This is a genomic window from Aliiroseovarius halocynthiae, assembly GCF_007004645.1.
Classification (GTDB): Bacteria; Pseudomonadota; Alphaproteobacteria; order Rhodobacterales; family Rhodobacteraceae; genus Aliiroseovarius; species Aliiroseovarius halocynthiae.
Window position 1 is genome coordinate 1 of record NZ_ML660020.1, and the last position, 111,823, is coordinate 111,823.

116 protein-coding genes, 6 tRNA genes and 1 pseudogene (1 of these 123 cut by a window edge) are annotated in these 111,823 nt (G+C 57.4%); 70 read left to right on the forward strand and 53 right to left on the reverse strand.

Annotation, left to right across the window (positions count from 1 at the left end; genetic code table 11):
- Positions 1–216, reverse strand: a pseudogene (locus FIL88_RS16835) (tyrosine-type recombinase/integrase); the annotation flags it as partial.
- Between the two features lie 626 nt (positions 217–842).
- Here FIL88_RS16835 and FIL88_RS08945 point away from each other — a divergent pair.
- Together FIL88_RS08945 and FIL88_RS17120 are read left to right on the forward strand one after the other, a co-directional pair.
- Entirely contained in the window at positions 843–1,166 is a 324-nt protein-coding gene (locus tag FIL88_RS08945) for a hypothetical protein (protein ID WP_142853515.1), read from the forward strand.
- A 61-nt stretch (positions 1,167–1,227) separates the two neighbouring features.
- Positions 1,228–1,437, forward strand: coding sequence for a DUF1330 domain-containing protein (locus FIL88_RS17120; RefSeq protein WP_142853810.1), 210 nt, complete (start codon positions 1,228–1,230; stop codon positions 1,435–1,437).
- A gap of 146 nt (positions 1,438–1,583) precedes the next feature.
- On the opposite strand, the gene FIL88_RS08955 is transcribed toward FIL88_RS17120, so the two are convergent.
- Complete coding sequence (locus tag FIL88_RS08955; protein WP_185960894.1) at positions 1,584–1,877, reverse strand: winged helix-turn-helix transcriptional regulator; 294 nt, start codon at positions 1,875–1,877, stop codon at positions 1,584–1,586.
- A gap of 185 nt (positions 1,878–2,062) precedes the next feature.
- Here FIL88_RS08955 and FIL88_RS08960 point away from each other — a divergent pair, with 185 nt between their 5' ends.
- From FIL88_RS08960 to FIL88_RS09015, 12 genes are all read left to right on the forward strand, one after another.
- Positions 2,063–2,761 (forward strand): glutathione S-transferase family protein, encoded by a 699-nt coding sequence (locus FIL88_RS08960; protein WP_142853517.1) that lies wholly within the window; start codon positions 2,063–2,065, stop codon positions 2,759–2,761.
- Between the two features lie 24 nt (positions 2,762–2,785).
- Positions 2,786–3,490 carry a DUF899 domain-containing protein gene (locus FIL88_RS08965; protein WP_142853518.1) on the forward strand — a complete coding sequence of 235 codons (705 nt, stop codon included), beginning with the start codon at positions 2,786–2,788 and terminating at the stop codon, positions 3,488–3,490.
- Positions 3,480–4,211 carry a copper chaperone gene (locus FIL88_RS08970; protein ID WP_142853519.1) on the forward strand — a complete coding sequence of 244 codons (732 nt, stop codon included), beginning with the start codon at positions 3,480–3,482 and terminating at the stop codon, positions 4,209–4,211. The genes FIL88_RS08965 and FIL88_RS08970 overlap by 11 nt, the downstream gene beginning before the upstream one ends.
- 13 nt (positions 4,212–4,224) lie before the next feature.
- Positions 4,225–4,791, forward strand: a complete 567-nt coding sequence (locus FIL88_RS08975; RefSeq protein WP_142853520.1) for a nuclear transport factor 2 family protein — start codon at positions 4,225–4,227, stop codon at positions 4,789–4,791.
- A 666-nt stretch (positions 4,792–5,457) separates the two neighbouring features.
- Complete coding sequence (locus tag FIL88_RS08980) at positions 5,458–6,990, forward strand: hypothetical protein (RefSeq protein ID WP_142853521.1); 1,533 nt, start codon at positions 5,458–5,460, stop codon at positions 6,988–6,990.
- Between the two features lie 387 nt (positions 6,991–7,377).
- The gene (locus FIL88_RS08985) at positions 7,378–8,247 is read left to right on the forward strand and encodes a phosphate/phosphite/phosphonate ABC transporter substrate-binding protein (protein ID WP_142853522.1); all 870 of its coding nucleotides are present in this window, start codon (positions 7,378–7,380) and stop codon (positions 8,245–8,247) included.
- The gene (locus FIL88_RS08990) at positions 8,240–9,070 is read left to right on the forward strand and encodes a phosphonate ABC transporter ATP-binding protein (protein WP_246066672.1); all 831 of its coding nucleotides are present in this window, start codon (positions 8,240–8,242) and stop codon (positions 9,068–9,070) included. Before FIL88_RS08985 ends, FIL88_RS08990 begins: the two co-directional genes overlap by 8 nt.
- Positions 9,063–9,869: a phosphonate ABC transporter, permease protein PhnE gene (phnE, locus tag FIL88_RS08995; RefSeq protein WP_142853524.1), complete on the forward strand. Its 807-nt coding sequence runs from the start codon at positions 9,063–9,065 to the stop codon at positions 9,867–9,869. Before FIL88_RS08990 ends, phnE (FIL88_RS08995) begins: the two co-directional genes overlap by 8 nt.
- Positions 9,866–10,513 carry a class I SAM-dependent methyltransferase gene (locus FIL88_RS09000; RefSeq protein ID WP_142853525.1) on the forward strand — a complete coding sequence of 216 codons (648 nt, stop codon included), beginning with the start codon at positions 9,866–9,868 and terminating at the stop codon, positions 10,511–10,513. Before phnE (FIL88_RS08995) ends, FIL88_RS09000 begins: the two co-directional genes overlap by 4 nt.
- A gap of 4 nt (positions 10,514–10,517) precedes the next feature.
- Positions 10,518–11,729 (forward strand): alpha-D-ribose 1-methylphosphonate 5-triphosphate diphosphatase, encoded by a 1,212-nt coding sequence (locus tag FIL88_RS09005; RefSeq protein ID WP_142853526.1) that lies wholly within the window; start codon positions 10,518–10,520, stop codon positions 11,727–11,729.
- Positions 11,684–12,943, forward strand: a complete 1,260-nt coding sequence (locus tag FIL88_RS09010; protein WP_142853527.1) for an MFS transporter — start codon at positions 11,684–11,686, stop codon at positions 12,941–12,943. Before FIL88_RS09005 ends, FIL88_RS09010 begins: the two co-directional genes overlap by 46 nt.
- Positions 12,930–13,745: a sugar phosphate isomerase/epimerase family protein gene (locus FIL88_RS09015; protein ID WP_142853528.1), complete on the forward strand. Its 816-nt coding sequence runs from the start codon at positions 12,930–12,932 to the stop codon at positions 13,743–13,745. The genes FIL88_RS09010 and FIL88_RS09015 overlap by 14 nt, the downstream gene beginning before the upstream one ends.
- Before the next feature lie 3 nt (positions 13,746–13,748).
- Here the strand turns inward: FIL88_RS09015 and FIL88_RS09020 are convergent, their stop codons facing one another.
- The 15 genes from FIL88_RS09020 to FIL88_RS09090 form a co-directional block, all read right to left on the reverse strand.
- Positions 13,749–14,831 (reverse strand): AbrB family transcriptional regulator, encoded by a 1,083-nt coding sequence (locus tag FIL88_RS09020; RefSeq protein ID WP_142853529.1) that lies wholly within the window; start codon positions 14,829–14,831, stop codon positions 13,749–13,751.
- A 26-nt stretch (positions 14,832–14,857) separates the two neighbouring features.
- Positions 14,858–15,484: a DapH/DapD/GlmU-related protein gene (locus FIL88_RS09025; protein WP_142853530.1), complete on the reverse strand. Its 627-nt coding sequence runs from the start codon at positions 15,482–15,484 to the stop codon at positions 14,858–14,860.
- Positions 15,481–16,338: a phosphonate ABC transporter, permease protein PhnE gene (gene phnE / locus FIL88_RS09030; protein WP_142853531.1), complete on the reverse strand. Its 858-nt coding sequence runs from the start codon at positions 16,336–16,338 to the stop codon at positions 15,481–15,483. The genes FIL88_RS09025 and phnE (FIL88_RS09030) overlap by 4 nt, the downstream gene beginning before the upstream one ends.
- A complete protein-coding gene (phnE, locus tag FIL88_RS09035; RefSeq protein WP_142853532.1) occupies positions 16,335–17,276 on the reverse strand; it encodes a phosphonate ABC transporter, permease protein PhnE in 942 nt (313 codons plus the stop codon). Before phnE (FIL88_RS09035) ends, phnE (FIL88_RS09030) begins: the two co-directional genes overlap by 4 nt.
- Before the next feature lie 59 nt (positions 17,277–17,335).
- Entirely contained in the window at positions 17,336–18,259 is a 924-nt protein-coding gene (gene phnD / locus FIL88_RS09040) for a phosphonate ABC transporter substrate-binding protein (RefSeq protein ID WP_142853533.1), read from the reverse strand.
- A 30-nt stretch (positions 18,260–18,289) separates the two neighbouring features.
- Positions 18,290–19,093, reverse strand: coding sequence for a phosphonate ABC transporter ATP-binding protein (gene phnC / locus FIL88_RS09045; RefSeq protein WP_142853534.1), 804 nt, complete (start codon positions 19,091–19,093; stop codon positions 18,290–18,292).
- 124 nt (positions 19,094–19,217) lie between these two features.
- Positions 19,218–20,402 (reverse strand): alpha-D-ribose 1-methylphosphonate 5-triphosphate diphosphatase, encoded by a 1,185-nt coding sequence (locus FIL88_RS09050; protein ID WP_142853535.1) that lies wholly within the window; start codon positions 20,400–20,402, stop codon positions 19,218–19,220.
- On the reverse strand, positions 20,389–21,105 hold the full coding sequence (locus tag FIL88_RS09055) for a phosphonate C-P lyase system protein PhnL (protein ID WP_142853536.1): 717 nt from the start codon (positions 21,103–21,105) through the stop codon (positions 20,389–20,391). Before FIL88_RS09055 ends, FIL88_RS09050 begins: the two co-directional genes overlap by 14 nt.
- Entirely contained in the window at positions 21,102–21,899 is a 798-nt protein-coding gene (locus tag FIL88_RS09060) for an ATP-binding cassette domain-containing protein (RefSeq protein ID WP_142853537.1), read from the reverse strand. Before FIL88_RS09060 ends, FIL88_RS09055 begins: the two co-directional genes overlap by 4 nt.
- Positions 21,899–22,810 carry an alpha-D-ribose 1-methylphosphonate 5-phosphate C-P-lyase PhnJ gene (locus FIL88_RS09065; RefSeq protein WP_142853538.1) on the reverse strand — a complete coding sequence of 304 codons (912 nt, stop codon included), beginning with the start codon at positions 22,808–22,810 and terminating at the stop codon, positions 21,899–21,901. The genes FIL88_RS09060 and FIL88_RS09065 overlap by 1 nt, the downstream gene beginning before the upstream one ends.
- On the reverse strand, positions 22,807–23,862 hold the full coding sequence (locus FIL88_RS09070) for a carbon-phosphorus lyase complex subunit PhnI (RefSeq protein ID WP_142853539.1): 1,056 nt from the start codon (positions 23,860–23,862) through the stop codon (positions 22,807–22,809). The genes FIL88_RS09065 and FIL88_RS09070 overlap by 4 nt, the downstream gene beginning before the upstream one ends.
- Positions 23,862–24,398, reverse strand: coding sequence for a phosphonate C-P lyase system protein PhnH (gene phnH / locus FIL88_RS09075; RefSeq protein ID WP_142853540.1), 537 nt, complete (start codon positions 24,396–24,398; stop codon positions 23,862–23,864). The genes FIL88_RS09070 and phnH overlap by 1 nt, the downstream gene beginning before the upstream one ends.
- Positions 24,398–24,817, reverse strand: coding sequence for a phosphonate C-P lyase system protein PhnG (locus FIL88_RS09080; protein ID WP_142853541.1), 420 nt, complete (start codon positions 24,815–24,817; stop codon positions 24,398–24,400). Before FIL88_RS09080 ends, phnH begins: the two co-directional genes overlap by 1 nt.
- 4 nt (positions 24,818–24,821) lie before the next feature.
- Positions 24,822–25,538: a phosphonate metabolism transcriptional regulator PhnF gene (gene phnF / locus FIL88_RS09085; protein WP_142853542.1), complete on the reverse strand. Its 717-nt coding sequence runs from the start codon at positions 25,536–25,538 to the stop codon at positions 24,822–24,824.
- A 328-nt stretch (positions 25,539–25,866) separates the two neighbouring features.
- Entirely contained in the window at positions 25,867–26,520 is a 654-nt protein-coding gene (locus FIL88_RS09090) for a TetR/AcrR family transcriptional regulator (protein WP_142853543.1), read from the reverse strand.
- Between the two features lie 95 nt (positions 26,521–26,615).
- Between FIL88_RS09090 and FIL88_RS09095 the strand changes: the two genes are divergently transcribed.
- Entirely contained in the window at positions 26,616–27,311 is a 696-nt protein-coding gene (locus tag FIL88_RS09095) for an NAD(P)H-binding protein (RefSeq protein WP_142853544.1), read from the forward strand.
- Positions 27,312–27,430: 119 nt separating this feature from the next.
- On the opposite strand, the gene FIL88_RS09100 is transcribed toward FIL88_RS09095, so the two are convergent.
- Complete coding sequence (locus FIL88_RS09100; protein WP_142853545.1) at positions 27,431–28,099, reverse strand: helix-turn-helix transcriptional regulator; 669 nt, start codon at positions 28,097–28,099, stop codon at positions 27,431–27,433.
- Positions 28,100–28,248: 149 nt separating this feature from the next.
- Here FIL88_RS09100 and FIL88_RS09105 point away from each other — a divergent pair, with 149 nt between their 5' ends.
- Positions 28,249–28,932 (forward strand): acyl-homoserine-lactone synthase, encoded by a 684-nt coding sequence (locus tag FIL88_RS09105; RefSeq protein WP_142853546.1) that lies wholly within the window; start codon positions 28,249–28,251, stop codon positions 28,930–28,932.
- Positions 28,933–29,035: 103 nt separating this feature from the next.
- Here FIL88_RS09105 and FIL88_RS09110 read toward each other — a convergent pair whose 3' ends face one another.
- On the reverse strand, positions 29,036–29,944 hold the full coding sequence (locus tag FIL88_RS09110) for a DMT family transporter (protein WP_142853547.1): 909 nt from the start codon (positions 29,942–29,944) through the stop codon (positions 29,036–29,038).
- A 204-nt stretch (positions 29,945–30,148) separates the two neighbouring features.
- On the opposite strand from FIL88_RS09110, the gene FIL88_RS09115 reads away from it, so the two are divergent.
- Positions 30,149–30,703, forward strand: a complete 555-nt coding sequence (locus FIL88_RS09115) for a hypothetical protein (protein ID WP_142853548.1) — start codon at positions 30,149–30,151, stop codon at positions 30,701–30,703.
- 92 nt (positions 30,704–30,795) lie between these two features.
- Here FIL88_RS09115 and cysK read toward each other — a convergent pair whose 3' ends face one another.
- Complete coding sequence (gene cysK / locus FIL88_RS09120; RefSeq protein WP_142853549.1) at positions 30,796–31,863, reverse strand: cysteine synthase A; 1,068 nt, start codon at positions 31,861–31,863, stop codon at positions 30,796–30,798.
- A 361-nt stretch (positions 31,864–32,224) separates the two neighbouring features.
- Here cysK and ptsP point away from each other — a divergent pair, with 361 nt between their 5' ends.
- Both ptsP and FIL88_RS09130 read left to right on the forward strand, forming a co-directional pair.
- Positions 32,225–34,471, forward strand: a complete 2,247-nt coding sequence (ptsP, locus tag FIL88_RS09125) for a phosphoenolpyruvate--protein phosphotransferase (RefSeq protein WP_142853550.1) — start codon at positions 32,225–32,227, stop codon at positions 34,469–34,471.
- Between the two features lie 192 nt (positions 34,472–34,663).
- Entirely contained in the window at positions 34,664–35,032 is a 369-nt protein-coding gene (locus FIL88_RS09130) for a hypothetical protein (protein WP_142853551.1), read from the forward strand.
- Positions 35,033–35,053: 21 nt separating this feature from the next.
- Here the strand turns inward: FIL88_RS09130 and FIL88_RS09135 are convergent, their stop codons facing one another.
- Complete coding sequence (locus tag FIL88_RS09135; protein ID WP_142853552.1) at positions 35,054–35,554, reverse strand: GNAT family N-acetyltransferase; 501 nt, start codon at positions 35,552–35,554, stop codon at positions 35,054–35,056.
- A gap of 170 nt (positions 35,555–35,724) precedes the next feature.
- Between FIL88_RS09135 and FIL88_RS09140 the strand changes: the two genes are divergently transcribed.
- Positions 35,725–36,330: a flavin reductase family protein gene (locus FIL88_RS09140; RefSeq protein WP_142853553.1), complete on the forward strand. Its 606-nt coding sequence runs from the start codon at positions 35,725–35,727 to the stop codon at positions 36,328–36,330.
- Positions 36,331–36,641: 311 nt separating this feature from the next.
- On the opposite strand, the gene FIL88_RS09145 is transcribed toward FIL88_RS09140, so the two are convergent.
- Positions 36,642–38,300, reverse strand: coding sequence for a SulP family inorganic anion transporter (locus FIL88_RS09145; RefSeq protein ID WP_142853554.1), 1,659 nt, complete (start codon positions 38,298–38,300; stop codon positions 36,642–36,644).
- Positions 38,301–38,457: 157 nt separating this feature from the next.
- On the opposite strand from FIL88_RS09145, the gene FIL88_RS09150 reads away from it, so the two are divergent.
- Genes FIL88_RS09150 through FIL88_RS09160 form a run of 3 tightly spaced genes read left to right on the forward strand, consistent with a single transcriptional unit; the run spans position 38,458 to position 40,879 of the window.
- Complete coding sequence (locus FIL88_RS09150) at positions 38,458–39,327, forward strand: S-methyl-5'-thioadenosine phosphorylase (RefSeq protein WP_142853555.1); 870 nt, start codon at positions 38,458–38,460, stop codon at positions 39,325–39,327.
- A complete protein-coding gene (locus FIL88_RS09155) occupies positions 39,324–40,352 on the forward strand; it encodes a DUF418 domain-containing protein (RefSeq protein ID WP_246066673.1) in 1,029 nt (342 codons plus the stop codon). Before FIL88_RS09150 ends, FIL88_RS09155 begins: the two co-directional genes overlap by 4 nt.
- The gene (locus FIL88_RS09160) at positions 40,349–40,879 is read left to right on the forward strand and encodes an adenine phosphoribosyltransferase (protein ID WP_142853557.1); all 531 of its coding nucleotides are present in this window, start codon (positions 40,349–40,351) and stop codon (positions 40,877–40,879) included. Before FIL88_RS09155 ends, FIL88_RS09160 begins: the two co-directional genes overlap by 4 nt.
- A 217-nt stretch (positions 40,880–41,096) precedes the next feature.
- Here the strand turns inward: FIL88_RS09160 and FIL88_RS09165 are convergent, their stop codons facing one another.
- The 10 genes from FIL88_RS09165 to coxB form a co-directional block, all read right to left on the reverse strand.
- The gene (locus FIL88_RS09165; RefSeq protein WP_407642363.1) at positions 41,097–42,515 is read right to left on the reverse strand and encodes an FAD-binding oxidoreductase; all 1,419 of its coding nucleotides are present in this window, start codon (positions 42,513–42,515) and stop codon (positions 41,097–41,099) included.
- Between the two features lie 41 nt (positions 42,516–42,556).
- Positions 42,557–43,141 carry a GNAT family N-acetyltransferase gene (locus FIL88_RS09170; protein ID WP_142853559.1) on the reverse strand — a complete coding sequence of 195 codons (585 nt, stop codon included), beginning with the start codon at positions 43,139–43,141 and terminating at the stop codon, positions 42,557–42,559.
- A complete protein-coding gene (locus tag FIL88_RS09175; protein WP_142853560.1) occupies positions 43,141–44,403 on the reverse strand; it encodes a M16 family metallopeptidase in 1,263 nt (420 codons plus the stop codon). The genes FIL88_RS09170 and FIL88_RS09175 overlap by 1 nt, the downstream gene beginning before the upstream one ends.
- The gene (gene thrC, locus FIL88_RS09180; RefSeq protein WP_142853561.1) at positions 44,400–45,797 is read right to left on the reverse strand and encodes a threonine synthase; all 1,398 of its coding nucleotides are present in this window, start codon (positions 45,795–45,797) and stop codon (positions 44,400–44,402) included. Before thrC ends, FIL88_RS09175 begins: the two co-directional genes overlap by 4 nt.
- Before the next feature lie 14 nt (positions 45,798–45,811).
- On the reverse strand, positions 45,812–46,480 hold the full coding sequence (locus tag FIL88_RS09185; protein ID WP_142853562.1) for an SURF1 family protein: 669 nt from the start codon (positions 46,478–46,480) through the stop codon (positions 45,812–45,814).
- 75 nt (positions 46,481–46,555) lie between these two features.
- Positions 46,556–47,356, reverse strand: coding sequence for a cytochrome c oxidase subunit 3 (locus tag FIL88_RS09190; protein ID WP_142853563.1), 801 nt, complete (start codon positions 47,354–47,356; stop codon positions 46,556–46,558).
- 27 nt (positions 47,357–47,383) lie between these two features.
- Entirely contained in the window at positions 47,384–47,959 is a 576-nt protein-coding gene (locus tag FIL88_RS09195; protein ID WP_142853564.1) for a cytochrome c oxidase assembly protein, read from the reverse strand.
- Positions 47,956–48,117, reverse strand: a complete 162-nt coding sequence (locus FIL88_RS16675) for a hypothetical protein (RefSeq protein WP_185960895.1) — start codon at positions 48,115–48,117, stop codon at positions 47,956–47,958. Before FIL88_RS16675 ends, FIL88_RS09195 begins: the two co-directional genes overlap by 4 nt.
- Complete coding sequence (gene cyoE, locus FIL88_RS09200; RefSeq protein ID WP_142853565.1) at positions 48,117–49,061, reverse strand: heme o synthase; 945 nt, start codon at positions 49,059–49,061, stop codon at positions 48,117–48,119. Before cyoE ends, FIL88_RS16675 begins: the two co-directional genes overlap by 1 nt.
- Positions 49,062–49,149: 88 nt before the next feature.
- Positions 49,150–50,010, reverse strand: coding sequence for a cytochrome c oxidase subunit II (gene coxB, locus FIL88_RS09205; protein ID WP_142853566.1), 861 nt, complete (start codon positions 50,008–50,010; stop codon positions 49,150–49,152).
- A gap of 206 nt (positions 50,011–50,216) precedes the next feature.
- On the opposite strand from coxB, the gene tldD reads away from it, so the two are divergent.
- From tldD to FIL88_RS09255, 10 genes are all read left to right on the forward strand, one after another.
- Positions 50,217–51,641 carry a metalloprotease TldD gene (gene tldD, locus FIL88_RS09210; protein WP_142853567.1) on the forward strand — a complete coding sequence of 475 codons (1,425 nt, stop codon included), beginning with the start codon at positions 50,217–50,219 and terminating at the stop codon, positions 51,639–51,641.
- Positions 51,638–52,075: a hypothetical protein gene (locus FIL88_RS09215; RefSeq protein ID WP_142853568.1), complete on the forward strand. Its 438-nt coding sequence runs from the start codon at positions 51,638–51,640 to the stop codon at positions 52,073–52,075. The genes tldD and FIL88_RS09215 overlap by 4 nt, the downstream gene beginning before the upstream one ends.
- Positions 52,076–52,165: 90 nt before the next feature.
- On the forward strand, positions 52,166–53,347 hold the full coding sequence (dprA, locus tag FIL88_RS09220; protein ID WP_142853569.1) for a DNA-processing protein DprA: 1,182 nt from the start codon (positions 52,166–52,168) through the stop codon (positions 53,345–53,347).
- Between the two features lie 133 nt (positions 53,348–53,480).
- Entirely contained in the window at positions 53,481–56,921 is a 3,441-nt protein-coding gene (locus FIL88_RS09225) for a pyruvate carboxylase (RefSeq protein WP_142853570.1), read from the forward strand.
- Positions 56,922–56,975: 54 nt separating this feature from the next.
- A complete protein-coding gene (locus FIL88_RS09230; protein ID WP_142853571.1) occupies positions 56,976–57,365 on the forward strand; it encodes an MAPEG family protein in 390 nt (129 codons plus the stop codon).
- 96 nt (positions 57,366–57,461) lie between these two features.
- Positions 57,462–57,536 (forward strand) — tRNA-Gly (locus tag FIL88_RS09235).
- Between the two features lie 43 nt (positions 57,537–57,579).
- Positions 57,580–57,654, forward strand: a tRNA-Gly gene (locus tag FIL88_RS09240).
- Positions 57,655–57,697: 43 nt separating this feature from the next.
- Positions 57,698–57,772, forward strand: a tRNA-Gly gene (locus FIL88_RS09245).
- Between the two features lie 43 nt (positions 57,773–57,815).
- Positions 57,816–57,890: transfer RNA gene (locus tag FIL88_RS09250), tRNA-Gly, on the forward strand.
- A gap of 43 nt (positions 57,891–57,933) precedes the next feature.
- A tRNA-Gly gene (locus FIL88_RS09255) sits at positions 57,934–58,008 on the forward strand.
- 163 nt (positions 58,009–58,171) lie between these two features.
- Here the strand turns inward: FIL88_RS09255 and FIL88_RS09260 are convergent.
- Positions 58,172–58,534 (reverse strand): helix-turn-helix domain-containing protein, encoded by a 363-nt coding sequence (locus FIL88_RS09260; RefSeq protein WP_142853572.1) that lies wholly within the window; start codon positions 58,532–58,534, stop codon positions 58,172–58,174.
- 109 nt (positions 58,535–58,643) lie between these two features.
- Here FIL88_RS09260 and FIL88_RS09265 point away from each other — a divergent pair, with 109 nt between their 5' ends.
- The 4 genes from FIL88_RS09265 to hisH all read left to right on the forward strand — a co-directional run bounded on the left by FIL88_RS09265 (position 58,644) and on the right by hisH (position 61,882).
- On the forward strand, positions 58,644–59,645 hold the full coding sequence (locus FIL88_RS09265; RefSeq protein WP_142853573.1) for a helix-turn-helix domain-containing protein: 1,002 nt from the start codon (positions 58,644–58,646) through the stop codon (positions 59,643–59,645).
- Positions 59,646–59,771: 126 nt separating this feature from the next.
- Positions 59,772–60,488, forward strand: coding sequence for a hypothetical protein (locus FIL88_RS09270; RefSeq protein WP_142853574.1), 717 nt, complete (start codon positions 59,772–59,774; stop codon positions 60,486–60,488).
- A 143-nt stretch (positions 60,489–60,631) separates the two neighbouring features.
- Complete coding sequence (gene hisB / locus FIL88_RS09275; protein WP_142853575.1) at positions 60,632–61,219, forward strand: imidazoleglycerol-phosphate dehydratase HisB; 588 nt, start codon at positions 60,632–60,634, stop codon at positions 61,217–61,219.
- Between the two features lie 24 nt (positions 61,220–61,243).
- Positions 61,244–61,882: an imidazole glycerol phosphate synthase subunit HisH gene (gene hisH / locus FIL88_RS09280; RefSeq protein ID WP_142853576.1), complete on the forward strand. Its 639-nt coding sequence runs from the start codon at positions 61,244–61,246 to the stop codon at positions 61,880–61,882.
- Positions 61,883–61,954: 72 nt separating this feature from the next.
- Here the strand turns inward: hisH and FIL88_RS09285 are convergent, their stop codons facing one another.
- Positions 61,955–62,338, reverse strand: coding sequence for a DUF2147 domain-containing protein (locus FIL88_RS09285; RefSeq protein ID WP_142853577.1), 384 nt, complete (start codon positions 62,336–62,338; stop codon positions 61,955–61,957).
- A gap of 140 nt (positions 62,339–62,478) precedes the next feature.
- Here FIL88_RS09285 and hisA point away from each other — a divergent pair, with 140 nt between their 5' ends.
- The 3 genes from hisA to FIL88_RS09300 are packed head-to-tail and all read left to right on the forward strand — an operon-like array spanning position 62,479 to position 64,313.
- A complete protein-coding gene (gene hisA / locus FIL88_RS09290) occupies positions 62,479–63,201 on the forward strand; it encodes a 1-(5-phosphoribosyl)-5-[(5-phosphoribosylamino)methylideneamino]imidazole-4-carboxamide isomerase (RefSeq protein ID WP_142853578.1) in 723 nt (240 codons plus the stop codon).
- A gap of 3 nt (positions 63,202–63,204) precedes the next feature.
- Positions 63,205–64,002, forward strand: coding sequence for an imidazole glycerol phosphate synthase subunit HisF (hisF, locus tag FIL88_RS09295; protein ID WP_142853579.1), 798 nt, complete (start codon positions 63,205–63,207; stop codon positions 64,000–64,002).
- Positions 63,999–64,313 carry a phosphoribosyl-ATP diphosphatase gene (locus FIL88_RS09300; protein WP_142853580.1) on the forward strand — a complete coding sequence of 105 codons (315 nt, stop codon included), beginning with the start codon at positions 63,999–64,001 and terminating at the stop codon, positions 64,311–64,313. The genes hisF and FIL88_RS09300 overlap by 4 nt, the downstream gene beginning before the upstream one ends.
- A 93-nt stretch (positions 64,314–64,406) precedes the next feature.
- On the opposite strand, the gene FIL88_RS09305 is transcribed toward FIL88_RS09300, so the two are convergent.
- From FIL88_RS09305 to rlmB, 3 genes are all read right to left on the reverse strand, one after another.
- Entirely contained in the window at positions 64,407–64,850 is a 444-nt protein-coding gene (locus tag FIL88_RS09305; protein WP_142853581.1) for a CoA-binding protein, read from the reverse strand.
- Between the two features lie 205 nt (positions 64,851–65,055).
- Complete coding sequence (locus FIL88_RS09310) at positions 65,056–65,529, reverse strand: YHS domain-containing (seleno)protein (RefSeq protein ID WP_142853582.1); 474 nt, start codon at positions 65,527–65,529, stop codon at positions 65,056–65,058.
- 77 nt (positions 65,530–65,606) lie between these two features.
- Complete coding sequence (rlmB, locus tag FIL88_RS09315) at positions 65,607–66,389, reverse strand: 23S rRNA (guanosine(2251)-2'-O)-methyltransferase RlmB (RefSeq protein WP_142853583.1); 783 nt, start codon at positions 66,387–66,389, stop codon at positions 65,607–65,609.
- A 159-nt stretch (positions 66,390–66,548) separates the two neighbouring features.
- On the opposite strand from rlmB, the gene FIL88_RS16680 reads away from it, so the two are divergent.
- Positions 66,549–66,632: transfer RNA gene (locus FIL88_RS16680), tRNA-Tyr, on the forward strand.
- 413 nt (positions 66,633–67,045) lie between these two features.
- The gene (locus tag FIL88_RS16685; RefSeq protein WP_221931139.1) at positions 67,046–67,234 is read left to right on the forward strand and encodes a hypothetical protein; all 189 of its coding nucleotides are present in this window, start codon (positions 67,046–67,048) and stop codon (positions 67,232–67,234) included.
- A 72-nt stretch (positions 67,235–67,306) separates the two neighbouring features.
- On the opposite strand, the gene FIL88_RS09320 is transcribed toward FIL88_RS16685, so the two are convergent.
- Together FIL88_RS09320 and hpaR are read right to left on the reverse strand one after the other, a co-directional pair.
- A complete protein-coding gene (locus FIL88_RS09320; RefSeq protein ID WP_185960898.1) occupies positions 67,307–68,443 on the reverse strand; it encodes an aminodeoxychorismate synthase component I in 1,137 nt (378 codons plus the stop codon).
- A gap of 109 nt (positions 68,444–68,552) precedes the next feature.
- Positions 68,553–69,005: a homoprotocatechuate degradation operon regulator HpaR gene (gene hpaR / locus FIL88_RS09325; RefSeq protein WP_142853585.1), complete on the reverse strand. Its 453-nt coding sequence runs from the start codon at positions 69,003–69,005 to the stop codon at positions 68,553–68,555.
- 106 nt (positions 69,006–69,111) lie between these two features.
- Between hpaR and hpaE the strand changes: the two genes are divergently transcribed.
- The 7 genes from hpaE to modC all read left to right on the forward strand — a co-directional run bounded on the left by hpaE (position 69,112) and on the right by modC (position 75,810).
- The gene (hpaE, locus tag FIL88_RS09330; protein WP_142853586.1) at positions 69,112–70,620 is read left to right on the forward strand and encodes a 5-carboxymethyl-2-hydroxymuconate semialdehyde dehydrogenase; all 1,509 of its coding nucleotides are present in this window, start codon (positions 69,112–69,114) and stop codon (positions 70,618–70,620) included.
- A gap of 46 nt (positions 70,621–70,666) precedes the next feature.
- Positions 70,667–71,509, forward strand: coding sequence for a 3,4-dihydroxyphenylacetate 2,3-dioxygenase (hpaD, locus tag FIL88_RS09335; RefSeq protein ID WP_142853587.1), 843 nt, complete (start codon positions 70,667–70,669; stop codon positions 71,507–71,509).
- A 21-nt stretch (positions 71,510–71,530) separates the two neighbouring features.
- The gene (locus FIL88_RS09340) at positions 71,531–72,385 is read left to right on the forward strand and encodes a fumarylacetoacetate hydrolase family protein (protein ID WP_142853588.1); all 855 of its coding nucleotides are present in this window, start codon (positions 71,531–71,533) and stop codon (positions 72,383–72,385) included.
- Positions 72,382–73,182, forward strand: a complete 801-nt coding sequence (hpaH, locus tag FIL88_RS09345) for a 2-oxo-hept-4-ene-1,7-dioate hydratase (protein ID WP_142853589.1) — start codon at positions 72,382–72,384, stop codon at positions 73,180–73,182. The genes FIL88_RS09340 and hpaH overlap by 4 nt, the downstream gene beginning before the upstream one ends.
- Before the next feature lie 65 nt (positions 73,183–73,247).
- Complete coding sequence (gene modA, locus FIL88_RS09350; protein ID WP_322788895.1) at positions 73,248–74,024, forward strand: molybdate ABC transporter substrate-binding protein; 777 nt, start codon at positions 73,248–73,250, stop codon at positions 74,022–74,024.
- The gene (modB, locus tag FIL88_RS09355; RefSeq protein ID WP_142853591.1) at positions 74,021–74,713 is read left to right on the forward strand and encodes a molybdate ABC transporter permease subunit; all 693 of its coding nucleotides are present in this window, start codon (positions 74,021–74,023) and stop codon (positions 74,711–74,713) included. Before modA ends, modB begins: the two co-directional genes overlap by 4 nt.
- Positions 74,710–75,810 (forward strand): molybdenum ABC transporter ATP-binding protein, encoded by a 1,101-nt coding sequence (modC, locus tag FIL88_RS09360; protein WP_142853592.1) that lies wholly within the window; start codon positions 74,710–74,712, stop codon positions 75,808–75,810. Before modB ends, modC begins: the two co-directional genes overlap by 4 nt.
- Positions 75,811–75,815: 5 nt before the next feature.
- On the opposite strand, the gene FIL88_RS09365 is transcribed toward modC, so the two are convergent.
- The 3 genes from FIL88_RS09365 to FIL88_RS09375 form a co-directional block, all read right to left on the reverse strand.
- Positions 75,816–77,117 (reverse strand): NAD(P)/FAD-dependent oxidoreductase, encoded by a 1,302-nt coding sequence (locus tag FIL88_RS09365; RefSeq protein WP_142853593.1) that lies wholly within the window; start codon positions 77,115–77,117, stop codon positions 75,816–75,818.
- A 72-nt stretch (positions 77,118–77,189) separates the two neighbouring features.
- Positions 77,190–78,584: an aspartate aminotransferase family protein gene (locus FIL88_RS09370; protein ID WP_142853594.1), complete on the reverse strand. Its 1,395-nt coding sequence runs from the start codon at positions 78,582–78,584 to the stop codon at positions 77,190–77,192.
- Positions 78,585–78,722: 138 nt separating this feature from the next.
- A complete protein-coding gene (locus tag FIL88_RS09375; protein ID WP_322788896.1) occupies positions 78,723–79,439 on the reverse strand; it encodes a GntR family transcriptional regulator in 717 nt (238 codons plus the stop codon).
- Positions 79,440–79,536: 97 nt separating this feature from the next.
- On the opposite strand from FIL88_RS09375, the gene FIL88_RS09380 reads away from it, so the two are divergent.
- The 6 genes from FIL88_RS09380 (at position 79,537) to FIL88_RS09405 (ending at position 85,586) form a co-directional block, all read left to right on the forward strand.
- On the forward strand, positions 79,537–80,622 hold the full coding sequence (locus FIL88_RS09380) for a polyamine ABC transporter substrate-binding protein (protein WP_142853595.1): 1,086 nt from the start codon (positions 79,537–79,539) through the stop codon (positions 80,620–80,622).
- Between the two features lie 69 nt (positions 80,623–80,691).
- Positions 80,692–81,840: an ABC transporter ATP-binding protein gene (locus tag FIL88_RS09385; protein WP_142853596.1), complete on the forward strand. Its 1,149-nt coding sequence runs from the start codon at positions 80,692–80,694 to the stop codon at positions 81,838–81,840.
- Positions 81,837–82,727 carry an ABC transporter permease subunit gene (locus FIL88_RS09390; protein WP_142853812.1) on the forward strand — a complete coding sequence of 297 codons (891 nt, stop codon included), beginning with the start codon at positions 81,837–81,839 and terminating at the stop codon, positions 82,725–82,727. The genes FIL88_RS09385 and FIL88_RS09390 overlap by 4 nt, the downstream gene beginning before the upstream one ends.
- Positions 82,724–83,536, forward strand: coding sequence for an ABC transporter permease (locus FIL88_RS09395; protein WP_142853597.1), 813 nt, complete (start codon positions 82,724–82,726; stop codon positions 83,534–83,536). Before FIL88_RS09390 ends, FIL88_RS09395 begins: the two co-directional genes overlap by 4 nt.
- On the forward strand, positions 83,533–84,879 hold the full coding sequence (locus FIL88_RS09400; RefSeq protein ID WP_142853598.1) for a glutamine synthetase family protein: 1,347 nt from the start codon (positions 83,533–83,535) through the stop codon (positions 84,877–84,879). Before FIL88_RS09395 ends, FIL88_RS09400 begins: the two co-directional genes overlap by 4 nt.
- 152 nt (positions 84,880–85,031) lie before the next feature.
- The gene (locus FIL88_RS09405) at positions 85,032–85,586 is read left to right on the forward strand and encodes a flavodoxin family protein (RefSeq protein ID WP_142853599.1); all 555 of its coding nucleotides are present in this window, start codon (positions 85,032–85,034) and stop codon (positions 85,584–85,586) included.
- On the opposite strand, the gene FIL88_RS09410 is transcribed toward FIL88_RS09405, so the two are convergent.
- On the reverse strand, positions 85,580–85,885 hold the full coding sequence (locus tag FIL88_RS09410; protein ID WP_142853600.1) for a DnaJ family domain-containing protein: 306 nt from the start codon (positions 85,883–85,885) through the stop codon (positions 85,580–85,582). The two genes, FIL88_RS09405 and FIL88_RS09410, sit on opposite strands and share 7 nt — an antisense overlap.
- A gap of 82 nt (positions 85,886–85,967) precedes the next feature.
- Positions 85,968–87,530: a bifunctional metallophosphatase/5'-nucleotidase gene (locus FIL88_RS09415; RefSeq protein ID WP_142853601.1), complete on the reverse strand. Its 1,563-nt coding sequence runs from the start codon at positions 87,528–87,530 to the stop codon at positions 85,968–85,970.
- Positions 87,531–87,709: 179 nt separating this feature from the next.
- On the opposite strand from FIL88_RS09415, the gene FIL88_RS09420 reads away from it, so the two are divergent.
- The 3 genes from FIL88_RS09420 to arsC are packed head-to-tail and all read left to right on the forward strand — an operon-like array spanning position 87,710 to position 89,447.
- Positions 87,710–88,048: a DUF952 domain-containing protein gene (locus FIL88_RS09420; RefSeq protein ID WP_142853602.1), complete on the forward strand. Its 339-nt coding sequence runs from the start codon at positions 87,710–87,712 to the stop codon at positions 88,046–88,048.
- Positions 88,045–89,109: a quinone-dependent dihydroorotate dehydrogenase gene (locus FIL88_RS09425; RefSeq protein ID WP_142853603.1), complete on the forward strand. Its 1,065-nt coding sequence runs from the start codon at positions 88,045–88,047 to the stop codon at positions 89,107–89,109. Before FIL88_RS09420 ends, FIL88_RS09425 begins: the two co-directional genes overlap by 4 nt.
- Positions 89,106–89,447 (forward strand): arsenate reductase (glutaredoxin), encoded by a 342-nt coding sequence (gene arsC / locus FIL88_RS09430; RefSeq protein WP_142853814.1) that lies wholly within the window; start codon positions 89,106–89,108, stop codon positions 89,445–89,447. Before FIL88_RS09425 ends, arsC begins: the two co-directional genes overlap by 4 nt.
- Positions 89,448–89,451: 4 nt before the next feature.
- Here the strand turns inward: arsC and FIL88_RS09435 are convergent, their stop codons facing one another.
- The 3 genes from FIL88_RS09435 to FIL88_RS09445 are packed head-to-tail and all read right to left on the reverse strand — an operon-like array spanning position 89,452 to position 91,774.
- Entirely contained in the window at positions 89,452–90,762 is a 1,311-nt protein-coding gene (locus FIL88_RS09435; RefSeq protein ID WP_142853604.1) for an MATE family efflux transporter, read from the reverse strand.
- A complete protein-coding gene (locus tag FIL88_RS09440; protein ID WP_142853605.1) occupies positions 90,759–91,274 on the reverse strand; it encodes a PaaI family thioesterase in 516 nt (171 codons plus the stop codon). Before FIL88_RS09440 ends, FIL88_RS09435 begins: the two co-directional genes overlap by 4 nt.
- Positions 91,271–91,774 (reverse strand): PaaI family thioesterase, encoded by a 504-nt coding sequence (locus FIL88_RS09445; RefSeq protein ID WP_246066674.1) that lies wholly within the window; start codon positions 91,772–91,774, stop codon positions 91,271–91,273. The genes FIL88_RS09440 and FIL88_RS09445 overlap by 4 nt, the downstream gene beginning before the upstream one ends.
- Positions 91,775–91,877: 103 nt before the next feature.
- On the opposite strand from FIL88_RS09445, the gene FIL88_RS09450 reads away from it, so the two are divergent.
- The 8 genes from FIL88_RS09450 (at position 91,878) to FIL88_RS09485 (ending at position 100,624) form a co-directional block, all read left to right on the forward strand.
- Entirely contained in the window at positions 91,878–93,002 is a 1,125-nt protein-coding gene (locus FIL88_RS09450) for a putative manganese transporter (RefSeq protein ID WP_142853606.1), read from the forward strand.
- A gap of 136 nt (positions 93,003–93,138) precedes the next feature.
- Positions 93,139–93,507 (forward strand): MerR family transcriptional regulator, encoded by a 369-nt coding sequence (locus FIL88_RS09455; RefSeq protein WP_142853607.1) that lies wholly within the window; start codon positions 93,139–93,141, stop codon positions 93,505–93,507.
- Between the two features lie 270 nt (positions 93,508–93,777).
- A complete protein-coding gene (locus FIL88_RS09460) occupies positions 93,778–94,167 on the forward strand; it encodes a MerR family transcriptional regulator (protein ID WP_185960899.1) in 390 nt (129 codons plus the stop codon).
- Between the two features lie 21 nt (positions 94,168–94,188).
- Positions 94,189–95,961: an acyl-CoA dehydrogenase C-terminal domain-containing protein gene (locus tag FIL88_RS09465; protein WP_142853609.1), complete on the forward strand. Its 1,773-nt coding sequence runs from the start codon at positions 94,189–94,191 to the stop codon at positions 95,959–95,961.
- A 91-nt stretch (positions 95,962–96,052) separates the two neighbouring features.
- Positions 96,053–96,688: a glutathione S-transferase family protein gene (locus tag FIL88_RS09470; protein ID WP_142853610.1), complete on the forward strand. Its 636-nt coding sequence runs from the start codon at positions 96,053–96,055 to the stop codon at positions 96,686–96,688.
- Positions 96,689–96,740: 52 nt separating this feature from the next.
- Positions 96,741–97,202, forward strand: coding sequence for a hypothetical protein (locus FIL88_RS09475; protein WP_246066675.1), 462 nt, complete (start codon positions 96,741–96,743; stop codon positions 97,200–97,202).
- Entirely contained in the window at positions 97,202–98,407 is a 1,206-nt protein-coding gene (locus FIL88_RS09480; protein WP_142853612.1) for an acetyl-CoA C-acetyltransferase, read from the forward strand. The genes FIL88_RS09475 and FIL88_RS09480 overlap by 1 nt, the downstream gene beginning before the upstream one ends.
- A gap of 12 nt (positions 98,408–98,419) precedes the next feature.
- Positions 98,420–100,624 (forward strand): 3-hydroxyacyl-CoA dehydrogenase NAD-binding domain-containing protein, encoded by a 2,205-nt coding sequence (locus FIL88_RS09485; protein WP_142853613.1) that lies wholly within the window; start codon positions 98,420–98,422, stop codon positions 100,622–100,624.
- Between the two features lie 64 nt (positions 100,625–100,688).
- On the opposite strand, the gene FIL88_RS09490 is transcribed toward FIL88_RS09485, so the two are convergent.
- On the reverse strand, positions 100,689–101,594 hold the full coding sequence (locus FIL88_RS09490; RefSeq protein ID WP_185960900.1) for a DMT family transporter: 906 nt from the start codon (positions 101,592–101,594) through the stop codon (positions 100,689–100,691).
- Between the two features lie 114 nt (positions 101,595–101,708).
- Between FIL88_RS09490 and FIL88_RS09495 the strand changes: the two genes are divergently transcribed.
- The gene (locus FIL88_RS09495) at positions 101,709–103,352 is read left to right on the forward strand and encodes a long-chain-fatty-acid--CoA ligase (protein WP_142853615.1); all 1,644 of its coding nucleotides are present in this window, start codon (positions 101,709–101,711) and stop codon (positions 103,350–103,352) included.
- Positions 103,353–103,430: 78 nt separating this feature from the next.
- A complete protein-coding gene (locus FIL88_RS09500; RefSeq protein WP_142853616.1) occupies positions 103,431–104,447 on the forward strand; it encodes a hypothetical protein in 1,017 nt (338 codons plus the stop codon).
- Between the two features lie 11 nt (positions 104,448–104,458).
- Here FIL88_RS09500 and FIL88_RS09505 read toward each other — a convergent pair whose 3' ends face one another.
- From FIL88_RS09505 to FIL88_RS09525, 5 genes are all read right to left on the reverse strand, one after another.
- Positions 104,459–104,815 (reverse strand): hypothetical protein, encoded by a 357-nt coding sequence (locus FIL88_RS09505; RefSeq protein ID WP_142853617.1) that lies wholly within the window; start codon positions 104,813–104,815, stop codon positions 104,459–104,461.
- A 72-nt stretch (positions 104,816–104,887) separates the two neighbouring features.
- Positions 104,888–105,520: a uracil phosphoribosyltransferase gene (gene upp, locus FIL88_RS09510; protein WP_142853618.1), complete on the reverse strand. Its 633-nt coding sequence runs from the start codon at positions 105,518–105,520 to the stop codon at positions 104,888–104,890.
- The gene (locus FIL88_RS09515; RefSeq protein ID WP_142853619.1) at positions 105,513–106,505 is read right to left on the reverse strand and encodes an adenosine deaminase; all 993 of its coding nucleotides are present in this window, start codon (positions 106,503–106,505) and stop codon (positions 105,513–105,515) included. The genes upp and FIL88_RS09515 overlap by 8 nt, the downstream gene beginning before the upstream one ends.
- Entirely contained in the window at positions 106,502–107,716 is a 1,215-nt protein-coding gene (locus tag FIL88_RS09520; RefSeq protein ID WP_142853620.1) for a phosphopentomutase, read from the reverse strand. Before FIL88_RS09520 ends, FIL88_RS09515 begins: the two co-directional genes overlap by 4 nt.
- Complete coding sequence (locus FIL88_RS09525; RefSeq protein WP_142853621.1) at positions 107,713–108,105, reverse strand: cytidine deaminase; 393 nt, start codon at positions 108,103–108,105, stop codon at positions 107,713–107,715. Before FIL88_RS09525 ends, FIL88_RS09520 begins: the two co-directional genes overlap by 4 nt.
- A 213-nt stretch (positions 108,106–108,318) precedes the next feature.
- On the opposite strand from FIL88_RS09525, the gene FIL88_RS09530 reads away from it, so the two are divergent.
- The gene (locus FIL88_RS09530) at positions 108,319–110,592 is read left to right on the forward strand and encodes an NADP-dependent malic enzyme (RefSeq protein WP_142853622.1); all 2,274 of its coding nucleotides are present in this window, start codon (positions 108,319–108,321) and stop codon (positions 110,590–110,592) included.
- 226 nt (positions 110,593–110,818) lie between these two features.
- Positions 110,819–111,823, forward strand: the 5' portion of a protein-coding gene (locus FIL88_RS09535; RefSeq protein WP_142853623.1) for a propionyl-CoA synthetase. It continues 879 nt past the right edge of the window; only the first 1,005 of its 1,884 coding nucleotides appear in the window; the start codon lies at positions 110,819–110,821; its stop codon lies beyond the right edge, outside the window.

Genomic DNA, 111,823 nt, shown 5'->3' on the forward strand with positions numbered 1-111,823 from the left:
TGGACCAGTCAGATGAGGCTGCTCAGGCGAGTCTTTCCACTTTGCCCGCCACTCATTTAATTCACCCCTCGATTTAGGGTTCTCCCAAAGTTTCGCCGGATCGTCAGCAAACTCATGAGCAAAGCGCAATGCCCATAACCGATAATCAGCTTTGGTTCGCTCACCTGTCGGCATTGCAGTGCTGTCGAGAAAATCATCCACCATCTGAGGGGGCATGTACTGGCTTGAAAACCGTGTTCGTACAGCATCCGCAAACGCAATCAAAAACTCAGGGTCTCGTGGATCTCGAAAAGTAGAAGTCCAGAAATTCGGACCACCGCGCCAAGCATAGAAGTAGTAGAGTGGGCCATTCTTGGTTATCTTTTTGACCCTGTGAACACCTTTGGGGAGACTAGGTGGCGGCAATTCTCGCCCTCCGCACTTCGACCAAGTCACATTCATCATCTACACCGGCTATCGCCGCACTCAACCCTTGCACCAAATCAAGTTTCATTCGAACCAATTTGGGGTCGTACCATCCTCTTCTACCAGGCACCGACAGAATTCCCATGTTGCGGCAGAATTCATAGAACGCTGCATTCGGCTCGCAATACCCTAAAGACCTAGCCAGCTCACGCGAAGAAATCAGACGTATTTCACTTAACATCTTGGTCCCCCGCTGGAGGCCGCGTCGCGCTCTCAAACATCGCCGCTCGCAGGCAAGCTACTATTTGGGAGCCCTATGATCGGATGTTCCTCTTTGCCTCAACCTCCAGCCAAGCTTTTACATCAACGGGCAAATTTACCTTGAACTGAACCTGCAACACAATCATCTCCGGACAAAATTTGTCCATTGTGTGCTCATGAAAGACGCTGATTTGCTACAATTCAAACTTATGCTGCCCGCACCGTTGAAGGCTCGTGTGGAAGAACAGGCGGCGCTGAACCGCCGGAGTCTATCGCAAGAAATTGTAACAGCGCTTGAGGAGAGATATCCACTTCCAAAACCCGAGAAAGTTTCGGACCCGGCAGCAAAAATTCTGTACTGGCTCGCCGCAAGAATCCGCAGACGGCAGCCGAAACTAGGTTCCCTACGCGACAAACAAGCTGCCCTCTATGAAGGAATTGCCGCCGATTTGGAAACGCGCATGGAAACTATTGAGGGAACAACAAAAATTGAAAAATAGGGAATGCGAGTCATTGATAACAACGTGACTCAACGAGGCAAAAAATGACCAACGGGCAACAATCTATTCAAACCGACATTCAAGCAATTGTGTCCGTCGCCATGAGGTCGCAGATGTCCTGTCCGGATCCGATCTCCCGCAGTTCGTTTCGGTCATCGAATATCCGACGACCAACGCGATCAAGGCCGTATTTAACAGTCCAGAGTACCTTGCGCTTAAACCAGTTCGGGAACAGGCCTTCAGTCGATACGAGGTTTGCGTGACTGCATAGGTCAGGACACCCAATACCGAAGTTACTTAACACATCGTACGAGTCCGCGCTGTTTGAAGCATTTACTGAAACTGAGGTGGCTATCTGCTGTAGGCGTTAGCGCGCCAAGCGGCTGGAGACCTACATCTCGGCAATCAGCCGTTGGCCTAATTTTTTCCGTCATTCTGTTCCCACCACGCATGCATCGCGCGGAACATATCGGTCAGGGCCATCGCCTTTGGCGTGGCTGAATACTCGACCCTTGGTGGCACCTCAGCATAGACCTTTCGATTGACGAGCCCGTCCTTCTCAAGCGCGCGCAGTTGATTCGTAAGCATGGTCTGAGTGACCCCATCGATCATGCGTTTGAGTTCGTTGAACCGTTTGGTTCCGCGGAAAATCAGGATCTGTAAAACGATCAACTTCCACTTTCCCCCAATCAATTTTGCGATATCCGGCATCGGGCAAAGCGGTTCATTTTCAGCCACTTGAGGCTGCTGTTCGTTTCGAGATCGGTCCAACGCCATCGGGTTTTTGCCCTCCAATAGTATCAAAAAGCGTACTACAGCAGAAAATTCTGCCTACTTGTGGAATGATACTGCATTCATATCTTTTCGCCAACCAGCCACATTGGAAGGACGGAACGATGACCCCAACACTCTACCACTTCAGCGGCGCACCGCGATCCTGGCGCGTTCTTCTGGCTTTCGCCTTTAAGGGGCTCAAGCTCGAACACCAGTTGTTGAGCTACGCAAATGGTGACCATCGCACAGAGACATTTTTGGAACTGAACCCGCGTGGGACTACGCCGGTCTTGACCATCGGGACGACCAAACTGCGTGACTCCATCGCCATTCTGGCGTGGCTAGATCACGCATATCCAGAAACGCCACTTTTTGGCGCGACCCCTGATGAGGCGGCCGAGATCTGGCAAATCGCGATGGAATGCACCGAGTTCCTACGCGAAGCCAGCCATGTGTTGCTGCTTCAGGCATTTGCATCCAATGGGAAGCCCCCGTCACAGGGCAGCCCCGAGCACGCAACCTTGCAAACAGGTGCCGAGCTTATGCATGCCGAGTGCCGCTACCTCGAAAAGCTTCTGTCGGACGGACGGCCGTTCTTGGCCGGTGACGCGCCGACAGCTGCTGATGCAATCGCATACCCGGAAATACGCCTTATGGAACGTGCTGTGACAACCAAGCACGAGCTGATGGCCGGCATCGGATTTGGCGATCCGCCCGCGCTTTATCCCCTCACCGCGGCTTGGAAAGCCCGGCTCAGCGCGATGCCGGAAGTGGCCGCAACACTGCCGGAACACTGGAACGTCGGACAAGAAGCCGCCTGATCACATGAACAAAGGAACCCTGATATGACCAATCCAACGATTGCCAGCCGCGCCGAATGGCTTGAGGCACGTAAAGCGCTGCTCGAACAAGAAAAGGCTCACACAAAGCAGAAGGACGCGCTGGCCGAGGCACGCCGCAACCTGCCCTGGGTCAAGATTGACAAAACCTATCGCTTTCAAACCACTGAAGGGGAAAAGACACTCGGTCAGCTGTTTGGCCCTCGCTCTCAACTGATCACCTATCATTTCATGTTCGGTCCGGAGTGGGAGAACCCCTGTAAAAGCTGTTCGTTCTGGGCAGATAGCTATAATGGGCTTTCCCCGCATCTGGGCGCGCGTGACGTCGCATTTGTCGCCGTTTCCTCCGCACCGCTTGAACGCCTGACAGCTTTCAAGGACCGCATGGGCTGGGACTTCGAATGGGTCTCGTCCTTCGGGTCGGACTTCAATTTCGACTATGACGTCGGCTTTGGCCCGGACCGACCAAAAGAGATGTCGCGGGCGTACAACTTCGGCACCATAGCGGACGCGCCCATCGACGAGATGCACGGCACCAGTGTATTCGCGAAAGGTGACGATGGCAGCGTCTTCCACACTTATTCAATGTACGGACGCGGTCTGGACACAACCAATGCGGCCTATTCCTATATTGACCTGACGCCAAAGGGGCGCAGCGAACCGGCCGAAGGCAATCCGATGGCATGGCTGGAATATCACGATGCCTACTGACGCAGGTATTGCGAAGCCCCAACGGGGCTTCGTCATTGCGGTCGCGATGACCGTGGCCAGCTGGATCTTTGTTCTGGCTGGCGCTGGTATGGGGATGAGCCCTTGGGGGATGTCAGTGCTGGTCATCCCCCGCCACGGGGGTGGCATGATGATGGCGGTAGATTGGACCGCGACCTATGCCGTGCACATGGTCGTCATGTGGTGGATCATGATGCTGGCCATGATGCTTCCGGGCGTTCTTCTGGCCATAAGACTTCGGTGGACGTCCGTCCAATGCTCACCGGAATTCTTGGGCGTCTACGCTACAGTTTGGTTTGGCTTCAGCGTGTTCGCAACAGGCTTGCAATATGCGTTTCAGAGCGCATCGTGGTTCGATGCGATGCGCATGTTGAGCGTGAACAACGCGCTTTCGGTCTGCTTGCTGGTGGTTGCCGCTCTGCCTCAGGGCCTGCTGCTGCTCCGGGCGCACCGCCGCACATCTGGGACACCTAACGAGCGCGCGCGATCCGCCTCAAACTATGCAGTCCGATGTCTGATCTACTCTGCCTCCATGATGCTGCTGATGTTTATCGGCGGGCTCATGAATCTTGTCTGGACGGCTGGGCTAAGCCTTTGGGCGGCAATACAGAAATCGCCGAACGGCACGATCATCGCGCCTGCGAGCGCTCTCATCATCTGCCTGCTGGTTGGTGCCAATATCTTTCTAAACTCAAAATACTGAAGGGAACCACAAAATGGGCATGCTGACATCCAAAGGTCAAACGCTCACCCGCCGCCTTGCCGTTACAAAGCTATTAACGCTGGGCATTGCCGGAGCATCTATAAGCGTATCGCAAGCAAATGCGCACCCGGCTGCGCCGTCCAGCCGAGACGACCAAAATGCCATCAACGAGCTGCTCATCGCCTATGCGACCGCACTTGACGAAGGGCGCATTGAAGATTGTGCGGAATTGTTCGCACAGGCGGAATTTACGATCGAGACCGTTGCAACAGTTCAAGGGGCGAAGGCGGTGATGGGTTTGTTTTCGGGGATTATCCTGTATGAAGACGGCACCCCCAGAACCAAACATGTTGTCACCAATACAGACATCATCATTGGCAAAGATACGCAAACAGCAACCGCTAAAAGCTATCTGACAGTGTTTCAACAGGCTGGCGGGGCTCCGCTGCAGCCGATTTTTTCCGGTGCGTATGACGATCAGTTCCAAAAGACCGATGGCATCTGGCATTTCAAAAAGCGAACGGTTTCAGGCCCTCTTTTTGGTGACATGAGCAAGCACCTTCGACATCCACCGAACTAACACATCAAAGCTAACCCGCAGAAAAGCGGATCAAACACATGCCGAGGGCCATTGGGCCCGTCAAGAGCGGTGACTTGGCAGTTATTCAATTACATGGATGTGGACTTCTGCGTTGCCCCCTGAAAAGAGGCATAGGAAAAGCGCGGCGCGGCGGAAACCTTCAACACCAATTAAGGTAGCCAATTTACCATTGGCATTTGGATCGACACGCCGATGGGTGCAAAGATCAGTGTGGACGGCAAAGGAGCGTGGCGCGGCAATTGCATGATTGAGCGACTTTGGCGGTCGATGGGGTATGAATGCGTTAATCAGAATGCTTTTGAGGCAGGTTCTGAATGCGGGCAGAGATTGGCAAATGGTTGGTCTAATACATCTCTGAACACCCACCCCACGATGAGGCCTATGCCAGCAAAACAGAACCGATGAGGTTGGCAAACTAGGTGAAACTCCGATCCATCTTAACGGGGCTGCAAACTGGTAGAAAAACGAAGGCAAGCGTAGGCTCAATCACGCCTCCAACTCTCCTGCGTGGAGGAGAGCAATTGACCGCTCTTGGGATCATTGACGAGTATATCAGGAAGATTTACATTCAGTTCAAGCGCCGCCTGCGGTTTATTTCAGCCAAATAGCCATCATTAACCAAGCCATCGAAGCGAACGATTTACCATGACGCAATATCGTGTTCTGCTGGCATATGTGCTGGTAGTTTCTGCTGTCGCCTTGCCCATTTTGGCAAACCCTTATCTGCCGTTGGTGGACCTGCCGAACCACATCGCCCGTCATTTTATCGTGGCAAACCCGCAATCTGCGGCAAGCCGCTACTTCGATTATCAGCTCGACTTGACGCCGAACTCTGCTGTCGACCTGTTGTGGAGCCTCACGCGGCATCCCTTAGATCCAGTCAGGTTTTCTCATTTTGCATTCTTGGTGTATGCTGCAAATCTGGTGGCGGCGTCTATGGTTTTGGCCCGTGCTGTCCACGGACGCTGGCTGGCCTGGCCAGCGGCAAGCGGGCTGCTTGTCTACAATGCGCCATTCTTCTGGGGATTCCAGAACTTCGTTTTTATGGTGCCTTTCGCGATCTACGGACTAGCCCTTTGGCTGCAAACAGAGCGGTATCCGAATTGGTTGCGCGTCGCTGTGTTTGTGCCCATCTGTGTGATACTGTTCTGGGGGCATCTGTTTGCCTTTGGACTTCTGGCCGTGGCAGTGGTCGGACGAGAATTGCAACGCGTGTTCGAGGCTGGCAAGGCATGGCCCAAGACGTTTTTGGCCAACATCTCACTGGCCATACCTTTCCTGATCCCAACAGCCCTACTGACATACGTACTCGCAACTGCGCCGGCCAACCCAGCCGCAGCACCTTCGGTTTTTGGCACATTCACAGATCGTCTCTATATGCTGATTTCACCGCTGGGTGAAGCTGCCGGGGCTGGCGCCACTTTGAAACCCGTTGGGGCGATCGTACTTGGCCTGTTGCTTCTACTGTTTTATTTCGGCAAGCGTAGTGCCGCACCGCATCTGCATGTTGCTCTTCGGATGAAGGGACCACTTATCGCCGTTCTATTGCTTTGCCTGTTGATCCCAGCATCAATCAATGGCGTGACATTGGTTCATATACGGTTTCCCTTTGTCTTGATGATCTTGTTTATCGCCGCAAGTCGCTGGCAGAATCTGCACCAGTCCACGGCGCGGGTGATCTCAGTCGCGATCGCTGCCGCTTTAATTTTACGAGGAGGGGAATTCTATGTGAATGCAGCCGACTACAGTCGGGATGTAAACACGCTGAAACAGGTTCTGAAGGTGGTTCCCGAAGGTTCACGCATTTTACCCATCCGCAGCCAAGGAAATGAGCGGGATACACGCTTTTGGCATATTCAAGCCTATGCAGTTCCCATGGCCGAAAGCTTCGTTCCAACTTTGTTTCAAGGTGTCCATTTTCTTCGGTTGAAACCAGAATGGACGGATTCTGCCCATCCAGCCGCTATGTCCATAGACCAACGTCGAATTCTCGACGCGAATGGAGGACTAATCGATCAAAATGCGGGTGGGGACGAGGATTTTTGGTTCGATTGGCAAGAAAAATTCACACATCTACTTCTGATAGATCCGCCATCCGAAGATTGGCCTGCTGCCAAGAACTTGCAACGGATCGACCAACATGGACGTTTCACACTGTTTGAGATCCTACCAGAATAGGCGTTGAACAGCACAATTTTCAACTTGCGCCCTTCGTCAGATTTGTTGAAACCAGCGGCGGGCTAATCGAAAGAGAGTTCGGCTCATCTGATTGTTTGAAAATGCAGTGCACTGGCTGTGATGCAAACATCGCGCTTCGAGTATATTTTCCTTCCCGTGGAATGGCTTTGCTCCAACCGAAGCAGGCGTCAACGACAGTAGCGAATGCTCGCCCTGTAGGGTAGCGTTCTCTTTGGCCAACCGACCGTAGCGCAGTTGGATGAATCTGCAGACACTCCAGACTAGTTCGATCTTTGACCCCAAGATTTTACAAAACTTTCGTGCTTGGGTCATCTGCGCTTTGTGTTGCCTCGCAATCATTCGGATGAATTTCATCTGGAGAGAGCTATGAAACTTAAATCAGTTGTTCTGGGCTTGGGCCTGGCGGCCGCATCCGCATTCGCGGTTACCGCCGAGACATGGAAGCTGGCCGTCACCGACGTTGAAGGCATGGAGCGCCTGCAACTTGAATGGGGTCCGTTCAAGGAATCGCTGGAAACAGCGACCGGCGAAACATTCGAATTTTTCGCCGTGAATTCGCGCACCGCCGCAGCAGAAGCCCTGCGCGCGAAGACGGTTGATTTTGTGGTCACCGGCCCGGCGGAATATGTTGTGATCAACAAGCTGACCAACGCCACACCTTTGATCGGACTTGGTCGCCCAGACTATCACTGTGCGATCGTGGTCCGTGCTGACAGCGGCATCAATGTGCCAGCAGACCTGAAAGGCAAGAAGGTTGCTTTCGGTGATATCGGCTCCACATCCAACATGTTGTGCCCAATGCAGGCCTTGGCAGATCACGGTGTTGATCCTGTGAACGACCTAGAGAAACTGCACACACACCGCAACATCGCGTTTGAAGCCCTGAAAGCGGGCGACATTGATGCGATGGGCATCAATGCTGGCAAATGGGTCGGCATTCGCAGCAAAGAAACCGAACTGCCCTATGGCGCATTCAAAATCATCGCGCGTTCGGGCGATCTGCCGAACGACATGATCATGGTCGGTGCGCATGTTCCCGCTTCAAAAGCGGACATGGTAAAAACGGCGATCCTTGAAAACAAAGTCGCTGTTATCGCGGGCATCACCGCACACGAAGAAAACGACAAATATGTCGGCATGGATTTGGTCGCGATCGAGGACAGCGCCTATGACTATGTGCGCTCGATGTATTCCAATGCGGGCTACCCGCAATTCGACAACTTCCTCGGTGAGTGATCTTCGGACAGACACACCGCCCCTGACTTTAGGGGCGGTTCAGACCGGGGCGCCAGCAAGCGCCCCGGTTTCGCATGGCTTGCCAGACCACGATGTCAGCGCCGAGGGGCTAACCAAATCATTTGGCAAGACACAGATTTTCTCGGACGTTAACTTTCGCCTGGTTCGCGGCGAAGCGGTTGCGCTGGTCGGTGCAAATGGCACGGGAAAGTCCACGCTTCTGCGCTGTATCTTGGGGCTGATCCCAATTGATGGCGGCACAGTGGAACTGCTGGGCCAAGATGTGAGCGCCGCAAAGGCATCGCAAATGCGTCAACTGCGGTCAAAGACGGGGCTGGTGGCGCAGAAACACAACCTGGTGCCGCGGCTGACTGTTTTGTCCAATGTCTTGCACGGCCTGCTGGGCCAACAGAGCGGCCCGCGATACTGGTCACAAAGCTTCGCACCGCAAGCAGCCCGAGATGCCGCCTTGGCTGCATTGGACAAAGTGGGGCTTGCGCATTTGGCGGGTCGCCGTGCTGATCGATTGTCGGGCGGCCAGTCCCAACGCGTGGCCATTGCCCGCGCTTTGATCGCGCAACCAAAGCTATTGATTGCAGACGAACCCTGCGCCTCGCTTGACCCGTCCGCCGGTGAAGAAATCATGTCCATGTTCTTTGACCTTGTACGCAGCGAAGGCGTCACCGTGGTCTTCACGTCCCATCATATCGAGCACGCTTTGACCTATGGCGATCGCGTTCTGGGCTTGGCCGAAGGCAAGCTTAAACTCGACGCGACAGCGAACTCACTGGCGCCCAGCGACCTAAGAGGTCTTTATGACTGATACATCCCTTCCCGCCCGGTTCGAGCGCCCATCGGCGCTTTCCTTTCTGGGCTATGCGGCCGGCATTCTGATCTTTTTCTGGGCTTTGAACGGCGCGGGATTCTCGCTGGAAAAAGTCCTGTCCTCTCCACCGCGTTTTGCGGATTTTGCGGCCCGTGCCTTCCCCCCCAACCTTGACCCCAAAGTGCTGGAGCGGTTGGGCTGGAAAATGGTGGAAACCCTACAAATCGCCTTCGCAGGTGCTGCGATCGGAGTCATCTTGTCGCTGCCCGTGGCCCTGCTGGCAACCCGCGGGCTGATTTTCGGCAGCGTTATCACAACCACAACACGCACGGTTCTAAGCTTCATCCGCGCGGTGCCCGACATTGCATGGGCATTGGTTTTCGTTGTCGCCGTTGGCCTTGGGCCATTTGCAGGTGTCTTGGCCATCACGATTGACACGATTGGATTTTGCGGCCGTTTCTTTGCCGATGACATGGAAGCCGTCGACAAGGGTCCGGCCGAGGGGCTGACCGCGACAGGCGCCCGCCGCCTTGACATTGCGGCCTGCGCCACCCTGCCCGCCTCGGCACCCGCCTTCGTATCCACATCGCTTTACGCCTTCGAAAAAGCAGTGCGGTCGTCCACGATCCTTGGACTGGTTGGCGCAGGCGGCATTGGGATCGAGCTGAAAGTCGGCTTCGACCTGTTTGACTATCCCACCGCCATGACTGTCATTCTTATGATTGCAGTCGTGGTTATTCTAATCGAAGCGTTCAGCACTTGGGCGCGCAAATCCATCATTGGTGAACAGCGATGAAAACAGATACCGCAGATCAGCATTGGAACGACCAATGGGCTGGAATTCAACAAGGCAGCAAATGGCTGACCCCGGAAGAGGACGTAAAACGGTGGGCGGCGGGGCTGGAACCCGGCGCACGCATTCTTGATCTTGGGGCCGGGGTAGGCCGTCATGCGCTTGCGCTGGCCGCAAACGGCTTTAACGTCACCGCATTGGACGCCGCGAAAGATGGCATTGCAGCGATTGATGCGGCGGATATGGGCGTGACCACCACGCTGGGCCGCATGGATGAATTGCCCTTTGGCGATCAAAGCTTTGATCATGTTCTAAGCTGGAATGTGATCTATCACGGCGACGAAAACATCTTGCTTAATACAATCGCCGAAATTCGCCGCGTCCTAAGACCAGGCGGCACCTATTTGGGTACGATGCTGTCGAAGCGTCGCCTTCCATACGAACGTGACAAATATGAAGGCCGCGAGATCAGCCGTAACGCGTGGGTCTTTGACGCACCGGGAACGGACAAGACCCACCCACATTACTTCTGCAACGCGGCCGAATTGCTTGCGCTATTCTCGGGCTTTGAAACACGCTGGCTGGAAGATCGCGAACACGAGAAACCCGGTTCCTACCATTGGCACCTGATCATGGAACGACTGTAAGACTATGACGATTTTTACTTTTGAAGGTGGCTCGGTCTATCTGCCGGGCCACATCGCCAAGACCAACGTCACGGTGGAAGACGGACACATCGTTGACATCGGCGGCACCGCCCAAGGCGACATCATCGACGCGCGCGGCAAGATCATTGCCCCTGCCCTGATTGATGTCCACGGCGACGCGTTTGAGCGACAGCTGATGCCACGCCCGGGCGTCTTCTTTCCCACGGATGCTGCCGTGATTGATACGGATCGGCAACTGGCCGCCAACGGGATCGCCACCGCATATCACGCCATCACGCTGGGCTGGGAACCGGGCCTGCGCGATGTATCGCGCGGCAAAGAACTGATGGTCGCACTGCAGACGCTTGCCCCACGCTTGCTGGTTGAAAATCGTGTGCAGCTCAGGTGGGAGACCTTCGCCTTCGAGGCGTTGGACGTCATCACCTGGGCGCTTAAATCCCCGCTGACACCATCCATCGCATTTAATGACCATACATCGATGACCATGCGTGCTTATGACGTGCCTATTCAGGATCGCGCGTTCGAGCTGTCCCCGGATTTCTCGATCGCATCTTTGGATGATGAGCGGATGAAATCGCGCACCGCATCCAAAGCCAAACGCGCCGGGCTGGGCGAAGATGACTACATCGCCTTGTTGGGGAAGGTCTGGGACCGTCGAAGTGATGTGCCTTCGATGATCGCAGATGTCGCCGAACTAGGGCGTCTGGCTGGTGCTCCGATGCTGTCGCATGACGACACACGCGCAGAAACCCGAAGCTATTTCCGCGATCTAGGCGCAAATGTCGCTGAGTTTCCGATGGTCATTGAAGCGGCCAAGGCGGCGCGAATGGCGGGTGATCCGATCATCTTCGGCTCTCCTAACGCGGCACGCGGAGGCAGCCATATCGGGTCTCTTGGGGCCGGAGACATGGTCGAAGCCGGGCTTTGTGATGCGCTGGCGTCCGACTATTTCTATCCAGCGATGCTGTCCGCTGTGGCCCGTCTTGATGCCGAAAAACGCGCAGATCGCAGCGCCTTGTGGAGCCTCGTGTCATCCGGCCCGGCCAAAGCCATGAAGCTTGATGATCGCGGCGATATCGAGGTCGGAAAACGGGCGGATCTTGTCATGGTGGATTGGCCAGAAGGCCAAGCCCCCTCGGTTCTGGGGACATGGGTTGCAGGTCGCTGCGCATACCGGGGTCATCCTACCGGATGATCAACTTGCACCGCGACTACCTGCCCGCAATCGCGTTGGGAATCACCCAGATCATGGGCTATGGCACGCTTATGTACGCCTATGCGGTGCTTTTGCCGCATATGGCAGACGATTTGGGGCTATCTTTGTCATCAGCCTTCGGCATCCTGTCCTTGGGCTTGTTTTTCGGCGGGGCCGTCGCACCCGTATCCGGCGCATTGGTCGATCGCTTTGGCGGAAGATGGGTGATGACAACCGGGTCGGCCCTTGCGGGTATCTCGGTGATGTCACTTGGTTTTGTGCAGAACACATATGGCCTGTTTGCCGCCATACTGTGCGCTGAAGCAGCTGGCATGATGGTGCTGTACAACGTTGCCTTCGCAAGCGTTGCACGGCTGGACCTTCGCGTTCCCACGAAGAAATCCATATCCGTCATCACCCTGTTTGGCGGCGTTGCCTCGACCATTTTCTGGCCGATAACGCTTTGGCTTTACAATTGGCAGGGCTGGCAGGCCACGTGGTTCATTCTTGGGATGGCATACGTGCTGGTCTGCGTTCCCTTGCACTTCTTCACCCTCGCGCGTCCAATGACAGACGCGGGGACGACCAATCAGGCAGAGCTGGCGGATTGGCCCGAGCTGACGGGCCAAGACCGCAAACGTGGAATGATATGGATGCTCGTGTCCTTCATCTTTTCAGGCTATCTGATGGGCGCGGTCATGACCCTGTGGGTAACAAACGTGCAAGATCTTGGCCACACGGCCGCCATGGCCGCCTTCGCGGGGGCCGTCATTGGCCCGTTCAAGACAGTCGGCCGTTTTTTCGAGATGCTGGTCAGCCGCAATATGTATCCGCTTGTGACCTACGGCCTTAGCCTTGCACTTGTGAGCGCAGGGTTCGTCACCATACTGACCGTTGGTTTCACGTTGCCCGGACTGTTCATCGCGGCAGCATTATACGGCATGGGCGACGGTATCAAAACCATCGCACGTGGCACGCTGCCGCTCGCTCTGTTTGGTGCTAAAGGCTATGGTGCGCGACTGGGGTGGATCTCGGTCGTCACAATGGGTTTGAACGCCTCGGCCCCATTTGTATTTGCGTGGACGACCCAGACCTTCGGGGGCTGGTGGTCGTTTGCAGCGATGGCCGCTTGCATCGCCGTTGCCGTCGCAACCTTCCTTTTGATCCCCGACCCAAGACAACCCAATCGGACATTATCCCATGCTTCCACTTAAAATTGGCGCCTGCCTGAAATCCTCGGAAATTGCAGATCACTACGATTGGCTGTTCGACGATGAACGCGATATCGAGCTACAGGATTTCGGCAGCTATGCCGCGCTAAATCACGAGTTTGCAGACCGCATCGCAACCGCCACATCGGCATTGAATGGCTTCAACGGCCGCCTAGGGATTCACGGACCCTATGAGGGGTTGGATATGGACAACAAGGATCCAGAACTCCGCCCGATCATCACCGCGCGCTTCCTGAAGGCGCTTGAGGCAGCCGACCGCATCGGGGCACGTCAAATGGTCCTGCATTCGCCCTACACCCGCTGGTATCAATGGAACCGTCTTGCCAAGCCAAACTACTGGGAAACAAAGTTGGCCCGTGTTCACGATGTCATGACCCCTGTTGTGAAGACTGCCGAGGATTATGGCATCACCCTGGCGATTGAAAACATTCTGGACGTCGCCCCGGAAAACCGCCGCGCCATGGTGGATAGCTTCGGGTCTGACGCAATCGCGCTGTCCATCGACACCGGTCACGCCCATCTTGCACGCCGCATGTCAGGTGCGCCGCCCGTAGACTTTTTCGTGCGCGATGCAGGCGATCAACTGCGCCATGTGCATGTGCAAGATCTGGATGGCCATGCAGACCGCCACTGGGCGCCCGGAGAAGGTGAAATTCACTGGCCCGAGGTGTTCCGGGCACTTGGCGACTGCACCTCTCAACCGCATCTGGTGCTGGAACTGCGTCGCAAGACGGACATTCCCAAAGGGTTCGAGTATCTCAAGTCGCTTGGGCTTGTCTGCTAGATCCTACGGATCAAGAGCCGGGCGTGTCTTGGTCAGCAGCCCGGCAATCCACGCAAGAAGGCTGCCGGCGATGGACAAAAGCAAGATCACGCGGAACAGGTGGTGGGTCGCAATAAAGGCAACATCCGCCCCCATGGAAAGCGAGACCAAGCTCATTTCGGTCAAGCCGCCAGGCGCATAGGCAAGCAAGATCTGCTCGGGTGTTTGTTGCAAAACACCATGCAATGCCTGCGCCAGGCCAATTGCGATGGCCAGCATCATGACGGTCGCAACGGCACTTAACCCGAAGGCTTTAAGAACAAATCGCGGGGCGACTCCGACAAATCGGCCTCCGACGATGGATCCCAGCAACACCTGAGCACAAATAATAAGCCAAACCGGTGGGCTGCCGGTGGTCCAGCCCAACATATGAACGGCAGCGCTAAGCACCATTGGACCAAGAAAGGTAGGCGCCGGAAGGGACAGGCCCAGGCCCGCGATACTGCCGATCACGCCACAGGCAAACAATATCGCCAAATCCGTCAGTGTGCTGTGTCCTTTGCCCAACGGGGCGACCCCGGAAACATCATGCCCCAACACCACGCGGAACCAAAATGCAATCATCGCAATCACAAGAACGATCCGGGCCGCATGTATCAATACGATGGTGCGTTCGTCCCCGCCATAGCGCTTGCCGATCTCCATCATCTCGACCACGCCGCCCGGCATGGCTGAGAAAAGCGCCGTCACCGGGCGCATTTGGCCAGCTTTCACATAGAAAAGCCCGACAACAGACGCCTGAAGCGCCACGCAAATCGACAGAAACATCAAAGAGAGCGACCATTGCGGGATATGGTCAAAAGTCTGGGTCGTGAAGCCAGATCCCAGCATCACACCGATTACGGCAACGGTATAAGGGCGAAGCTTTTCAGGGGCTTGAACAGGCACCTTCAGCATGGCGGCGACAAGCGTAAAAGCCATGGCACCCAGCATCCAGGGCAGTGGCAGGTTCAACACCGCAAAAACGGCACCTCCGACTGCGGCCAGCAGGCAGGTCAAAGCCTGACTTTTCGGAACCATCCGAATACTTTTACCTACAATCGACACACCGCCCCTTCTTCGCAGAATTCACCCTATCGATACTTCTCGATGAATTCATCAATGCCGAGCGCCCGGATATCCGGCAATGCCGCTTTGTAAACGTCACGGTCCCAATCCCAAACGGCAATCGCCTGTAAGGCTTCGGCTTGCTGATCCGAGAACCTTGGCTTGATCGGTTTGGCGGGCACCCCGCCAACAACCGTATACGGATCGACATCTTTGGTGACAACAGCCCCTGCCCCGATGACAGCGCCATTGCCAATGGTTACGCCCGCGGTGACCGTGACGCCGTGGCCGATCCACACGTCATGGCCAATCGTAACCCAGTTCTCTTTACGCCATTCAAAGAAGTCATGATCGTCCTCGCCCAACCCGTAAGCCTCGGCGCGATACACCGAATGGTGCTGTAGCGCGCGCCATGTCGGATGATTGCCCGGATTGATCCGGGTGGAATTTGCGATCGAGCAGAATTTGCCAATCGTGGTCCAAACCACATGGCAGTTTTGCGTGATGTAGGAATAATCCCCCATCTGCGCGGCCTTCATCGTCGTGCCTTTGCCCACCTCGGTCCAAGCACCCAATTCGCAATCTGTGACCGTCGCCTCGGGGTGAATGGTCGGCGTTTCCGAAAGACGGTTTTTCGATCCTGCACCGCTCATTTCGCGCCATCCCATTTGCCGATGATACGCTGGCGTATCAGTCCGGACAGATAGTCGATCGCATAGACCATGGCGATGATCAGGAAGATGATCGACCATGCCTCTTCCCATTTATAGGCCGAGATCCGGTCCGACAGCAGAAACCCGATACCGCCTGCGCCAACAATCCCAAGAATTGTGCCCGACCGCACGTTGCTTTCAAAGTTGTACAACAGGATCGACAGGATCACCGGGTTCACCTGCGGCGCAATTCCGAAACGGATTTGCTGCAAACGCGATCCCCCAGATGCCTTCACACCTTCAACCGGCTTATTGGATGTGTTTTCAATCGCTTCCGAAAAGAGCTTCGCGAACGTCCCAATCTCGGAGACGGCGATTGCCAGAATGCCAGGCAGCGGGCCAAGTCCAAATGCGCGAATAAAGATCAGCGCAAGGATCAGCGTCTCAAACGCGCGGATGACATCATAGCCACGGCGCGCGGATTGGCGCAAGAAGGTGAAGCGGTTGATATTCTTTGCCCCCAGCAGGGATACCGGAAAAGCGAAGATTGCGCCCAGCAAGGTCCCCATAAAGGCGATCGCCAGTGTTTCACCCAACCCATTCAGAACTTCAGAAAAGTCGGCCCAATTGTCCCATACATGCGGCGGAAACATAAAGCTTAGGACATTGCCCAAACGCCCCATGCCTTCCCAAATACGCATGGGGCTGAAGTCAAACGCCCATAGGCAATAGCAAAACAGTCCAATGAACCCGATCCAAAGCGCAGCGCGGCGCATGCGCACGGTCAGCGGGGCTTGGAATGCCAAAGGCACACGCGCTTTGGCTGCGTTAATGTCGGTGTGGCTCAGGCTCATGTCCGGTCCTCCAGACCAATCACGCGGTGGCGTAGTTTTTCCGAACCGTAGTCGATGATCGCAACGGTGATGAAGATGATCACAAACAAGGCGGACAAGTCTGTGTATTCTTGGAAAGACATTGCTGTGCGGAACTCTTGCCCAAGCCCACCGGCCCCGACATATCCGATGATCGAGCTGGCGCGCACGTTGATCTCGAACCGCAGCAATGTGTAGCTAAGGATGTTAGGCAACACCTGCGGCACCGCACCATATCGGATCTGATCGAACCAACTGCCGCCTGCGGCTTTCACACCCTCTAGGGGGCGCATGTCGATGTTTTCGTTCACTTCCGAATATAGTTTGCCCAACGCCCCGGTCGCATGAAGGCCAATCGCCAGAACACCCGCCAGTGGACCAACCGAAAAACAGAAGACGAAGATGAGCGCCCAAACAAGTTCCGGGACGGTCCGCGCGATTTCCAGATACCGGCGTGTTACCCACAACACCCATTTGTTGGGTGCCAGATTGCGAGACGCCGGGAAAGACAGCAAGAAGCCACCGACAACGCCGAAAACCGTTGCCATGAAGGCGATCAGGACGGTCTCAAGCAAGAGGTTCATCCAGATCTTCCAGCGCCAGAACCAATTGGTCAGATCCGCGCCCAGACTATCCCACCGCAAGACGGGAATGGTCTGTTCGATATATTCCCCCAATCGCGGGATGCCTGCCGGGATGATCCAGCGCCATTCGCGCGATCCATCTGGCATGCTGACCTGCGTGATTTTGAAGAAATCTCCTAGCCAGCTGGTCAGCGCGAATATGACAAGGAAAAGAACTGTACCAATCGCCCAAGCCCGTTGGCTGCGACGGCGTTGAGCCGCGAAATCGCGCTCAAACTCAGAAATCGTTTCGGATGGCTGCGCGTTCGCGCCCGCCAGTTCTGCGGTCATGGTCATTTGGCAATGTTCCGAATTAAGAAAAGAGGGCCAAACTGGCCCTCTTTAGTCCGATCAGCTTAGCTGGACGACTTGCGACGCTCGGCTTTGATCCAAGCACGCATGTCTACGATCCACTGATAGCGATCTGCATCGACACGCTCGAAGCCAACTTTGGGGTTTTTGTCTTCTGGATCGAATGACGAATAGGCCTTGAAACCTTCGACGTCTTCAACCGCGAATTCTTCAATCGCGACTGTGACATCTTCGATCATATCCGCTGGCAGGTTCTTGCGGAAAGTCCAAGGGCCAGTTGTGATCTCGGGGCTCTGCCAGATTTTGCAGATTTGACCCGCGTCGATCATGCCTTTGGCTTCCATACGCTGATAGATGCCGTTCACGTCGTTGTTTTGGTATGTCGACGCCGTGTCAAACGTACCATTGTACACGCCCTGAACGTCAGCTTCATGGCTGCCGCCAAAGGTCACCGTGCCGAAATGCTCTTCAGGTTTGAAACCCTCTTTATTGACCATATTCCAGTACGGAACCGCATAGCCGGAAGTGGAGTCGGGGTCAGCGAAAGCGTGGACTTTGCCCTTCGCATCTTCCAGCGATTTGATGCCAGAGTCGCAGCGGGTCACGACGATGGAGTAGTACCCGGTGGTGCCGTCTTGCTTGATGTCGGTCAGAGTTGGGACAACGCCGCCATTGGTCGCGGTGTACGCAGCCGCATAGGAGGACGATCCCAGACGTGCGATTTCGATTTGATCCGCGGCCAGTGCCTGAATCACACCGTCATAGTTGCCGGCGGTGAAGATCTCGACTTCAATGCCCAGCTTCTTCTCCAGGTATTTTTCCAGCGGAGTGTAACGGGCGATGCGGTCTTTTTCGTTCTCGCCGGACAGAACGCCGAACTTCAGAACTTTGTAATCGTCTTTCCAGCCTTCAGCCATTGCTGGAGCTGCGATCAGAGCCGCGAGTGCGGCAGCCGTGATGAAACGCATTTGGATATCTCCCTGTGAGCGTTTGCGGATTTAAGCCAGCACCGAAGAATGAACGGATGTAGAGGTGACGGCTTCGTTGAATTCTCTCAGGCCTTCGAGGCCATAGATGTCGCGCACGACATCATCTGTAAGCTGGGCAGCTGTGCCATCGAAGAACACGCGCCCCTGCCGCATCGCGATAATGCGGTCGCAATAGGCGCGCGCAGTGTCGAGCGTGTGTAAGTTGACCAGAACGGTAATACCGTCTTCACGGTTGATGGTTTTCAGGCCGTCCATCACCAAGGTCGCATTGGCGGGATCAAGCGATGCAATCGGTTCGTCCGCGAGCATGATTTTTGGTTGCTGAACCAACGCCTTGGCAATCGCGACGCGCTGCTGTTGCCCACCCGACAAAGTGCCCGCACGCTGAAGCGCTTGTGGCACCAGATCAAGCCGATCCAACGCCTGAATGGCCATCGCCCGCTCTTCGTCGGAAAACCGCATGGCCATAGAGGATACAAAACCGTGCTCGGCCAATCGGCCGATCAAGACATTGGTCAGAACGTCAAGACGCTCGACCAGATTGAACTGCTGGAAAATCATCGCGCAATCGCGACGCCATTCGCGCAGCGCTTTTCCTTTAAGAGCCGTTATGTCCCGTCCTTCGTACAAAATCGCCCCTTCGGTGGGGTCGACAAGTCGGTTGATCAGACGCAGCATCGTGGACTTGCCAGCGCCGGAACGTCCAATCACGCCGACGAACTGACCGGAACGAATATCCAATGATACATCGTCCACCGCGCGGGTCTCGCCAAAGTGGCGTGACACCTTTTGAAGGGATAGGTCTGAACTCATCTCAATCGCTCCAGAGTGATTCATTCGAACGTTTCTGGAGCTTTTCTAGGCCTTGAAAATAACGGCCAGAATACAGTTGGATGACGTCCCCTTTATGGTTTTACAACATAACGATGACAGTGCCCTATTGTGCCGCAATCAGGTCAGACTTTGGTGCGAAATCCAGCACGCCCATCGCGTGGACAAAGCGGCCGTTTCGCATCGTTGCAACGACACGAGGCATCGCCCCGTGTTCGACAAACGCAAGATCCGCCTTCAGGCCAACCTCAATTCTGCCGCGATCCGTTAACCCAAGCGCCTTCGCCGGGTTGGACGTGATCAAGGCCGCGGCACCGGCGATGCCATTTGGATCTGTTTCGGCAATTTTCATCACTGCGGCAAGCATTGAAGCTGGGTGGTAATCTGACGCCAGAATATCCAACAGCCCGGATGTATGTGCCTCGCGGGCTGACAAGTTGCCGGAATAGCTTTTGCCGCGCATGGCATTTGGCGCGCCCATTGCGGTCATCAAGCCGCGTTCGGCGGCGACCTCGGCGGCTTCGAGCGTAACGGGGAATTCGCTGATCACTGCGCCGACATCCGCCATCAGATGTGCCTTTTCACGTGTATCATCGTCATGGCTGGCCAATGGCACACCATGCGCGGCACATAGTTTAGATACGGCCTGGACATTGCCCAGAATGACGCTTTGCGGACGTGTCCGCTCTGCGATCCGTGTCGTTACGATCTGGCGGGCTTCGACCTCGGAAACGCCTTCGCGCGCTGCCAACATGGATATATGTCGTTCGATATCACGGTACTGCCCTTGACCCGGCGTGTGATCCATCACCGAAACCAAATCAACCTGTTGATCACGGATCAGGTCGGCCAGAACCTCGACCGCATTGTCAAAGGTGATGTCGAACCGTGCGTGGATTTTGTGATCCACCGCGCACCGATCACGCAGCCCGTGCAATGTGCGAATGGTGCGGCTGGTATGTTCAAATGACCGACGCTCTCCGCTGACCGCCCCGCGCGAGAAGCTTACAGCGGCATAGGCGGTGGTAATCCCGGACGCGGCAAGACGCGCGTCAAGATGCGCCAGCGCAATTTCCATCGGGAAATCCACGCCTGCGCGTGGCTCGATCTCGATCTCGATCATGTCGCCATGCATGTCAATGAAACCCGGCATCACCAAAGCACCCTTGCAATCAAGCCCGGCTGGGTTTGGCACTTCGCTGATTTCGGCGATTACATCGTTTTGAATCCGCAGTGCGCCATTCGCGATGACACGATCTGGAAGAACCACCGAAAGACTAGACAACCACATCTTCACGCTCCTCATTTTCCAAGCCCGGGGTCAGGTCAATCACACGATCTATCAAATGCGCGACGTCATCTGGGTGGTGGAACACACCGATCATCGCCGTGCCGTCAGCTTTCAACTGTGCAAGCCGCGCAACCAAGGCAGCACGCGCTTTGACGTCCAAAGACGCCGTCGGTTCGTCCAGCAGCAAAAGCTTCTGGGGCAGAATCAAAGCCCGCGCCAAATTGACTTTCTGCTGTTCACCGCCAGAAAACGTTGTGGGATAAGCGCGCCAAAGATCTTCCTTCACTCCGAAGGCAGACAGCCATTTGCGCGCCTCATCCATGGCTGCTTCAGCGGTTTCACCGGCCATTCGAAGTGGCTCTGCGACCAAAGCCTCGGCTGAGACGCGGGGGCGTGCCACCAAGAACTGGGTCACAAAGCCAATCTCTTCTCGCCGTAACATGGTGATGTCCACATCCGCAGCGCTTAGCAGGTCAATCGCGCCATGCTGAGAATGAAAGATGACCTTGCCGGATTGTGCGACATAAGATCGGTAAAGCGTACGCAGAAGCGTCGACTTCCCTGCTCCGTTTTGACCTTTCAGCAGAAGAAACTCTCCTGCTTTCAGATTGAACGAGACTTGATCAAAGGCCGCCAGATGGTTTCCCAAATGGTGCATCGTGAAGCCCTTGGTCAGGCTTTGAACTTCCAGAACAGTTGTCATAGCTTTGCGTGCACCAGTTGTTGAGTATAGGCGTGTTGCGGGTCTTGGAAAATTTGATCGGCAAGGCCGGCTTCGACCACTTCACCACGCCGCATCACCATGACGCGATCCGCCAAGGTGCGGATCACACCCAGATCGTGGGATACGATCACCATCGTAATTTTCCGCTCTTGCTGAAGACGTTTCAACGTGTCCAAGACCAAGGCTTGAACGCTGACATCCAAGCCGGTGGTCGGCTCATCAAGCAAAAGCAAGGCGGGCTCTAACGCGATCGCCTTTGCCAGCTGCACACGTTGCTGCATCCCCCCCGACAGTTCGATGGGTGGGGCGTCCAGACGGTCCACGGGAAATTCAGATGCCTCCAAGGCCTCTTGCGCTTTTTCACGCAGGACCGAGAAGCGGCGTTCGCCAGCAACCAGCAGACGTTCCGCGACGTTGCCGGAAGACGAATGTTTCATCAACAAACCCAGATGCGGGTTCTGATATACAATCCCGATCCGCTTTGCGCAAAGCATCCGACGGGCAAAGCGATCAAGGTCGAACAGATTGCCATCGACCTCGGGTAAATCCAGCGTATAGCTGCCTGAATCTGGCGTTTCTTCCAGATTGAGCATGCGCAGGAAGGTGGATTTCCCTGAACCACTTTCCCCAACAATGCCAAGAACTTCTCCGGGGAACACCTCGGAAGATACATTTTTGACTGCCTGCACGTGACCATAGGTTTTGCTGACATTCTGCGCCTTCAGAAGGGGGGCGGCTTTGACCAAACGGGGGGCTTCAATCGTGATCGCCATCAGGACATCTCTCCGTTTTTGTACCACGTTTCACCAAATATGGTGTCCGTGCCTTCAGTTTGTTTGATGCTTTTTACGCCAAATTCGCTGTCAGAGATCTCGTAGGTTGAGGATCCGTCGCCCTGCGGAATCTCGTTCATGAAGAACCCTTTTGCACCAGACCGGACGCAGGTCAGATCACCGTGTTCTTCGACCTTGTAGGGCACGTCATCAAACACCAGCGGCTCGACCCGTGTAAACGGCGGCACCGCATGGATGCGCTTTTCGCGGCCAGCAGACAGGATCGTCAGATGCTTCGCCATATGCAGCTTGGGCACGTCCCAACGCGGGATCGGCGACGGGGTCATCACATGACGGCCATTCACCATCGACGGGTAACTCGCCCCTTGCATCACCCGGCCCGAACGCACGATCTGTTCGTAAAGCTGAAGCCACATGCGCCCATAATCGGCATCCGCATGCATTTGTCGCGCTATGGACATGTTGGGCTGCACCGGACGCAACGGCTCTGGGTTTGGAACCTGCAAAACCAGAACCTGATCTTCGCGCAGTTTTTCTTCTGGGATGCGGTGACGAGATTGGATCAGATCTGCATCTAGCGTGTCCAATGTCGTGGGCGCACCAGACACCCGCGCAAGGAAGCGACGGATCGACGCCGCGTTGACCGAGTCATCTGCACCTTGGTCAATCACCTTCACAGTCGTTTCCGGGTTGATAAGGGTCAGCGACACCTGCAGCCCCCCTGTCCCCCAGCCACGCGCCATAGGCACTTCGCGGCTGGCATAGGGCATCTGACACCCCGGCACCGCAACTGCCTTCAACATTTTCCGGCGAATTTCACGCTTTGCCGACGGGTCAAGGAACCCATAACTCATCGGTTCCCAGTCTTTGGTCAGTGTCGATAAGCTCATTGCGCTGGCTCCGGCTTTGGGGATTTCTTGGCTTTTGCATCACGCATCGCATCCAGAGACGATTGGAAGGTCACGTAGTGGGGCAATTTGAAGTGAATACAGAAGCCCGAGCTTTCCACACCTTCAGTGTGGTACAGATAGAATTCTTCTTCGGTGGCCGATCCTTTTTCCGCGCCCTTGCTGTTCAAATCCAAAGTGGCGGCCGAGATGCATTTCACCTCGTTCCAGCCCAATGTCGCCGCGAAGCCAAGCTCGAGTTTCTCACCTTTCTTGGACACGACCTCTGCTTGGCTGACCTTTACGCGACCCGCCGAGAACGTCGTTCCATTCGGGTGGGTCACAGCGATCTCGGCCTCGGCCAAGCGCAACTCATTCACGGTTGGATGGGCTTGGCCATAACCACGCATCGCGGCATAGCCCAACGCCAAGGCGCCGCCGGTTTCGGACCGCGCAAGGGATTGCAGTGTATGTGCCCGTTTTGACGGGAACAGCAGCGGTTCCCGCGTGACGTCAGGAATGTCTTCCGGTTTTGTGTCGTCCGGCACCGGCAAATCCAACAGATCATTCTCGGCCTGCCACGCCGCCACGGACGGTTGATAGGCCGATGAAGGCTTGTCTGCCGCTTCTACCTTTTCAGGGGCATAGGTCGCGCCATTCAAAACATCTGTCGCCAAGATCCGATGCGAATAATCCAACGTTGGCCCAAGCACCTGTCCGCCGGGAATATCCTTGAACGCCGCTGAAATCCGGCGATGTGTGAACAGTTGATCCTGTGCAATCGGCGCAGCAACTTGCAACCGAGGTTGCGTCGTACGCCATGCCCGCAGAGCCAATACAGCCTCAAACAATTCACCACCGGTTTGCGCCAAAGCCAAAGCCGCAAGGTCTTCGTCATACAGCGAAGCCTCGCCCATGACCCGATCAATCAGATAAGGCATCGCGGCTTTGACTTCGTCCACGCGCTGTTCTGTAATGTCTCCCATCGCGGCGCGATACAGACGTTCGGATTGCTCGATTGCGCGTTCTCCACCGCGTGTCGCAACATAGGCCATCAGAGTTCCTCTACTTTGGTGGATCGTGGAATGCCAAGCACCTGATCCCCGTCCACAAAAAACAGATCAAACCCCATCGGGTAGCGGATCAATTCTTGGCGCATATGCCAAAATCCTGTCGGCAGCCCCGCGATCTTTATGTCGTGATGAAACTCGATGCCCGGGCCAGTCAGGCGCAGTTTTGACCCGACATTCAGGGGCGCGCGCACAACCACGGTTGCGCCGTCATCTGGATACAGATCACTGCCTTGCGCCACCGACAACAACGCCTCTGCATCCTGAACTGGCCCAAAGAACACAAGATCTGCGTCAGGCAATTCAGCAATCATCGCGCCGGTTTCCAATACCTGCGGCAGCAATGTTGGATCAGCGCAAAACACGCGACATTCGCGGTCCAACAAAGCGTCAACGATGGAACCTTCGCCCGCTGTTGGCAGCGTGCGGATCTGCCCCGGACGGCTAAGCGCATTTAACAACGCATCGAATGACTGATTAGCGCGAGTTTCCTCGACCGATGGGAGGGGTGCAGAAAGCATCAAAATGTCTCCATATCTACGCGAGTCGCTTCCACCTCACACAGCGTGGTGTGGTCTTCAGCATCTTGAAGTTGCTTCTGGGCGGACACGAAGGCGTGGCAGTCCTCTGTGGCCATATCGCTTTGCATTGCCAGATCGACCAATGCCATTGCCATGGCGGCTTCCAGATCCCGCCCTTTGCGCATGCCATAACCTTGAAGGTCGCCGCGTTTGATTTGCGCCTCGCTGACCAGAACTTCGCCCAAATGAAACGCCGTCCCCTGCGCGGTATCGCGCATGGGAAGCATCACCAGTCCGGTTTGGCTTTTCTGGACGTCGATATCCCCCAACTGCGGGATCAGGGTTTCACCAAACGCCTTTAACGCCGCCCCTTTGCTTCTTGCGAGAATGCTAAGTATTTCGGAGTGAGGCCTATCCATGGCGCTATATCCCGTCCTTTGACATTGAGAATTTCACGCGGAGGGCAGACCAGATCACCTTTTTATAGCTCAGTGGTGTCCCATCCAGCAGTTCGTCCAACGCACTGATCACCACCACAGGGCTATCAGCATGTTGCTTTAGAAGTTTGGCCTCATCTGGCCGAGCCAGTCGGCTGTGCAGCGTCGTTTCCGCACGCACATAATCGCGGATGCCATAGGTTTCATAGGCCTGCGTAGTTGAACCCAACACATCCCGGCGCGCAGCAAAATCAGGGAAGCGTTCCGCACTGTGATACGAAGCGCCGAAGGCAATAGGAACACCATCTGCATAGGTGATCCTGCGGCTCTCAATGACCAGAGCTCCAGGAACAAGCCCAAGCGCATGCGCCACTTTTTCGCTGGATTTTACTTGCGTCGCAGAAAGAAGTTCGCCTGAAATATCAACGCCCTGCGCTTCCAGATTCCTGCGCAAACGTGTGCGGGACCCAATGGCGTATTCAAGTAACGGCGCGGCTTCAACAAAAGTCCCCCGCCCTTGCTCGACACTGAGCGAACCCTCTTTCGAAAGCTCCAGAACAGCCCGTCGGACAGAGTGGCGACCAGCAGAAAACTGCGCGGCCAGCTCTGGCTCTGTCGGCAGCCGATCTCCGGGTTTGAAAACGCCCGCCTCGATATCTTGTTTCAGCTGGTTTTTGACCAGTCGCCATTTTTCTCTAACCATCTTACCAAGCAATTCATTCGGATGAATTGTTCGTAGGAATGCTCAGTAACACTAGAATGACAACAGAATGAAAAAACTATGTGGAGACGTGTTTTATGGTCAAGCCACTGCTGATCAAACCTGAATTTGCGTAGACATAACTTCGATCCAGACAAGTGATGATGGGCAATCTCGAGCGGCAGCTGCGCGACACATCTGCGTTGGGTTTGTGGTCACATCGCATCATACAGACAGAACATATCCGCCTGATGACATTATCATTTTTGCAACAATGCATTCCAACCGTTGCCGTAAGTTCAAGGTATAAAGGCTAACTGGATCGCCGCTTCTATTGATCTTGCCCACCTTCAAGCCCCGCAATAATCAGCTCCACCCCCTGCTCAAAGTTATGCAATCCGTCATATTCGCGCGCGGCGACTTTCTCGGCCATGGCGCGCAGGTTGGGATAGGTCTCGGCGGGGATCAGGTGGAGGTGGGCTTGGGTGACCTCGGCGTATTCTTCGGGCGCGAAGGGGAAGTTTAGCTCCTGCAGGGTAAAGCCGTAGATGTGGCTGTCCATCAGGTTCCAGGCGTGGTCGGCGTCGATCAGCGCGAACCCGGCATTGGTCATTACCGCCAGCGTTGCCTCGACATAGGTCAGTCCGTTGGAGCCCATGTTCGGCAGCGACAACATCAGTTGGATCGTCCAGGGGTGACGCCGGAATACGGCGCGGGCGTTGTGGGCGCGGGCGCGGAGTTCGTCTTGCCATGGACCGTCCGGATTGGGCAGCGGGATTTGCCCGACGGCCCAATCGACCATGCCCATCAACAGCGCGTCTTTGTTCGAGAAGTGATTGTAAAGCGACATCGCTTCGACGCCGAGGGCGCTGGCAAGCTTGCGCATGGACAGCGAATCGGCCCCGGCTTCGTCTGCCAGTTTCACGGCGGCAGACAGGATCGCCTCTCGTGTCAGTTTCGATGCTTTTCCCGATTTCTTAACCACTTGCGCCTCTTTATCGTTCCTCTCTTGATTTACTTACAGCGTAAGTCTATATCAAGCCTCAAGTTAACTTACAGTGTAAGTAAAGGATCAAGGAAATGAAACGTATCTGTATCGTCGGGATCTCGGGGAAACTGGGACAATATATGCTGAAACACGCGCTTGAGCGCGGCTATCACGTGAATGGCGTGTGCCGGGAAAAGAGCGTAGGTAAACTGGATGCCATCATGGCCGAACATGGGGATCGCATCACATTATTCCCCGGAAAGACCAATGATCGTGGCGTAATCGAACGCGCCGTGAACGGGTGTGTAGGTGTGCTGACCGTTCTGGCCCCATGGGGCGTGCAGCAATACTCCTCGGGCACCGCGCAGGCCGTCATGGATTTCGCCGAACCCGATGCCCGGCTGATTTTCTCTTGCGGTTGGCACATCACGATGGATGGCAAGGACCAGTATTCTTGGACGTTTCGTGCTCTTCTTATGTTGGCAACGAAGCTGACGCGCTGGCTTCGCTTTGTCGAGATCGACGACCAAGTGTTGGCCTGCGACCTGATCTTTAAATCCAACACCAACTGGACCGTTGTCCGCGGATCGGACCTTGAAGAAGGTGAAAGCCAGGGGGTGCCGGTCTGGTCCGAGCACGTGCAGGATCCGATATTGGCCTCGAACAAAACCCGGCGAATCGACTTTGCACTGTTCATGATTGAAGCACTGACAAACGACGCCCTTATCGGGAAGGCACCGGCGATCTGCGGGGCCGAAACGGAAAGCGCGCTGGCCCTGGCACACTAACCGCTGCCACATTCAAACAAATGTAGATGCCTGGGGGCCGCCCTTGGCATCTGCGCCTTCAATCATCACATCCTTGTCTGTGGGGTGACTTGAAGACCGGGCAACAACGTCAAAAAACGTTAACTTATCAGGTTCTTTTTCATCGCAAGTGCGACCAAATGATAGTTTGTTCTGCACCCCAGCTTCTTCCGACATGTTGACAAGCGCTCTTTCACCGCTGATTCAGAAACCCCGATTTTGGCAGCAGACTCTTTTACATTTAGATCATGAGCCAGACACTGAAGGACTTGAAGTTCCGCATTCGTAAACAAGTCACCTCGGGACAGCTTCATGAACAATTCGGTCGCAATCTCGGATATCCGAAGCATTTCCATTTCTGTGTACTCCCGATCTGCTCGGGACACGCTGATGAGTGAATGATGATGCCCTGAGGACCGGCAAAAACAAGCGCCATATTTCAAGCCGTGCTCAGCGGCCTTCCGCATGAACCGGCGGAAATCCGGAATTGGCACACCAGACCAACGGTAATCCCCTGTCTTAAACAACGCCCACAACAAGATCGGGTCGAGCACGAAGTATCTTTTCGCTTCGTATTCCTGCTGCCAACTTATCGGATACGTACATTCGAAGTGCTCATACCCCCGGAGTGAAACATTCACGAGCAAACTGAAACCGGACGGTGCGAGGTCTTCAATCTCGGGCCTGATTTCATCAAATGCGACCGATATCAAATGATCACGTTTTCGAATTTCTGGGTCGGGACTTAATGCGCGTTCATCAATCTGCATAGCTTCTCTTATCCAAACTCTGACCAGAGGTCAGCAGCAGCACTCAAATTCCTGACCTCAGGTCAGAATATCCCCATAGGTAGAATTCATTTCTAGACAACACCTAAGTCGCCCCTAAATTCAACACCTAACGAATTTGAGGAAATAGAATGACAACAGATGTGCGCAATATCGGCGTTAGCGGTTCCGGTGAAATCTGCAGCACCGTTGTCCAGATTCCGTTGAACCTAGTTGGCGTGAATGTCCGAGAATCCCAAGGGTATGAACTTTTCCACCAGTACCTAAAGCTTAGGCAAGATGTCTTTACTGTTCAGAAGAAGTGGCGCGTCTGGCTTTCCGCACAGAATGACCTTGATCAGTATGACCAGCACGACACATGCTATGTACTCGCTTACGAGCGGAAAACGATGAATGTTGTCGGTGGCGCTCGTTTGCTGAGAACCGACCGCGGCGGGCAACACCCACTTCCTGGTCGCTTTACCTATATGATTAGGGATGCCCAGCGCGGGTTATTGGATGGCCTTCCGTCCGAGCTTTGTGACAATGTTCCAGTCTGTTGCGCGGACACATGGGAGCTTACCCGTCTGGTGACCAATGGCTCGATCGGCGTAGGTAAAGAAGTCCTCCGAGCCTCTAACACATTTCTCGCCTCGCGAAACGCAAAACGCTGCATGTTTCTGGGACCACCTGCATTCATGAAAATGGCCCGTTCAATGGGGTATAATCCGGTACCCATGGGAAAAATAGCCGGGAATAGAGATGGTCGTTTTGTTGTCTTCTCGACCGAGGTGATTGCCGAAGATGGCGACTATCCCGCGCAGCTGACGGCCTAGGAAGGGCGCATCATCTCTGGTGCAGGAAATTCAACAGACACCAAAACGTCCAAAAACACCGTTCTGCGCAACTGTCCTTGGCCGCGAGCGGGCGCAGCCCAGATCACGGTCTGAAAAACCGAAGAATCCGCCCATCATTTACCGCAAACCCAACCGCGATGACCGCAAATCCAACCCAAGCCTCGGAACCGATGCGTTCACCCAAGAAAAGTGCGCCAAGGCCGATGGCGAACGGCGGGATCAAAAGGGTGACCAACATCAGGTTTGCGGCTCCTGCCCTTACTAGGATGGCGAAGTAGAGCACATATGCCAGCGCGGTCGAGAGGGCTGCGAGGCCCAAGAGGGCTCCCCATGTGGTCACGGACAGGCTCAGAGATGGCGCTCCGTCGACCATCCAGACAACAGGCGCCATAATCAACGTGCTGGCCGTGACCATGCCCAGCGCATTCATAAGTGGCGGTTGCCCGGCCAGCATGACGCGCCCCCAAACACTGGCAAAGGCATAGGACAGAGCGGCGCCGAGGATCGCCAGCTGCGCCAGATTGGCGGGGTTGAAGCCCGACATGGCCTCGGGCCCCATGATGACGCCGACACCGATCAGGCCCAGAAGGGCACCCGTGATTTTGCGCGCGGTCAGGGGTTCGTCGGCCAGCAGCACCCCGGCAACAACTGCGCCGAACATGGCCGTGGTGCCATTCAGGATCGAGGCCAACCCGCTTTCAATCTGGGTCTGCCCCCAGAAAATTAGCGAAAATGGGATCGCATTGTTCAACACACCCATACCCAGATAGCCCAGCCAGATACGGGGGGTGCGCGGGATCGGGATGCGCTTCATCGCGACGATCACCGCAAGAATGGGAATGGTCCAAAACACGCGGTGCAGCGTAATGGTCAGTGGCGGCACCTCGCCCAGCGCGACCTCGGCAAAGAAAAACGACCCGCCCCAAACGGCGGCCAGAGCGATCAGCATGATCCATGCGGTACGGTCCATTTGGAGGGAGGGTTGGGTCATTTGGCGGTGTCCTTTAGTGGTGCCCCATAGGGATGTCGGGATTTGCCGCGACGGCCAATCCGTTTCTTGTGGTTTCGGTGGAACCCGCTCTGATAACCTCTTCCCCCACCAATGATTGAATACTATTCTCTGGTGCATTCGATCCGCCTGAGAGATTAACGATAGCCGGACAGGTATTTAGAGGGAAACCCGAAGTTGGAATGTATGCTAACTATCCTAAAAGGTTGGAATAAACTTGGACATCTAGTTAATGATGATGGTGATCAATTTTGGGGCACCGAGATCGATGACCCGAAGCTACGCCACACGCATTCCGTGTTCGCCCCAATTGATTGCGCACCGTTTGCACCCGTTGCTATCCACGGCCTTGAAATCGACGACCATCCCTACGCGCAGGTATTGAATAGTATAAACGGAGTTAAACTCTTTCGCGGGGATTTCAGCCTCTACGGCCTTCATCTGTCAGCAGTGCCAGTCACAAAAATCTTCATGCCGTTCTCTCTTCTGGACGAAAACATAAACTATCGGGCATTGTGCATACGCCATGAAGCATTGCTGATCGGGGGATACAGGTACGAGGGTAAGGAGTTTCACATGCTGCAACAGAAGTCTGGTTCGATTGTGGAAGTCGAAAAGAGCACCCTCGAAGCAATAGTGATCGACCTTCCGATAGAACAGTATTTGAGCGAACGGCTGTCCAGAATAGCTCGCTCTGAAAAATGGGTTCGTACGTACTCTGAACTAGCGGCGAAGGTATAAATCGTGAGGCAAACAAGTTGCAAAGGTGTCCCCGACACAAGCAAAAACAGCCCGCCAATCCGGCGGGCTGTTCTTCGTTTATCGCATCGCGCCTACATCTGCCCGTAAGGCGTCGAGCGCGAGATTTCGAGCTCCTCGTCGCTCATCACATCTTCGACGCCTTCAAACAGCGGTGTGGACAGGTAGCGCTCGCCGGTGTCGGGCAGCATGACGAGGATGTTGGCGCCTTCAGGCGCATTTTTCGCGGTCTCGATCGCGGTGGCGAAGGTTGCACCGGCCGAGATGCCGACGAAGATGCCTTCCTCGGCGGCCAGACGTTGGGACCATTTGATACCTTCCGGGCCGGGGACCGATGTCAGTTCGTCGTAAAGCCCGTTGTCCAGCGCCTCCTGCAGCACATGGGGGATGAAGTCCGGGGTCCAGCCCTGAATGGGGTGCGGGTTGAAATCCGGGTGGCCTTCGGTCGGCTGGTGATCTTCGTTGCGGGTGTTCACATAGCCCGAGGCGACCAGCGCCGCGTTGGCCGGTTCGGTCAGGATGATCTTGGTGTCCGGGCGTTCTTTCTTCAGAACACGTCCGATGCCAGTCACGGTGCCGCCGGTGCCATAACCGGTGACCAGATAATCCAGACGCTCGCCGTCGAAATCGGCAAGGATCTCGCGCGCCGTGGTGTTTTCATGGATGTCAGCGTTGGCGTCGGTTTCAAACTGGCTGGCAAGGAACCAACCGTTCTCGTCGGCCAGTTCTTTGGCCTTGGAATACATGCCAAAGCCCTTCAACTCTTTCGGCGTCAGAACGACCTTAGCGCCAAGGAAGCGCATCAGCTTGCGCCGCTCGACCGAAAAGCTTTCGGCCATCGTCACGACCAGCGGATAGCCCTTGGCCGCGCAAACCATGGCGAGGCCGATGCCGGTGTTGCCGGACGTGGCCTCGACCACTGTTTGGCCGGGCTTCAGCGCACCCGAGGCTTCGGCAGCTTCGATGATGTTCAGCGCAAGGCGATCCTTTACGGAACCCGCGGGGTTGAACGCCTCCATCTTGACGAACATGTTCACGCCTTCGGGCGCGATGCGGTTGATGCGGATGACAGGCGTGTCGCCCACCGTATCCAGAATGCTGTCATAGCGCGTGCCGCGCCCATTGGTCTGTCGGGGTGCCATGATGATGTCCTTTCGCAATATGCGGATCCTTTGTGTTGGGAAGAACTTAGGCCCTGATCCCGCCCATGCAAAACCCACGTTAGGGAAAAAGACTGAAATTCACGCATCGCGATATGTCCTTGACGCATCGTCCCATATTCTGTGCGTGTGGCGTATTTCTGTTCTGCACAAAGGATCGTCGGTATGTGGAAATATCGGGCGGTTCGCCGGATGCGTCATAACGCGCGGGATTTTGCTGATGCCGACGTCACGTGTTTCTGGCATAGGTGGCAGCGAGCCGCTAATGTATGGCTTGATCAAACGGCTCGAGCCTCGACATCCGAGACTGCCAAGAAGCCGTGGCAAACAGGGATTGGTGAAGATGGCAGAAAGCCAGACAAGCGACAGTCGAAAGCTTTTGGTCAGCCTACGCGAGACCCTTGCGGCAGCGTCGGAAGGGCAAGAGCGGCTGGACCGCATCACATCCTTGATTGCTGAAAGCCTTGGGGTCGAAGTGTGCTCGATCTATCTGTTTCGGGATTCCGAAACGCTGGAGCTGTGTGCGACGGAAGGGTTGAAGGCAGAAGCTGTGCACCAGACGCGCTTGCGTGTGGGGGAAGGCCTGGTGGGGCGCGTGGCGCGTTCGGGCCGTGTGGTGAACACCGCAGACGCGCCATCGGAACGCGGGTTCCGCTATATGCCAGAAACCGGAGAAGAGATTTATTCCAGCTTTGTGGGCGTACCGATCCAACGCCTTGGTGAAAAGCTGGGCGTCCTGGTTACTCAGTCGAAGGATTCTCGCGCCTTCTCGGCTGACGAAATTTACGGCATCGAAGTTGTCGCTATGGTTCTGGCGGAAATGACCGAACTGGGTGCCTTCGTTGGTGAAGGCGAAGCGATGGGTGCGTTGCATCAGAGGCCCGCAACCTTCAAGGGCGGGATCGGTCAGGAAGGCGCGGCCGAGGGCCGGGTGTGGCTGCATGAACCGCGCGTGGTGGTCACCAACCCGGTGGCAGATGACCCGGATGTGGAACTGACGCGCCTTGTCGATGCCGTTGATACGTTGCGCGTGTCCGTGGACGAGATGCTCGAAAACTCGCGTACGACAGACAAAGAGCAGATGCAGGTACTGGAAGCCTATCGGATGTTCGCCAATTCCAAAGGCTGGATGCGTCGTATGTCCGATGACATTGCGCGGGGTTTGTCGGCGGAAGCCGCGGTCGAGAAAGAGCAATCCGCGGCGCGTGCACGAATGAGCCAGGTGCCTGACGCCTATCTGCGCGAACGGTTGCATGATCTGGATGACCTGTCCAACCGCCTGCTGCGCATTCTGACCGGGCAAGGCAAGGATACCGGCGCCGAGATGCCCGAGAACCCTATCCTGATTGCCACCAACATCGGGCCGGGTGAACTGCTGGAATATGGACGTGGCTTGAAAGGGATCGTGCTGGAAGAGGGCTCGGTCGCAAGCCATGCGGCAATCGTCGCACGCGCGTTTGCGATCCCGCTGATCATTCAGGCAGGCCATATCGCGACCGAGGCCTTGAACGGCGATCACATTCTTGTCGATGGCGAAGCGGGCGTGGTGCATCTGCGCCCCGAGGACACGATCATCACCGCGTTTCGTGACAAGATGGCGATGGAAGCAAAGCAACAGGAACGCTATCGCAGCTTGCGCGACAAGCCGGCGATGGGAAAATGCGGCACCGAGGTCAAATTGCATATGAATGCGGGCCTGATGGCGGATCTGCCATCGTTGGAAAGCTCGGGCGCTTCTGGCGTGGGGCTATTCCGCACAGAGCTTCAGTTTCTGACCGTAGACCGTATTCCACGCCGCGGCGATCTGGCTGCGACCTATGCCCGCGTGATGGATGCAGCAAAAGGCAAACGGGTGACGTTCCGCACGCTCGATATTGGGTCTGACAAGGTGCTTCCCTATATGAACCCTCTGGACGAACCGAACCCTGCCTTGGGGTGGCGTGCGATCCGGGTTGGGCTGGACAAACCGGGCGTCATGCGAATGCAATTGCAGGCGCTGATCCGCGCCGCGGCTGGGCGCTGCCTGACCGTGATGTTCCCTTTCATCGCGCAGCTGGATGAATTCCGCGACGCGCGTGAAATGCTGCTGGCCGAGATCGAGCGTGAACGCACGCTTGGGCATATCCTGCCCGACAAAGTCGAGATCGGCGCGATGCTCGAGACACCCTCGATGGTGTTTGCCCCGCAACAGTTCTTTGAGATGGCCGATTTCATCTCGATCGGGGGCAATGATCTGAAGCAGTTTTTCTATGCAGCGGATCGCGAAAACGAACGCGTGCGTCGGCGGTATGACACGCTGAATGTCTCATTCCTGAACCTGATCGAAGAAATTGTGACGCGGTGCGACGCCGCGCGTACGCCCTTAAGCTTTTGTGGCGAAGATGCGGGTCGTCCTCTGGAAGCGGTCTGTTTTGCCGCCCTAGGCATGCGGCACTTGTCGATGCGGCCTGCCTCGATCGGACCTGTTAAAAGCTTGATAAGACGTACCAATCTTGAAGATCTGCGCGACGTGATCGACGAAGCACGTCTGTCAGGAGAGCAATCCGTGCGCCCAACAGTCAAAGCGTGGCTAATTGCGAACGCAGCCTAAGAGCAAATATTTTTGACTCTGATCGCAGCGTTAGGCGAATCTTCAGACTATTGGAACAATAACAGAACGGCACTGCGGACATTGGGGATCGGTCATCTCATCCGGCACCTCAATCGGTTCGCATAATGGAATATCATACCGGGTGTCGGTGCTGGACGCAGTATCTGGTCCGACCCGGAAAAGGAGAGGCCCATGCTGTTTCGTGTTCTTTTTACCGGCGTATTCACTGGCACCATCGGTGCCACCGCCGCATTCTCGCTAGGTCTGGGTGTATTCCCCGCCTTTGCTGCGTACGTGCTTTTCGGTGCACTTGCTGTGATTGGATTGGGCGTTCTGGTACTTGCATCGCCGCAGCGACCAACACCTTCGCGCCAATGGCCGTCGAGCAAATCGAGGGTCGATCGCACCACACATGTTTGGCATCCACTGTCGATTAACCGCCGCGCCCCTTACTGGCAAGAACGGCTTGAGCGTATGGCACGACAAACCATCGGCGCACAAGCGAAGCCCGCTGCGGTGTGTGTATTCACTTCAGTCCGCCGTGATCAGCCGGATTTCTAAACAGGGCTGGTGCGGTGCGGCCTAGGCTCCATCGTACCGTCGGACCTTTCCGGCAACGCCGCGCCATGCGCCGTTTCCTTGGCTAAAGGCTAGAACTCGATCAGGATTGGTCGGCGGCGGCATAACCACTCCATCCAACTGGGTAAAACCAAAGCGCTGATAATATGGCGCGTCTCCAACCAACACCACGCGCTCCCAGCCAAATTGAGCTGCCACCCCAAGGCTTTGGCGGATCAGTAGGCCGCCCAGCCCCTCTCCCTGCCGTGTCGGGTGCACCGCTATTGGTCCAAGCAGAAGTGCCGCATGCGTCTGATCTCCAACAATTGAAACGGGCCAATACCGGATGGCCCCAGCCAAAACCCCATCAGCATCCCGTGCAACCATAGACAGCTCGGGAATGGGCGGAACATCGTCCCGTAAACGATAAGAGGATAGCGCCTCGCGACCCGGTGCAAAGCACAGGTCATAAAGCGCCTCGACCTCCCACCAGTCATCTTGGGTTTCCTGTTCCAGATGATACAGCTATCTGCCCCTTCTTCGTCTCGCATCGCTGCCCGCATTGGCTCGCGACCTTTTGACGTGGCCGTCTGCCGGGAAATGTATTAGGCCTGTGAACAGATCATAAGCCTATGACATCATGCGCCTTGTTGGTCTTGTATAGCGTGACATACGACAAACGGAAGGGGATCATGATGTTCTATCGGCCCGAAAATGGACATGGATTACCGCACAATCCGTTCAACGCACTGATCGTACCACGCCCGATAGCGTGGATCACAACACGAGATGCCGACGGACACGCAAACCTTGCTCCATATTCCTTTTTCAACGGCGTGGCGTATGAACCACCACAAGTGATGTTCGCAACGACCTCAGGCAAAGAGGATCGAGGGCTTGGGAAAGATTCCCTCGACAATATCCGACAAACCGGCGTTTTCTGCGTGCATATGGTGTCAGAAGACCTAACGGATGCGATGAACATCAGCGCCAGTGGCTATGCGCGTGACGTCAACGAAATCGAGAAAGCCGGGCTGGAATGGGTGGAATGTGACACCATTAACGCCCCACGCTTAACCGCCGCGCCTGCTGCATTGGAATGCAAGCTAACGCAGATCACCCAGCTTCCGGGCGAGGCGAACCATGTCTGTTTTGGACAAGTTACGGGCATCCATCTGCGCGACGATTGCCTTGTGGATGGAGTGTTCGACATTACCCGCGCACGGCCTTTGGCACGGTTGGGTTATCGAGACTATTGCGTGGTACAAGACCGGTTCGAATTGAAACGGCCCGGCGAATAGCGCCCGACACTGAAACGGGGCAATATTAAGGGGCGCTGCCCCTCGCCCGTTCCGGGCTCACCCCGGGATATTTGTGACCTGAAAGTGCGAAGAGGTGGAGAGCCCTGACGCGGCTCTGAGCACCCCAAGGAGCAGTAGGTCGGGGATGTTGCAGGTGTTCTCTGAATGGCCACCAATAGGGTGAAACCGCCCGAGGCCATGCCTCGGGCCTCCCCCAAGCCTGTCGACCGGCAGGTCGCTAGGGCGCGGGAGTGGACCGAATGCGAAAAGGGCGCCCGAAGGCGCCCTGTCTTCTTGACGTATCAGTCAGATCAGTGCCCGCCCAGAATGCCTGTGCGAACGGAATAGTCCACCGCGACCTCGTAGTCGGGGTCGTCATCGCTGTCGACCATCAGGTGGCCTGCTTTATTCAACAGATCATGGCAATCTCGGCTAAGGTGACGCAATTGCACCTTCTTATCCGACGCTTCATATTTCGAAGCCACAGCTTCAATCGCTTGCAAAGCGGATTGGTCGACAACCCGCGACCGAGCAAATTCGATCACCACAAGATCAGGATCATTCTTGACGTCAAACAGTTCGATAAACCCTTCTGCGGACCCAAAGAACAGCGGGCCTTCCACGTCATAGACTTTTGCTCCGTCTTCTTCGCGCGTGACGGCGTGGATGCGGGCCGCAGCGTTCCAGGCATAGGCCAGCGCCGACACGATCACCCCGACGACAACCGCTACGGCCAAGTCCTCATAGACGGTTACAGCGGTCACAAGCAAAATGACGAAGGCGTCGGTACGGGGCACACGGCGCAGGATCTTCAACGAGTTCCAGGCGAAGGTGCCGATCACCACCATGAACATGACACCGACAAGAGCCGCCAATGGGATCATCTCGATCCAGCTTGAGGCGGCAACGATGAACAGCAACAGGAACACTGCCGCGGCGATCCCCGCGATACGGGTACGGCCACCCGAGCGAACGTTGATCATCGACTGACCAATCATGGCACAACCGCCCATGCCGCCGAAGAAGCCGGTAATCACGTTCGAGGTTCCCTGAGCGATACATTCTTGCGACGCACCACCGCGCTGCCCAGTCATCTCGCCCACAAGGTTCAGGGTCAGCAGGCTTTCAATCAGGCCGATCGCAGCCAAGATGACTGCGTAGGGCAGAATGATCCAAAGTGTTTCAAGTGTGAATGGCGCCAAGGCAGTGCCGTACAGCCCCTCGCCCGTGCCAAATGGATTGTGGAAGCTGGGTAGGCCACCTTTGATCGAAGCCATATCCCCCACGGTCGGCACGTCGATCCCAAAGGCAATTACAAGCCCCGCAACGACACCAATCCCGGCCAAAGGAGCTGGGATAATCGACGTGATTTTTGGAAGCCCCCAGATGATCAACATGGTCAGACCAACAAGGCCCAACATCATATAAAGCGGCATACCTGTAAGCCATTCGCCGCCGGCAGCGCCATGCCCAGCGGCCTCGACCGTTCCCGGCACTTTGAACTGCGTCATTTGCGCTAGGAAAATCACAATAGCCAGGCCGTTCACAAAGCCCAGCATTACGGGGTGCGGCACAAGTCGGATGAACTTGCCCCAATGCATAACACCGGCAAAGATTTGCAATAGCCCCATCAGAACAACGGTTGCGAACAGATATTCGACACCATGTTGCGCAACCAGAGCCACCATGACCACGGCCAAAGCGCCCGTCGCACCCGAGATCATACCCGGACGTCCGCCGATGATGGCCGTAATCAGGCCAACCATGAACGCAGCATAAAGGCCCACCAACGGGTGCACCCCTGCCACGAAGGCAAAGGCCACGGCTTCGGGCACAAGTGCCAGCGCCACGGTCAAGCCTGACAGAAGTTCGATCTTGATCCGTGATGGCGTCAGTTCATCGTTCGGCGACAAGCGCAGATCAGGGCGTTCGATTCGATTGGCAAAACTTGCCAGCAGGGCTCGGGCCACGGGGTCACCTCATTTGGGGAATTGTTCGCGATGGGGCTGTCTAACGGCTTCGGGCCTGTCGGGCAATGCCTCAGATTGCATACGGTCTTGCAAGTAATGCATGGCGTGGCAGCAACGTGCGCGATAGGCTGCGGCCAAGACTTAGCAGGAGGCAGGAATGGACACACATATCGGGATCATTGGCGGGTCGGGCATCTATCAAATGGAGGGGCTTGAAGATGCGAAATGGGTTGATGTCGACAGCCCGTGGGGCATGCCATCAGACCAGATCCTGATCGGCCGGTTGGGCGGCGTCACGATGTCCTTTCTTCCACGCCACGGGCGCGGCCATGTTCACAGCCCCTCGGACGTCCCGTATCGTGCCAATATTGATGCCCTCAAGCGATTGGGCGTCACCGATGTAATCAGCGTCTCGGCCTGTGGGTCTTTCAGGGAAGAGATGGCTCCGGGTGATTTTGTCATTGTGGATCAGTTCATTGACCGGACGGTTGCGAGGAAGAAAAGCTTCTTTGGATCAGGCTGCGTGGCACATGTGGGCTTTGCCCATCCGACCTGTCCGCGCCTGTCGACGGCCTGCGCAAATGCCGCGCGCAAAGCTGGTGTCACGGTCCACGAAGGCGGGACATATTTGGCAATGGAGGGGCCGCAATTTTCGACCCTTGCCGAAAGCCGGATGTATCGCGACCAATGGGGCGCACATGTGATCGGCATGACCAACATGCCCGAGGCAAAGCTCGCCCGCGAGGCCGAGCTTTGCTATGCCTCGGTCGCGATGGTGACAGATTTTGATTGCTGGCACCCCGACCATGACGAGGTGGACGTGGCGCAGGTGATTGCGACGCTGACAGGCAATGGCGACAAGGCCAAACGCATGGTGGCAGGGCTGCCTGCACAGCTTGGCGTCGACCGCACGCCCTGCCCCCATGGATGCGATCGCGCGCTGGATATGGCCATCATGACTGCACCAGAAAAACGCGCTCCGAACCTTTTGGCCAAACTGGATGCTATTGCGGGGCGGGTGTTGTGAGCCGTCTGAACGGGATAGACATCGCCCGCTATCTGGCCTTTGTCGGGATGGTCTTGGTGAATTTCCGGCTCGCATCCGAGGTCAGCGCCGGACCGGATGTCGGATCGCAGATCACCGACGCTTTGGAAGGCCGTGCAGCGGCTTTGTTTGTCGTATTGGCAGGCGTCGGAGCAAGCCTTGGTAAAGGCGCATGGCACCTCACCCTGCGGCGCGCGCTTTTTCTGTTTGTCATCGGCATGTTGAACATGCTGATTTTCGAGGCCGACATTCTGCATTTCTATGCTCTCTACTTTATCGTCGCGATGGGGTTCATGCGCAGATCAAACAACACGCTGTTGCTGGGGACTGCTGGGTTCGTCCTGATCGGCTTCGTGGCACAGTTGGTGTTGGACTTCGACCGGGGCTGGAACTGGAATACGCTCAGCTATGCCAACTTCTGGACGATCGAAGGCTTTCTGCGACATTCATTCTTCAATGGGTGGCACCCCGTTTTTCCGTGGGCGGCATTTCTGCTGTGGGGCATGTGGCTGGGGCGCCAAGCGCTTGGCCGCTGGACGGTCCAGATCGCGATGGTCTTGGCGGGTGGGCTGGTGGCTGCCGCGGCACATGTCGCCAGCGCGGCCCTGATCGGTGACCCCGAGATTGGCGTATTGATGACAACTGAACCGATCCCTGCGGGGCCCCTGTACATGTTGGCAGGCGGTGCCACCGCCACCGCCATGCTGGGAGCCGTGCTTATTGCTACACCGATTTTGTTGCCCCTCCCCCTGATCCGTCGCCTGTGTGACGCCATGATTGTCTCAGGCCGCCAAACCCTGACCCATTATGTCGCGCATATCCTGATCGGGATGGGCACACTCGAGGCCTTTGGCCTGCTGGATGGTTCGCTGAAGCCCATGCAGATTTTCTGGATCTCGATCGCATATTGTGCATTTGCCGCGTTGTTCAGTTGGCTGTGGTCGCATAAGTTCAAACGCGGGCCGCTTGAGGCCATGATGCGCCTGATCACCGAGGGAAAAACATGAAATCTGTCAAAGACTATATCCGCACGATCGTGGACTTCCCGCATGAAGGGATCCTGTTTCGCGATGTGACCACCCTGTTCGCCGATCCGCGCGGGTTTCGCATGGCCGTGGACCAGATGCTGCACCCCTATGCCGGGATGCAAATCGACAAAGTTGTCGGGCTTGAGGCGCGCGGCTTTATTCTGGGCGGTGCAATTGCGCACCAGCTGACGCTGGGCTTTGTTCCCATCCGCAAGAAGGGCAAGCTGCCCGGCGCAACGCTGTCTGAATCCTATACGTTGGAATATGGAGAGGCCGTGATGGAGGTGCATGACGACGCCATCCAACCCGGCGAGAAGGTACTGCTGGTCGATGATCTGCTGGCAACAGGCGGCACGGCCGAGGCGGGGATCAAACTGATCGAACGCTTGGGCGGCGAGATTGTAGGCTGTTCCTTCATCGTGGACCTGCCGGAGCTGGGCGGACGCAAAAAACTGGAAGGCCTTGGCATGGGCGTCGACGTTTTGTGCGAATTCGAAGGGCTGTGAACGCTCCATTAACCAATGGACACTAAGGATATTCCTGCCCGGTTGGAGTTCGGGCGCTGCTTGTGCACATGGATAACGTGCAACGCCCTGCCTCACCCCGGCGGGGCGTTTTCTTGTGCTTTCGAGGGCTCACTTTGTGAGCCTGAAGGGGCTTTGCCCCTCTGCGCCAAGCGCATTCACCCCAGGATATTTGAGACAAGAAAAAGAAATCGCACAGCTAGTCCGCAGGAAAGATCACGCCGGGATTCATGATTCCATTGGGATCAAGCGCCTGTTTGATCGCGCGCATGGCGGAAAGACGGGCTGGATCGCCATAGCGCATAAGCTCTGCGGTTTTCAAACGCCCCACGCCATGTTCGGCGCTAAACGACCCGCCATACTCTGCCACCAGATCATAGACGGTACTGCGTATCGCATCGCGCTGGTGACGATAGGTTTCCTTACCCTCGCCCGAGGGGGGGAAGACATTGTAGTGGAGGTTGCCGTCACCCAGATGGCCGAATGCATTCACGCGGAATGCACCAATGGCTGCAAGCGCCTGATCCGTGCGTGTTAAAAAGTCTGGGATAGACGACAGCGGCAGCGAAATATCATGTGAACTGATGGCCCCTACGGCTCTGTTCGCTAATGGGATTTCCTCGCGCAGTTTCCAAAGCGCTGCGCGTTGTCCAGAGGATTGTGCAATGACCCCGTCCGAGACAAGCCCATCCGCAAGAGCAGCTTCGAATAGCGTCAGCAGGGCAGCTTCCGGTCCATCTGACGGGCCCAAGCCAAGGTCAATCAGAACGGACCAATCCGGGTGCGGGGTAAGCGGCGGTGACCCGCCCAACTTCGCCTCGGCCAAGAAGTCCAGCCCGGTCCCTTTGATCAGCTCGAACGCGCTGACCCCTTGCCCAAGCTGCGCCTGCGTCATAGCCAGAAGATCCAAGGCGGCGGCCGGATCGCGCACGCTAAGAAATGCTGTTCCAGTTTTTGCAGGGCGCGGAAACAAACGCAGGCTGGCGGCGGTGATTACGCCCAAAGTACCCTCAGCCCCGCACAAAAGCCCGCGCAGATCATAGCCTGTATTGTCCTTTCGCAAGCGCCTCAGCCCGTGATGGATCGAACCGTCGGGTAAAACGGCCTCGATCCCTAGACACAGGTCGCGCGCATTACCATAGCGCAGTACGTTCACGCCGCCTGCATTGGTCGATAGGCAGCCACCAATGCGACAAGAGCCTTCGGAGGCCAAAGACAAGGGGAACAGGCGGTCGACATTTTCAGCAGCACTGTGCACATCTGCCAGAATAGCGCCTGCTTCTGCGACCAGCACGTTTTCAGTCGGGTGAGTGGCCCGGATGTCGGTCATGCGTTCAAGGCTTAGGATCACCGGGCGCGCATCTTTCATCACTTGCCCGCCGACCAACCCCGTGCCTCCGCCATAAGGGACGACCGGGACACGCGCCCCATGACACGCCCGCAAGATTACCGAGACGTCGCTTGCCGTTTTAGGCGCGAGTAATAGGCCGCCATTCCCACAGAACTGCCCACGTGGCTCTTCCAGATAGGCAGGCGTCAGAGGCCGGAAGGTCGCATCTGGCAACACCGCGCGCAGCTGCGCCTCAAATGCTTCATTTGCTTCATTCACACCCTTGATCCTTGCATTTGGGTGAAGGCCATGCACCACACACGGTCGCCCTAACCTGCCTGTGTCCGGCCACGCCTGTCTGAGCGCAGGTTGGCATAGAGAACGTGGTTGCGCCAGCGTCCGTGGATCTGAAGGTAACTTTGCGCCACGCCTTCGTATTTATAGCCTACTTTTTCCAACACCCCACGCGAGGCTGCGTTCTCGGGCAGGCACCCCGCTTCAAGCCGTGACAGATCAAGCTCGTTGAAAGCATAATGGACCAAAGCTTCAAGCCCTTCGCGCATATAGCCCTGCCGCGCAAAGCGTTCACCCACCCAATACCCAGTGGTTCCGGCCTGCGATGGTCCGCGACGAATATTGTCTAACGTCAACGCCCCCAACAAGACGCCGTCCTGCCGGCGAAACATGAAAAGTGGAAGTGCAGTGCCGCCTGCAACAGATCGATTTGCCCAATAGACGCGATTTGTGAAACTTTTCCGCGTCAGGTGATCTGCGGCCCAGGTCGGTTCCCACGGGGTCAGGAAATCTCGGCTGGCAACCCGAAGGGCGGCCCATGCGCGATAATCGCCATGCATGGGCGGGCGCAAAGTCATACGTTCGGTTTCGATCCGAACTTTCTTGGGCCGCACAAACATCAAGCTGCGCGCCGTTCCATCAGTGCCTCCAGCGTTTCGGCTTTGGCTGCTGGGCCATACACCGCCATCGCCATGGCGCTGTCAGACAAGGACGTGCCGAAATCGCGCATATCTTGCAGGCTCACGGCGTCAATCTTGGCGACCGTATCGGCCAAAGTTGGCACGTCGCCCCAGATCCCCACCAGTCGCGCCATACGTTCAGCACGGGCCGACGGGCTTTCCAGCCCCATCAAAAGCCCTGCTTTCATTTGCGTTCGGGCACGCTCCAATTCGCGATCTGACATGTCGCTCGCAGCCCGTTTCAGCTCGTCAATGCACAGACCCGACAGAGCCGAAATGTCATCACCCGATGTGCCCGCATAGACGGTTAACATGCCGGTATCGTCATAGGATCCCAGCTGCGAGAAGATCGAATAGCACAGCCCACGCTTTTCACGCACTTCCTGGAACAGGCGCGAAGACATGCCCCCGCCCAAGGCCGAGCTGAACAGCTGCCCCGCATAGAAGCCGTCGTCGCGATAGGAGGGGGCCTCGAAACCAAGGGTGAAATGCACTTGTTCCAGAGTATCATTCACCTCGACCCGCGACCCCGAGGTCCAGCGTGCCGTGTCAGGCAGCAACACAGGTCGTGGCGCCAGCCCGCCAAAGGCAGCTTCGGCAAGGCGCAGAACCGCGTCATGATCGACCGCGCCAGCGGCCGACAAGATCAACTGATCGGGGCCGTAATGCTGAGACACAAAGCCCGACAGATCATCGCGGCCAAAAGACTTCACGCGCTCGGATGGGCCAAGGATGGTCCGCCCGATGGGCTGATCCGGGAAGGCCGCTTCTTGCAACCAGTCAAAGACCACGTCGTCGGGCGTGTCCAGCGCCTGTCCAATTTCCTGCAGGATCACGCCACGCTCAATCTCGATCTCGCTCGGGTCGAAAACGGGGTTCAGAACGATGTCGGAAATCACATCCAGCCCCAGCGCCACGTCATCTTTCAGCACACGCACGTAATAGGCCGTCACCTCGCGCGAGGTATAGGCGTTGATATAGCCGCCGACGTCTTCGATCGCCTCGGCAATCTCAAGCGCGTTGCGCTTTTGGGTGCCCTTGAAGGCCATGTGTTCCAGGAAATGCGCAATGCCGTTTTGGGCAGGCGTTTCATGGCGACCACCCGCCATGACCCACACCCCGAGTGAGGCGCTTTCCAGCCCCGGCATGTGTTCTGTGACGACGCGCACGCCGTTGGAAAGACGGTCCAGACGCACGCTCATGCAGGGGTGGCCTTTCCGGTGCGTTCCAGGATCAGCGTTTTCAGCGCGTCCAGATCATTGGCAACGCGGGTCACACGCTCGTCACGGTCAAACAGGTCGGCCATGCGCGGCGGCAGGGGCGCGTCTTCTCCGCAAGCATCTTTGACGGCGGCGGGGAACTTGGCAGGATGCGCGGTGGCAAGCGTGATCATCGGGCTGTTGCCCAAGTGTTCGTTTGCAACTTTCACACCAACAGCCGAATGCGGGCAGAGAACTTCGCCGGTCGTGGCAAAGCTGGTCTTGATCTGCGCCATGGTTTCGTCTTCCGAAGCGCGGCCCGACGTAAACTGTTCCCCCAGAAATTCCATCGCGCCTTGGCTGATCGAGAACCCGCCGTCTTTCAGGTCGTCCATCTGTCCGGCCACGGCAGCACCGTCGCGGCCATAAGCGTCAAACAGCGCACGTTCGAAATTCGAAGACACCTGAATGTCCATCGACGGGCTGATGGACGGCGTGACGCCCGCCTTTGTATAGGCACCCGTTTCCATCGTGCGGTGCAAGATATCGTTTTGGTTGGTGGCGATCACCAGCTGGTCGATGGGCAAGCCCATTTTCTTGGCGATATAGCCCGCGAAGATATCGCCGAAATTGCCGGTCGGCACGGTGAAGCTGACCTTGCGATGCGGGGCACCCAGCGACACGGCGGACGAGAAATAATATACCACCTGCGCCAGCACACGCGCCCAGTTGATCGAGTTCACGCCCGCCAGCTTCACGCCATCGCGGAAGTCGAAATCGTTGAACATGTCCTTCAGGCGTGCTTGGCAATCGTCAAAGTCGCCATCGACGGCCAGCGCGTGGACGTTGGCCTCGGACGGCGTCGTCATTTGGCGGCGCTGCACTTCGGACACACGGCCATGCGGGAACAGGATGAACAGGTCGACCGCGTCCAGACCTTTGAAAGCTTCGATGGCGGCCGATCCAGTATCGCCCGAGGTCGCACCAACGATGGTCACCTTTTCACCGCGACGGCTGAGCGCCACTTGGAACAGCTGGCCGATCAACTGCATTGCGAAGTCTTTGAAGGCCAACGTCGGGCCGTGGAAGAGCTCTAACAGGAAGTGGTTCGGGCCCAGCTGCACCAAGGGTGCACGGGCGTCGTGGCCGAAACCAGCATAGGCCTTGGCGATGATCTGTTGGAACTCTTCATCGGTGAAGGTGTCGCCCACGAAAGGACGCATCACACGAAAGGCGATTTCCTCGTAAGACAGGCCCGCCAGCGCGGCAATGTCGTCAGTCGACATGGTTGGCACGGTCTCGGGCACATAGAGGCCGCCGTCACGGGCAAGGCCGGTCAGCATAGCATCTTCGAAGCTGAGAACAGGTGCGTCGCCGCGGGTCGAGATATAGCGCATCGGAAGTGAGTCCTTCAGGTGTTTCGGCGTTTCTTACGCCAAAGCAAGGTAAGTGTCATCACCGACCATGTTAGGGCCAGCAAAAACCAGGTGCCAACATATTCAAGATGGCGGTTTGGAATGCTCTCTGACGTGACGGGCAACGGCTGAACACCACGCTCGGGTGGGGCCATCTGGCGCGCGACCACCAGAACGGGTTTCGTACCCAGCACCTGAGCCATTTGGTCAATATCCCGCGCAAACCACGTATTGTCGGCAACATCGTTTTCCGGCGTCGCGCGATCCCGTTCATCCGGCCAATGCAGATTGCCGACCACAGTGACCCGATTGCCGTTTGGCAACGGCAGGCCCTGCCCCACACGAATAAAGCCGCGATCAATCAAGACCGCCCCCTGATCAGTCTGAAGTGCCGAGATCAAACGATATCCTGCCCCAGCCTGTTTGGTGCTGACCAGCACGCGCAGCGTTTGGCTTGTCATCTCTCCAGCAAGCTCGACAGGAAGATACTTGTCGCGGATCGGGTCTGGGTTCTCGGGCAACGATACGGGATCCGCAGCGATGCGGGCATCAATCTCGGCGATCAGGCCCTCTTTCCATTTCATGCGCTGCAACTGCCATGTGCCCAGCCCGATAAACAGCGCCAGAACAGCGAGGCTGAGAATGATTGCGATGACATTGCGCATGACAAGCTTCCAAAACAGAGAAAGGCGCGAGAGTTTCCCCTCGCGCCTTTGATTAGGACTATTTTCAGGTCGGGTTCAACCGCCCCAGATGTAAACAGCAGCGAACAGGAACAGCCACACAACGTCGACGAAGTGCCAGTACCAAGCGGCGGCTTCAAAGCCGACATGGCTTTCCGGGGTGAAGTGACCCTTCATCGCGCGCATCAGGCAGACAAACAGGAAGATCGTGCCGACGATCACGTGGAAGCCGTGGAAACCCGTGGCCATGAAGAAGTTCACGCCATAGATGTTTCCAGCGAAGTCAAAGGCAGCGTGGCTGTATTCGTAAGCTTGGAAGATGGTGAAGATCACACCCAGGATCACAGCCAAGGTCAGACCCCAAACAAGGTCTTTGCGGTTGTTTTCATGCGCGATCGCGTGGTGCGCCCAAGTTACCGCACACCCGGACAAAAGCAGGATCAGCGTGTTGATCAGCGGCAGATGCCATGGGTCAAACGTCTCGATCCCAACGGGCGGCCAAACGCCGTCAATCGCGGGCGAGCCTTCGGTCATTGGGTACATGGCGTGCTTAAAGAAGCTCCAGAACCATGCGACGAAGAACATGACCTCGGACATAATGAACAGGATCACACCATAACGCAGGCCGATTTTCACGACCGAAGTGTGGTCGCCGGTTTGGCCCTCATGCACGATATCTGACCACCAAGCGAACATGACGTAAAGCACGCCAGCCAAGCCGATGAAGAACAGCCATGGATTACCTTCGGCCATCCATTTAACAGCGCCAAACAGCATGACGAATCCAGCCACGGCACCCAAGAACGGGTTTACCGAAGGCGGCAGAATGTGAAAATCGTGGTTCTTTGCATGTGCCATAAGCGTCTAGTCCCTGTTCTTCTGGCGTCAGTTTTGCACAGCCGTCTGCGGTGCATCAAGTGATGCGACCTCTTCGGGCAATTCGGTTTCGTGGAACGTATAGGACAACGTGATCGCGTTCACGTATTTGCCTTCATCGTCCTCGATCATTTCGGGGTCCACGTAGAAGGTGACCGGCATGGTCACGCGTTCTCCGGGTTGCAGTACCTGCTGTTCAAAGCAGAAGCAGTCGATCTTGGTAAAAAACCCACCCGCTGAGAAGGGGGCAACATTGTAGCTGGCGGTGCCGGCAACGGGGCGGTCGGTCGGGTTATAGGCCTCGTAGAAGGCCAGTCCAGTTTCACCCAGACGGATTTCCATCTCGTGTTGTACGGGTTTGAAATCCCACGGCATGCCGCGTTCTTTCGAGGCATCAAAGCGTACCAGAACTTTGCGATCCAGAACGACGTCGGAGGCTTTCTCGGCGACGCCTGTGACACCGCCGAAGCCGGTGACACGGCAGAACCAATCATAGAACGGAACCGAGGCCCAGCTAAGCGATCCCATCAGAAGGACCACCCCAACGGCCTTTGCCGCGGTTTTCTGAGGTCTCGACAAGCTCATTGGCTGGCCTCTGACGTTGCTTCGGGCTGATACAGTTCGCTGACCTTGGCCACAGTCAGTCCGTAGACAAGGGCCACAAATCCGACCAACACTAGGCCCAGACCGATGTTACGGGACAGACGGCGCTTGTGCATTTCATGTTCTGCCTTAATCGCCATCAGCCCCAGCCCCCCAGCCCAATGGGTTTCAGCGAGGCTTCGATCAGCAACGCGCCATAATGAAGGAACAGATATGCCAGCGACAGTTTGAACAGGCCGCGTTCGGCCTTGTGCGTGTCGGCTTCGCTGTCGTCATCCGTGCGGCGGAACACATCCCACGCTCCTTTGATGAACATCGCGTTCAGCACCAGCGCGATCACCATATAGGTGGGTCCGCCGACCGAGGTCAGGCCCAGCGCGATGGCGACAGCGGCCAATGCGAATGTATAGCCAAGGATATGGGCACGGGTTGCTTTGCGTCCGTGGGTCACGGTCAGCATGGGTACACCAGCATTGGCATAGTCACCCTTGGTGAACAGCGCCAGCGCCCAAAAGTGGGGCGGCGTCCACGCAAAGGTCAAAGCAAACATCAAAACGCTTTCGATCGAGATCCCACCCGTCGCCACGGCCCAACCGATCATCGGAGGGAACGCACCTGCCGCACCGCCGATCACGATGTTCTGCGGGGTCCAGCGTTTCAGCCACATCGTATAGATCACGACATAGAAGAAGATGGTGAAGGCCAGAAGGGCAGCAGCCATCAGGTTCGCCGCCAGTCCCAACATAACGACGGACATAACAGACAAGGTCATGCCGATGGCAAAAGCTTCGCCTTCTTCTACTTTTCCCGACGGAATCGGACGGGTCAGCGTACGCTTCATCTTGCGATCGATATCAGCATCCCACCACATGTTCAGCGCACCAGATGCACCACCACCAACAGCGATAAACAGGATCGAGGCCAAAGCCACAATCGGGTTCACACTACCCGGTGCCACCAACAGGCCCACGAATGCCGTGAACACAACCAAGGACATCACGCGCGGCTTCAGAAGCGCGAAATAGTCTCCGAATCCGGCCTCGCCGGTTTCGGTTTTGGTGGTTTGGATGCTGGCGTCAGTCATAGTGGTATGGCGCTTTGGCTGGATCTTCTTGCAAGAAACCGCCCCCTGAAGGGCGGCCCGTAGGAAGGGTGTTACCCCTTCCGTATAATCAGTTGGCCGATGCGACCTGAATGGCAGGAGCGGTCGTCGCATCACCTGCATATTCTTCGATCGCACCTTTCAGCCAAGCTTCGTACTCGGCTTCAGTCACGGCTTTCACAGTGATCGGCATATAGGCGTGGTCCTTGCCGCACAGCTCGGAACACTGGCCGAAATAGATGCCTTCCTTGCCGGGCTCAACTTCGAACCACAGCTCGGCCAGACGACCGGGAACTGCGTCTTGCTTTACGCCGAAGGCTGGGATGGTCCACGAGTGGATCACGTCCGCAGCAGTGACCTGCATGACAACTTTCTTACCTGTCGGCACGACAACAGCTGTATCGGTGGCCAGCAGATAGTCGCTTTGGTCATAGCCGTACTCTTCCAGTGCGGATTTATCCAAAAGGAAGCTGTCAAAGCCAAATTCGTGCTCGGGATATTCATAGCCCCAGTACCACTGGTAACCGGTCACTTTGATAACGACGTCACCCTTGGGGATCACCTGCTGCTGGAACAAAACCGGAAGCGAGAACGCACCGATGAAGGCCAAGATCACAACGGGGATCAGGGTCCATGCGATTTCGATGGGCGTATGATGCGAGAAGGTCGCGGGCTCGGGGTTGGCGCGGCGGTTGTGGCGCACGATAACGTAGATCAGCAGTGCCGTTACGAAGATCGTGATCCCAAAGATGATCACATTGATCAGCCCGTCCAGACCCTGCGCAGCTTCGGCGATATTGGTTGCGGCTGGCTGAAAACCCATTCCGCCGTCGACCGGCTTACCGATCACTTCGAGGTTTTCCTGAGCCGAGGCGATACCCGCCGTCATCATAGCCGTTGCAGTGGCGAAAAGGCTGCTGAAACGCATCATATTCGTCTTTCTCTTCCCTGTGCGGCGCGGCCCGCCACCGGTGTTTTCCGGTACAGGCTGCTGCGCGCTCATGCCTCTCCCGCACACGGGGCACGGGAATCCCTTGTTTCTCATTGGTGTGAAACCATATTAGAAAGCTGGGAACAAGGAAAAACCTTCGCAAGTTAATGAACAACGTCGCGTTTAGCGCAAACTAAAGGCCCCCCATGACCGACACCACCGCATTTCGCCCGTTCGACACCCTGATTGCTCAAGAAGATGCCCAGAAGCTTCTGGCCCAAACTACGAATGGCGCCGACGATGGAGAGCTGTTTTTGGAGCGCATGCGTTCCGAGGCTTTGGTCTTTGATGATGGGCGCCTACGCAACGCCAGTTATGATGCATCCGAAGGGTTCGGGCTGCGGGCGGTGAAGGGTGAAACCACCGGTTATGCCCACTCGACTGAAATCAGCGAGGCGGCCATGAAACGCGCGGGCTCGACCGTGGCTTTGGCCGTTGGCGACGAGGGCGGAACATGGGCGGATGCCCCTGCCCGCACCAACCGAAAGCTCTATACAGATGCGGATCCGATGGCGGATGCAGGATTTGGCCTGAAGGTTGAAACCTTGCGCGAAATTGACGCCTTCACCCGCGACCTCGACCCGCGCGTCGTACAGGTCTCGGCCACCCTTGCGGCCAGCTTGCAAGAGGTGCATATCCTGCGCCCGGATGGCCAACTGGTATCCGACACGCGACCGATGACGCGGCTGAACGTGTCTGTCATCGTAGAAAAAGATGGGCGGCGCGAAAGCGGTTCTTCCGGTGGCGGTGGACGTGCTGGCCTGACTGGGCTGATGGGTCCGCAACATTGGCAAAGCACCGCGCGCGAGGCGCTGCGCATTGCATTGGTGAACCTCGACGCGGTGCCTGCGCCCGCAGGCGTGATGGATGTAGTCTTGGGCAATGGCTGGCCCGGCATCCTGCTGCACGAAGCCGTGGGTCACGGGCTGGAGGGGGATTTCAACCGCAAGGGCACCTCGGCTTTCTCGGGCCTTGTCGGTCAGCAGGTCGCCTCTAAAGGTGTTACCGTTGTCGATGACGGCACCTTGCCTGATCGTCGCGGCTCGATCAGTGTCGATGACGAGGGCACGCCCTCGGGTCGTACCACCTTGATCGAAGACGGCGTGCTGGTCGGCTATATGCAGGACCGCCAGAATGCGCGCCTTATGGGTGTTCCTGCGACCGGAAATGGCCGTCGCCAAAGCTATGCCCACGCCCCGATGCCGCGCATGACCAACACCATTATGGAATGCGGTGACGCCACACCAGAAGAGGTTTTAGGCCAACTGAAAGACGGCATCTATGCCGTCGGTTTCGGCGGTGGTCAGGTCGATATCACCAACGGAAAATTCGTGTTCAGCTGCACCGAAGCCTATCGCGTCGAAGGCGGCAAAGTCGGAGCGCCTGTAAAAGGTGCCACATTGATCGGGGACGGTCCGCAAGCGATGAAACAAATCCGCGCCATTGGGAATGACATGGCGCTGGACCCCGGCGTTGGCACCTGCGGCAAGGCTGGGCAATCGGTTCCGGTGGGCGTCGGCCAACCGTCGCTGTTGATCGGCGGTCTAACTGTTGGGGGCTCGGCGGCATGACGCCGCGCCTGTCGCAATGTATTCTAGCAGGGCTCGGAACTAACGCCGCACTACTCGTCATAGGAGTGGTATTTCTAGTCCTTGCGTCCTCATTTGAGGGCGCATTACAGACTGATGGTCTGGGCTACGAGACGGTCGGCTTCTTCTTTGGATTTGGCATTGCGCTGACATTCGGCAGCCTTATGTCTATCATCCCGACAGGGCTAGCGGCAGCGCTCTATTGGTTTGTCATCCAGCGCTGGCCCGGCAGCTCCGCAAGCCCGCAGTTTTGGGTCGCACCTGCAATTGGCGTCGCCATTTCGACCAGCCTCGTCATCATTGTTGCCGAAGATTTGACGGGTGATTTTTTGGTTCTCGCCACGTTCGCAATCCTACCCGGCCTAGCAGGTGGGATGATTTTCCGGTTTCTTCTAGGCAAAATCGTCAGCGCCTAGACGAATACTGGATTCTCTTCAGTCATCCGCCATTAGCAACCTATTAACCATTCTTACGGCATGCTGATCCCGCAAAAGACGGAATCACGCATGACTAAGGACCTTTTCCAACCTACCCACCCCATACCCTCACCCAGGACTGTGGACGAGGCTCTGGCGTGGATCCGTCTTTTGCGTTCGCGCCGTGTGGGTGTGTCGACCTTTTTCAGACTACTGGACGAACATGGCACAGCAGAGGCTGCGTTAGAGGCGTTGCCAGAAGTCGCAAAGGCTGCGGGCGTGAAAGACTATGCCCCCTGCCCCGAACATGTCGCCGAAGATGAATATCGCCGCGCGCAGATGGCCGGGGCTAAGATGATCTGCTGGGGCAGCCCGGACTATCCGACGCTACTGTCCGAAATCCCAGATCCTCCGCCCTTCTTCTGGGCGATGGGGGATGAGACGTTGTTGCACAGCCCCATCATCGCACTGATCGGCGCGCGTAATGCGTCCTCGATCGGGACACGCATGGCCCGCAAGCTGGCAAACGAATTGGGCGAGGCCGGGTTTACTGTCATCTCGGGTCTTGCGCGCGGGATCGACACAGTGGCCCATGAGGCCGCGTTGAAAACCGGCAAAACCATTGCGGTGATGGCGGGCGGCGTGGACGTAATCTATCCCAAAGAAAATACTGATCTGGCCGAAGACATCGCGCGTGATGGGCTTCGTATCTCAGAGATGCCGCCGGGTGTGACGCCGCAAGCGCGGCACTTTCCACGCCGGAACAGACTGATCTCGGGTCTGGCCCGCGCCGCCGTGGTGGTCGAAGCCGCTGCGAAATCTGGATCCCTTCTGACAGCACGTAACGCTTTAGATCAAGGGCGGGATGTGTTGGCGATCCCAGGGCACCCGTTCGATGCGCGTGCATATGGTTGCAACATGTTGATTCGCGACGGCGCGGCTTTGGTCCGCAACGCCGCAGATGTCATCGAGGCGATCGGCCCTGCGATATCTTCCACCACCTCTGACGCGAAAACACCCGCGGATGACGCTTCTGCCGCCGCACCACAGGCAGGAACGCGCGACAAACGGACATTGGCAGAAACTGCCAAATTGCACGGTCAGATCCTATCCAGACTGGGATCTTGCCCCTTGGCCGAGGATCAGTTGATCCGGGATATCGGCCAATCACATGGTCTGGGCTCGCAACAGATTCTACCCGAGTTGGTAAATCTCGAGCTGGACGGGCGGATCACCCGCCAAGCCGGGGGGCTTCTGTCGAAGCCCTCTTAGCGTATGGGGATTGGTAATATATTTTTACCAATTTAGCGCTAAACCTTTCAAAATCGTTACAAAAACTATTGCGCTGCAATGCAGCACCCCCTACGACTCCTGCAATTCCACGAACGGGACAAGGGGAACACTGATGCGCGAATTTCAGAAAATCCTGATCGCCAACCGCGGCGAGATCGCCATCCGCGTTATGCGGGCGGCCAACGAGATGGGCAAAAAGACCGTTGCCGTCTATGCCGAAGAAGACAAACTGGGCTTGCACCGCTTCAAAGCGGACGAAGCTTACCGGATTGGTGAAGGCATGGGCCCTGTCGCGGCTTATCTGTCGATCGACGAGATCATCCGAGTCGCCAAAGAATGCGGCGCGGACGCGATCCACCCCGGCTATGGCCTGTTGTCGGAAAACCCCGACTTCGTGGACGCCTGTGCGACCAACGGCATCACCTTCATCGGCCCCAAAGCGGAAACCATGCGTGCGCTTGGCGACAAGGCATCGGCCCGTAAAGTCGCTGTCAAAGCCGGCGTGCCGGTCATCCCCGCCACCGAGGTGCTGGGCGACGACATGGATGCGATCAAGAAAGAAGCATCCGAAGTCGGATATCCCTTGATGCTGAAAGCATCGTGGGGCGGTGGCGGGCGCGGCATGCGCCCCATCTTCAGTGAAGACGAAGTTGAAGAGAGGGTTCTGGAAGGCCGCCGCGAAGCCGAGGCCGCATTTGGCAATGGCGAAGGCTATCTGGAAAAGATGATCACCCGCGCCCGTCACGTCGAGGTCCAGATCCTTGGTGACAGCCACGGCAACATCTATCACCTGTATGAACGTGATTGCTCGGTCCAGCGCCGCAACCAGAAAGTGGTAGAGCGTGCACCTGCGCCATATCTAAGCGAAGCCCAGCGCGAAGAGCTGTGCGAGCTTGGCCGTAAAATCTGCAAGCACGTGAACTATGAATGCGCGGGCACTGTCGAATTCCTGATGGATATGGAAAGCGGCAAGTTCTATTTCATCGAAGTGAACCCCCGCGTGCAGGTCGAGCACACCGTCACCGAAGAGGTAACCGGCATCGACATCGTGCAGGCGCAGATCCTGATTGCCGAAGGCAAAACGCTGTCCGAAGCCACCGGCAAAGCCAGCCAGTATGACATCCGCTTGAACGGCCACGCGCTGCAAACCCGCGTGACTACGGAAGACCCGCAGAACAACTTCATCCCGGATTATGGCCGCATCACGGCTTATCGCTCGGCCACCGGCATGGGCATCCGTCTGGACGGCGGCACGGCCTATGCGGGCGGTGTCATCACGCGCTACTATGACTCGCTGCTGACCAAGGTGACCGCTTGGGCCCAGACGCCCGAAAAGGCGATTGCGCGCATGGATCGCGCGCTGCGTGAATTTCGTGTTCGCGGCGTGTCGACCAACATCGCGTTCGTCGAGAACCTGCTGAAGCACCCGACCTTCCTGAACAACCAATACACAACGAAGTTCATCGACGAGACACCGGATCTGTTCAAGTTCTCGAAACGTCGGGATCGAGGCACCAAGGTACTGACTTATATCGCGGATATCACCGTGAATGGTCACCCTGAAACAGCGGACCGCCCTGCCCCGCCCGCAGATCTGAAGGCGCCCAAAACGCCCGAGCTGCGTGCCGATCCCGCGGCTGGTACACGCACCCTGCTTGAGGCCGAAGGCCCGCAAGCCGTGGCCGATTGGATGAAAGCGCAGAAACAGCTGTTGATCACCGACACCACCATGCGGGATGGTCACCAGTCGCTGCTAGCAACGCGCATGCGCTCGATCGACATGATCAAAGTTGCACCCGCCTATGCCGCGAACCTGCCCAGCCTGTTCTCGGTTGAATGCTGGGGGGGCGCGACCTTCGACGTGGCGTACCGCTTCTTGCAAGAATGCCCATGGCAGCGCCTGCGCGACTTGCGCAGCGCGATGCCGAACGTGATGACGCAAATGCTGCTGCGCGCCTCGAACGGGGTTGGATATACGAACTATCCGGACAACGTGGTACAGGAATTTGTGCGCCAGGCAGCGGCATCCGGTGTCGATGTATTCCGCGTATTCGATTCACTGAACTGGGTTGAAAACATGCGCGTCGCCATGGACGCCGTGGTCGAGGCTGGCAAGGTCTGCGAAGGCACAGTCTGCTATACTGGCGACATTCTGAACCCGGATCGCTCGAAATACGATCTGAAATATTATGTCGGCATGGCGAAAGAGCTTGAGGCCGCAGGCGCCCATGTTCTTGGTCTGAAAGACATGGCTGGTCTGTTGAAACCTTCCGCGGCTCGCGTGCTGGTGAAAGCCCTGAAGGAAGAGGTCGGCCTGCCGATTCACTTCCACACACACGACACCTCGGGCATCGCGGGCGCGACCATTCTGGCTGCGGCTGATGCGGGCGTGGACGCTGTGGATGCGGCAATGGACGCGTTCAGTGGCGGCACATCGCAGGCCTGTCTGGGTTCGGTCGTCGAAGCGCTGCGCAACACCGACCGCGACACCGGGCTGGATATCGGCGCGATCCGCGAGGTCTCGAACTATTGGGAAGGCGTTCGCCACCAATATGCGGCCTTTGAGAGCGGGCTGGAAGCTCCGGCATCCGAGGTTTATCTGCACGAAATGCCCGGCGGTCAGTTTACCAACCTGAAGGCTCAGGCGCGTTCACTTGGGCTGGAAGAGAAATGGCCAGACGTCGCGCAAAGCTATGCGGATGTGAACCAGATGTTTGGAGACATCGTGAAGGTGACGCCGTCCTCGAAAGTGGTTGGAGACATGGCTCTGATGATGGTCAGCCAAGGCCTGACCCGTGACGAGGTCGAAGACCCCAAGACCGACGTGGCCTTCCCCGATTCTGTGGTCGACATGATGCGCGGCAATCTGGGCCAGCCCCCTGGCGGCTTCCCGGACAGCATCATCAAGAAGGTTCTGAAGGACGAGGCACCGAATCTGGAACGCCCGGGCAAGCATCTTGCACCGGTGGATCTGGAAGCCGCGCGTGCTGAGCTGTCGAAAGAGCTGGACGGGTTCAAGGTCGATGACGAGGATCTGAACGGCTATCTGATGTATCCTAAGGTCTTCTTGGACTACATGGGGCGTCATCGTCAGTACGGCCCGGTACGCACATTGCCCACTAAGACCTTCTTCTATGGCATGGAGCCGGGGGAAGAAATCTCGGCTGAGATTGATCCGGGGAAAACCTTGGAAATTCGCCTGCAGGCGCTTGGTGAAACGGACGAGAATGGCGAAGTGAAGGTGTTCTTTGAACTAAACGGTCAGCCACGCACGATTCGCGTTCCGAACCGCTTGGTCAAATCCTCGACCGAGGCACGCCCAAAAGCGGCTGACGGCAACCCCAACCACGTGGGGGCACCAATGCCGGGCGTTGTTGCGTCGGTCGTCGTCGCTGCGGGGCAAGAGGTCAAAGAAGGTGATCTTCTGTTGACCATCGAAGCCATGAAAATGGAAACCGGCATTCACGCCGAACGTGATGCGATCGTCGGCGCAGTTCACGTTCACGCCGGTGGCCAAATTGACGCCAAGGACCTGTTGGTCGAACTGGAATAAGGCCTTAGAGCTGATCTGGCCGGGGCTTTTCCCGGCCAGATCAACCGAGGCCCCATGACGTTCCACATCACAGCAATCTCAGCCGCCCTGATTGGGCTGCTTTACACATGGCTTTCTGCCCGCGTCATCGCACGCAGAATGTCGGCCCGTATCAGCGTTGGCGATGGAGAAGACAAGGCTCTGATCTATCGTATACGCGCGCAGGGCAACTGTGGGGAATACGCCCCAATAAGCCTTCTTCTACTGCTCTTGGTCGAACTTTCCGGCACACCAACCGGCGTCACAATCGCCTTGGCAACACTTATCGTTTTGGGCCGAGCATTGCATGCTTTCGCTTTTGTAAAACGCCCGATGAGCTTCCTGGCGCGGCGCGTGGGGATGATCATGACCTTTGCAGCGATCAGCCTTGCTAGCCTAGGGCTTTTGGGTCACAGCCTTTTGTAACGATACCAAAAACTACTGCTGAAAATCTTTGAAAAAGAGGTGAAAAGCCCCTTGCGGCCCCCCGCCCGGGCCGCTATATCCCCCTCACCGAAGGAAGCGGGCGTAGCTCAGGGGTAGAGCATAACCTTGCCAAGGTTAGGGTCGGGCGTTCGAATCGCCTCGCCCGCTCCAATCGGTTACCCAGTCTGGTCACCCACCAGACATGCCATAGGAAGCGGGCGTAGCTCAGGGGTAGAGCATAACCTTGCCAAGGTTAGGGTCGGGCGTTCGAATCGCCTCGCCCGCTCCAATCGGTTACCCAGTCTGGTCACCCACCAGACATGCCATAGGAAGCGGGCGTAGCTCAGGGGTAGAGCATAACCTTGCCAAGGTTAGGGTCGGGCGTTCGAATCGCCTCGCCCGCTCCAATCGGTTACCCAGTCTGGTCACCCACCAGACATGCCATAGGAAGCGGGCGTAGCTCAGGGGTAGAGCATAACCTTGCCAAGGTTAGGGTCGGGCGTTCGAATCGCCTCGCCCGCTCCAATCGGTTACCCAGTCTGGTCACCCACCAGACATGCCATAGGAAGCGGGCGTAGCTCAGGGGTAGAGCATAACCTTGCCAAGGTTAGGGTCGGGCGTTCGAATCGCCTCGCCCGCTCCAACTGGATCAGATCTCAAGTTTACATATTTTATGTTGGTGCCTTCTGCTCGATTATGTCGCATGATGTCACACCAATTACATTCGACAGCATGCAAATAATAAAGGGGACGCGCGCTGCGCATCCCCTTTCCGAAACACCCTTCCCCTCAAAAGGATGTCTGGTTCAGGCGCTCAATGACTGGCGCCCGGCAAGTTCGTGGATCATCGATTGAATCTGCGCACGGATCTTTTCATCCGTAATCGACGACAGAGCCTGTGCGGCCTTTGCTGTCCGTTCGTCCATCGCTTCGCGCTCAGGCATGCCGGCACGTGGGAGCCCTTCAAAGAAATAGGCTGGTTCGACATCGAGCAGCTGTGCGATTTCGAACATTTTGCTTGCCGACACCCGATTATAGCCGGTTTCGTATTTCTGAAGCTGCTGAAATGACAGCCCCAGCTTCTCGGCTACATTTACCTGTGTCATGCCGCGCAGCAAGCGAACTTCGCGAATTTTCTTACCAACATGAACGTCAACCGGATGTACCATTGTTTTTCACCATATAATTGTTTCCCGCTAAGAGAGAGTGGCATCAATTGGCATGAAACCCAATTGGTGAGCAATGAGCACCTATGTAACATTTTTGATTGCATGATGGGTGATTTGTGTTACGAAGTTCCCCCAAGGCCTATTTTTTAAGGCTTCTTCGCTATCTTTATTGGCGAAATGGGTGACGCATTTCACCTCTAAGCATTATGTGTTTACCGTCGAGGGAACAAAAATGAGCCATCTGGACGCGCCCGCACTGCTGTATGAGATGTTGCGCTCATTCGCCTCATTAGCGCGTACGTTGAACCTTTCGCAGACTGTAAAGGAGATCGGCAGCACCCGACAAACGGTGCGCCGCCACATTGCACTACTCGAAGAATATATGGGAAACCCACTTTTTTCGTTCGAAAATCGACACTACGAACTGACCGAGACCGGCGAAAATTCCCTTAAAGAGGCGGAAGAGCTTCTGGCGCGAGGTGCCGCGTGGCTGAACAATGAAAGCCGCCATGTGCAGGGGCTTCATTATCTGGCGTTGCAAGAGGGAAAGATCCCCTATTTCTTGCAGCAACATCCCCTTACAACGCTTTGGGATACCTCGTCAGAGCTTCTTAAGTTCGGGTTCCACAGCTGGGCTCAGTCCCAAGGCGAGCTAGAAAGCCCAGACTTCGCCAGCCTGCGCCCCTATCTGATGGTGTTCCGATACAACGCGCAGAACGGCGATTGGATCTGTACCGAGGTTGGTGAAAAATCCTCGTTCGCCACCTGGTTCGGGTGGGAGAAGTACCGATCCGCGGTGGGGCGCAGCGCCGTTAACCTGCCGACCGACAAAGGCTATAGCTATCTCTTGACCCAGTCCTTCAACGATGTAGCCAATACAAGAAGCGTGCGTCTTGACCACATTCACACCCATATGCCGCACGGTGCAGATGCAAAGCCTACTCCGATCTCTTATCATCGCCTTGTGATGGCCTGCAGGTATGCTGATGGAGATCTGGCATTGGCGACGCTCATCGACCGGACGCTGAATGTTCAGATTCTGGATCTTCCTGACGAGATGCGTCTGTCAATGCCTGAAGGGCTGGCCATGGACATCCAAGCGCCCTTCTGAAGCGCTCGTTCAAAACTGTGTCAACTTTGCATGGAATCCCCGACAAATTAACAAAATTTCGCCTTCATTCGACAAATTGCAACGACTGCGCGAAAATTAGTCATGGCCACCATATAAGAGGTTCCAATGACCATCCACGACACATTCGCCGGTGCGCAGTACATTACACGCATGCTTGACCTAATAAACGAGAAGGGGGTGATGATCGAAATAGGATCAGATTTCGACCTCTATTCCACATATATTTCCGAGAACCGGACCAACTTGCCGCTAGGACTTGCTTTTGATCCGAAAGTGCATGCTCTGACTGAGGATAACGGGTTCTGGATCATAGGGTGGGACAAAGACGAGACCATGATGCACTCACAAGCGATGCGCATGTTCGACATGTCCGAAACATTCCTTTCAGACTATCTAAGTGAGAATTATCAGAAGTTTGCGCCGCCCGGATACACATTGGACATGAGCCGCAGTTCCTATCGTCCCGGGCCCGGAGCGAAGCGGATCACCGGGCGGATATGCTATCATGGGGATCTTTGGGTCGAAAGCAGCGAACGCTATCGCGGCACGGGTCTTCCCGGAATACTGGCCCGTTTCGCGCTAGCAACAAGCCTGCTGCGATGGTCCCCCGATCACGTGTTTGGCTTTATGGCACAACATCACGCTTTCCGCGGGCTTGCCGAACGCGAGGGATACATGCACTGTGAACCCGGTGCGTTGGAATTGCACACGCGCGAAATGAACACAGTGATTCGCGGTTTCCTGACATATATGTCCCGCGAAGACCTGAGTTATCTGATGGAAATCTGCCCGCGCGAATTCGTGATGTCTCAGGCTGCATAACCCGCACGGACGGGAACTCCCTTCCGTTGCACCAGACCAGATTTGGGGCGCTCAGACCACAGCGCCCCTTTTCGTTGGGTTTGACGGCTTTTCGCCGCCGTGCTGCCCGCCTATAAGACACGCAGGTAACAAAAGGACATCCCATGCGGCGCGCTACGATTACTCGCAAAACCGCTGAGACCGCGATCTCGGTCGAGCTGAACCTCGACGGAACCGGCCAGTATGACAACCAGACCGGCGTGGGCTTTTTCGACCATATGCTGGACCAGTTGTCGCGCCATTCGCTGATCGATATGACGATCCGCGCCGAAGGGGATCTGCACATCGACGACCACCACACCGTCGAGGACACAGGCATTGCCATCGGGCAGGCTCTGGTCGAGGCATTGGGCGACAAGAAGGGCATCCGTCGCTATGGCGAATGCCACCTGCCAATGGATGACGCGCAGGTACGTGCGGCGCTGGATCTGTCTGCCCGTCCCTTCCTGATCTGGAATGTGGACTTCGCTGCTCCTAAGATCGGCAATTTCGATACCGAGCTGGTGCGCGAGTTCTTCCAAGCTCTGGCGACCCATGGCGGCATCACGCTGCATATCGACCAGATCCACGGCTTCAACGCGCACCACGTGGCGGAAGCCGTGTTCAAGGCCGTGGCCCGCGCCCTGCGCGTTGCCGTAGAAACCGATCCGCGCAAAGCGGACGCCATCCCATCGACAAAGGGTGCGCTGTAAAGCGCATCCGCCCCGGAGACTGACATGCTGACCGTGATCATCGACTATGACAGCGGCAACCTGCACTCGGCCGAAAAAGCGTTTCAACGCATGGCCGCCGAAACACATGCAGGTGACGTGATCGTATCCACCAAGCCCGAAGACGTCGCCCGCGCCGACCGCATCGTTCTGCCCGGCGACGGGGCGTTCCCGGCCTGCCGTCAACAGCTGTCCGACCATCGCGGCATCTATGAAGCGCTGGAACAGGCCGTCATCAAAGAAGGCCGTCCCTTCATGGGCATTTGCGTGGGTATGCAGATGCTGGCCACTATCAGCCATGAATATCAGGACACGGACGGGTTTGATTGGGTCAAGGGCCATGTGCGAAAAATTGCGCCAGAAGATCCTGCGTTGAAGGTGCCGCATATGGGCTGGAATGATCTGGTAATCGACTGCGCGCACCCGGTGTTGGACGGCGTAACAACGGGTGACCACGCCTATTTCGTGCACTCTTATCACTTCGTGGTCGACAATTCCGACGAACGGCTCGCCCATTGCGATTACGCGGGCGACATCACAGCAATCGTGGGGCGCGACAATATGATGGGCATGCAGTTTCACCCTGAGAAAAGCCAGGCAGCCGGGTTACGCATGATCGCGAACTTCCTGACCTGGACACCATAAATGCAAAGGGCGCCACATCGGGCGCCCTTTGTCTATGGAGTACTGGTTACAAAAACCGTCGTGAACCCAAATTTACTTCACGCGTGTCCAAGTCTGCTTCTTGCAGATTGGCCCAACACAGCCGGCAACCTTCAAAGACGACCCAGACAGCGTCATTTTTGATTTATAGACCTTGCCCGTCGACGGTTGCCAGATCTTACCGCCCGAATATTTACCACCGCCATTTGGGCTCATATCCCAGACCAGCTGTTTACCCACATTCGGGGTGCTGATTTCTCCACTTGAATCAAACGCTTTCGAAATCACCCCGCACAAGGCAGCCCCGCATTGCGAGAAGGTCACATGTGCATATGCCCCATCATCGACCTGCGTTTTCCATACGCCAAGCACAGGATCCGCCAGTGCCGGGCCTGCCAGACCAACGGCCAACGCCGCTGCCGCAATCACTTTTTTCATAGTTACCTCCCTGTTTTGTTGGGTATCCTGCCGTTCTCACCTGTCTTGTGGCAAGTGTGACGTCACGGGAGGTCTTACTTGGCTTTCCCCCTTGTCCGTGCAAAAAGCAGCGCAATCGACAGCTTAACGGAGCACCTGCCATGATCCTCTATCCTGCCATCGACCTGAAAGACGGCCAATGCGTACGCCTTTTGCGCGGCGAGATGGAAGAAGCGACCGTGTTCAATGACAACCCGGCAGCGCAAGCACGTGCATTTCAAGACGCGGGGTGCGAGTGGATCCACCTTGTGGACCTGAACGGCGCTTTCGCAGGCGAGCCCGTAAACGGAGCTGCGGTTGAAGCGATCCTTGGCGCCATCGACGTACCCGCCCAGCTGGGTGGCGGCATCCGCGACATGGCCACGATCGAAAGCTGGATCGAAAAGGGCCTGTCCCGCGTGATCCTTGGCACAGTCGCTGTGGAAAACCCCGATCTGGTCCGCGAAGCAGCGCGTACTTTCCCCGGCAAGGTCGCCGTTGGGATCGACGCCCGCGACGGGCGCGTGGCAACCAAAGGCTGGGCCGAAGAAACCGATGTGATGGTCACCGACCTTGCCAAGTCGTTCGAAGACGCAGGCGTCTGCGCCATCATCTATACCGACATCAACCGCGACGGCGCGATGCAAGGCCCAAATACCGAGGCGACAGCCGATCTGGCCCGTGCCGTTTCGATCCCCGTGATCGCCTCGGGCGGCGTAAGCTCGCTGGACGATCTGCGCGCGCTGAAATCCTGCGGCGCGTCCCTGAACGGCGCCATCTCGGGCCGCGCACTGTATGATGGGGCGATTGATTTAAAAGAGGCGTTGGACGTCCTGAAAGGCTGATACATGCTGAAAACTCGCATCATCCCCTGTCTCGACGTGGCCGAGGGCCGCACGGTGAAAGGTGTCAATTTCGTCGATCTGATCGACGCGGGCGACCCGGTGGAACAGGCGCGCGCCTATGATGCCGCCGGCGCAGATGAACTCTGCTTCCTTGACATTAAGGCGACCCATGAAAATCGCGGTACCATGTTTGATCTGGCCACCCGTACGGCCGAACAGTGCTTTATGCCGCTGACCATCGGCGGCGGTGTCCGCAGCCCGGACGACGTGCGTGACCTGCTGCTGGCGGGCGCGGACAAGGTCAGCTTCAACTCTGCCGCCGTGGCCGACCCGGATGTGATTGCACGCTCGGCTGATCGCTTTGGCAGCCAATGCATCGTCGTTGCCATCGATGCCAAGACCATCGGTCACGATGCAGATGGCAAACCTAACAAATGGGGCATCTTCACCCATGGCGGGCGCAAAGCTGCTCTGGACAAGGACGGCAACCCCATTGATGCCGTCGAATTTGCCATGCTGATGGAACAGAAGGGCGCCGGTGAAATCCTGTTGACCTCGATGGACCGCGACGGCACCCGCGCGGGCTTTAACCTGCCGCTGACCCGCGCGATCTCGGACGCGGTGCACGTGCCGGTGATCGCCTCAGGCGGGGTTGGTAATCTGGACCACCTTGTGGAAGGCGTGACAGAAGGCGGGGCAAGCGCCGTGCTGGCCGCATCCATCTTCCACTTTGGCGACTACACCATCCGCGAGGCCAAGGAACACATGGCCGCCGCAGGCATCCCGATGAGGCTGACATGAGCATCCTGACCCAACTCGCCGCCACGATCGAAGCACGTAAAACCGCGGATCCCGACAGCAGCTGGACCGCCAAACTGCTGGCCAAAGGCCCCGATAAATGCGCCGAGAAGTTCGGGGAAGAGGCGGTCGAGGCGATCATTGCAGCCGTGAAGAACGACCGCGAAAACCTGACGGCCGAAGCCGCCGATGTGCTTTATCACCTGTTGGTGATGCTCGCCGCCCGCGACGTTGCCCTAGAGGACGTGTTGGCCGAACTTGAACGCCGCGAGGGCACCTCGGGCATTACCGAGAAGGCCGCACGTCAGCCTTAGACGTCTCTTTTTCTTGTTCAAAGTATCCCGGGGTGAGCGGCCCCGCCGCGAGGGGCAGCGCCCCTCAGGCTCACACCGTGAGCCACCAAAAGCCTAGCCGACCAGCGCGTCCGCCCCAATCAAGCGCGGATATTCAATCGCCGGGCAGCGGTTCTCGACCACTTCAATTCCTCGCGCTTCTGCTTTGGTACGCGCCGGGGCATTGTAGATTTCCAACTGCATCCAAACCGTGCGCAAATTGGGTAATGCCTCAAGCGCCGCGTCCACGATGGGCTCGATCGCATCAGAACGACGGAACAGGTCGATCATGTCTGTCTCTGCTGGCAGATCCTCGACAGACGCCACAACGGTTTCACCGAACATCTCTTGCCCTGCCAATCCCGGATTGACCCCAATCACGCGATACCCCTTCGATGCCAGAAACCGCGCCACTCGGAACGATGCACGCTCTGGCTTGTGCGACAGACCCACAAGGCCAATCACCCGGGTTGTCGTCAGGATCTGTATTAGGCGGGTGTCGATGTCTGTCTGGCTCATAAGACTCAGCTAGTCACAGCCATTGGAAATTCCAACCCGCGTCCAGAAAAAACGCCCGAGGGGAGTAAGCCTCGGGCGCAGTTGGTGGAACGAGGGACAGTGAATGAGGTTTCAGGCGTTCCACAGCCTGGCCTCTGTTAAACAGATATGGCGGCATGCCGGGATTGGAAGAGGTGGTAAACCTCTTGTGATCCCGACGTCATGCCTACGCCTCAAGGATACCAGGCCAATTGGCATTGCCTTTGGCGATGTTCCCGGGAACGTCTTCAAGCCACAGCTCACGCGCGCGCAGGCTGAAATTCAGATAAAGCTTGTCGTCATAGATGGTCCATGCCTCGGGCACAGTGGGGGCGATATATCCTTTGCTCGCGGCATAGGCGCAGTATCCACCGAATTGCGGGGCGTATTTCGCAGGATCAGCTTCAAACATGTCACGGGTTTCGGTGCTGGAAAACAACACCGTCGCGCCGTCATACTCCAACGAAAACTCGGCCACACCCAGTGTCGGCGCACCCTTGGTGAAATAGGCGACGGGGTCATGCCCATCCCAAGCAATGCCATCTTCGGCATAGACAGGTGGGTTGGCGGCAAAAGCCGGGCGAGTCAGAAGCGTCGCCCCAACGGGCAAAGCAATCAGCCCAGACAGCACATGACGGCGGGACAGGGACAGTTTCGACATTGGGACCTCCTTCTTTGCGGCTGTCCCTAATCTGCGCTGTCTGGGCTGATATTACAGCCCCACCCACAACATGGTGATCACCGCGTGAGCCGCGTGGCGTATAGCGCAACCGCCGCTGCGTTCGACACATTGAGCGATCCAAAGTCACGCGCAAACGGGATCTTCACCAGTGCGTCACAGGTCGCTTTGGTCTTTTCACGCAGCCCCGGCCCCTCGGCCCCCATGACCAGCGCCACGGGGCGATCCGGGCGTTCGGCTAGAGCCTCTTCTATGGTTTCGGTTGCCTCACCATCCATGCCAAGAACCACAAACCCCATTTTGCGCAGCTCTTCCATTGATTCAGCCAGATTGCGCACACGCAGATAGGGCTGGCGTTCCAGTGCACCTGACGCCGTCTTGGCCAGCGCGCCAGTTTCCGGCGCGGAACCGTGTTTCGTACCCACCACAGCGCTGGCCCCGAAGACCTCGGCCGAGCGCAGGATCGCGCCAACATTATGCGGGTCTGTGACTCGGTCGAGCATGACGACCACGGGCATCTTGCCCTCGCCGCCAATCACACGACTGGCAAAGTCGCCCCAATTCAAAGGCTTCACTTCAAGTGCCGCGCCTTGGTGGACCGAATTGGGATCTATCGGGGCCGGAAAATTGCGCGGATCCGCCATTTCAGGCGTCATGCCGGACGCATCAATCGCATCCGCCAGCTTGTCCGCCGCGTTTTTCGTCACGATCAGCCGCAGCCGCTCGCGGTCCGGATTCATCAGCGCATCACGCACCGCGTGCAAACCGAAAAGCCACACGGTTTCAGATGCCGCCTGACGCTTGTCTTTTTCCTTTTTGACGACCCATTTTGGCTTTTTCATCACGCGATCCGCTGAGTTTTTTCAAGGCCCGGACAATGCGCTATGACTTTCTAAGAGACAAGTGCTTTGGCGGGTGCTTTTGGGTGATTTTTCGTATTGACGCCGCAAGCTGCCCGCGATACCTACCCCCTCATTCAGCGCTGATAGCGCAGAAAAAGTGGGCGACAGGCCGCAAGGTGTGGCAGGGGACTGTAACTCCCTCGAGGCGACTCACGCTTGGTTCGATTCCAAGGTCGCCCACCATGACGCAGCAGCGTTGACATTCCTGATCTATAGATAATTTGCCCCATTTGGGGCGAACTAGACCAATTCCAGCTCTTTTCTGCACTGCACATCCTGCCAAATGGCCGAGGTAACTGACCGACCTGTTACTGCAAAACGCGAAAAGTACCGGTCGCGTTTCCTACTGGCGGACCTCAATTGGCACTGACATAAGTATTTGAACAACTTAACAGGGGGAGTATTGGCGGCATGTGTGGCTTGGCGATACCCCCGACAACAACCGAGAGACGCTCAAGATGTTTCTGGACCAACTCTTTGTGATATTGCTCGCCGCTGTCGGTCTATATGGATGCTGGTGCGGCTGGAAAAGACGAACTCAACAAACCATGGGAATGTCCGTGTTGTGGTCTCTTTTGGCTATCCCAAGCCTATTAATGCTGATCTTCTTCGCTGATGGGCTGCTGTCTCAGAAAGAAACCGTCGTACAGGCTGTAATCGATGCATCCCTATACTTCGCAGGGCTGCCATTGCTGCTATTTCCAATTCTAATGGGATGTGGTTGGGTCGTCGGCTTTGCAGTTTTCAGGCCAATGGGCGCTAAGAAGGCCCCGCCCGATCTTTAAGCTCGGGAAGATGCGCAAGATCAGGTATCGAAGCCAACATATCTCATTTCGCAAACACACGCCGTAACGAGATCACCGCTTTCCCCCTAAAAAGCCTGGATCCATTTGGCTGGCATATTTAGCTTTCCACAATGCCTCTTCATATTCTGACGCGGCGGTGCTGTCATAGACCAGCCCACCGCCCACATTCAGGGTCACATCCTTCTCTTCCAGAAGAAGCGTTCGGATCGCAACGTTGAATTCTGATTGCCCGTCCGGCGCCATCCATCCGATCGACCCGCAATAAATGTCGCGGGGGTTGGGCTCCAACTCTGCAATGATCTCCATCGCACGCAGTTTGGGGGCACCAGTGATCGAGCCGCAAGGGAAGAGCGCGCGCAGAATATCAGACAGACCTGTCCCCGCCTGCATTTGGCCACGGATCAGCGACACCATCTGGTGGACAGTTTCATAGCTTTCCACGGTAAACAGCTCGGGCACGTGGACGCTGCCGGCTTCACAGATCCGCGAGATATCGTTGCGCAGAAGGTCGACGATCATCAAATTTTCGGCCTGATTTTTCTCGTCACTTTTTAAGAATACCGCGCGGGCGGCGTCTTCGACTGGGTCGGAACTGCGTGGCTGGGTGCCTTTCATCGGGCGGGTCTCGATCATCCCGTCTGCATCAGTGCGGAAAAACAATTCAGGAGAACGAGACAGGATCGCGGGCAACCCTTCTGCCTGCACCAACGCGCCATATTGCACCGGCTGCAACCGGGTCAACGCATGATAAAGCGCCTCGGCCCCACCTTGCGCGCCACCCCGGATCGGGAAGGTCAGGTTTACCTGATAGGTATCGCCCGCGCAGATGTAATCATGCACCGTTTGAAACCCAAACGCATAGGTGTCCGCGTCCCAGTCGGGTGTCAGACCAGACAGCGCTGCACCGCCGGGCTGAAGCGCGGGCGCGGGGGTGGACCCATCATAAAGGCCAAACATCAGAAGTGGTAGACGGCGGTTGGGTTTCAGCAGGCGCTCAAGACGCGGTTCCATCGCATAGCCCAATTCGTAGCTTGCAAACCCTGCCAGCCACGCTCCGCTTTTCTGCGCCTGATCCAGACGATCCAACGCATCCGGCACATCCTCAAGTGTCCAAGCAACGATCTGATCGCGCGGGGCTGTAAACAGCCCAGCACCCCCGTCCGGTCCATGATCAAATCTGATGTCCACCTGCAAGGCCTCCGCTGCGAAACGTGATATCCTGTAGCGTGATACACGTGCTGACGAAAGGCGGCGTTTGCAAGCCAATATCCGTCAGAAGATTGGGGGGACGTGGCGATTACAGCTTTGCAGTCTGCAACTTTTCCAGCAAATCCAGCAACTGTTCGACTTCGCCCTCGCCCATATGCGCCTCGATCCGGGCGGCGATATCATTGGCCAGATGAAGATTGTCGCGGACAATCGCACGGCCTTTGTCGGTGATCAAAACCAGCGTGCGGCGTTTGTCTTTGACGTCTGACTGGCGCGAGATTAGCCCGTCCGCCTCGAGACCACGCAGGATCCGTGTCAGGCTGGGCAGTAATAGACAGGCCTCTTTCGCGATGGTGCTTTGTTCCACCTCGCCCAACTCGTCCAATGTGCGCAAGATGCGCCACTTCTGCTCGGTCAAGCCAAGCTCGCCCAGCATATCGCGAATCGGCTGCATCACCACTTCGCGCGCCCGAAGAAGTGATATCGGTAGCGAACGGGCAGTGCTGGGATAGCTGGGGCGGGTCGACGACGTTTTGCTCATATCGGCCTTATACCAAGGGCTTGGAATTGAACAAAGCAACTATTCTTGACAAACGGCCATATAATTATTTAACATCGCAACTAACAACTATACGAAGGAGATCGTCATGGCGGACCTGGACGGCAATCTTACCAAGCTTTCAGGCTATCTTGAGCGCTTCCGCGCCGGCGGGATCAAGAACCGCATCGCGGGCGAGGATCGCGATGGCGCGGCTGGCGTGTTCCAATCGACCAGCCCCGTGGACAAGTCGGTGATATGCGATGTGGCCCACGGCACGGCGGACGACATCGATGAAGCGGCAACCGCTGCGCATGATGCATTTGCGGGCTGGCGTGATATGCCTGCAACCGAACGCCGCCGCATTCTGTTGAATGTCGCCAACGCCATCGAAGCGCGTGCCGAAGAAATTTCGCTATGCGAATGCTGGGATACAGGCCAGACCATCCGTTTCATGTCAAAAGCCGCCCTGCGCGGGGCCGAAAACTTCCGCTATTTCGCAGATCAGGTCGTTCAGGCGCGTGACGGGCAGCACCTAAAATCGCCCACGCTGATGAATGTCACCAGCCGGGTGCCAATTGGCCCGGTGGGTGTCATTACGCCGTGGAACACACCCTTCATGCTGTCCACCTGGAAGATTGCCCCGGCGCTGGCGGCTGGCTGCACCGTCGTGCACAAACCAGCCGAAGACAGCCCCCTGACCGCGCGCCTTCTGGTCGAAATCGCGGAAGAGGCCGGCCTGCCCAAAGGCGTATTGAACACTGTGAACGGCTTTGGCCCAGACGCCGGCAAGGCGCTGTGCGAGCACCCGAAAATCAAGGCGATTGCCTTTGTCGGGGAAAGCCGCACCGGCAGCATGATCGTCAAGCAAGGCGCGGACACACACAAACGTAACCATTTGGAATTGGGCGGGAAAAACCCAGTCATCGTCTTTGACGACGCAGATCTGGACCGCGCGCTGGATGCGGTGATCTTCATGATCTATTCGATCAATGGCGAGCGTTGCACATCCTCGTCACGCCTGCTGGTTCAGGACACGATCAAAGACGAATTCGAGGCGAAACTGACCGAGCGTGTGAACAACATCAAGGTCGGGCACCCTCTTGATCCCGCGACCGAGATCGGCCCGCTGGTGACCGAAACGCATTATAACAAAGTGACCTCGTATTTCGACATCGCCACGGAAGATGGCGCGACCATTGCCGCTGGCGGTGTGAAGGTTGGTGACGAGGGCTATTTCGTGCGCCCGACCCTGTTTACCAACGCCACAAACCAGATGCGTATCGCACGCGAGGAAATCTTTGGCCCGGTGCTGACCTCGATCCCGTTCTCGACCGAGGACGAGGCGCTGTCGATTGCAAATGACACCGATTATGGCCTGACCGGCTATGTCTGGACCAACGATCTGACCCGCGCGCTGCGCTTCACAGACAAGCTGGAAGCGGGCATGATCTGGGTAAATTCGGAAAATGTGCGCCACCTGCCGACACCGTTTGGGGGCGTGAAGGCCTCGGGCATTGGGCGCGATGGCGGTGACTGGTCGTTTGATTTCTATATGGAGCAAAAACACATAGGTTTTGCCACCGGCCAACACAAAATCATGCGGCTGGGCGCCTAAGCGCCCTGCCCCCAGAAACGCGCGTCAACCAACGGGAGGAGACCCAATGGGACAGATCGTACAAGCAGCCAAGATCACCCATGTGCCTAGCATTTGGATGTCACACACGATGGAAAAATACAAAGGCATTCGCCAACCCGCCATAGACGGCTATGCTAAACTGCGCCAAGACGCGATTGACCGGGGCGTCGACACGTTCATCATCTTCGACACCCATTGGATCACCAATCAGGGCTTCCACTTGAACGCCAAACCCCACCACAAGGGACGGTTCATCAGCCACGAGTTGCCGCACATGCTGGCGGATATGGAATTTGACTATCCCGGCGACAGCGATCTGGCACAAAGCATCCTGAGCGTGCTTGAAGAACGCGGCGAACGCGCAATGGGCCACGCGCAACCCGATTTGGGGATGGAATACGGAACGCTTCTGCCGATGCATTTCATTAATGACGGCGTGAACGCCCGCGTACTGCCCGTCGCCGTGAACCAGTTTTCATCCATCGAAGAAAACCGCCGTTGGGGTTCTGCGATTGCAGAAGGGATCAAACGGTCGGATCGCAAGGTCGCCATCTTCGCTTCCGGATCCATGAGCCACGATTTCACGCCCAATGAACGTTCGGTCGACGGGTTGAATTCGGTGAATGGCGAATTCAACCGCCAGATGGATCTGCGCGTGCTGGACCTTTGGGAAAACGGGAAATGGGCCGAATTTCTGGACCTGTTGCCGGACTATGCGGTCAAATGCACCGGCGAATGCGCGATGAACGACACAGCGCTTCTGTTCGGTGCTTTGGGCTGGAAGGATTACGAAGGTCAGATCGACATCTACACGCCCTATTTCGGCAGCTCCGGCACCGGACAGGCCAATATCAGCTTCTCGGTCTAACCGACGATAAAAGGACACAACATGCGCTTTGCCACTTTCCAAGCCGGGGGCGAGACCTTCTTTGGTGCCATCACGGATGCAGGGGCGATTGCCCTAAACGATGCGCTCCCCCAGCATGACAGCCTGTACGACATCATCGCTGCAGGCGCATTCGATCAGCTGGCAGCCGCTGCCGCGGGACGCGCGGTCACGCATAGCGACTTCACTTATGAAATGGTGATGCCCAACGTGCGCCGCATCCTCTGCGTCGGTGTGAACTTCCCGGACCGGAATGCCGAATACAAAGACGGCAGCGTGCAGCCGAAATACATGTCGCTTTTCCCACGCTTTGCCAGCGGCTTTACCGGTCACAATCGCCCCCTGATCCGCCCGCCGGAAAACCACACTCTGGACTACGAAGGCGAGGTGGCGATTGTCATCGGCAAGGCTGGACGTCGCATCGCGGCGGAAGACGCCTATGACCACATCGCGGCGCTGACCCTTTGCAACGAAGGCACCATCCGCGACTGGGTGCGGCATGCGAAATTCAACGTGACGCAAGGCAAGAACTGGGATCGCTCGGGCGCGATTGGCCCTTGGCTGGTGCCGTTCACTGACGCCGCCCAGCTGGATGACGCACGGATCCAAACCCACGTGAACGGAGAGCTTCGCCAAGACGATACGCTTGATCGCATGATGTTCCCGATCCGCGAGGAGATCGCCTATATCTCGACCTTCATGACGTTGCAGCCCGGAGATGTGATCGTCACGGGCACGCCCACTGGCGCAGGTGCACGGTTCGATCCGCCACGCTATTTGAAACCGGGCGACGTGGTCGAGGTTTCAGTCAATGGCATTGGCACGCTGTCGAACACGGTCGAGGACGAAACCGTATGACACCCGAAGATCACGCCCACGCCGCTGCCGATTTGCTTGCCGCTGAGAAGACGCGCGATCAAATCGGGCTTCTGACAAAGCGCCATCCCGAGATGGGGATGGACGATGCGTATCAGGTGCAAAATGCGATTTACCGCGCCAAGCTCGCAGAAGGCCAGAAAGTCATCGGTTGGAAAATCGGGCTGACCTCAAAAGCGATGCAATATGCGCTGAACATCGACATTCCTGACAGCGGCATTCTGTTTGACGATATGCTATTTGAAAACAGCGCGACTGTGCCTGCGGGGCGGTTCATCCAACCCCGCATCGAAGCTGAAATCGCCTTTGTTATGAAAGACGCCATCGGCGGCTCAGAGGTCACGCGCGAAGAGGTGATCGCCGCCACAAATTACGTCGCGCCCTCGATCGAGATCTTGGACACCCGCATTCAGCGCGTGGATCCCGAGACAGGCAAGACCCGCACCGTCTTTGACACGATTTCAGACAACGCCGCCAATGCCGGGGTCGTTCTGGGCAAAGAACGTCACGCCGTCGATGCGTTCGACCTGCGCTGGGTCGGCGCGATCACATCCCGCAATGGCGAGGTCGAAGAGACCGGGCTGGGCGCGGGCGTGCTGAATGATCCCGTGGAAAGCGTGGTCTGGCTGGCGCGGCGCATGGCGCAGTATGGCCAAAGCATCGAACCAGGACAGATCATTCTGTCGGGCAGCTTCATCCGCCCCGTGGAATGCCCCTCGGGCACCGACATCCACGCCGATTTCGGGACGTTTGGCAGCGTGGACATCAGCTTCGCCTGAACCCTGCGACTGCGAAACCCCTTGCTGACGGGCGACGCATCCCGTTATCTCGGTCCGAGATGTTTATGTGTGCCCGTCGATATACCCTCGCCGCCTTTCTCGTGGGCGCTTCTGGCCTGCCCGCGTTTGCCGAGCAGATCACCGTTTTCGCCGCAGCCAGTCTGGGTGGCGCGCTGGATGAGGTGGCCGAGGAGTTCAAGGCGGACACCGGGCACGAGGTCGCCCTGTCCTTCGCTGGATCCTCGATTCTAGCCAGGCAGATCGCGCTGGGGGCCCCTGCGGATGTGTTCCTGTCCGCCAATGCGGATTGGATGGATGTGGTCGAGGATGCAGGGTTGTTGACAGACGGCACGCGCCGGGATTTCGCTGGGAACGAGTTGGTGCTGATTGCCCCCGCAAAGCAAGCGACCCCGACGAACTTACCCGAAACACCCAAGAGTTTCACAGCGGCATTGAATGGCGGCAGGCTTTCTATGGCGCTGGTCGACGCGATCCCGGCCGGGCAATACGGCAAAGCCGCTCTGATGCATTGGGGGCTTTGGGACATCGCCAAGCCGCATATTGTTGAAACCGACAATGTCCGCGCCGCTCTGGCACTGGTTGCATTGGGAGAGGCGCGGTTGGGCGTGGTCTATGCGACGGATGCGCGGGCGGAGCCAAAGGTGCGTATTGTTGAACATTTTCCCGCTGGCACGCATCCGCCAATCACCTATCCGGCGGCTGCGATCGCATCGGGTGATGTTGTAACCGCGACCGCATTTCTGGACTATCTGGCCAGCAACGCAGGGCAAATCATCTTGCAACGCCACGGCTTCCTGCCCGCCCCCGAGGTTCCCGAATGACCTGGCTGGGCCCTGCAGAATGGCAGGCGGTTGCACTGTCCTTGAAGGTTGCGGGCTGGGCCACGGTTTTATCCCTGCCCATCGCCATCTGGATTGCGCATCTGCTGGCCCGCGAAGAGTTTCCCGGCAAACAGGTGGTGAACGGGCTGGTCCACCTGCCCTTGATCCTACCGCCTGTCGTCACTGGTTACCTGCTGCTTCTGACCTTCGGCGGCACCGCACCAATTGGGGCGTTCTTAACAAAACTCGGCCTGCCCTTGGCCTTCCGCTGGACGGGTGCTGCGCTGGCGGCCGCAATCATGGGGTTTCCCCTGATGGTCCGCGCCATCCGCTTGTCGATCGAAGCGGTCGACCCCAAGCTCGAGGCCGCCGCTGCAACACTAGGTGCCAGCCGCTGGTCGGTCTTTGCCACAGTCACCCTACCCCTTGCCCTGCCCGGCATCATTGCGGGCGCGATCCTTGGCTTTGCCAAGGCGATGGGCGAGTTCGGCGCGACGATCACATTCGTATCAAACATCCCCGGCGAAACCCGCACGGTCCCGTCGGCCATCTACAGTTTCCTGCAAGTGCCGGGCGGTGAAAACGCGGCGCTTCGGCTGGTGGTGGTCTCGATCATCATCGCCATGGGCGCACTGGTCGCGTCCGAGGTGCTGGCCCGCCGTGTTGCCAAGCGGATGGAGGACGCATGACCCAGCCAGCCCTATCCATCGCATTGCGTGCCCAGCGCCCCGGATTTGATCTGGATGTGGATTTCACGGCCCCGGCGGGGCTGACCGTGCTGTTTGGTGCGTCGGGATCGGGCAAGACCAGCATTGTGGATGCGGTTGCGGGTCTGACCCGCGATGTCTCTGGCCGGATCGCGGTGGGCGATCAGGTTCTATTGGACAGTACGCAGGGCATCTGCCTGCCTGCACATGAACGCCGCATCGGCTATGTCTTTCAAGATGCCCGCCTGTTTCCGCATCTAACCGTGCGGCGCAATCTGGACTATGCCCGCCGCGTGACCCGCCAGCCCGTGGACGTTTCGCGTTTTGACAAGGTGGTCGAGATGCTGGGCATCGCGCACCTTCTGGACCGCCGGACGCCGCGCCTGTCGGGCGGGGAAAAACAGCGCTTGGCGATCGGACGGGCTTTGCTATCACGACCGCAGCTGATCTTGGCAGATGAACCGCTCGCTGCGCTGGACGCCCCCCGCAAGGACGAGATCCTGCCCTATTTCGAACGCCTGCGTGACGAGGGCGAGGTGCCCATTCTTTACGTAACGCACTCGACCAGCGAGGTCGCACGGCTGGCCACCACGGTTGTGGCGCTGGATCGCGGGCGCGTGGTTCGGCAAGGCGACGCCATCGAGGTGCTGGGCGATCCCAGCTTCAGCCCCGGCGATGTCAGGTCCGTGGGGGCCGTGATCAAAGCCCGCGTGGCCGCCCATCATGATGATGGTCTGACGGAGCTGGACGCCGGTGGCATCCCGCTGTTTCTACCCCGCATTGCCCGCGATCCCGGCGCGCAGGTACGGGTTCGCATTGCAGCGCAGGACGTGATCCTGTCACGTGGACGACCCGAGGCGATATCTGCCCTAAACTGTCTGCCCGGCGTTGTGCAGGAGGTGCAGGAAGGGGCTGGTCCGGGGGCAATCTTGTCGCTGGACACCGCTGCTGGACGTGTGCTTGCGCGGATCACCAAACGCTCGCTTGCGGCGATGGATCTGAGCGTCGGGACGGAACTCTATGCCATTGTGAAAACCGTGGCCGTCGCGCCCAGCGATGTGGGTGGCCCGAAGGGATAAGATGTTCAGAGCTTATCCCGCAGGCTGAACCATAGCATTGCAGCCACCAAAAGGGGCCAACGCAGGGCCACGCCGCCGGGGAACCGTTGTGTCGGCACCTGCGCCATTAGATCGAAACGCTCGGCCTGACCTGCGATGGCCTCGGCCACCATTTTCCCGCCCAGCGCCGCCATCGCGACGCCATGCCCGGAATAGCCCGAAGCCGACAGGACGTTCCCTTGCAGACGTGCAAAATGCGGCATCCGGTTCATGGTGATCCCCAATGTCCCGCCCCACGCATAGTCGATCTTGGTGTCTTTCAGCTGCGGATAGATCTCGAGCATCGGTTTGGACACCAGCTTCACGATGTCCTTCGGGAATTTATAGCCATAGCTCTCGGCCCCGCCGAAAAGCATCCTGTTATCCTCAGACAGCCGGAAATAATTGACGACGAATTTGCTGTCGGCCACGGCATGCCCGTCGCGGATCAGAGATTTCGCGAAGTCATCGCTTAACGGCTCGGTCGCCAGAATGTAGTTGTTGATGGGCATAACACGGGCGGCAACATGCCCTTGCGCATTGCCCAGATAGCCGTTGCAGGCCCAGACCAGATGGCTGGCGCAGATCTTGGCTTTGTCCGTGCTGATGGTCACGGTGCCGCCTTCTTTGACATCGGTCACGCGGCTGGTTTCAAATATCCGCGCACCTGCTGCCACAGCGGCCCGCGCCATACCAAAGGCCAAGCGCAGTGGATGCGTATGCCCCGCCCCCATGTCCAATGAGCCGCCGTGATAAGCGGACGAGCCGCACAGTTCGCGCATTTCCTCGCGATCCACTGCGCGGATCAGGTCATAGCCGTATTCTTCGTTCAGCTTGCGCACATAGTCATGATCCTCGGGCACATAGCGTGCGCGGTGCATGGCGTGGATGATGCCGTCGGTGAACCCGGCATTGGGTGCGTGTTTGGCGACCACATCGCGCACCAACTGTACGCTTTCGGCGGCCATATCCCACAGCTTGCGGGCGTCATCCTTGCCCACCACCTTTTCCAGCTCGTCCTGATCCAGCCGCTGGCCCATGCCAACTTGGCCGCCATTGCGGCCCGAGGCGCCGAAGCCGACGCGCTGCGCTTCCAACAATACAACGTCATAGCCACGTTCGGCTAAATGCAGGGCTGCCGACAGCCCCGTAAACCCGCCACCGATTATGCAGACATCGCAAGACAGATCGCCCTGTGCAGCCGGAAACGGGCCGGGCGCGTCCGCCGTGGCGGCGTACCAGGACTGGGGGTATTCCCCGTGGCGGTCATTGGCAGTCAGCAGGTCCATGGATCCCTCGGTTCATGCGATGGAAGTCGAATATTGCACGGGGCGGACACATGGCCCGCCCCTGAAACTGGATTACCCAGCGACCAACAGGCCCTTTTCCTTAACGATCTCATAGGCTTCATCCAACGCCTTGCGGGCGCGGGCAATCAGCATGTCGATCTCGTCCGTGGTGATGATCAGCGGCGGCGCGATGACCATGCGGTCGCCAACATGGCGCATGATCAGGTTGTTGGCAAAGCACCGCTCGCGGGTGATCAGGCCAACAGTGCCGACATCCGCAGCAAATGGTGCGCGCGCGTCTTTGTCAGGCGTCAACGCAAGCGATGCCATCAGGCCGACGATCTTGGTCTCGCCCACCATGGGGTGATCCGCCAGCTCGTGCCATTTCTTCGCCAGATAGGGGGCAGCAACGTCGCGCACATGCTCGACAATGCCTTCCTCTTCCATGATGCGCAGGTTTTCCAACGCGACCGCGCAGGCCACAGGATGACCGGAATACGTATAGCCGTGGTTGAACTCTGTCCCGGCCAGTACTTCAGCGACCTTGTCCGATACAAGCGACGCCCCGATCGGCACATAGCCCGAGCTGAGGCCCTTCGCGATGGTCATAATGTCCGGTTTCAAATCCAGGGTCTGGCTTCCAAACCAATTTCCAGTGCGACCAAACCCGGTAATCACTTCGTCCACGATCAACAGGATGTCATACTTCTGGCAGATGCGCTGGATTTCCGGCCAATACGTGTCAGGAGCCACAATAACGCCGCCCGCACCCTGAATCGGTTCGCCAATGAAGGCCGCAACCTTATCCGCGCCAACTTCATTGATCTTGGCTTCCAGTTCTTGCGCGCGGGCAAGACCGAACTCTTCGGGCGTCATGTCGCCGCCTTCAGAATACCAGTTCGGCTGCTCGATGAATTCGATGCCGGGGATCGGCAGGCTGCCCTGACCGTGCATGCCCTTCATGCCGCCCAAGCTTGTGCCGCCAATGGTCGACCCATGATAAGCATTCCAACGCGAGATGATCACATCACGTTCGGGCTGACCTTTTTCCGCCCAATAGGTGCGGACCATGCGGATATTCGTGTCATTCGCATCCGATCCACCACTTGCATAGAACACATGGTTCAGATCGCCCGGCGCCAGTTCCGCCAGCTTCTGCGCCAGCGCAATGGCCGGCACGTGGGTCGTCTGGAAGAAGGTGTTATAATAAGGCAGCTCGCGCATCTGGCGGGCGGCGACTTCGGCAATGCTATCATTGCCATAGCCAATGTTCACACACCACAGGCCTGCCATGCCATCCAGGATCTCTTCGCCTTCGCTGTCTTTCAGAAAAACACCCTTGGCCGAGGTAATGACACGCGCGCCTTTCTGACCCAGCTCGCCATCATTGGTGAACGGGTGCATGTGGTGGGCAGCATCAATGGCCTGAAGCTCGGCAGTGGGCAGATGGTTGGTGATCTTGTTCATCCTGGATCTCCTAGAAAACGTGGTCGGATCGCGCCAACGGACAGGAGAATCACCCACCCTTTGGATCGCGCCAAAAGCTGAGTTCACAATATGATCAAAAATTAGGCTGTCAACGCACGACCGTCAATCTGATCAAATTCAGGCTGACAAAAGCGTCTCGCGGACCTGAGCGATTCCCTGCTCGATATCTTCACGAATTGCGGCTGCAACCCCGTCCCCATCGCCTGCGCGCATCGCGGCCATGGCTTCGGCATGTTTATCGGGAAGATTGGCGGTGCCATAGCGACCCAACACAACACGCAACGAAGGGCCGGCCCGAAGCCACAGCATATTGGCGATCGAAGACAGGACCTCGGCGCCAGCAAGATCATACAGATACGCATGGAAACGATAGTTGTGCTCAAGATACCCACGCACATCGCCCTTATCGATGGCTGCGTTCAACTGATCATCATAAGAAACCAAGCGCGAAAGCTCTTCATCGGCAATGTTTTCTGTGGCTTTCCGGGCCAGTTCGGGTTCAACCGACAGTCGGGCAAAAGCGATGTCATTCCACTGCGCCATATCAGGTTGCGGTACGGACACCCGCCGGTTTCCTTTGAATTCCAGCGCCCCTTCCGACGTCAGTCTCCGGATCGCTTCACGCACCGGCGTCATGCCAACATCAAGGGTGGAAACGAGTCCCTGAATGGTCACAGGTTGACCCGGTGCCAATTCACCAAAAAGAATCATTTCCCGTAGCTGGCGATAAACCCGCTGGTGATCTGGCAGTTTTGCTTGGCGATCAGACAAGTTTGCCCCCGTCGTTACAAATGTTTTGCCTATTTCGGCTCCGAAGATAATCTTTGAAAGCAACCTACTATGGCTTCCGCAATTTTACCATATTGCGTGAAACGCATTTTTTTGATCAAATGTCGCAAACGGGCGCATGCCCCAAACAGGGAGAAAGTGTATGAAGAAATCCTGGCTTATGATGAGTGCTGCATTGGTGATGGGGGCAACTGCCGCCACCGCCGACGAAGTCCGTGTCTATAACTGGTCGGACTATATCGATGAGGAACTGCTGACCAAGTTCGAGGAAGAAACCGGCATTGACCTGATCTATGACGTGTTCGATTCAAACGAAGTTCTAGAAACCAAGATGCTGGCCGGTGGGTCAGGCTATGACGTCGTGGTTCCCACGGGTTCTTTCTTGCAGCGCCAGATTACAGCTGGTGCCTTCCAACCGCTTGATCTGACGAAATTGCCCAATCACGGCAACATGTGGGATGTGATCGCTGAGCGCACCGCGACCTATGACCCCGACAACGCCTATTCGATCAACTACATGTGGGGCACCACGGGTGCTGGTGTGAACGTTGCCAAGGTCAAAGAAGCCCTGGGCGAAGACGCGCCGATCGACAGCCTCGCGCTGATCTTTGATCCTGCCAACATGGAAAAGCTGGCATCATGCGGAGTGCATATTCTGGATGCTCCGACGGAGTTGATTCCAGCAGCTCTGGCTTATCTGGGCGAAAACCCGGACAGCCACGATCCAGATGTAATCGCCAAGACCGAGCCGGTCCTCACCGCGATCGCGCCCTATGTTCAGAAGTTTCACAGCTCGGAATACATCAACGCGTTGGCCAATGGCGACATCTGTGTGGCTGTCGGCTGGTCGGGTGATGTGCTTCAGGCCCGCGACCGCGCTGACGAAGCCGAAAACGGTGTCGAGATTGCATATAACGCCTTCAAAGAAGGCTCGCTGATGTGGTTTGACCAGATGGCGATCCCCGTGGATGCGCCGAACCCGGAAGCCGCGCACACGTTCCTGAACTTCATCATGGACGAGCACAACATGGCTGCGGCGTCGAACTATGTTTACTACGCCAACGGCAACAAAGCATCGCAAGCGCATCTGGAAGAGGATGTGATCGGCGATCCGGCGATTTATCCGACCGAAGAAGCGCTGGGTACGCTGTACACGACCACACCTTATCCGGCGAAAGTCCAGCGCGTCGTCACGCGCCTGTGGACAAAAGTTAAGTCGGGCACCTAAGCCCACTCTCCTACTCCCTCCGGCATGTAAGCCTGCCGGGGGGAGTTCCTTTATTCCCCGAGGTTCATCATGTCCGACGCCGCCATTGCCACGGCTCCTGCCGAGTTTGCTCCCTGGGAAGATGCCCAGGCCACCCCGTTGATCCGGTTCCAGAACGTCACCAAACGCTTTGGCGATTTCACAGCAATCGACAATCTGACAATCGATATTTACGAGCGGGAATTCTTTGCGCTGCTGGGGCCGTCGGGCTGCGGCAAGACCACGATGATGCGGATGCTGGGTGGGTTTGAAACCCAAACTGAAGGCACCATTCTGATCGACGGGCAGGATGTCGCCCCGGTCCCGCCAAACAAGCGCGCGGTCAACATGATGTTCCAAAGCTATGCATTGTTCCCGCACCTGTCCGTCGCCGAGAACATCGCCTTTGGCCTGAAACGTGACAAGATGCCAAAAGACCAGATTGCTGCGCGTGTCGATGAGATGCTGAACCTTGTGCAACTGGGTAAATTCGCCAATCGCAAGCCGCACCAGATCTCGGGCGGGCAACGTCAGCGTGTGGCATTGGCGCGCTCGCTTGCGAAGGCCCCTAAGCTTCTGCTTCTGGATGAACCGCTGGGCGCGCTGGACAAGAAGCTGCGTCAGGACACGCAGTTCGAGCTGATGGACATTCAGGAAACCACCGGCACCACCTTTGTGATCGTGACTCACGATCAGGAAGAAGCGATGACCGTCGCCAGCCGCATCGCCGTGATGGATCACGGCAAGATCATTCAGGTCGACACCCCCGCGAAAATCTATGAAGAGCCAGGATCGGTATATGTCGCCGACTTTATCGGCGATGTGAACCTGATTGAAGGCAGTGTTACCAAATCCGGCGATGATCACGCCACGATCAGTTGGGCCGAAGGTCAGCAGGATCTGATTGGCATCGCCCATGACGAAATTCCCGCGGGCACCCGCGCCACGCTTGCAATCCGCCCCGAGAAGGTAAACATCTCGACCGAGCGCCCGGCGGATATGACCAATATCATTCACGGCAAGGTTCTGGACATCGCCTATTTGGGCAACATGTCGACCTATGTGATTGAAACCCCAACGGGCCAGCACATCAAAGCACAGGCCGCCAACACCCGTCGCATTCGCCGCCGTGCAATCACATGGGAACAAGAAGTGTGGCTAAGCTTCACCGATACCGCTGGTGTGGTATTGACGTCATGAAGCGCTTTGGCCTGATCTCTGTCCCCTATCTGTGGCTTCTGGCCCTGTTTTTGGTGCCGTTCCTGATTGTGCTGAAAATCAGCCTATCGGATACAGCACTGGCCATTCCGCCCTATACACCTACCTTGGATCTGTCAGCCGGCTGGGCGGGCGTCCGGGAATGGCTGTCCGGGCTGGATATGGAAAACTTCACATGGCTGACCGAGGACGATCTTTACTGGAAGGCCTATCTGTCCAGCCTGAAGATTGCTGTCCTGTCGACAATCTTCACATTGCTGGTCGGCTTCCCGATCGCCTATGGCATGAGCCGCGCGCCGGACGAGTGGCGCCCGACCCTGATGATGCTGATCATCCTGCCCTTTTGGACATCTTTCCTGATCCGTGTCTACGCGTGGAAGGCCATCCTTAGTCAAGAAGGCTTCCTAAATCAGCTCTTGATGGGGATCGGCATCATCAACGAGCCGCTGACCATTCTAAACACCAACACAGCCGTCTATATCGGCATCGTCTATACCTATCTGCCCTTCATGGTCCTGCCGATCTATGCCGCACTTGAACGGCTGGATGAAAGCCTTCTGGAAGCCGCCGAGGATCTTGGATGCTCGCGCCTCACCGCGTTTTGGCTGATCACTCTGCCCCTGTCGAAACAAGGCGTAATTGCTGGGTCGTTCTTGGTCTTCATCCCGGCAATGGGCGAGTTTGTGATCCCCAGCCTGCTGGGTGGATCCAAGACACTGATGATCGGCAAGGTCCTGTATGAAGAGTTCTTTGCCAACCGTGACTGGCCGGTAGCTTCGGCGGTGGCGGTGATCCTGCTTCTGATCCTGATCATCCCGATCGTGCTGTTCCAGCGCAACGAAGAAAAGCAGAGGGAGGCCGGCAAATGAGGCGTCTAAGCTGGTTCAACACCGTATCGCTGACCCTTGGGTTTGCGTTCCTCTATATTCCGATGCTGATCCTGATCGTGTACTCGTTCAACGGCGGCAAGCTGGTAACTGTTTGGTCCGGCTTTTCAACCAAATGGTATGGAGAGCTGTTCCGAAACGAAGCCTTCCTTGATGCGGCTTGGGTCACGTTGAAGGTCGCGGTCGTATCGTCAACTATTGCAACAGTGCTGGGCACGATGGCGGCCTATGTCATGGTGCGGGCCGGGCGCTTTCGCGGGCGCACGTTGTTCTCGGGCATGATCTATGCCCCGCTGGTGATGCCCGAAGTGATCACTGGCCTGTCGCTGCTGCTTCTGTTCATCGCCATCGGGCTGGATCGCGGCGTGCTGACCATCGTGCTGGCCCATACGACATTCTCGATGTGCTATGTCTCGGTCGTGGTGTCCTCGCGTCTTGTGACATTCGATCAGTCACTGGAAGAGGCTGCGCTGGATCTTGGCTGCACTGGGTTTGAAGCCTTCCGCCTTGTGACACTACCGATCATCGCGCCTGCGGTGATCTCGGGTTGGTTGCTTGCTTTCACCCTGTCTCTGGATGACCTTGTGATCGCCAGCTTCACCTCGGGTCCAAGCTCGACCACGCTGCCGATCAAGATCTTCTCGGCGGTTCGTCTGGGCGTTAGCCCGGAAATCAACGCATTGTCCACAATCATGATTACCCTTGTGGCGGTCGGCGTAATTGGGGCATCTCTCAGCTCGAAACGGACCATCGCGAAACGCGCGAAGGACGAACAGGAGGCTATCCAGTGAGCGACTTTCTGGAAGAATACGCAACCTTTTGCAAAACCCACGGCCGCCCTGATCGGGTCGAGCTGATGCTATGCGACGCGAATGCGGTTCTGCGCGGCAAATGGCTGCCCGGCGATGACGAAAAAAAGCTGACCGAGGGTGCTGTGCGCCTGCCCCTGTCCACCTATGCGCCCAACATCATGGGCGAAGAGGTCGAGGCCACCGGGCTGGGCATCATCGTTGGTGACCCTGATGGACGCATCGTTCCTGTGCCCGGATCTTTAAAACCCGTGCCATGGGCAAAAGGCAAGGTCGCGCAGGTTCAGGTCGAGATGATTGACCCGGATACCGGCGAAATCTCAGACCTGTCCTCGCGCCAGCAATTGGCCCGCATGGTCGACAAACTGCACGCGGCTGGCCTGCACCCGGTGCTGGCAACCGAGCTTGAGTTCTATCTGTTCAAACCCCGCACGGATCAGGACACGGCCCCGACCCCACCAGATCGCAGCCCGGACGCGCAAAACTATGACCTTGAGGTCTTGGAGCGCACGCAGGACATTCTGGACGACATTCTAAACGCCGCAGACGCTCAGGGTTTGGCCACGGATACACTGATCGCCGAGTACGGCCCCGGCCAGTTCGAGATCAACTTCCACCACACCGATGACGTAATGTGGGCCGCGGACACGGCGCTTCTGTTCAAGCGCCTTGTGCGTGGCGTGGCCCGGTCGCATGGGATGGAGGCCACCTTCATGGCCAAGCCTTATGCGGACTTCCCCGGCAACGGGATGCATGTGCATGCTTCGGTCGTAGACCCGGACGGTAAGAACGTGTTTGACGATGGCACGGACGGACCTTCTGAGGCGCTGAAACACGCGGTGGGTGGCACGCTTGAGACAATGCGCGACCTGCAGGCGATCTTTGCCCCACACCTGAACTCCTATCGCCGTTTCAAACCGATGAGCTTTGCACCCTCGGCCCCCGACTGGGGCTTTGACAACCGCGCGGCGGGTGTGCGTCTGCCAGAAACCAAAGGGCCTGCTGCGCGTCTGGAACACCGGATCGCAGGGGCCGATGTGAACCCTTATCTGGCGATCACGGCGATCCTTGGCGGCATGTTGCACGGGCTGGAAACCAAACCCGCCCTTCCCTTACCACTAGATGACGCCGGCGCAGAGCCAGCCGTCCGCCTGTCCGCCGACTGGTTTCAAACGGTCGAGCGCTTTGCGGCTTCAGATATGGCTGTCGAGATTTTCGGACAGCGCTTTGTAGATGTCTATGCTGCCATGCGCCGGGACGAGATTGCCCAGCTCACCCATGAAATCACGCATATCGAATATCGCACCTATCTTGGCCGCCTCTGATGCCGCCCAAAGCACCCAGACGCATCTACGAGAATTACGCCTATTCGGACACCGCGCGCCCGGAATGCTTCTGTGGCTGCGCCCCGTTCAGGACTGCTACGCAGCGCTAGAATTTGCTTGGCGCGGCACCGGTTTCCTAGCAGAGTAGCTTCATGAAAACACTCCGCATCTGCATCCCCTATTTCTCTGGCTTCGGACATACAAAACGCATCGCAGAATGCATCGCCGACGCGATTGGAGACCCGGCCCGTTTACTGGACGTGGAGACCATAACCGATGCGGATTGGCATGCACTGGATCAGGCCGACGCCATCATCTTCGGCGCGCCCACCTATATGGGGTCCGCTGCATCACGGTTCAGTCAGTTTCTGGAACAGATCGACACCCGCTGGGAACACAGCGTTTGGAAAGACAAGATTGCAGCCGGGTTCACCACCGCCATTCACCCGTCCGGCGACAAGCTGGCCGCGCTGCAACGCCTGTCGATCTTCGCCGCGCAGATGGGCATGATCTGGGTTGGCCCCACGGATATTGGCGCACCGGTGAAGCCCGACCATCCCGGCCTGAACCGCGATGGAAGCTGGCTGGGGCTGATGGTGACCGAGCAGCTGGGCGCGGATGAGGATTTGTTGCCTGAAGACCTTGAGACCGCACGCCGGTTTGGTCTGCGCGTGTTGCGTGCCACCCAGCGTTGGAACGGTCAGTAACGGCCCTTGCGCGCAAGTTCGATCTGCGCATCCATCATCGACATTTCTTTCATGATGTCCTGACGGCGGGTGCGATCACCTGTGTCTGCCAGCTCCTCGCGCAGACGCTTAAGCTCTCGTGTCAGGCGCACAAATTCGGGCACGGCACCACTTTCCTGAACCAAGCGATTGAACACCGCGTTCTCTGGGTCATCAACTTTCGGCAGCGGCTTTCCAGCGCCTTCAAGATTGTCGAAGTCACCGGCTTCTTCCGCTGCACGGATTTTCTGTTCGATAAGGTCAAAAAGCGGATGGTCCATGCCATTACCCTAGACCAACTGGCAGGCATGAAAAAGCCCCCGCCAGTTTCCCGGCGGAGGCAAATGTACGATCAAACCGATCTTATTTTTTGGTGATGCGGCCGGTCAGCTTTGGCGTTACCGGGCCCATCTTGGCCATGTATTCGGCTGTCACGTCCGCCAGATCCGGGCCAAAGTCATAGGCGTTCTGGGCATCGCGGAACATTTTGTATCCGTCGCCGCCATTGCGCACATAGTTGTTGGACACAACACCATAAACTTTCGCCGGATCAATCGGCGCACCGCCAACCATCACGTCAGAAATCCGGCTTCCCGGTTCCTTCGACAGATCAAACGCATAGGTCATACCCGCCACTTGCGGGAAACGGCCTGCGCCTTCTTCGTACTGGCTGACGCCGTTCTCAAGGGCGGCGATAATGGTTTCGCCCGTCACTTCGAAGGTCGACAAAGTGTTCTGGAACGGCAGAACTGTCAGGACTTCGCCCATTGTGACTTCGCCGTCACCGATCGAGGCGCGGATGCCGCCACCATTCTGGATGGCGATTTCAATCCCCTGACCCTTAACACGGTCCAGCATGGCGTCAGTGATGATGTTCCCCATGGCGCATTCCATCGCACGGCACGACGTACGCTCGCCGTCAATCGCTTCGGAAGCGGTGGCCACCACACGGTTCTTCATCTCGTCAATCGGGCCAGCCAGTTCGGCAACGCGTGCAACGATTTCCGGATCTTCAGAAACAGACGCGTCCAGCAGGATCGTGTCACCCGTGGCTGAGGTCACATTGCCCGCGTCATCAAAGACCAGCGTCAGCAGACCGACATATTTCGAATACGCATAGGCTTGTACAACCGGGACATTGCCCACCATGGTGGGATAGGCCATCGCGCCCTCTTCCGTGTTCGAGAACTTGGTGTGCGAGTGACCGCCGATCACCGCATCCAGACCCGGCACGGCCTCGGCAATTGCCATGTCTTTCTTCACGCCCACATGGTTCAGCGCGATGATCTTGTCGACGCCTTCGGCCTCAAGTGCTGCGACATCGGCTTTCAGGCTGTCGATCTCATCCTGGAAAATCACAGCTTCACCGGGGCTGGAGGTTTCCGAGGTATCAGTCGCCAGCGCCGAAATCACGCCGATCTTCTGACCACCTACGTCCAGCACAACGTGGTTGCCCACTTTACCGGCCAGTACATTCGACTGCGATACGTCAATGTTGCCCGAGATCACCGGGAAGGACACGCCTTCGACCAGTTTCAGCAGACCTTCGGGGCCGTCATCGAATTCGTGGTTTCCGACGGCCATCACATCAAAGCCGATCTTCTCCATCATCTCGATTTCCACGTCACCTTTATAGGTCGTGTACATCAACGAGCCCTGATATTGGTCACCGGCATCCAGAACCAGCAGGTTCTGACCTTCGAACTGTTTGCGCAGTTCGGCAATCTTGGTTGCAACGCGTGCGTAACCGCCGAAGCACTTGCCTTCGGCATTGTCTTCCGCACCGCATGTCGAATCGTATTTGTTGATCGGCTCGACGCGGCTGTGCAGGTCGTTGATATGCACGATATTCAGCGTGAAATCTGCAAAAGCAGCGCTGGTTGTCACGGCCAAAGCAGCCGTCGAAGTCAAAAGACGCGAAATCATGGGAACCCCCTGTGGTTATCAATTGCCGACAAGCGTGGCGTGAGTCGGGCCAACTTGTCAAAACTCTCGTGATCTGGTGGCAAGTTGACGTAACAACAAGATGACGCCATCCAAGCCGAAAAAGCCGCCAAATGCCATCACTGCTTGACGCAATGCGGCCAAAACGGCACATGAGGGCCATGCAGATATACAAAATCCTACGCGCGGCCGAATGGCAGGCGTTTAAGCTTTCCGGAAAGACCACCGGTGCTCCGATTGATGTGCAGGATGGGTTCATCCATTTCTCAACCGCCAAACAGGTGCGCGAAACCGCGTCCAAGCATTTCGCGAGCGAAGACGCGCTTCAGCTGGTCGCGTTCGAAGCAGACGCCATGGGCGCGCAGCTGAAATGGGAACCCTCGCGCGGCGCGGCTTTATTTCCTCATCTGTATCGCGAATTAATGCTGTCCGAAGCCCTGTGGAGCCGCACGCTTCATCTTGGCCCCGATGGCCATGACTTCCCCGAGGATCTGGCATGAACTTGATCGAAAAATATGCGCTGAAAGCGCTGCATAAGGTGGACCCAGAACGCTCGCATACATTGGCGTTGATGGCGATGAAGGCCGGTGTGGTACCGATGCCGGGGATCGTGACCACCGACCGGCTGAAAACCACCTTTTGCGGTTTAGAGATGACCAACCCGGTAGGACTGGCCGCAGGATACGACAAGAACGCCACCGTGGTGGATGCGCTGACACAAGCCGGGTTCGGCTTTGTCGAAGTGGGCGCCGTCACCCCCCGCCCACAACCGGGCAACCCGAAACCGCGCCTGTTTCGCCTGACCGAGGATCAGGCGGTGATCAACCGCTTCGGCTTCAACAATGATGGGATGGACGCCGCTGCCGCCCGCCTTGCCCGTCGATCGCACCGCCGTCCAGTGCCGGTGGGGCTTAACCTTGGGGCCAACAAAGACAGCGAAGACCGCGCGGCCGATTATGTGAAAGTGTTCAATTGCTGCGGGCCGTATGTCGACTTTGTGACGGTCAATGTCAGCTCGCCCAACACAGAAAAGCTGCGCGATCTGCAGGGCGCGGATGCGCTGCGCGGGCTGTTGCAGGGTGTGCTGGATGCACGCAAAGATCACGACAAATACACGCCCGTCTTCCTGAAAATCGCACCAGATCTATCGGATGAGGAGTTGGCCGAAGTGGCTGGCGTCGCGCAGGACGTCAATGTGGACGCGGTGATCGCCACCAACACCACTTTGTCCCGCAATGGTTTGAAAAGTGCGCACAAAGACGAGGCTGGCGGCTTGTCCGGCCCACCCTTGTTTGAAAAGTCCACGCGCGTGTTGGCACGCCTGTCGCAACTTACCGACGGGCAGATGCCGTTGGTGGGGGTTGGTGGCATCGCCTCGGCCGAGGATGCGTATCAAAAGATCCTTGCTGGGGCCTCGGTCGTGCAGCTCTATTCGTCGCTGGCTTATCATGGGATCAGTCTGGTCGAAGACATCGCGCGCGGGATTGATAAACGGTTGGAACGCGACGGGTTCAACTGTGTTGCAGATGCGGTGGGCACTGGGCGCGAGGCATGGCTATGACCCAGATCTGGCACAATCCCCGCTGTTCGAAATCGCGTCAAACGCTCGCCCTGCTGGAAGAGCACGGGGAAGACGTGGCGGTGCGCCGCTATTTGGACGACGCGCCGACCGAGGCCGAATTGCGCGCAGCGCTGGCGGCATTGAACGCGACGCCGATCGAGATCATGCGCAAGGGCGAGAAGGTCTTTAAGGATCTTGGTCTGTCTGCCGACACGCCCGAGGATGATCTGATCGCCGCCATGTTGGCACACCCCGTCCTGATCGAACGCCCCATTGTTCTGAAAGACGGCAAAGCGCGTATGGGGCGTCCCCCGGAAAGCGTGTTGGAAATCCTCTGACGATCTACGTCGCGGACCGTTCCAGCGCCGGATAGCGCAGGGCCAAGGTCGCCCCCCGTGCCACGAAGGAAATTAGCAGCGCCGCCCACAGCCCGTGATTGCCCAGCCCCGGCATCAATGCATATACGGCTGCAAAATAGATCACGGCAGAAACAAACGCCAAGTTGCGCATATCTGCTGTCCGGGTCGCCCCGGTGAATATCCCATCAAACATCCAGGCTGGCCAAGCCAGAAGCGGGGCCAGCACCATATAGGGCAGAAAACCTTTCGCAACCTGCCTTACGTCTGGCGCGGTGGTCATCACATCAATGCCCCACCCGCCAAGCAGAAGAAAACCAAATGCCAGCACGCCAGATATCGTCGCAGCCCAAACGCTGGTCATCATCGAAGCACGCCGAAGTAGCGCGCGATCTCCGACCCCAAGCGCTTGCCCGACAAACGTCGATGCTCCGAACGCGAACCCATCCAATGCATAGGCCGTCACATGGATAAACTGCATCAGCACCTGATTTGCGGCCAGTTCGGTGTCCGATAGACCCGATCCATAGAAGGTGAAGCTGGTGAAAATCGCCATAATAAAAAGCGAGCGCAGCAGGATATCCGTGTTCACCACTGCCATATTTTTCAGGGTCGGCCCGTCCAACACACGCGCGCGGTCACGCCATGCGGGGTTGTGGAATATGTCGCGACACAGCCATAGGCCCAGCGCCGCACCCGAGAACTCGGCCAGCAGCGTGGCGATGGCCACACCTTCGACACCCCAGCCAAGTCCCAGTACGAACCACAGATCCAACCCGATATTCACTCCGTTCATCACGACCTGCAAAACTAGCACCGATCGCGCACGTTCCAGCGCGATCAACCAGCCGGTGAAGGCATAGACCGAAATCGCAAATGGTGCACCCCAGATGCGAATGGCAAGGTATTCGCGGGCCAGAACTTCGACCTCACCGGACGCAGGGGCAATCTGAAACGCGGCCCAAAATAGCGGGCCTTGCAGGGCGATCAGGGAAATGCCCGCAAGGACGGCAATCAACAAGGCACGGGTCAGCATCGCTGCGACCTCGCCGTGTTGCCCGGCGCCATGTGCCTGCGCGGTCAGGCCTGTCGTCCCCATACGCAGAAACCCGAACACCCAGAAGAATGTGGACAGGATCACCGCGCCGATGCCGACGGCGCCAATGGGAACTGCATCCCCCAACTGCCCAATAACGCCCGTGTCCACCAGCCCCAGAATGGGAACGGTTACATTGGACAAAACAATCGGGCCGGCAACCGCCAGCACACGCCGATGCGTCAGCGCCGCGCGTCTCACGGGCTGGGCATCAGGAAGTGGCCTGTCGCCTGTGCATAAAGCTTGCCACGCTGATCCTGCCAAGCCTCGACATGCACGGACGCATAGCGCCGCCCCTGCCGAACCACCCGAGCACGCGCATAGGCATCGCGCGGCAAACCCGAGCGCAGATAATCGATCGAGAAATCAATCGTCTTGGGAAGATAGGGCATGTGTTCCGGGCCAAGGGTCGACGGATCAAGCGCGCCGCTTTCCATATCCTCCCACAAGGTGGACCAGCTTAACTGAATGACCGCTGCGGTTTCCAAAAACGCCGCGGTCACACCGCCATGGATTGCGGGCAGCATCGGGTTGCCGATCAGCTTTTCGTCAAAGGGTAAGATGGCGGTCAGTTCATCCCCATGGCGTTCGACCTGAATGCCAAGAAACTGCACATAGGGAACACCACCCACCAGCCCGGCCAAAGCAACATCACGACGATGTTTGACCACTTCGACGGGTTCAGGGCGTTTGTGCTTGGGCGGGGGCGTCATGCGGCACCTCCTTCGCTGACATCATCGGTGATGTCGTTTGAAATCTCGGTCGAGCGACGTTTGGGGTCACCATCTGCCGTGAAGGCCCCTGTTGCTGTGGCCACAGGTCGGCCTTCATCTTCGTCCAAAGCCACCGCGCGCACAAACGCGACCGAGCGCGTAACGTGATAGCAGGTGGCCTTGGCCGTGATCTTCTGCCCCGGAGTGGCCGAGCGCATATAGTCGATGCGCAGATCAATCGTTGCCGTGATCGCTGGCGCTTTGGGATGGCTCATGACAGCCGACCCGCAGCACGTATCCAGCAAAGCCGATACCGCGCCACCATGGATCACGCCTGTACGCGGATCGCCGATCAGCTTTTCGTCATAAGGCATCGACATGATTGCCTCGCCATCTTCAAGCTTCTCCAACACCATGCCCAACGCTTTGCAATGCGGTATGGCTTCAGTGAACTTGCGTGCCATTTCGGCTTTCTGTTCAGCCGTCATGCCCTTCATCATGGCAAATATCCTTTTGCATTCGGTCTATTTATTGGCGCTTGCATTTCACGCGTCCAGCCCCTAGTTTCGCAATTAAGAATTATTCGCAATTAAAAGTGCAGACATGACCGACGCCTCAGCTATTGCTTCCCCCTTCGGGGCCTTGCGCCCCAAACGTCTTTTGGTGCTGGCCATCATGGCCGCGCTTGCCATCGCGCCCGGGCATCTGGGCGCCCTGACCCGCGAGCTTATGACGGACGCCTACGTGCAGGTCTCGGTCTTTGTTGCCGCTACGTTACTTCTGTTTTACGGGGCCGAGCGGTTGTTCAAGTTCGATATCGGCGAGGTTCTGTCCAATGCAAAGGGTGCACAAGTCCCCTTGGCCGCACTTTTGGGCGCCACTCCAGGCTGTGGCGGCGCGGTGGTTGTCGTCGCCGCATATAGTTCGGGCCATGTTGGGTTCGGCGCCGTGGTCGCGACCCTAACCGCCACCATGGGCGATGCAGCCTTCCTATTACTAGCCACGCGGCCGGATGCGGCGGCCATTGTCCTGCCCTTGTCCTTGGCCATCGGCGTCCTTTCAGGCTGGATTGTTGACCGGTTTCACACTGTTGAGTACCGCGCCTCATCCCTTGCCAGCTGCGAATTGGCACCGCTGATCGGTAAAACGCGCGTGCAGGATATAGCTTATCTGCTTTTGGCCATTCCGGGCCTTTACGTGGGTGTCATGCAGCTTGCTCAAATCGATATCGGCCATATCTTCGGCATGCCGATCATGTGGATCGCACTTGTTGGCACCTTCCTTGGTTTGACCATCTGGGCGACGTCGAAAGTGTCAGCCATGACCAACGCCAAGGACAGCCCCCTGACCCGCATGGCAGAAGAAACCAGCTTTATCTCGGTCTGGGTGATCGGGGCCTATCTGGCCTATGACTATGTGGCCGAATTTGGTGGGTTGGATCTGGAACTTCTGTTCCAGTCGGTCGCGCCGCTTCTGCCGCTGATGGGCGTATTGATTGGTCTGATTCCCGGCTGTGGACCGCAGGTATTGGTCACAACGCTGTATTTGAACGGCATCATCCCCTTCGCAGCCTTGATGGGTAACGCGGTGTCGAACGATGGTGACGCCCTGTTCCCTGCGATTGCGTTGAACCCTAAGGCGGCGATCGTTGCCACGCTCTATTCCACCATCCCTGCTATGATCATTGCCTATGCGTTCTATATATTCGCACCGGGCTTCATGAACTGACCAATACGAAAACAGGATCGGGGCCTTTGCGCCCCGCATCCCCTTGCCCCAAGTTGGGTCAACAGAGTGCTTCTACTGAATTGCACCAACGCGCACAGTCCTTTACGGTATTCCCAGAATAACGAAGGGGAACGCGATGTCTGACGACCGCCTGACATTCAAAGAAATGTGCGCGAAGTTCGACGTCACCCCGCGCACATTGCGATATTATGAGTATATCGAACTTCTAAGCCCCGAGAAAGAAGGCCGGTCGCGGTTCTATACCCCGCGCGAAGTCGCCCGCATGACGCTGATTCTACGCGGTCGTCGATTTGGCTTTTCGCTGGAAGAACTGCGCCAATGGCTGTTGATCTATGATGAGATGGGCACAGACGCCCAGAACCGTGCATGGGTCGAGCTGGCAGATCGCCAGTTGTCCGCACTGCGCGCACAGTATGAAGAGCTTTCCGAGAGCATTACCGACCTTCAGAAGCTGCGCGATGACGTGGCGGACGGGCTGGACTGATCCCTCCCTTCATCAGCGATTCGCTTGGCGAAATGGTCCATTTTTGACCTTTTGGTAAAATCGCATCAAGAATTCTAAAAAAACAGCCTGCCCTAACGGAAACTGATTTTCACTTGAATATCAGCTTGTTGCGTTCGCCCTTTGAAATCAGGCTTTACGCCACGACAAGAAAAGACGCGACGTCACGTTACATTTACGTAAACGTCAAGATATATAGTACACCGAACTGGTCAGATCCGTGGCCAGTGTCGGAAATGTATGGAGTATCGAATGACCGACGACATTATGACAATTCGCCAGATGTGCGATGCGTTCGACGTCACTGCGCGGACGTTGCGCTTTTACGAAGCCAAAGAATTGCTTTCGCCAATCCGCGAAGGCCAAAAACGCCTGTTCACCAAACGTGACCGTGCACGTCTGAAACTGATCCTGCGCGGCAAACGCTTTGGCTTTGCCCTGGAAGAGATCCGTCAGCTTCTGGACCTTTACGACATGGGCGACCAGCAGCAAACGCAGCTGATCCGCACTGTCGACGTGGCCAAAGGGCACCTAGAGGACCTTAAGCGTCAGCGTGAAGAGCTGAACGACGCAATCGGCGATCTGACAGAACAACTCGAATGGGCGGAAAAGAAGATCGCCTCGTTTGACGAAGACAGCTAATTTCAGAAAGGACGCCCGAACATGCCCAGCTATACCGCGCCAACCAAAGACATGGCCTTCCTTCTGCACGACGTGCTGAAGGCCGATCAGTCGGATATCCCCGGTTACGCAGATCTTGAACGCGACTTCACCAGTGCTGTGCTGGAAGAAGCAGGCAAGGTCGCCAGCGAGGTTTTGACCCCCCTGAATATCGTTGGGGATCAAGAAAGGTGTCGTTTGGAAAACGGCGTGGTCTATACACCAACCGGCTTCAAAGGCGCTTTCGAACAAATGAAAGAAGGCGGCTGGACCGGTCTGGACATGCCCGAAGAATTCGGCGGCCAGAACATGCCCGTTCTGCTGGGCACAGCAGTGGGCGAGATGTTTTCATCCGCAAACCAAGCCTTCACCATGTATCAGGGCCTGACCCACGGCGCGGCCTCGGCCATTCTGGCGCATGGCACGGACGAACAGAAAGCGACCTATTTGCCGAAGATGGTCAGCTGTGAATGGACTGGCACGATGAACCTGACGGAACCGCATTGCGGCACCGATCTGGGTCTGATGCGCACCAAGGCAGAACCGCAGGACGATGGCAGCTTCAAAATCTCGGGCCAGAAGATCTTTATCTCGGCCGGTGATCACGACATGTCGGACAACGTCATCCACCTTGTGCTGGCGAAAATCCCCGGCGGCCCCGAGGGCATCAAGGGCGTGTCGCTGTTCATCGTTCCGAAATTCAACGTGAACGAAGACGGCTCGGTCGGATCGCGCAATGGCGTGTCTGTCGGCAATATCGAGCACAAGATGGGCATCCACGGAAACTCGACCTGCGTCATGAACTATGACGAAGCGACCGGGTACTTGCTGGGCACTGAACACAAAGGCATGCGCGCCATGTTCACCATGATGAACGAGGCCCGTCTGGGCGTGGCGATGCAAGGTCTGGCTCAGGCCGAAGCCGCGTATCAGAACGCAGTCATCTATGCCAAGGACCGCCTGCAAGGGCGCGACGTAACCGGTGTGAAAAACCCGGACGGCCCCGCCGATCCGCTGATCGTGCACCCGGATATCCGCCGTTCGCTGATGGATCAGAAAAGCTTTGTCGAAGGCGCGCGCGCGTTCCTTCTGTGGGGTGCTCAACTGATCGACGCAGCACATCGCTCGGAAGATAAAGACGCGGATGCACTGATCAGCTTGATGACTCCAGTTCTGAAAGGCTTCTTGACCGATCAGGGCTATGACATGACCGTGTTGGCCCAGCAGATCTATGGCGGTCACGGCTATATCGAAGAACATGGCATGAGCCAGTTCACTCGCGACGCGCGGATCACCCAGATCTATGAAGGTGCCAACGGCGTTCAAGCGCTGGACCTTGTGGGCCGCAAACTGGCCGCAGATGGTGGCAAGCCGATCATGGCGTTTTTTGAGATGGTGAAATCCTATTGCAAAGAGCAAGATAGCGACGAGATGAAAGACTTCATCGAACCGCTGAAAACGGCGTCCAAGCACCTGCAAGCCTCGGCCATGTATTTCATGCAATCGGCCGCAAAGAACCCCAATAACGCACTGGCCGGGTCCTATGACTTCATGCACCTGTTTGGGCACGTCTGCCTTGCCTTCATGTGGGCCCGCCAGGCACGCGCAGCGCTTGACGCGCTGTCAACCGGCGAAGGCGACGCAGCGTTCTACGAGACCAAGCTGACCACTGCGCGCTACTATATGGCACGCCGCCTGCCCGCCACGTCCATGCATCTTGCTCGGATCGAAAGCGGTGCCGACACGGTGATGGCATTGGAGGCAGATCTTTTCTAAGCCCCTGCCCCTAACAAAACGGCCCAGCGCATCCTTACTATTATTGTAGGGTGCGCTGGCCGCCCATAACAAACGCTCCGGGGAGGACGCCATGACCATCAAACTTTACTGCTTCGGCGAAAGCGGAAACGCCTATAAGGCAGCACTGACACTTGAATTGTCTGGGCTGGAGTGGGAACCCGTTTACGTGGACTTCTTCGGCGGCGAAACCCGTACACCCGAGTTTCGCGAGATCAACCCGATGGGTGAAGTTCCGGTGATGGTGGATGGCGACACAACCTTGTCTCAACCCGGGGTAATTCAGGATTATGTCTCGTCCAAATCTGGCAAGCTGGGTGGCAGTTCTGCCGCCGAGCGCCGCGAAATTCTGCGCTGGCAGTTTTGGGACAACCACAAAATGTCCTCGATGGCGGGTCTAACGCGCTTCCTGATGAACTTCCTGCCCGAAGACAAACGCCCGGCCGAGGTCATCGCCTTTAATCAAGGCCGCCTGAAGGCTGCATACAAAACCCTTGAGAGCGAGTTGAGCACTCGGGACTGGCTGGTCGGCGACGCGCTGACCACCGCTGACATCTCGTGCTGCGGCTATCTTCTCTATCCCGAACCCTTCGGCTTCGACCGCGCCGAATGGCCCGCAATTGACGCCTGGCTGACCCGGATTTCGGAAACGCCCGGCTGGAAACACCCCTATGACCTGATGCCCGGCTCCCCTGCGGACCGCGCGTGAGCAACGGGACGCATGTCAGCACCTTGTAACTCGATAAGGAAAATCCCAGATCATGTATGAACATCATTTGGATAGAAAAGATACATGTTGTCACACGCTGCAATTGCAGGCATTGCCGCCTATCAGCGCTGGATCTCTCCTTACAAGGGCTTTCGATGCGCCTACGCCGCAGTGCATGGCGGGCCGGGTTGCTCGGGCTTTGCCAAACACGCAATCCAAACCCATGGATTTTGGCCAGCCCTACCGCGAATTCAAGAGCGTTTTCGCGATTGCCGCGCGGCCTATGAAACACTCCAAAACGTCGCAGCCTCGCAATGTTGCTGTCGCGCGGTGGACGAAAAGCTCACCGCCGGCGACGAGCCAGAGAAGAAATCGCAAAAGCGCCGATGTACAGATGACGCGTGTAACGGCGCATGCGCTGGCGCCGATTGCTTCACATGCTTTTCTTTCTTGTGAAGCTCCAAACCGAACACCTCAAAATCCCTACGTTTTTCCGAAGAAAGGACGAGTCTGATGACCGACGCCTATATCTATGACGCCGTGCGCACGCCGCGCGGCAAGGGCAAGAAAGACGGCACGCTGCACGAAGTGACGGCGGTGCGCCTGTCTTCTGTGGCGCTGAACGCGCTGAAAGAGCGCAACAACCTTGAAGGCCATGCCGTCGAGGATGTGATCTGGGGCAACGTAACCCAAGTGGGTGAACAAGGTGCCTGCCTGGCGCGCTCCGCCGTGCTTTATTCCGATCTGGACGAGCGCGTTCCGGGCGTCTCGATCAACCGTTTCTGCGCCTCGGGTCTGGAAGCCGTAAACATGGCCGCCAACCAGGTTCGTGGCGGCGCGGGCGATGCCTATATCGCTGGCGGTGTCGAAAGCATGAGCCGCGTGCCCATGGGCATGGACGGTGGCGCGATTGCCGCTGACCCGCATCTGGCGATGAAAGCCTATTTCGTACCGCAGGGCATTTCGGCAGACATCATCGCGACCGAATACGGGTTCAGCCGCGATGACTGCGACGCCTATGCTGTTGAAAGCCAGAAACGCGCCGCAGCCGCTCGTGCAGACGGTCGTTTCAAGTCGATCGTTCCTGTCACCGACCAGAACGGCCTGACCGTCATGGCCGAAGACGAGATGATCCGCGAAACCACCATGCAATCGCTGGGCGGTTTGAACCCATCATTCAAAGCGATGGGCGAGGCAATGCCGGGCTTCGACGCGGTGGCCCTGCTGAAGTACCCCCATCTTGAGCGGATCAACCACGTGCACCATGCTGGTAACTCGTCCGGGATCGCCGATGGTTCGGCCGCCATTTTGATCGGCAACAAAGAGTTTGGCGAACGCCATGGCCTGAAACCACGCGCACGCGTCCGTGCGACCTCGAAAGTCGGCACCGACCCAACAATCATGCTGACCGGCCCGGTCCCTGCGACCGAACGTGTGTTGCAAGCGGCTGGCATGAATTTCGGCGACATCGACCTGTTTGAAGTGAACGAGGCCTTCGCATCGGTCGTGCTGCGCTTCATTCAAGCCTTCGACGCGGACACCAACAAGGTGAACGTCAATGGCGGCGCGATTGCCATGGGCCACCCGCTGGGCGGCACCGGCGCAATGATCCTTGGCGCATTGCTTGATGAAATGGAGCGCTCGGACAAGGAAACCGGTCTGGCCACGCTTTGCATCGGCTCGGGCATGGGCGCCGCAACCATTCTGGAACGCGTGTAAGGAGACGTAATCATGGCTGATTTTCACTATTCCGTGGACGCCGACGGCGTCGCCACCATCGCTTGGGACGTCCCGGGCAAAAGCATGAACGTGCTGTCCTATGCAGCACTTGAAGAACTGAACGGGCATGTCGACACTGTGCTGTCCGACGACAACGTGAAGGGTGCGATCATCACCTCGGCGAAGAAAGACTTCGCAGGCGGGATGGACCTGAACGTCATCGCTCAGATGAAATCGGATGCGGGTGACAACCCTGCCAAAGGTCTGTTTGACGGCATCATGTCGATGCACGCCGCACTGCGTAAGATTGAACGCGCCGGCATGGATGCCAAGACCAACAAAGGTGGCAAGCCGATTGTCGCCGCCCTGCCCGGCATCGCGCTTGGCATCGGTCTGGAAATTCCGCTGGCTTGTCATCGCATCATTGCGGCCGACAATCCGAAGGCCAAGATTGGCCTGCCGGAAATCATGGTTGGCATCTTCCCGGGCGCAGGCGGTACCACCCGTCTAGTGCGCAAGATGGGCGCGATGGCGGCGGCTCCGTTCCTCTTGGAAGGCAAGACCGTTTCGCCCGACAAAGCAAAATCCGCTGGCCTGATTGACGAAGTTGTTCCGGCTGACGAGCTGCAAGCCCGCGCGAAAGAGTGGGTTTTGAACGCAACTGATGCGGACATCGTAAAGCCGTGGGACGCGAAGGGTTACAAAATGCCCGGCGGCGCCCCCTATCATCCGGCGGGCTTCCAGACCTTCGTGGGTGCAGCGGCGATGATCCACGGCAAAACCAATGGCGTCTATCCGGCGGCGAAAGCGTTGCTGGCGGCAGTCTATGAAGGCGCTATGGTGCCCTTCGATGACGCGCTGCGCGTGGAATGCCGTTGGTTCGTGAACGTTCTGATGAACCCGTCGTCGTCTGCGATGATCCGTTCACTCTTCATCAACAAGCAGGCCTTGGAAAAAGGCGCTGTGCGTCCGAAGAATGTCGATGACCAGTCGGTCAAAAAGGTCGGCGTTCTGGGCGCGGGCATGATGGGCGCAGGTATTGCGCTGGTGTCCGCCATGGCCGGGATGGAGGTCGTACTGATCGACCAGACGCAAGAGGCAGCAGACCGCGGCAAGTCTTATTCCGAGGGGTACTTGGACAAAGGCATCAAGCGCGGCAAAGCCACGCCCGAGAAGAAAGAGGCCGTCCTGTCGGCCATCACCGCAACGACTGATCTTGAGGCTCTGAAAGGGGCCGACCTGATCATCGAAGCGGTCTTCGAAGACGTGGGCGTGAAGGCCGAGATGACCAAGAAGGTCGAGGCCGTCGTGGGCCCCGATTGCATCTATGCCACCAACACCTCGACCCTGCCGATCACCGAGCTGGCCAAAGCGTCTGAGCGCCCCGATCAGTTCATCGGCATCCACTTCTTCTCACCCGTCGAACGCATGATGCTGGTCGAGATCATCAAGGGCAAAGAAACCGGCCCGCGTGCTGTTGCCAAGGCGCTGGACTATGTGCGCCAGATCCGCAAGACGCCGATCGTGGTCAACGACGCACGCTTCTTCTACTGCAACCGCTGCATCATTCCGTATATCAACGAAGGAATGCGCATGGTTGGTGAAGGCGTCAGCCCTGCTCTGGTCGAAGGCGCCGCGAAACTCTTGGGCTTCCCGGTTGGACCGCTGCAACTGGTCGATGAAACCTCGATCGATCTGGGTGTAAAGATCGCTAAGGCCACGAAAGCGGCTATGGGCGACGATTACCCGGACGCTGCTGTCGATGACATCATCTTCTGGATGGCAGACGAGGGCCGTTTGGGCCGCAAGTCGAACGCTGGCTTCTATGACTATGACGAGAAGGGCAAACGCACCGGTCTTTGGGAAGGGCTTGGCGACAAGTTCCCGCTAGCCGATGACCAGCCCGACCTGTCGGAAGTCAAACATCGCCTGATGATGGCGCAGGTTCTGGAAGCCGTCCGCGCGCTGGAAGAAGGTGTGCTGGAAGACATCCGCGAAGGCGACGTGGGCGCAATTCTGGCCTGGGGCTTTGCCCCGTGGTCGGGCGGTCCGTTCAGCTGGCTGGACATGATCGGCGCAGGCAAAGCGGTCGAGATCTGCGACGGCCTGACCGACGCTCATGGTGCGCGTTTCACCACGCCTGCCCTGCTGCGCGATCTGGCCGACAAAGGCGAGACATTCTATGGCCGCTTCGACAGCGCCGAAGACGCCGCCTGATCCAACCCCTAAATCCTACAAGCGGCCCGGACATTCCGGGCCGTTTTGCTTGGCGGGTATCCAGTTAGCTTTCACGCGACCGCAGCGTGATTACGATGCCCGATATCACAATCAGCACCATACCTAGAACCGCGCTCGGACCCAGCCGGTCGCCGTAAAGCACAAAACTCCAAGCCGCTGCAAAACCCAGAAGCGAGTATTCATATATCGCCACCTGCGCCGGGTCGCCCAGCTGATAGCCGCGGAACAACAGCCCCACTCCTAAAATCGAACCGATTGCTTGCAGGAAGGTGATGAACAACGCCCATCTGCTTGGCCAGATAACACCACGCAGGATAAAACCGTCTGCGCCCACAGGCACCTCGTGCGGCCAGACCGTCATGACAACGGACCCGATTGCGCCGAATACGCCAAGGCACAGGAAGAACGCGGCAAGCATGGACAGGGCCGTTTCCTCTTCGCACCACTGCCGCGTCGCGATTGCGCCCAGCGCATAGAAGAACCCAGCTGCCATGGGGACCATAACCGCTGGGCGGATCCCCTCGCTGAACGGGTCCAGCACAATCACCACGCCGACGAACCCCACAAGTGCCGCCCCCAATCGCGTCACCCCAATCGGCTTGCCGAAAAACAGCGCTGAAATCAGCATCACCCAGATCGGCGCTGTGAACAGGCCCGAGGCCACTTGCCCGACCGGCAGGAAGCCCAACCCGCCGAAATAGAACAGCATCGCAAGCGCGGCCAAACCTCCGCGCAGCATCACAGCCCACGCCCTTTTGGGGCGGAACTGCACGCGGCTGGACAGGGACATCAGCGCGAACAGGCCAAAGGCCATAACGGTGCGCATCAAGTGGAATTGCCACAAGCCAAGCTCGGGCGCGATGAGACGCACAAGGTTGTCGAAGAACCCCAGAAAGAACATCGCAGCAAAGACATATCCCGCTGCTGCCAATGGTCTGTCCGCTGCCATGTCGTTTTCCTTGTTCGAAAAGCCTCTTACGGCCATTGACCACAAGGGGCACGGTGGGGTCCACTCGGAAAACGACACTGGTTAAGAAAACACATCGCTTTGGGAGGAGTGCACATGGGTTGGATGGCAGACGAACGCGGGTTGGATAAATGTGCGGCGAATTTTGTGCCCCTGACCCCGCTTTCACATCTTCAGCGTGCCGCAAAGGTATTTCCCAACCGCGAGGCGGTCATCGAAGGGGACCGCCGTCTGACCTATCGCGACTATCATGACCGCGTCAGCCGTCTGGCTTCGGCGCTTTTGGCGCGGGGTGTGCAGTCGGGCGATGTGGTAAGCACGCTTTTGCACAATACGCTGGCGCACGTGGAAGCCAGCTTTGGCATTCCCGCCTGTGGGGCGGTTCTGAATACAATCAATACGCGGCTGGACGTCGACACGGTTGCCTATATTTTCGATCACGGCGGCGCGAAGGTTGTTCTGGTCGATACCGAACTTGTCCCTCTGGCCGAAGCCGCGCTGGCACTGATGGCCAAAGACAGTACACAAAACCCACCCGAGATCATTGAAGTCGCTGCCCCCGTCGCGGGCTATCCTGCCACCGGGCGTTATCTGGAATACGAGGATCTGCTGCGCAATGGCGATCCCGCTTTCAACTGGGTCATGCCACAAGACGAATGGGAAAGCCTGGCTTTGAACTATACGTCTGGCACCACCGGACGCCCCAAAGGCGTCGTCTGCCACCATCGTGGCGCCTATCTGATGACAATGGGAACGCCGATCAGCTGGAACATGCAGCTATACCCGCGCTATCTGACCATTGTGCCGCTGTTTCACTGCAACAACTGGAACCACACATGGATGATGCCCGTACTGGGCGGGACAGTTGTGTGCTGCCGAACGATCACGGCCAAAGCGGTCTATGACGCCATTGCCGACGAGGGCGTGACCCATTTCGGAGGAGCGCCCATCGTGCTGAACATGATCGTCAACGCGCCCGAAACAGACCGCAGAGACTTTGATCATGTGGTTGAAGTCTTCACCGCAGGCGCACCGCCCCCGGCTGCGACCTTGGCTGCGGTCGAACCCTTGGGCTTCAACGTCACGCAGGTCTATGGTTTGACGGAAACCTATGGCCACGTGACTGAATGCCTGTGGAACGGCCCGGAATGGGACGACCTGCCGCAAGACGACCGCGCCACCATCAAGGCCCGCACAGGCGTGGCCTTCCCGCAGATGGAGGACATCACCGTCTTGGACGAGACGATGGCGCAGGTTCCCATGGATGGCGAAACCACAGGCGAGATTATGATCCGCGGCAATTCCGTCATGAAGGGCTATCTGAAAAACCCAGAAGCCACGGCCGAGGCCTTTCAGGGGGGCTATTTCCACTCGGGAGACGTGGCGCATCAAACGCCAGATGGCTACATCAAGATCACAGATCGCTCGAAAGACATTATCATCTCGGGTGGCGAAAACGTCAGCTCAGTCGAGGTCGAGAGCGTCTTGATGCACCATCCCGCGGTCAGCCTTTGCGCCGTGGTCGCCAAGCCCGACGATAAATGGGGCGAAATCCCCTGCGCCTATGTCGAGCTGAAAGATGGCCATGACACAAATGAAGCCGAGCTGATCGCCTTCGCACGTGAACGTCTGGCCGGGTTCAAGACCCCAAAGCGGATCGAATTTTGCGAGCTTCCCAAGACCTCGACCGGGAAAATCCAGAAGTTTCAGTTGCGGGATTGGGCACGATCCGCGCATTAACACTGTTCCAATTGCGAGAGCGCGTTCTTGGCGCTATCCTGTCGGCAATTAAGCACGAGCAGAAAGCACCGTCCAAATATGACGGCCCTGACCAAATACGAGCGGCTTGAGGCCACGGCCCTTTGGCGACCCGATGACGGCGCGCAAAGGGTGGATGTGCTTTTGTCTTTGGGCGATGCGACGCTAACGATCTCGGATATGCGCGAGAACGTGTTGAACCACTGGTCTTTGCCCGCGATCCAACGCCTCAATCCCGGCGATCGCCCTGCCCTGTTTCGCCCCGGCGAAGACGCCACAGAAGAGCTGGAACTTGAAGACGACGACATGATCCGCGCACTTGAGAAGGTGCGCAAACTGGTCGAACGTCGTCGCCCGCACCCCGGACGGCTCCGCCATTGGGTGACGGCGGGCATACTTCTGTTTCTGCTAGCATTGACCGTGTTCTGGCTGCCCGGCGCATTACGCAGCTATACCGTGTCGGTCGTGCCCGAGCCGTCGCGCGCGGCCATAGGCCAGCAGATCCTGACGCGGATCGGACGCATCACCGGGCAGGAATGTCGCGGACGGGGCGGTCGCATGGTTCTGACAAGATTTGCGCGTCGGGTGACTGAAAATCCGGACTTGCGCGTGGTGGTATTATCGGGCGGTGTACAAAGCTCAAAGCACCTGCCGGGCAACATCACCCTATTGAACCGCGCACTTATTGAAGATTTCGAACATCCTGACGTTTTGGCAGGGTTTCTTTTGGCTGAAGAACTGCGTCGCAACAGCACAGATCCGCTCTTACCTGTGTTGGACCACATTGGCCTGCGCGGGACGGTGCAATTGCTGACCACAGGCGACCTACCCGGCGCAGCGATTGATCAGTATGCCGAGGCCCTGTTGGTCGCCCCGCAATCCGAACTGCCCCCGACCGCGTTGCTTTCGCGGTTCGAAGCGCAAAACATCAGCGCAACACCATATGCCTATGCCCTTGATCTGACCGGTGAAACCTCGCTGGACCTGATCGAAGCTGATCCCGTGTCGTCAACCACCGCCAATCCGCTTCTGTCAGATGACGATTGGGTCAGGCTACAGGGCGTGTGCGGCGAATAGGACAATAATGACTATTCGACAATCACGGTTTGCTCGCGGATCAACTTGCGCGGCACCGTGTCTGACCAAATCGATAAAGTCATCACCTCGCCCGCCTGTCGGCGCACTCCGCGTAACGGGTTAAGACGCCCGTCTTCCCACGCTGCACGATAGCCATGCGGGATCGCCACTTTGGTCTTAGATGCAGGATAACTGGCCGGCGCGATGATGACATGTGCTGGCAGGTTCTTCAGATCATCCGCAGCAACGATCGGATAGCCCGAGATATAGCCTTTGACGGGCACGCCATGCACGGTTTCAGATTTGGAAATCGAGCTGGTTCCAACCAGGGCAACGGCCAAAAGAAACGACTTAACTATATGTCTCACAACACCCTCTCAACTCAGACACGCCTGAGTTGAGAGTGATCGTTTTGGCAAGGTTTGTAAAGCGTTGGCGCCTTACTTGGTACCGAACATCCGGTCGCCCGCGTCGCCCAGACCCGGCACGATATAACCTTTTTCGTTCAGCTTCTCGTCCAGCGATGCCGTAATGATCGGCACATCGGGATGTGCCTCTTTCATGCGCGCGACACCTTCTGGGGCTGCCAACAGGCACATGAACAGAATGTTCTTGGCGCCAGCTTCCTTCAGCTTGTCGATTGCAGCAACCGAACTGTTGCCGGTCGCGAGCATCGGATCAACTGCAATCACCAGACGTTCGTCAATCGCTTCGGGAACCTTGAAGTAATACTCGACCGGCTCCAGCGTTTCTTCGTCGCGATATAGCCCGACAAACCCCACGCGGGCCGAAGGGATCAGTTCCAGCACGCCATCCAACAGGCCGTTTCCCGCACGCAGGATCGACACCAAAGCCAGCTTGCGACCCGCCAGAACCGGCGCGTCCATTTCCTGCATCGGTGTTTTGATGCGCTTGGTGGTCATGGGCAGCTCGCGCGTCACCTCATAGGCCAGCAGCTGACTGATTTCGCGCAGAAGCTGACGAAACAGACTGGTGGGCGTGGCTTCATCCCGCATCAATGTCAGCTTGTGCTGGATCAGAGGGTGATCGACGACAGTCAGATGATCATACATCTTGCTTCTCCAAATGCTTACGGATGCGGTTGCGGGTGGCGTCGTCGCAGAATGCAGCGTCGATGGCAACCAAGTTCAGTTCGCGGAAGTCCTCGGGCGTCCAGCCAAACTGACGTGACAAATCTTGGTATTCCTTGACCATATCTGTCCGGAAGAACGGTGGATCGTCAGTCGAGACGGTGACATTCACCCCGCGTTCACGCAGCTTTGCGATCGGGTGGGCTGACAGGTCAGGATAGACCCCCAAAAACACGTTCGAACCGGGGCAAACTTCCAGCGTCACACCATCCTCGACCAAACGCTCGACCAGCGCCAGATCCTCGATCGCGCGCACGCCGTGCCCGATCCGCTCGACCTTCAGATCATCCAGCGCCGCACGGATCTCGTCCGGGCCATTCCATTCGCCCGCATGGGTGGTCAGACGCAGGCCGGCCTCGCGGGCCATGTCATAGGCATAGGCAAAGTCGCCCTGACTGCCGGATTTTTCATCCCCGCCCATACCGAAACCAGTGAGGAACCCCCCCGCCGTTTCCTGCGCACATAGCGCGGTCTCGCGGGCAAACTCTGGTCCGAAATGGCGGATACAGGTGGCGATGCCACGCAGCGTGATGCCGTGATCGCGCTCGGCCTCGGTGGCGGCATCCTGGATGGCGGCAAGATAGTCTTTCCAAGCCGCCACGTCGCGCCCACCGCAGAAATCTGGCGACAGGAACGTCTCGGCATAAACGACGCCCTTTTCGGCGCAGGCTTCCAGTACGGCCTTGGTCAGGCGGCGGAACTCCTCGGGGCCTGTCAGGACCGAGGTCGCAGCCTCGTAGACCTCGAGGAAATGCCAGAAATCACGATAGGCATAGCCGCCATCCTCGGTGAAGATCCCGGATAGATCGACAGATTTTTCCTTGGCCAGCGTCCGAATGAAATCGGGCGGCGCACCACCTTCGATATGAAGGTGCAACTCGACCTTGGATTGCTCTTTAAAACTCATAGAAACGTTTCCCCTGCTCCTCGGGTTGTAAGCCCAAGATGCGCCGCGACCGACGCGCCGATATCTGAAAATCCAACATGCCCCACTTCGCGTGGGCCCAGCCCCGCAGCCACAACGGGCACGCGTTCGCGGGTATGGTCTGTGCCAACCCAGCTGGGATCGTTGCCGTGGTCAGCGGTAAACAAAACCAGATCGCCGGGCTGTATTTTCGCAAGCAGGCGCGGCACCTGAGTGTCAAACCACTCCAGCGCTTTTGTATAGCCCGGAATATCGCGTCGATGGCCGTATTTCGCGTCGAACTCGACAAAATTGGCAAACACCAGATCACCGTCCTGCGCCGTGTCAAATGAAGCCACCAAATGCTCCATCAAATCAGCATCCGATCCTTTTTGCACAGTTGTGATCCCACGATGCGCAAAAATATCACCTATCTTTCCAATGGCATGCACCTTCCCGCCAGCATCGGTCACCCAGTCACACAGCGTGGGCTCCGGCGGCGTCATCGCAAAATCGCGACGGTTAGAGGTACGGGTGAACCCTTCTGCTTCAGTGCCAACGAACGGGCGCGCAATCACGCGGCCAACGCGCATGTAGTGCACCATCGGCGCGATGGCCTCGCAAAGCGTATAAAGCCGCTCTAACCCAAAATGCTCTTCATGCGCGGCAATCTGAACAACGCTATCAGCCGAGGTATAGACAATCGGATACCCCGTCCGAATATGCTTGTCCCCCAATTCGTCCAGAATGACGGTTCCCGAGGCGTGCTTGTCCCCCAGAATGCCGTCCACCCCCGCAGCAGCGCAGATTGCACCGGTCAGATCCAAAGGAAATGTCGGGACAGTATCGGGGAAATACCCCCAATCCCATGGCAGTGGAACGCCTGCGATTTCCCAATGTCCTGTCGGTGTGTCCTTCCCGGGCGAGACTTCTTGGGCTGCGCCCCACAGCCCGTTCGGAACAGCATCAAACCCCGGCGTGTCATCGCCAGATGCCAAACGGACCGCAGCCCCCAAACCCAACGCGTCCAGATGGGGCATAGCAAGCGGTCCGCTGCGTCCTACATCGGCACGCCCTTCGGCACAGGCTTGCGCAATATGCGCCAGCGTGTTTGCCCCGGTATCTGGCACCGTTTTGTCATTGAAAAACGCGTGGGCGTCGGGCGCGCCACCGCATCCGACGCTGTCCATCACAATCAGAAAAGCGCGGGTCATGTGTTCTCCATATGCGCGGCACCGAATGCGCCCGGCAAAAGTTCAGCCATGGTCATGGTCAGGCTTTCGCCACCCATGGTCATCATGGTGATTTTGACATCCGGACCTGAAAACTCGGCCAGTTTCTGACGGCACCCACCGCAAGGCGTCACGGGCAAGGGGGCATCAGCGATCACCAATGCCTCGGCAATCTCGCGCTCACCGGCGGCGCACATGGCGGCGATGGCGCCCGCTTCGGCGCAGGTCCCTTCGGGATAGGCAATGTTTTCCACATTGCAGCCGACATGAACGACGCCGGCGCTGGTGCGCAACGCAGCACCAACCTTGAAGTTTGAGTATGGCGCATGCGCGTTTTCCCGCACGGCCTTGGCAGCTTCCAACAGCGACATGTTCCGCTCCTGTAAAATATCTATCCAGCAACCCTGAACCTCTGCATTCTTGGATGCAAGTGCAATCCGAACCTCAGGGGGCTAGCCGCAAGGAAATGCCATGCTAATGTACAGAATGCAGACTTGATTGCCCTTGCGTCACTGGTGTATCCGAGTGACGAAAGCGCGATGGTTTAAAGTTAAACTATCGCCATGACGCCTTAGGAGGTATCGATGTCCGAAGACAGCTATCTGCGCAAACGCGCGCTGGATTATCACGAATTTCCTCAGCCCGGAAAGCTCGAGATTCGCGCCACCAAGCCGATGGCGAACGGTCGCGACCTAAGTCTTGCGTATTCTCCCGGCGTCGCCGAAGCCTGTACCGAGATTTCAAAAGACCCCTCGGTGGCAAGCCGTTACACCGCACGTGGCAATCTGGTCGCCGTAGTTTCGAACGGGTCTGCCGTGTTGGGTTTGGGCAATATCGGCGCGCTGGCCTCGAAGCCCGTGATGGAAGGCAAAGCCGTTCTGTTCAAGAAATTCGCCAATATCGACTGCTTCGATATCGAATTGAATGAATCTGATCCCGAAAAGCTGGCCGACATCGTCTGCGCGATGGAGCCCAGCTTTGGCGCGATCAACTTGGAAGACATCAAAGCGCCCGACTGTTTCATCGTTGAACAAATTTGCCGCGAGCGGATGAACATTCCGGTTTTCCACGACGACCAGCACGGAACCGCCATCGTTGTTGGTGCTGCGGCCACCAACGCGCTGCAAGTTGCCGGGAAATCCTTTGGGGATATCAAGGTCGTCTCGACCGGCGGTGGGGCTGCGGGCATTGCCTGCTTGAACATGCTTCTCAAGCTGGGCGTCAAACGCGAGAACGTCTGGCTGTGCGATATCGAAGGCCTGGTCTATGAGGGTCGCGAGAAAGACATGACACCGCAAAAGGCGGCCTATGCGCAGGGCCAAAGCCCCGCCGCGCTGGACGAGGTTATCGAAGGCGCAGATCTGTTCCTTGGCCTGTCGGGGCCTGGCGTCCTGAAGCCCGAGATGGTGGCCAAAATGGCCGACCGCCCGATTGTGTTTGCCCTTGCCAACCCAACGCCCGAGATCATGCCTGACGAGGTGCGCAAGGTTGCTCCTGATGCGATTATGGCCACGGGCCGCTCGGACTTTCCCAATCAGGTCAACAACGTACTGTGCTTCCCGTTCATCTTCCGCGGCGCATTGGATGTCGGCGCGACCGAGATTAACGACGCTATGCAGCTGGGATGCATTGAAGGGATCGCCGCCTTGGCGCGCGCAACCACTAGCGCCGAGGCCGCAGCCGCCTATAAGGGCGAGCAGCTGACCTTTGGCGAGGATTACCTGATCCCCAAACCCTTTGATCCGCGCCTGATGGGTGTGGTTGCCAGCGCAGTCGCCAAGGCGGCGATGGACAGCGGCGTTGCGACCCGACCGATTGAGTGTCTTGAGGCCTATAAGGCAAAACTTGATGGTTCGGTGTTCAAGTCTGCGCTGATCATGCGCCCCGTCTTCGAAGCTGCCGCAACTGCCGAACGCCGCATCGTTTTTGCCGAAGGCGAAGATGAACGCGTTTTGCGTGCCGCCAATGCGATGGTCGAAGAAACCACCGACGCGCCTATCCTAATCGGCCGCCCGGACGTCATCGCCCTGCGCGCTGAACGCGCCGGCCTGTCGATCGTGCCGGGGCGCGACTTTGAAGTGGTGAACCCCGAACGCGACGATCGCTATCGCGCGTATTGGGGGGCTTATCACGAGATTATGGCCCGCAAAGGTGTCACACCGGATCTGGCCAAAGCCATCCTGCGCACAAACACAACCGCCATCGGTAGCATCATGGTGCATTTGGGCCATGCCGACAGTTTGATCGCTGGCACTTTCGGTCAATACCTATGGCACCTGAATTACATTCAGCAAATTCTGGGCAACCACGAATTGCATCCCGTCGGCGCGCTAAGCCTGATGATCCTGCAGGACGGTCCGCTGTTCATTGCAGACACCCATGTACACAATACGCCCAGCGCCGAACAGATCGCGGAAACTGTCTGCGCTGCGGCCCGTCACGTGCGCCGGTTCGGGGTCGAGCCGAAGATCGCCGTCTGTTCGTATTCCCAATTTGGCAATCACGGCGGAGACAGCGGGGCACGCGCCCGTGGAGCGCTGGAAATCTTGGACGCCACCCCGCGTGATTTCGCATATGAAGGCGAAATGCATGTTGATGCCGCCCTTGACCCCGAGGTGCGCAGCCGCCTGTTCCCGGGTGCACGTTTTGACGGCCCCGCCAACGTACTGGTCTTTGCAAACACGGATGCGGCCAGCGCGGTGCGCAACACGCTGAAGGTGAAAGGTGGCGGACTTGAGGTTGGGCCAATCCTGATGGGCATGGGCAACCGCGCCCACATCGTGACGCCTTCGATCACTGCGCGCGGCCTTCTAAACATGTCCGCAATCGCCGGAACTCCGGTTGCGCATTACGGCTGATCGATTCCCCGTAAAACTTTGCAAGGCGGGGTTTGCAATTTTGCAAATCTCGCCTTTTTCAAACTCACACCCCTCAAAATAATGGGGTTTGCAAAAATTTGCAGGCAATTTTCGACCGCCCTGCAAATTTCCCGCGATAATCTGACGCGACGTACAACACGGTTCTTGCCCGGAGAGGTCATAGGGGCGTAACACATTCCTCAAGGGAAATTGGAGGATGTGCACCATGGCATACAAAGACGTTTACGCGGCGTGGCAAGCGAACCCTGAGAAATTCTGGATGGACGCGGCCGAAGCAATCAGCTGGGATAAGACCCCAACCAAAGCGCTCTTTGACGACAACGCACCGTTATACGAATGGTTCTCGGACGGTATGGTGAACACCTGCTACAACGCAGTCGATCGCCACGTTGAAAACGGCCGCGCCGATCAGGTGGCCATTATCTATGACAGCCCGATCACCGGACGTCAGTCTAAGACGACCTATGCCGAACTTAAGGACCGCGTGTCCAAGGTTGCAGGCGCGCTGAAAGAAAAAGGCGTCACCAAAGGCGACCGCGTTATCATCTATATGCCGATGGTGACAGAGGCGCTGATCGCCATGCTGGCCGTCACGCGGATCGGTGCCGTACATTCGGTCGTGTTTGGCGGCTTTGCCTCGAACGAGCTGGCCGTACGGATCAACGACGCCAAACCCAAAGCCATCATCGCAGCCTCCTGCGGGTTAGAACCGGGCCGCGTGGTCGCCTATAAACCGCTTCTTGATGGTGCTATTGAACTGGCCGAACACAAGCCCGACTTCACGCTGATCCTTCAACGCGAAGAACATCCGGCCGATCTGATCCCCGGACACGACTTCGACTGGGCCGAGATGGAGGCCGCTGCCGCCCCCGCCGACTGTGTACCGGTCGAGGGTAACCACCCAGCTTATATCCTCTATACTTCAGGTACCACAGGTCAGCCGAAGGGCGTTATCCGCCATACGGGCGGCCATCTGGTCGCTCTGAACTGGACAATGAAGAACCTGTATAATGTCGATCCGGGCGATGTGTTCTGGGCAGCGTCGGACGTGGGTTGGGTCGTTGGCCACTCTTACATCACCTACGGGCCTCTTGTGCATGGCAACACGACCATCGTCTTCGAAGGCAAGCCCGTGGGCACGCCAGACGCCGGCACCTTCTGGCGCGTGATCAGCGAGCACAACGTGAAAAGCTTCTTCACCGCCCCCACC

What these genes read in the sequence shown, in the direction of transcription:
- FIL88_RS08945 (WP_142853515.1), top strand. Translation starts at nt 843, where the DNA reads ATGAAAGACGCTGATTTGCTACAATTCAAACTTATGCTGCCCGCACCG.
- FIL88_RS08955 (WP_185960894.1), bottom strand. Translation starts at nt 1,877, where the DNA reads ATGCCGGATATCGCAAAATTGATTGGGGGAAAGTGGAAGTTGATCGTT.
- FIL88_RS08960 (WP_142853517.1), top strand. Translation starts at nt 2,063, where the DNA reads ATGACCCCAACACTCTACCACTTCAGCGGCGCACCGCGATCCTGGCGC.
- FIL88_RS08965 (WP_142853518.1), top strand. Translation starts at nt 2,786, where the DNA reads ATGACCAATCCAACGATTGCCAGCCGCGCCGAATGGCTTGAGGCACGT.
- FIL88_RS08970 (WP_142853519.1), top strand. Translation starts at nt 3,480, where the DNA reads ATGCCTACTGACGCAGGTATTGCGAAGCCCCAACGGGGCTTCGTCATT.
- FIL88_RS08975 (WP_142853520.1), top strand. Translation starts at nt 4,225, where the DNA reads ATGGGCATGCTGACATCCAAAGGTCAAACGCTCACCCGCCGCCTTGCC.
- FIL88_RS08980 (WP_142853521.1), top strand. Translation starts at nt 5,458, where the DNA reads ATGACGCAATATCGTGTTCTGCTGGCATATGTGCTGGTAGTTTCTGCT.
- FIL88_RS08985 (WP_142853522.1), top strand. Translation starts at nt 7,378, where the DNA reads ATGAAACTTAAATCAGTTGTTCTGGGCTTGGGCCTGGCGGCCGCATCC.
- phnE (WP_142853524.1), top strand. Translation starts at nt 9,063, where the DNA reads ATGACTGATACATCCCTTCCCGCCCGGTTCGAGCGCCCATCGGCGCTT.
- FIL88_RS09000 (WP_142853525.1), top strand. Translation starts at nt 9,866, where the DNA reads ATGAAAACAGATACCGCAGATCAGCATTGGAACGACCAATGGGCTGGA.
- FIL88_RS09005 (WP_142853526.1), top strand. Translation starts at nt 10,518, where the DNA reads ATGACGATTTTTACTTTTGAAGGTGGCTCGGTCTATCTGCCGGGCCAC.
- FIL88_RS09010 (WP_142853527.1), top strand. Translation starts at nt 11,684, where the DNA reads ATGGGTTGCAGGTCGCTGCGCATACCGGGGTCATCCTACCGGATGATC.
- FIL88_RS09015 (WP_142853528.1), top strand. Translation starts at nt 12,930, where the DNA reads ATGCTTCCACTTAAAATTGGCGCCTGCCTGAAATCCTCGGAAATTGCA.
- FIL88_RS09025 (WP_142853530.1), bottom strand. Translation starts at nt 15,484, where the DNA reads ATGAGCGGTGCAGGATCGAAAAACCGTCTTTCGGAAACGCCGACCATT.
- phnE (WP_142853531.1), bottom strand. Translation starts at nt 16,338, where the DNA reads ATGAGCCTGAGCCACACCGACATTAACGCAGCCAAAGCGCGTGTGCCT.
- phnE (WP_142853532.1), bottom strand. Translation starts at nt 17,276, where the DNA reads ATGACCATGACCGCAGAACTGGCGGGCGCGAACGCGCAGCCATCCGAA.
- phnD (WP_142853533.1), bottom strand. Translation starts at nt 18,259, where the DNA reads ATGCGTTTCATCACGGCTGCCGCACTCGCGGCTCTGATCGCAGCTCCA.
- phnC (WP_142853534.1), bottom strand. Translation starts at nt 19,093, where the DNA reads ATGAGTTCAGACCTATCCCTTCAAAAGGTGTCACGCCACTTTGGCGAG.
- FIL88_RS09050 (WP_142853535.1), bottom strand. Translation starts at nt 20,402, where the DNA reads ATGTGGTTGTCTAGTCTTTCGGTGGTTCTTCCAGATCGTGTCATCGCG.
- FIL88_RS09055 (WP_142853536.1), bottom strand. Translation starts at nt 21,105, where the DNA reads ATGACAACTGTTCTGGAAGTTCAAAGCCTGACCAAGGGCTTCACGATG.
- FIL88_RS09060 (WP_142853537.1), bottom strand. Translation starts at nt 21,899, where the DNA reads ATGGCGATCACGATTGAAGCCCCCCGTTTGGTCAAAGCCGCCCCCCTT.
- FIL88_RS09065 (WP_142853538.1), bottom strand. Translation starts at nt 22,810, where the DNA reads ATGAGCTTATCGACACTGACCAAAGACTGGGAACCGATGAGTTATGGG.
- FIL88_RS09070 (WP_142853539.1), bottom strand. Translation starts at nt 23,862, where the DNA reads ATGGCCTATGTTGCGACACGCGGTGGAGAACGCGCAATCGAGCAATCC.
- phnH (WP_142853540.1), bottom strand. Translation starts at nt 24,398, where the DNA reads ATGCTTTCTGCACCCCTCCCATCGGTCGAGGAAACTCGCGCTAATCAG.
- FIL88_RS09080 (WP_142853541.1), bottom strand. Translation starts at nt 24,817, where the DNA reads ATGGATAGGCCTCACTCCGAAATACTTAGCATTCTCGCAAGAAGCAAA.
- phnF (WP_142853542.1), bottom strand. Translation starts at nt 25,538, where the DNA reads ATGGTTAGAGAAAAATGGCGACTGGTCAAAAACCAGCTGAAACAAGAT.
- FIL88_RS09095 (WP_142853544.1), top strand. Translation starts at nt 26,616, where the DNA reads ATGAAACGTATCTGTATCGTCGGGATCTCGGGGAAACTGGGACAATAT.
- FIL88_RS09100 (WP_142853545.1), bottom strand. Translation starts at nt 28,099, where the DNA reads ATGCAGATTGATGAACGCGCATTAAGTCCCGACCCAGAAATTCGAAAA.
- FIL88_RS09105 (WP_142853546.1), top strand. Translation starts at nt 28,249, where the DNA reads ATGACAACAGATGTGCGCAATATCGGCGTTAGCGGTTCCGGTGAAATC.
- FIL88_RS09110 (WP_142853547.1), bottom strand. Translation starts at nt 29,944, where the DNA reads ATGACCCAACCCTCCCTCCAAATGGACCGTACCGCATGGATCATGCTG.
- FIL88_RS09115 (WP_142853548.1), top strand. Translation starts at nt 30,149, where the DNA reads ATGCTAACTATCCTAAAAGGTTGGAATAAACTTGGACATCTAGTTAAT.
- cysK (WP_142853549.1), bottom strand. Translation starts at nt 31,863, where the DNA reads ATGGCACCCCGACAGACCAATGGGCGCGGCACGCGCTATGACAGCATT.
- ptsP (WP_142853550.1), top strand. Translation starts at nt 32,225, where the DNA reads ATGGCAGAAAGCCAGACAAGCGACAGTCGAAAGCTTTTGGTCAGCCTA.
- FIL88_RS09130 (WP_142853551.1), top strand. Translation starts at nt 34,664, where the DNA reads ATGCTGTTTCGTGTTCTTTTTACCGGCGTATTCACTGGCACCATCGGT.
- FIL88_RS09140 (WP_142853553.1), top strand. Translation starts at nt 35,725, where the DNA reads ATGTTCTATCGGCCCGAAAATGGACATGGATTACCGCACAATCCGTTC.
- FIL88_RS09150 (WP_142853555.1), top strand. Translation starts at nt 38,458, where the DNA reads ATGGACACACATATCGGGATCATTGGCGGGTCGGGCATCTATCAAATG.
- FIL88_RS09160 (WP_142853557.1), top strand. Translation starts at nt 40,349, where the DNA reads ATGAAATCTGTCAAAGACTATATCCGCACGATCGTGGACTTCCCGCAT.
- FIL88_RS09170 (WP_142853559.1), bottom strand. Translation starts at nt 43,141, where the DNA reads ATGTTTGTGCGGCCCAAGAAAGTTCGGATCGAAACCGAACGTATGACT.
- FIL88_RS09175 (WP_142853560.1), bottom strand. Translation starts at nt 44,403, where the DNA reads ATGAGCGTGCGTCTGGACCGTCTTTCCAACGGCGTGCGCGTCGTCACA.
- thrC (WP_142853561.1), bottom strand. Translation starts at nt 45,797, where the DNA reads ATGCGCTATATCTCGACCCGCGGCGACGCACCTGTTCTCAGCTTCGAA.
- FIL88_RS09185 (WP_142853562.1), bottom strand. Translation starts at nt 46,480, where the DNA reads ATGCGCAATGTCATCGCAATCATTCTCAGCCTCGCTGTTCTGGCGCTG.
- FIL88_RS09190 (WP_142853563.1), bottom strand. Translation starts at nt 47,356, where the DNA reads ATGGCACATGCAAAGAACCACGATTTTCACATTCTGCCGCCTTCGGTA.
- FIL88_RS09195 (WP_142853564.1), bottom strand. Translation starts at nt 47,959, where the DNA reads ATGAGCTTGTCGAGACCTCAGAAAACCGCGGCAAAGGCCGTTGGGGTG.
- FIL88_RS16675 (WP_185960895.1), bottom strand. Translation starts at nt 48,117, where the DNA reads ATGGCGATTAAGGCAGAACATGAAATGCACAAGCGCCGTCTGTCCCGT.
- cyoE (WP_142853565.1), bottom strand. Translation starts at nt 49,061, where the DNA reads ATGACTGACGCCAGCATCCAAACCACCAAAACCGAAACCGGCGAGGCC.
- coxB (WP_142853566.1), bottom strand. Translation starts at nt 50,010, where the DNA reads ATGATGCGTTTCAGCAGCCTTTTCGCCACTGCAACGGCTATGATGACG.
- tldD (WP_142853567.1), top strand. Translation starts at nt 50,217, where the DNA reads ATGACCGACACCACCGCATTTCGCCCGTTCGACACCCTGATTGCTCAA.
- FIL88_RS09215 (WP_142853568.1), top strand. Translation starts at nt 51,638, where the DNA reads ATGACGCCGCGCCTGTCGCAATGTATTCTAGCAGGGCTCGGAACTAAC.
- dprA (WP_142853569.1), top strand. Translation starts at nt 52,166, where the DNA reads ATGACTAAGGACCTTTTCCAACCTACCCACCCCATACCCTCACCCAGG.
- FIL88_RS09225 (WP_142853570.1), top strand. Translation starts at nt 53,481, where the DNA reads ATGCGCGAATTTCAGAAAATCCTGATCGCCAACCGCGGCGAGATCGCC.
- FIL88_RS09230 (WP_142853571.1), top strand. Translation starts at nt 56,976, where the DNA reads ATGACGTTCCACATCACAGCAATCTCAGCCGCCCTGATTGGGCTGCTT.
- FIL88_RS09260 (WP_142853572.1), bottom strand. Translation starts at nt 58,534, where the DNA reads ATGGTACATCCGGTTGACGTTCATGTTGGTAAGAAAATTCGCGAAGTT.
- FIL88_RS09270 (WP_142853574.1), top strand. Translation starts at nt 59,772, where the DNA reads ATGACCATCCACGACACATTCGCCGGTGCGCAGTACATTACACGCATG.
- hisB (WP_142853575.1), top strand. Translation starts at nt 60,632, where the DNA reads ATGCGGCGCGCTACGATTACTCGCAAAACCGCTGAGACCGCGATCTCG.
- hisH (WP_142853576.1), top strand. Translation starts at nt 61,244, where the DNA reads ATGCTGACCGTGATCATCGACTATGACAGCGGCAACCTGCACTCGGCC.
- FIL88_RS09285 (WP_142853577.1), bottom strand. Translation starts at nt 62,338, where the DNA reads ATGAAAAAAGTGATTGCGGCAGCGGCGTTGGCCGTTGGTCTGGCAGGC.
- hisA (WP_142853578.1), top strand. Translation starts at nt 62,479, where the DNA reads ATGATCCTCTATCCTGCCATCGACCTGAAAGACGGCCAATGCGTACGC.
- hisF (WP_142853579.1), top strand. Translation starts at nt 63,205, where the DNA reads ATGCTGAAAACTCGCATCATCCCCTGTCTCGACGTGGCCGAGGGCCGC.
- FIL88_RS09300 (WP_142853580.1), top strand. Translation starts at nt 63,999, where the DNA reads ATGAGCATCCTGACCCAACTCGCCGCCACGATCGAAGCACGTAAAACC.
- FIL88_RS09305 (WP_142853581.1), bottom strand. Translation starts at nt 64,850, where the DNA reads ATGAGCCAGACAGACATCGACACCCGCCTAATACAGATCCTGACGACA.
- FIL88_RS09310 (WP_142853582.1), bottom strand. Translation starts at nt 65,529, where the DNA reads ATGTCGAAACTGTCCCTGTCCCGCCGTCATGTGCTGTCTGGGCTGATT.
- rlmB (WP_142853583.1), bottom strand. Translation starts at nt 66,389, where the DNA reads ATGAAAAAGCCAAAATGGGTCGTCAAAAAGGAAAAAGACAAGCGTCAG.
- FIL88_RS16685 (WP_221931139.1), top strand. Translation starts at nt 67,046, where the DNA reads ATGCTGATCTTCTTCGCTGATGGGCTGCTGTCTCAGAAAGAAACCGTC.
- hpaR (WP_142853585.1), bottom strand. Translation starts at nt 69,005, where the DNA reads ATGAGCAAAACGTCGTCGACCCGCCCCAGCTATCCCAGCACTGCCCGT.
- hpaE (WP_142853586.1), top strand. Translation starts at nt 69,112, where the DNA reads ATGGCGGACCTGGACGGCAATCTTACCAAGCTTTCAGGCTATCTTGAG.
- hpaD (WP_142853587.1), top strand. Translation starts at nt 70,667, where the DNA reads ATGGGACAGATCGTACAAGCAGCCAAGATCACCCATGTGCCTAGCATT.
- FIL88_RS09340 (WP_142853588.1), top strand. Translation starts at nt 71,531, where the DNA reads ATGCGCTTTGCCACTTTCCAAGCCGGGGGCGAGACCTTCTTTGGTGCC.
- hpaH (WP_142853589.1), top strand. Translation starts at nt 72,382, where the DNA reads ATGACACCCGAAGATCACGCCCACGCCGCTGCCGATTTGCTTGCCGCT.
- modA (WP_322788895.1), top strand. Translation starts at nt 73,248, where the DNA reads ATGTGTGCCCGTCGATATACCCTCGCCGCCTTTCTCGTGGGCGCTTCT.
- modB (WP_142853591.1), top strand. Translation starts at nt 74,021, where the DNA reads ATGACCTGGCTGGGCCCTGCAGAATGGCAGGCGGTTGCACTGTCCTTG.
- modC (WP_142853592.1), top strand. Translation starts at nt 74,710, where the DNA reads ATGACCCAGCCAGCCCTATCCATCGCATTGCGTGCCCAGCGCCCCGGA.
- FIL88_RS09365 (WP_142853593.1), bottom strand. Translation starts at nt 77,117, where the DNA reads ATGGACCTGCTGACTGCCAATGACCGCCACGGGGAATACCCCCAGTCC.
- FIL88_RS09370 (WP_142853594.1), bottom strand. Translation starts at nt 78,584, where the DNA reads ATGAACAAGATCACCAACCATCTGCCCACTGCCGAGCTTCAGGCCATT.
- FIL88_RS09380 (WP_142853595.1), top strand. Translation starts at nt 79,537, where the DNA reads ATGAAGAAATCCTGGCTTATGATGAGTGCTGCATTGGTGATGGGGGCA.
- FIL88_RS09385 (WP_142853596.1), top strand. Translation starts at nt 80,692, where the DNA reads ATGTCCGACGCCGCCATTGCCACGGCTCCTGCCGAGTTTGCTCCCTGG.
- FIL88_RS09390 (WP_142853812.1), top strand. Translation starts at nt 81,837, where the DNA reads ATGAAGCGCTTTGGCCTGATCTCTGTCCCCTATCTGTGGCTTCTGGCC.
- FIL88_RS09395 (WP_142853597.1), top strand. Translation starts at nt 82,724, where the DNA reads ATGAGGCGTCTAAGCTGGTTCAACACCGTATCGCTGACCCTTGGGTTT.
- FIL88_RS09405 (WP_142853599.1), top strand. Translation starts at nt 85,032, where the DNA reads ATGAAAACACTCCGCATCTGCATCCCCTATTTCTCTGGCTTCGGACAT.
- FIL88_RS09410 (WP_142853600.1), bottom strand. Translation starts at nt 85,885, where the DNA reads ATGGACCATCCGCTTTTTGACCTTATCGAACAGAAAATCCGTGCAGCG.
- FIL88_RS09415 (WP_142853601.1), bottom strand. Translation starts at nt 87,530, where the DNA reads ATGATTTCGCGTCTTTTGACTTCGACGGCTGCTTTGGCCGTGACAACC.
- FIL88_RS09420 (WP_142853602.1), top strand. Translation starts at nt 87,710, where the DNA reads ATGCAGATATACAAAATCCTACGCGCGGCCGAATGGCAGGCGTTTAAG.
- FIL88_RS09425 (WP_142853603.1), top strand. Translation starts at nt 88,045, where the DNA reads ATGAACTTGATCGAAAAATATGCGCTGAAAGCGCTGCATAAGGTGGAC.
- arsC (WP_142853814.1), top strand. Translation starts at nt 89,106, where the DNA reads ATGACCCAGATCTGGCACAATCCCCGCTGTTCGAAATCGCGTCAAACG.
- FIL88_RS09440 (WP_142853605.1), bottom strand. Translation starts at nt 91,274, where the DNA reads ATGACGCCCCCGCCCAAGCACAAACGCCCTGAACCCGTCGAAGTGGTC.
- FIL88_RS09445 (WP_246066674.1), bottom strand. Translation starts at nt 91,774, where the DNA reads ATGATGAAGGGCATGACGGCTGAACAGAAAGCCGAAATGGCACGCAAG.
- FIL88_RS09450 (WP_142853606.1), top strand. Translation starts at nt 91,878, where the DNA reads ATGACCGACGCCTCAGCTATTGCTTCCCCCTTCGGGGCCTTGCGCCCC.
- FIL88_RS09455 (WP_142853607.1), top strand. Translation starts at nt 93,139, where the DNA reads ATGTCTGACGACCGCCTGACATTCAAAGAAATGTGCGCGAAGTTCGAC.
- FIL88_RS09460 (WP_185960899.1), top strand. Translation starts at nt 93,778, where the DNA reads ATGACCGACGACATTATGACAATTCGCCAGATGTGCGATGCGTTCGAC.
- FIL88_RS09465 (WP_142853609.1), top strand. Translation starts at nt 94,189, where the DNA reads ATGCCCAGCTATACCGCGCCAACCAAAGACATGGCCTTCCTTCTGCAC.
- FIL88_RS09470 (WP_142853610.1), top strand. Translation starts at nt 96,053, where the DNA reads ATGACCATCAAACTTTACTGCTTCGGCGAAAGCGGAAACGCCTATAAG.
- FIL88_RS09475 (WP_246066675.1), top strand. Translation starts at nt 96,741, where the DNA reads ATGTATGAACATCATTTGGATAGAAAAGATACATGTTGTCACACGCTG.
- FIL88_RS09480 (WP_142853612.1), top strand. Translation starts at nt 97,202, where the DNA reads ATGACCGACGCCTATATCTATGACGCCGTGCGCACGCCGCGCGGCAAG.
- FIL88_RS09485 (WP_142853613.1), top strand. Translation starts at nt 98,420, where the DNA reads ATGGCTGATTTTCACTATTCCGTGGACGCCGACGGCGTCGCCACCATC.
- FIL88_RS09490 (WP_185960900.1), bottom strand. Translation starts at nt 101,594, where the DNA reads ATGGCAGCGGACAGACCATTGGCAGCAGCGGGATATGTCTTTGCTGCG.
- FIL88_RS09495 (WP_142853615.1), top strand. Translation starts at nt 101,709, where the DNA reads ATGGGTTGGATGGCAGACGAACGCGGGTTGGATAAATGTGCGGCGAAT.
- FIL88_RS09500 (WP_142853616.1), top strand. Translation starts at nt 103,431, where the DNA reads ATGACGGCCCTGACCAAATACGAGCGGCTTGAGGCCACGGCCCTTTGG.
- upp (WP_142853618.1), bottom strand. Translation starts at nt 105,520, where the DNA reads ATGTATGATCATCTGACTGTCGTCGATCACCCTCTGATCCAGCACAAG.
- FIL88_RS09515 (WP_142853619.1), bottom strand. Translation starts at nt 106,505, where the DNA reads ATGAGTTTTAAAGAGCAATCCAAGGTCGAGTTGCACCTTCATATCGAA.
- FIL88_RS09520 (WP_142853620.1), bottom strand. Translation starts at nt 107,716, where the DNA reads ATGACCCGCGCTTTTCTGATTGTGATGGACAGCGTCGGATGCGGTGGC.
- FIL88_RS09525 (WP_142853621.1), bottom strand. Translation starts at nt 108,105, where the DNA reads ATGTCGCTGTTGGAAGCTGCCAAGGCCGTGCGGGAAAACGCGCATGCG.
- FIL88_RS09530 (WP_142853622.1), top strand. Translation starts at nt 108,319, where the DNA reads ATGTCCGAAGACAGCTATCTGCGCAAACGCGCGCTGGATTATCACGAA.